The sequence below is a fragment of the Modestobacter sp. VKM Ac-2979 genome (assembly GCF_026967995.1).
GTDB lineage: Bacteria > Actinomycetota > Actinomycetes > Mycobacteriales > Geodermatophilaceae > Modestobacter.
In genome coordinates this window covers 1-111928 of the sequence record NZ_JAPVBO010000004.1, presented here as the reverse complement: position 1 = coordinate 111928, position 111928 = coordinate 1, and the positions used below count along the sequence as shown (strand labels likewise).

Sequence of the window (111928 nt, the reverse complement as noted above, 5' to 3'; positions counted from 1 at the left end):
CTGGCCGAGCACGCCGACGTCGACGCGATCGACCTGGCCGGTGCCCCCGCGCCGCTGGCGATGGAGCTGGAACGCTCCGCCGCCGGGACGATCAAGCGTGTGCTGCGGGCCCCGGCCGAGGAACCCGACTGGTCGGCCGACCCGGGGCTCTCCCGGCTGCGACCCTTCCTGGAGACGAAGAGCGTCTGGCACCCGATCGGCGTGTAGCGGGGCCGGGCAGCAGGCAGCGACACCGGCCTGCGCGGACCCGGACTCACCGGGCAGGATGGGCGGGTGCCCAGGCCCAGCATCGTCCCCATCGCCCTGACCCTCGACGACCGCACGGGCTACACGCTCTGGGCGCCGCCGTGGGAAGAGGACGGCGAGGAGTGGCAGGCGTTCCTCGGCAGCACCGTCGACGTGCCGGCCGACATCAACGACGACGACCCCGAGGCCCCCGGCCCCACCGCGGTCGTCCACCTGTTCCCCTCGCCGGCCGCACTGGCCGCGTTCTGCCGGGTGAGCACCGACCACGACCTGGTCGACCACCCGGTCTGGCCCGCGGTGTCGACGCTGGGCGCCGCCGACCTCACCCCTGACGAGGACCACCGCTACGACCTGGACGGCGTCTACGACATCGTCGCGGAGAACCCCGACCGCTGGGCAGTCGAGGAGCTCGCCGCCGACGTGGACATCGTCGGCCGGCTCGCCGAGTGCTGCGACACCACCGGCGACGAGGACGACGAGGACCTCGAGGAAGACGAGACCAGCTTCGAGGCCGTCGCCGAGCTGGTCTCCCGCCCCGAGATCGCGGCGCTCGGCCTGGGCGTCGGGGCGTTCCTCGGCCGCAGCGGCGAGGAGAGCTGGGCACGGCTGGGCACCGCCGTCGACGAGCTGTGGGAGGACGTCCTCGAGGAGCTCGACGAGCACCTGGACTGGACCGGCGCCGGCACCGTGTCGACGGACGACTACCCATCCGCCGCCGAGGAGGCCGAGGCCCGCGCCGCCGACCCGGACGACGAGGAGGACGACGAGGAGGTCGACGTCGCCCCGACGGACCGCCCCGCCGCCGGTTCCACCGCGGCCAGCCCGGCGGAGGCGTCCACCGCCGGCGTCCGGACCGTCCGCAGCGGCAGCGGGCTGACCGCGACCCCCGCGGCCGTCGCCGCCGCCCAGGAGTTCTGGGAGGCGGTCGGCATCCTCCCGGTGGAGCTGGTCGTCCCGGAGGGCGCCGGGGTCACCCTGCGCTGCTACGTCGACGACCGGGCGCGCTTCCTCGGCCGGGACGGTCAGGTGTTCGTCTTCCCGACCCCGGTCGAGCTGGCGCGATTCTGCGCCGGCGACGAGGCGCACGACCTCACCGAGATCGCCTCCTGGCCCGAGGTGGCCGACACCGACACGATGCCGCTGCCGGCCGACGAGGACCGCTACGACCTGTCCGCCCTGGCCGAGGTGCTGGCCGAGGTGGCCGGGGGCGCCGGCGGACTGGTGACCCACCAGGCACTGGCCCAGCCGGCCGAGGGCGCGTTGGACCTGGCCGAGTACGCCGGGCTCCCGCGGGTGCAGCAGCAGTTCAGCCCGGGCGCCGCGCTCGGCCAGGCCGTGGCCCGCAGCGAGACCGAGCCGACCGCCCCGCTGTCGGGCGAGGACGCTGCGGTGCTGGCCGCGGCGTGGGCCGACGTCCTCGCCGACATCGGCACCGCCCTGGTCTTCCGCAGCGACGTCGAGCGCTAGGGAGACCCGGACACGGCAACGGCCGGCCCCCGCGATGCGGGAGCCGGCCGTTGCCGTTCAGGCCCCGTCGCTACGGACGGGGCCCCTGCTCAGAAGGAGCGGGCCGGGCGCGAGGGCCGGCCACCGGCGCGGTGCCCCTCGCTCGAGCCGCGGTAGCCACCGGTGCGACGCTCGCCGCCACCAGAACGATCCCGTTCGCCGTAGGAGCGCTCGCCCGAGGGGCGGTCTCCGTACGAGCGGTCGCGGTCGCCGGAGGGACGGGCAGCCGCACCGCGATCCCGATCGCCGTAGGAGCGCTCGCCCGAGGGGCGGTCTCCGTACGTGCGATCGCGGTCGCCGGAGGGACGGCGCGGGCCACCACGGTAGCCACCGGGGCGCTCACCGGTGGGACGACGCCCGCCGGAACCGCCGGCCGGACGGCGCGACTCGCGCACCGGACGGACGATGGGCTCGACGAACGTGCCACCGGCGACGAGGTCCGCGATCGGGGCGTCGCCCGGGCGGATCCGCGACACCTGCGGGTCGAGCTTGGCCTGGCGGAACCGGCGCTTGGCCTGGCCCACCTGGTCCGGCAGGAGCAGCGAGACCACGACGCCTGCGGCACCGGCGCGCGCGGTGCGGCCGGAACGGTGCAGGTAGGTCTTGTGGTCTGCCGGCGGGTCGTAGTGCAGGACCAGCGACACGTCGTCGACGTGGATGCCACGCGCGGCGACGTCGGTGGCCACCAGCACCGGGCTGCGGGCGTCGGTGAACGCCTCCAGCGCGCGGCGGCGGGCCGCCTGCGGGAGCCCACCGTGGATGGGCTCGGCCGCGATGCCGACCTGCTGCAGGTTGCCGGCCAGCCGGTCGGCACCGTGCTGGGTGCGCACGAAGATGATGATCCGGCCCGGACGGGCGGCCATCGCCTCGGTGATCTTCAGCTTGTCCGGGAAGGACACGCTGTAGGCCAGGTGCTCGGCCTGCGGGCCGGTGTCCGCTGCCTTGGCGACCTCGTGGCGGGCCGGGTCCTTGAGGTAGCGACGCACCAGGGTGTCGACCTCGCCGTCCAGCGTGGCCGAGAACAGCAGCCGCTGGCCGTCGTTCCGGGTCTGGTCGAGCAGCTCCTTGACCACCGGCAGGAAGCCGAGGTCGGACATGAAGTCGGCCTCGTCGATGACCGAGACGACGACCTCGGAGAGGGTCGCCTCGCCCTGGTTGATCAGGTCCTGCAGCCGCCCGGGGGTGGCGATGAGCACGTCGACGCCGCGACGCAGCTGCTGGATCTGGCGGTACATCGAGGCACCGCCGTAGACGGCGGCCAGCTGGACGCCGTTGGACTGCCCCAGCGGGGCCAGGTTGTCGTGCACCTGCTGGGCCAGCTCACGGGTCGGCACCAGGATCAGGCCACGCGGCGCGCGGCGGCCCTGCTGGGCGTCGGCACCGAGCCGGGCCAGCAGCGGGAGGCCGAAGGCCAGCGTCTTGCCCGAGCCGGTGGCGGCCTTGCCGAGCACGTCGCGCCCGGCGAGGGCGTCCGGCAGGGCGGAGGTCTGGATGGCGAAGGGGTGACGGATGCCCTTGCGCTCGAGCGCGGTGACCAGCGGCTGGGGCAGGCCCAGCTGGGCGAAGGTCGGGCCGGTGGGCTCGGGCGCCGCCTCGGCCACGGGGGCCTCGGTGACGGGCGCGTCGAGGACGGCGGCGTCAGCCGGGGCGTCCTGCAGAGCGGGGGTGTTCTGAACGTCGACAGAGTCGAACGAGGACAAGCGGGGACTCCGATACAGATCGGCGCGCGTCCCGTGGTGAAGGTGGTCGCCGGATGTCCGGCGTCCACGCTGGTGATCGGGGGCGTCTGCTATGACGCGTGATCTGCACGGATGCGCTGTGCCCGGGCAGGACCGCCCGGGAGGATGACCGGCGTTCACCGGCACGTCCAGGTTAGCAGCGACCGCGCCCAGAAGATTCCCGAGCGTGGGTGACCCTGCTCGCGCGAGTCAGGAGCGCAGCGCCTCGAAGCCCGGGCTGAGCACGTCGGTGAACACGCGGGCACGCACCGCGTCGTCGGCGAAACCGCCGCGCAGCGCCCGCTCGGCGACCGCCTGCACGTCGTCCCAGCCCCACCCGAAGGTGTCCACGACGGCGGCCAGCTCGCTGGTCGCCGACACCCCGCTCATCAGCCGGTTGTCCGTGTTGAGGGTCACGGTGAAGCCGGCCCGGTGCAGCCGGTCGACGGGGTGGTCGGCCAGCGTCGGGTAGGCGCCGGTCTGCACGTTGGACGACGGCGCGACCTCCAGCGGCACCTGCTCGTCGCGCACCCGCTCGGCCAGCTCGCCCAGGGGCCCGTCGACCGGCACCTCGTCGGCGATCCGCACCCCGTGGCCGAGGCGCTCGGCGCCGGCGCCGTCCAGCGCCGCCCGGATGGACTCGATGCCGGCCGCCTCCCCGGCGTGCACCGTGCGGTGGGCACCGGCGCGGTCCAGCAGCTCGATCGCCGCGGGGATGCGGTCCGGCGGGAAGCCGTCCTCCGGCCCGGCCAGGTCGAAGCCGACCACCCCGACGTCCCGGTGCCGCACGACCTGCTCGGCGACCTCCACCCAGCGGTCGGTCTGGCGCATGGCGCACAACAGCGTGCCGACGACGATCGGGTGCCCGGCGGCCGCGGCCTCCCGGCTGCCCTGGGCGTACCCGTCGAGCATGGCCTCGACCGCGGCGTCCAGCGACATGCCGCCCGCGGTCAGCAGCTCCGGCGCCATCCGCACCTCGGCGTAGACGACCCCGTCGGCGGCCAGGTCCAGCGCGCACTCGCGGGCCACCCGCTGCACCGCCTCGGGACGCTGCATCACCGCGACGGTGTGCGCGAAGGTCAGCAGGTAGCGCTCCAGCGACCCGGAGTCGGCAGCCTCGCGGAACCACCGGCCCAGCGCCTCGGGCTCGTCGGCGGGCAGCTCGCGGTAGCCGACCTCGTCGGCCAGCTCGAGCACCGTCTGCGGCCGCAGCCCGCCGTCCAGGTGGTCGTGCAGCAGCACCTTCGGCGCGCGGGTGAGGGTCTCGACATCCAGGGGCGCGGCGGGCATCCCCGCACGTTACCCAGGCGTTCCCGGGCCCCTGCGCTGCGTCACCGGTCGACGCGGTCCTGCCAGCGGAAGGTGCGCACGCAGAGCACCAGGCCGACGACGCACCAGATGGCCAGCACCAGGGCGACCCGGCCCAGCTCCCAACTGCCGGCCGGCTCCTGCGCGGCCAGCGCGTCGGGGAGGAACACCGACCGCAGCCCCTGCGCCATCCACTTCAGCGGGAAGACCGCAGCCACCGTCTGCAGCCAGGTGGGCACCTCGCTGAACTGGAAGAACACCCCGGAGATGAACTGCAGGACCAGCGCCACCGGCGTGACCGTCGCGGAGGCCGAGCGCCCGTTGCGGGCCAGGCTGGAGACGGCGATGCCCAGCAGCGTGCAGGCCGCCGAGCCCAGCGCGGCGACCCAGGCGAAGATCAGCCAGTCGGCCCCGGACGGCAGGTCGACGTCGTAGAACACCACTCCGATGACCAGCAGGATCGCCACGATCGCCACGGTGACGACCAGGACCTGGACGACCTTCCCGACGAAGTAGGCGCTCTTGGGCATCGGGGTGCCGGCCAGGCCCTTGAGGGTGCCGTCGCTGCGCTCGGTGGCGATGCCGATGGCCATGTTCTGCAGGCTGGCGCCGAGGATCCCGGCGGCGATCACGCCGGCCATGAAGTACTGGGTGAAGCTGACCCCGGAGCCGAGCTCGTAGTCCAGCACCGCCCCGAACACCAGCAGCAGGATCACCGGGAACATCAGGGTGAAGACGACGGACTCCCGCTGCCGGAAGAACTCCTTGAGCTCGACCCCCGCCCGGGTGCGGCAGACGCTGCCGATCGACGGCAGCGAGCGTTCCTCGGTCGTGGTCATGACGGTTCGCCGATCATCCGCAGGTAGACGTCCTCGAGCGTCGGCCGGGCGACGGCCAGGTCGGGCACCTCGCCGGGGAAGCGGGTGGCCAGCTCCGCGACGAGGGCCGTCGGGCTGGCGGTCTCCGCGGTGCGCCGGACGCCGTCCTCGGTCCAGCTGACGACGGCCGGCGCCGTCCCCCGCCCGCCCAGCGCGGAGGGAACGGCCACCTCGACCAACCGGCCCCGGGTGATGACGCCGACCCGGTCGGCCAGTTCCTCGGCCTCGTCCAGGTAGTGCGTGGTCAGCAGCATCGTGGTGCCCAGGTCGCGCAGCGAGCGGATCAGCGACCAGAACTGCCGGCGGGCCTCCGGGTCGAAGCCGGTGGTGGGCTCGTCGAGGAACAGCAGCCGCGGCCGGCCGACGATGCCCAGCGCGACGTCCAGCCGGCGGCGCTGACCGCCGGAGAGCGTCCGCCCGCGGGCACCGGCCTTCTCGGTCAACCCGACCAGCTCCAGCACCTCGGCCGGGTCCCGCGGGTCGGGGTAGTAGGCGGCCTGCGCGCGCAGCAGCTCCAGGCAGCTCAGCTGGCTGTCCCCCGCGCCGGACTGCAGCACGATGCCGAGCTCGGCCTTCCAGCGTCGCCCACCGGCCGCCGGGTCGACGCCGAGCACGCGGACGTCGCCGCCGTCACGGGCGCGGTAGCCCTCCAGCACCTCGACGGTGGTCGTCTTGCCCGCACCGTTGGGGCCGAGCAGGGCGAAGATCTCCCCGCGCCGGATGTCCAGGTCCACGCCGTCGACGGCGTTGCGGTCGCCGTAGCGCTTCACCAGCCCGCGGATGCTGATCGCGGCATCCGGATCGAGTGAGGTGGACGGCTGGACCGCTCCGGGCGCGGGTGCGGCGGGCGTTCGGGTCACGAACGGTCAGTGTCCTCTCCCCGGCTGTGCACCCCGCGCCACCCCTCTTCCGACGATCATGGAGCCGGCGGGACGACTCACCGGCTCTGTCCCCCTCGCAGGGCCCCGCCGCGAGCCTGCGAGTGGTGGGGGGCGAGGGGTCCTCCTAGATCCGGTCGAGCAGCAGGGGCAGCGGCTCGTCGTCGGTGTCGACGCCGACCGCGCCTTCCAGCGCCTCCAGGGCGCGCGGGATGCGGGCGGCGTCGTCGGTCTGCAGCTCCAGCAGCGGCTGGCCGGCGGTCACCTGCTCCCCCACCCCGGCGTGCCAGACGACGCCGGCCGCGGCCGACACCGGGTCCTCCTTGCGGGCCCGGCCGGCACCCAGCCGCCAGGCGGCCACCCCGAGGGCGTAGGCGTCCAGCCGAGTCAGCGTGCCGGTGGCCGGGGCGGTCACCACGTGCCGCTCGGCCGGCTGCGGCAGCGCGGCGTCCGGGTCACCGCCCTGGGCGGTGATCATCCGGCGCCACACGTCCATCGCCCGGCCGTCGGCCAGGGCGTCCGCGGGGTCGACGTCGTCCCGGCCCACGCCGGCGAGCATCTCCCGCGCCAGGGCGAGAGTCAGCTCGACCACGTCGGCCGGCCCACCCCCGGCCAGCACCTCCACCGACTCGGCGACCTCGACCGCGTTGCCGGCGGCCCGACCCAGCGGCCGGTCCATCGCGGTCACCAGGGCCACCGTGCGCACCCCGGCCGCCTCGCCCAGCCCGACCATCGTGCGGGCCAGGGTGCGGGCGTCGGCCGGGTCGCGCATGAACGCACCCGACCCGGTCTTCACGTCCAGCACCAGCGCGTCGGCACCCTCGGCGATCTTCTTGCTCATGATCGAGCTGGCGATCAGCGGGATCGACTCGACGGTGCCGGTCACGTCCCGGAGGGCGTAGAGCACCTTGTCCGCCGGGGCCAGGTCCGAACCCGCGGCGCAGATGACCGCGCCGACGTCCCGGAGCTGGGCCAGGTAGGCCTCCTCGTGGACGTCGGCCCGCCACCCGGGGATCGACTCGAGCTTGTCCAGGGTGCCGCCGGTGTGCCCGAGCCCGCGGCCGGACAGCTGCGGCACCGCGACACCGCAGGCGGCGACCAACGGGGCCAGCGGCAGGGTGATCTTGTCGCCCACGCCGCCGGTGGAGTGCTTGTCCGCGGTCGGCCGGCCCAGCGAGGAGAGGTCCTTGCGGACGCCGGAGTCGATCATCGCCTGGGTCCAGGCCGCGAGCTCGTCGGCGGACATCCCGCGGAAGAAGACCGCCATGAGCAGGGCGCTCATCTGCTCGTCGGGCACGACCCGGTCGGTGTAGGCACCGACCACCCAGCGGATCTGCTCCGGGGTCAGCGACCGGCCGTCGCGCTTGGCCCGGATGACGTCGATGGCGTCGAACGGCTGCGTCATCGGGACGCCGCCTTCACCAGGTCGTCGGGGCCGAACGCGTCGGGCAGGACCTCGCGCATCGGCACGATCCCCAGCGACACCGTCTCGATCATCATCTCGGCTCCCCCGTGCTCCCAGAGCAGTTGCCGGCACCGGCCGCACGGCATCAGTGGCTGCCCGTCCCCGCCCACGCAGGCCACCGCGACCAGCCGGCCACCGCCGGAGCGGGCCAGGTCGCTGACCATGCCGCACTCGGCGCACAGCCCGAGCCCGTAGGAGGCGTTCTCCACGTTGCACCCGGTGACCACGCGCCCGTCGTCGACCAGGCCGGCCACCCCCACCGGGAACCGCGAGTAGGGGGCGTAGGCGTGGCCCATCGCCTCCCGGGCGGCGCTCCGCAGGGCGTCCCAGTCGATCTCGGGCACTAGTGCTCTCCTCGTCGGTAGACCAGCCCGTCGGCCTTCGGCGGCCGCAGCCGTTGCGAGGCCAGCGACAGGACCAGCAGCGTGGTCAGGTGCGGGGTGAAGGAGACGATGCCGTCGGGCAGCTCGTCGATGGTCCAGAACGCCGCCAGCGCCGCGGCCGCGAAGGCGGCCGCGATGATCGCCTGGGTGTGCTTGCCGCGGACGACCTGCCAGACGGCCACCGCAGCGAGCAGGAACGCCACCAGCAGCAGCAGTGCCACCACCGCGGTCTGGCTGCGCAGCTGGAGCGCATCGGCGAAGCCGAACAGGCCGGCGCCGGCAGCCAGGCCACCCGGCCGCCAGTTGCCGAAGATCAGCGCGGCCAGACCGATGAACCCGCGCCCGTTGGTCTGCCCCTCCCGGTAGATGTTGGCGATGAAGACCAGGAAGACACCGCCCAGGCCGGCGAGCATGCCGGAGATGACCACCGCGATGTACTTGAGCCGGTAGACCGGGACACCGAGGGAGTCCGCGGCCGCCGGGTTCTCCCCGCAGGAGCGCAGCCGCAGGCCGAACGCCGTCCGCCAGAGCACCAGGTAGGCCGCCGGGACCATCAGGACGGCCAGCACGGTCAGCACGCCGACACCGTTGCTCACCCCGCGGAGCAGGCCGGCCAGGTCGCTGATCAGGAACCAGCCCTGGGACTCCAGGTCACCGAGCAGGTCGGGGCCGGAGGAGAGCACCGGCAGCGAGAAGCTCGGTGGGCGGCTGGACAGCGTCGGTGACTGGGTGACCCCACCGCCCGCGGCGTTGTCGGTGTAGAGGAGCTCGGAGAGGAAGCGGACGACGCCGGCGGCCAGGATGTTGATGGCCACGCCGGAGACGACGTGGTCGACGCCGAAGGTGACGGTGGCGACGGCGTGCAGCAGGCCGCCGAGCGCACCGAAGAGCGCGCCACCGGCCAGGGCACCGACCCAGCCCCACTGGTAGCCGGCCCAGCCGGCTCCCCAGGTGCCCAGGATCATCATGCCCTCGAGCCCGATGTTCACCACGCCCGCGCGCTCGGCGAACAAGCCGCCGAGGGCGACCAGCAGGAGCGGCACGGCGAGCAGCAGCGCGGCGCCGAAGGTCGACGACGACGTCAGCGCCTGCTGCCCGGAGATCACCCGGACGGCGGAGAACAACACCAGCAGCCCGACCAGCAGCCAGGCCACCCTCCTGGCCCGGCCACCGCCGAGGAACAGCTCGGCCAACGGGCCCCGGCCGGTGCCGGCACCGGGTACGGCGGTCGCGGCGCTCATGCTCCTGCTCCCTGACGGCTGTCGGTGCGGCCGGCGTCACCGGCCGCGTTGCGGACCCCGACGCCGGTCCCGGTGCCGGTCGTGGGGCCGACGTCCGGTGGCGGCCCGTCACCGGGCCCCTGCCCGCCACCGGTGCTGCCGTCACCGGAGGTGGGCGGCGCGACGGCGCTGCCGCCCTCGGCCTGCCGCCTGGTCACGCGGCGGGCGACCTCGTTGGCGATGACGACGGCGAGCACGATCGTGCCCTGGATGATCGTGACGACCGAGGCCGGGATGTCGGCGAACTGCAGCGGGATCGCGGCCCGGTCCAGGAAGGCGAACAGCAGCGCACCGAACGCGATCCCCAGCGGGGAGTTGCGGCCCAGCAGCGCCACGGCGATGCCCAGGAAGCCCAGGCCGGCGGTGAACTCGGTGTTGTAGCTGCGCGCGTCACCGAGCAGGTCGGGCATGCCGATCAGGCCGGCGATGGCGCCGGAGATGAGCATCGTCTTGAGCACCATCGCGCGGGCGTCCACGCCGCTGGCGGTGGCCGCGGACGCCGACATCCCGGTGGCCCGCAGGTCGAAGCCGAACCGGGTGCGCTTGATCAGCACCGCCACGGCGATGCCGACCACCACGGCCACGACCAGGAAGCCGTAGAGCTCCGAGCGCGGCTCGGCCAGGCCCAGCCCGGTGAGCACGCCGTTCAGCCCGGGGAACCAGCCGGACTCGGGGATCGGGCTGGTGGTGATGATCGAGGCGCCCTCAGCGGAACCCCGCAGCGGCCCGGTGAGCAGGTACGACGCCAACCCCAGGGCGATGAAGTTGAGCATGATCGAGCTGATCACCTCGCTCACGCCCCGGGTCACCTTCAGCACGGCGACGATGCCGGCCCAGAAGGCCCCGACCGCCATCGCGACGGCGATGATGAACAGCAGGTGCAGCGGGCCGGGCAGGACCACCGCCGCACCGGCGCCGGCGGCCAGCACCGTCGCGATCCGGTACTGGCCCTCGACGCCGATGTTGAACAGCCCCATCCGGAAGGCCACCGAGACCGCCAGCCCGGCCAGGAAGAGCGGCACGGCCCGGTTGAGCACGACCACGATCGCCTGGGTCTGCTGGGCGGGCGAGTCGCCGAAGTCGAACATCACCCGGACCGCGGTGGCCGGGTTCTGGCCGATCAGTGCGATGACGGCCGCGGACAGGACGAGCGCCACGACCAGCGCGATGGCGGGGGCCATCAGCGACAGGCCCAACCGGCGGAGGGCGGTCACGCGGCACCGACCGAGTCGTCGCCGCGCGCAGCGCCGGTCATGTGCCCACCGAGCTCCTCCGGGGTGACCTGCCTGGGGTCCAGCGTCGCGACCAGCGCCCCGCGGAGCATCACGTGCAGCGTGTCGGACAAGCTGATCAGCTCGTCCAGGTCGGCCGAGACCAGCAGGATCCCCATCCCCTCCGCGCGCGCGTCCTTCAGCAGTTCCCAGATGCCCGACTGGGCGCCGACGTCGACACCGCGGGTCGGGTGGGCGGCGACCAGCAGCCGCGGGTGCGCGCTCATCTCCCGCCCGACGATCAGCTTCTGCTGGTTGCCCCCGGACAGCGCGATCGCCGCGGTGTCCGGCCCGGGTGCCCGGACGTCGTACTCCTGCATGATCCGGGCGGTGTCCGCGCGGGCGGCCCGCCGGTCGATGAACGCGCCCTTGACCGCCGGGGGCCGGGTCTGGTGCCCGAGGATCCGGTTCTCCCACAGCGGCGCGTCCAGCAGCATCCCCTGCCGGTGCCGGTCCTCGGGGACGAAGCCGATGCCGCCCTCGCGGCGCCGGCGGGTGCTCCAGTGCGCGACGTCCTCGTCGCCGAGCCGGAGCTCACCGGCGGCCAGCGGCCGCAGGCCCATGATCGCGTCGACGAGCTCCGCCTGGCCGTTGCCCTCGACCCCGGCGATGCCGACGACCTCTCCCTCACGGACGGTGAGGGAGACGTCGTCGACGACCGCCCGGCCACCGGCCGCGGCGGTGACGGTGACCCCGCGCATCCGGAGGACGGGGACCTCCCGCACCGTGGACTCGCGCTTCGCCGCGACGGGCAGCTCGGCACCGACCATCATCTCCGCCAGCTCCTTGGCCGACGTCGTCCGCGGGTCGGCGGTGCCGACGGTCGTGCCCCGGCGGATGACGGTGATCGAGTCGGCGACCTTGCGCACCTCGTCCAGCTTGTGCGAGATGAAGATGACGGTGAGGCCCTCGCGCTTGAGCTCGGCGAGGTTGCCGAACAGCTCGTCGACCTCCTGCGGGACCAGGACGGCGGTCGGCTCGTCGAGGATCAGGGTGGTGGCGCCCCGGTAGAGCACCTTCGCGATCTCCACGCGCTGCCGGTCGCCGACGCCGAGGTCCTCGACCAGGGTGTCGGGGTCCAGGCCCAGCGCGTAGCTGTCGGAGATCTCCTTGATCCGGCGGCGGGCCGCACTGCGGTCCAGCCGGCCGCCCTTGGTCGGCTCGCTGCCGAGCACGACGTTCTCCAGCACCGTGAAGTTGTCGGCCAGCATGAAGTGCTGGTGGACCATCCCGATGCCCGCGGCGATCGCGTCCGCCGGGCTCCGGAAGGTCACCGGCTCCCCGCCGAGCAGGATCTGCCCCTCGTCGGGGCGGTGCATGCCGTACAGCGTCTTCATCAGCGTCGACTTGCCCGCGCCGTTCTCGCCCACGATGGCGTGCACCTCACCGCGCCGGACGCGCAGTTCGATGTCCTTGTTGGCCACGACGCCGGGGAAGCGCTTGGTGATGCCGCGCAGCTCGACCGCCAGTGGTGCCGACTCGTTCAACGGGGTCTCCAGGTGGGCGCAGGACCGGGGCTGGTGACCGGAGGTCTTCCGGTCGTGAGCGCGTCGGACGACGTCCGGTCCGACGCGGAGACGGTACACACGGAAAACGGCGGGCCCAGGGGCGTGTACCGCCCCCTGGCCCGCCGCGTCCGTGCTGCTCAGGACGAGCGCGTCACGGGATCGCCGGGACCTCGATCTCGCCGTCGATGATCTGCTGGCGGAACTCGTCGATCTGGGTCTGGATGTCGTCGATCTGCCCGCCGGAGGTGGACAGGCCCACGCCGTCGGTGGACAGGTCGTTGATGATGTCCTGACCGCCCTCGACGGCGTCCTCGGAGTAGTCGGAGATGAACGACTCCACCGCGTTGTCGACCCGCTTCAGCATCGACGTCATGATCACCGCCTGCAGGGCCGGGTCACCGACCGTCTCGTACTGGTCGGAGTCGACGCCGATCGCCCGGCCACCGGAGGCGGCAGCCGCCTCGAAGACGCCCTGACCGGAGCCGCCGGCCGCGTGGTAGACGATGTCGGCACCGGCGTCGAACATGCCCTGGGCGACGATCTGGCCGCGGGCCGGGTCGCCGAAGCCGGAGAAGTCACCGGCCGGCGAGATGTACTGGGTGTCGACGACGATGTCCGGGTTCACCGCCTTGGCACCGGCCACGTAGCCGGCCTCGAACTTCTGGATCAGCGGGTTCTCGACGCCGCCGACGAAGCCGATGTGGTCGGTCTCGGACTTCAGCGCTGCAGCCGCGCCCGCGAGGAAGGACCCCTCCTCCTCGGCGAAGAGCAGGCCGGTCAGGTTCTCCGCGCCCATCTCCTCCACCGACGAGTCGACGACGGCGAACGTCGTCTCGGGGTACTCGGCGGCGATGTCGCCGATGATCTCGCCGTAGGCGAAGCCCACCCCGATGACCGGGTCGTAGCCCTGCTCGGCCAGCTGGGTGAGCAGCTCGGCCCGGTCGGAACCGTCGTCGTTGGGCGACAGCTCCTGCACCTCGCCGCCCATCTCCTCGATGGCGGCCTCGACCCCGGCGTAGGCCGAGTCGTTGAACGACTTGTCGCCGCGACCGCCGGTGTCGTAGGCGAGCCCGACCATCAACTCCTCGCCGGAGGCGCTGCCGCCGCCGCCGCCGCCATCGCCGGAACCGGTGTCGGTCTCGTCACTCGCGCAGGCCGCCAGGGCCATGCTGCCGGCCAGCAGCAGAGCTGCGGCCTTCATCCCACGCACTCGGCGCAAGACGGTCTCCTCTCTGAGAGGGCTCCTCCGACCAGTGGTCGGACGGAGCCCCGGTGCGGTGTGTTCCAGGCCTGCTGCGCCGTCCGGCTCACACGTACCGGCTCACGGGTACGAGGCGGTTCCGACGGCGACGTGCGCACGCTAACCGCGGCTCGGGCGCCGGAGACCCCCAGGCGAACGGATAGAGACCCGATCGTTGCCAAGGGGCAACACCCGGCACACACGACGGGCCCTCCGGGAGACCTCCGGCACACCGTCGACCGCCGCTGTTCGATCGGGCAGGCCACCGCGGGTTAGCGTCGGGCATGCGCCGACCCCTGCCGCTGCGCCGGCTGACCGCCGTGCTGCTCGTGGCCGGGCTGTGGGTGATCGGGCTCCTGCTGGCCCCCGCCGGCCCGGCCCTCGCCGAGTGGTCCCGGCCGACCGTCGACCCCTCGGCGCCGACCCCGACCACCCCGCACCCGGACGGGCCGCCGCAGGGCAGCGCCCCCGACGGCAGCACCGTCGGCGGCGAACGGCTGGACACCCGCGGCCTGGTGACCGTGGCCGGTGCACCGCCGCTCCCCGAGGGCATCGACGCCCGCGGCTGGCTGGTCGCCGACGCCGGGACCGGTGCGGTGCTGGGCGCGCGGGACCCACACGGCCGCTACTACCCGGCCAGCACCCTCAAGGCGCTGACGTTGCTCACCCTGGTGCCCGTCCTGGACCCCGCGCTGGTCGTCGAGAGCACCGTCGAGGACGAGGCGATCGAGGGCAGCCGGGTGGGTCTGGTGCGCGGCGGCCAGTACCCCGTCGATCTGCTCTTCCGCGCCCTGGTCATGCAGTCGGGCAACGACGTGGCCAACGCCCTCGCCCGGGCCGCCGGCGGAGTGGGTACGACCCTCGCCGCGATGAACGAGACGGCGGCCCACCTCGGCGCCCACGACACCGTGGCGGGCACGCCCTCCGGGCTGGACGTGGCCGGGCAGTCGTCCTCGCCCTACGACCTCGCGCTGATCCTGCGCCAGCTCGTCACCGACCCGTACAGCCTGGACCTGCTGCAGACCCGCACCGCACAGATGCCGACCGTCGGGACCTACGAGGGCTACCAGATCCAGAACCAGAACACCCTGCTCAGCAGCTACCCGGGCACCCTCGCCGGGAAGACGGGGTTCACCGACGCGGCCCGGCACACCTTCGTGGTGGCCGCCGAGCGCGACGGCCGGCGCCTGGTGGTCAGCGTCATGCAGGCCGAACGACGCCCGGTGCACGAGCTGGAGCAGGCCCGGCGGCTGCTGGACTGGGGCTTCGCCGTCCCGGCCGACGCCGAGCCCGTCGGCCGGCTGGTCGAGCCGGGCGAGGTCGCCGCCGCGATGGAGGCCGCGGAGGCCGCCGAGCAGATGGCGGCGGAGAAGACGGCGGCGATGGCGACCTCTGGCGGGACCGCGGCCGCCACCCCGGACACCCGAGCCGGCACGGGCTCCGTGGCAGCCCCCGGCTCCGCGACGGGCACCGCACCCCTCGTGCCCGCCGGGCTGGCGGCCGGCGCGCTGGTCATCGTGGCGGCCACCGTCATCGGCCGGCGTCGGGCGGTGCGCCGGATCGCGCCACCCGAGCCCGCCCCCGATCTGCACGACGGGCGATGAGCCGGGGCAGCAACCGGCCCGCAGTCGCGCCGACGACCGCGCCGGCCCCCAGCAGGGCGACGGCGAGCCGGCCCGGGGACGGGCCCGCCGCCCGCTCGTCGACCCGTGCGATGTCCGGCAGCGGCGTCGGCCCCGCTGGTCCGTGCGGGACGAGCGTGTCGGCGTGCTCGATCGCGGGGATCGTCGCCGTCCAGCAGGCGGTGAAGAACGCGAACCGGCAGACCACGTTGATCCAGATGATCAGGCCGACCAGACCGCCGAACGTCGAGGCGGTCACGTTGCCCCCGATCACCGTCAGGTAGAGGCCGCCGACCAGCTTCAGCGCCTCGAAGCCCACGGCGCCGAAGAACGCGCCGGGCATCAGCTGCCGGTAGCCGAACGGGGTGCCCGGCACCCCCCTGAGCAGCCACAGGAACAGCAGGACGTCCCCGGCCACGGCCAGCACGATCGGCAGCGCCCGGGCGAGCAGGAAGAAGCCGGGCGCCTCATCGACGTCGGTCAGGCCGAACACCCGGCCCGCGATGCTCGTCGCGCCGGTGGTGAGCGCGATGCTGAGCGCGCCCGCGACGCCGAACCAGAACAGCGACAGCAGGTCCCTGGCCCGGTCGGCCAGGAACTGCGGCGGGTCTGCCCGACCCCGCCAGACGATGTCCATGCCGATGCGCAGCTTGTCCATGGCGGCCAGCCCGATGAACACCACACCGAACAGGCCGACCACACCGAAGGTGGTGGCGCTGTCGACGGCCGTGGTGACGGTGTCCGCCAGGCTGTCCCCCGTCTCCCCGGGAATCGCGTCCCGCAGGGCCTGGAGGAGCTGGTCCTGCAGCAGCGGGTTGCCACGCAGCACCAGCCCGGCGACCGCCACGAGCAGCAGGGTCACCGGCGCCAGGGCGAGGAAGACGTAGTACGTCACCCCGGAGGCCATCAGGGTGGCGTGCACCCGGATGTAGCGCCGGCCGGCGCGGATCAGGTGGTCCAGCCAGGAGCGCCGGGCCCGCTGGCGCCGCACCGACCGCTTGGCCGCACCGGCCGCCCGGCTGACGGGGTTGGTCACCGGAGCCAGTCTGGGTGTCGCCCAGCGACCCCGCGCGGCAGCGGGCAGGGCCCGCCGCGGCCGCTGGTCAGCGCGGCGGACCGGACAGCGGGTACTCGCGGGACACGGCCCACGCCCCACCGGGCAGCTGCTCGAACTCGGTGAAGGTGTCGACCCGGAACTCCGCGTGCACGTCGGCCAGGCCGGCGTAGGCCATGTCCAGCATGTCGGCGGGCACGTCGTGGGCCACGGTGACGTGCGGGTGGTACGGGAAGCTCAACGGCCGGGCCAGCGGCCCGCTCCGGACGTCGGTCGCGATCAGCTCGCAGTCGGCGATGCCCAGCGCGACCGCCACGAACACCACCTCCGAGATCGGGCGGAAGGTGCCCGTGCCCGACAGGTGCATGTCGAACGGGGGATGCTGGGCGGCCACCCGGGACAGGTGCTCGGTGATCGCCGGGCGGGTGCCGATCGGCACCTCGGTGGGCGGCAGCAGCGTCACGTGCGGGGGCACGAGGGTGGCCTGGGGGTCGCCGCACTTGCCCCGCCACTCGACCAGCAGCTGCGCCCAGGGCTCCGGGACCGACACCACGACGCCGAGGACGGCGGTGTCCGGCGACGACTCCGAGCCGGCGTCGAGCCGGTGCACGAAGGTGTCGTCGGCGCGGAGCGGCCGGTCCCTCACGTCGGTGCCCCGACGGCGGGCAGGAAGCCGACCCGCTCGTAGACCGTGGCCAGCGTGGGAGCCGCGACCTCGCGGGCCCGGGCGGCCCCGGCGGCGAGCACGCGCTCCAGCTCGGCGGGGTCGGCCAGGAGCTCGGCGGTGCGCTGCTGGATCGGGGTCAGCGCGTCGGTGACGACCTCGGCGAGCTCCTTCTTCAGGTCGCCGTAGCCGCGGCCGGCGAAGTGCTCCTCCAGCTCGGCGGTGCTCTTCCCGGACAGCGCCGAGTGGATGGCCAGCAGGTTGGTCACCCCGGGCTTGGCCACCGGGTCGGCCACCACCTCGCGACCGGTGTCGGTGACCGCGGAGCGGATCCGCTTCGCGGTCACCTTCGGGTCGTCCAACAGGTTCACGCACCCGGCCGGCGGGAGGCTCTTGCTCATCTTCTTGTCCGGCGACTGCAGGTCCAGCACCTTCGCCGCACCCGGCGGCACGTAGGCCTCCGGGAGGACGAAGGTGTCGCCGTACCGGCCGTTGAACCGGGTCGCCAGGTCTCGGGTGAGCTCGAGGTGCTGTCGCTGGTCCTCGCCCACCGGCACCCGGGCGGCCTGGTACAGCAGGATGTCGGCGGCCTGCAGCACCGGATAGGTGAACAGCCCGACCGACGTCGTCCCGGCGCCCTCGCGGCTGCTCTTGTCCTTGAACTGGGTCATCCGGCCGGCCTCGCCGAACCCGGTGAGGCACTGCAGCACCCAGGCCAGCTGGGCGTGCTCGGGGACGTGGCTCTGCACGAACAGCGTGCTGCGCGACGGGTCGACGCCCAACGCCAGCAACTGCGCTGCCGACACCAGCGTGCGCTGGCGCAGGACCGCCGGGTCGGGCTGCTCCGCCGTGATCGCGTGCAGGTCGACGACGCAGTAGAAGGCGTCGTGGTCGTCCTGGAGGGCGACCCACTGCCGCAGTGCACCCAGGAAGTTGCCGAGGTGGAAGGAGTCCGCCGTCGGCTGGATGCCGGACAGCACGCGGGGAGCAGGCACGCCCTCCATCGAACCACGCGCCCCGGGAGCGCTCGCTCAGGCTCCGGCAGCACCCGCCGGCGCGCTGGTCAGGACGTCGTCCAGCGCGCCGAGGAAGACGTCGTCCTCCTCCGGGGTGCCGACGGTCACCCGGATCCCCTCACCGGCGAACGGCCGGGTGATCACCGCGCGGGCCTCCAGCGCGGCGGCGACCTCGGCGGCCCGCTCCCCCAGCGGCAGCCACACGAAGTTGGCCTGGCTGTCGGCCACCGGCAGGCCGCGCTCCCGCAGGGCGCCGGTCAGCCGGGCGCGCTCGGCGACGACGGCGGCGCAGCGCTCGCGCACCTCGGCCTCACTGGCCAGTGCCGCGACCGCCGCGGCCTGGGCGAGCGAGGAGACGCTGAACGGCACGTGCGTGCGCCGGACCGCGTCGGCGACCGCCGGGTCCTCGGCGAGCAGGTAGCCGACCCGCAACCCGGCCAGCCCCCACGCCTTGGAGAACGTGCGCAGCACCGCGACGTTGGGCCGCCCGCGCATCAGCTCGACCCCGTCGGGGACCTCCGGGTCGGTGACGAACTCGCGGTACGCCTCGTCCAGCACGACCAGCGTCTGCGCCGGGACGGCGTCCAGGAAGCGCTCCAGCTCCGCACGCCGCACCGCCGTCCCGGTCGGGTTGTTCGGGTTGCAGACGAAGACCAGCCGGGTCGTGTCGTCGATCGCCGCGGCCAGCCCGTCCAGGTCGTGGGTGTCCGCGGCCCCGCCGGGCGTGCCCGGGACGAGCGGCACCTGCTGGGCACGGGCGCCGGCCACCTGGGCGAGCAGCGGGTACATCTCGAAGGAGCGCCAGGCGAAGGCGATGCTCGTGCCCGGGTCGTTGTAGGCCTGGGCGAGCTGCTGGCAGACGGTGACCGCACCGCAGCCGGTGGCCACCTGCGCCGGCTCGACGCCGTAGCGCTCGGCCAGGGCCCGGGTGAGGACGACGGCACCGTTGTCCGGGTACCGGTTCGTCTCCCCCGCGGTCGCGGCGATCGCCTGGACGACCGCCGGCAGCGGCGGGAAGGCCACCTCGTTGCTGGCCAGCTTCACGGCGCGGTCGACACCGATCTCCCGGGCCAGGTCGGCGGGGTTGCGGCCGGGTCGGTAGACCGGCATGGCGGCCACGGCAGGGCGGGCGCTGACCACGGGCTCCTCCTCCTCGGTCGGACCGGAGGTCGTCCGGGCCACTCACTAGGGTTGGCGGCATGCGCGTACTCGTCACCGGTGGGGCCGGCTACATCGGCAGCGTAGTCACGGCGGCCCTGCTCGAGGGCGGCCACGAGGTCACCGTGCTCGACGACCTGTCGACCGGCCACGAGGACGCCGTCCCCGCCGGCGCCCGGTTCGTCCGCGCCTCGCTGCACGACTCCGCGCCCGTGCTGGCCGACGTCCGGCCCGAGGCGGTGCTGCACTTCGCGGCCAAGAGCCTGGTCGCGCAGAGCCAGGTCGCGCCGGAGGTCTATTGGCACTCCAACGTCGGCGGCTCGCTGGCGCTGCTCGAGGCGATGCGCGCGGTCGACTGCCGGCGGATCGTGTTCTCCTCGACCGCCGCCACCTACGGCGAGCCCGACCAGGTGCCGATCCCCGAGGACGCCCCGACCCGGCCGACCAACACCTACGGGGCCAGCAAGCTCGCCGTGGACGCGATGCTGACCTCCTACGCGGTGGCCCACTCGTTCGCCGCGGTCAGCCTCCGCTACTTCAACGTCGGCGGAGCGGCGTACGGCGTCGGCGAGCGGCACGCCACCGAGACCCACCTGATCCCGATCGCGCTGCAGGTGGCTGCGGGCACCCGCGAGGCGCTCACCGTGTACGGCTCGGACTACCCGACCCCCGACGGCACCTGCATTCGCGACTACGTGCACGTCAAGGACCTCGCGGCGGCCCACCTGCTGGCGCTGCCCGCCCCGGCCCCCGGTGAGCACCGCATCTACAACCTGGGCAGCGGCACCGGCTTCTCGGTGCAGGAGATGGTCGACGCCGTCCGCAGCGTCACCGGGCACCCGCTGCCGGTCGTCGTGGGCGAGCGGCGGCCCGGGGACCCGGCCCGGCTGGTGGCCAGCTCGGCCCGGATCCAGGACGAGCTCGGCTGGGCACCGCAGCACACCGACCTGCGCGAGATCGTCGCCGACGCCTGGGCGTTCACGCAGTCACGCAGCGCCTGAGCCCCGTCGTCAGCCGGCCGTGGACTCCGCGGCGGCGTCGCTGCCGTCGTCCTGCTGCGGTGCGGCGCTGACACTGATCCGGGCGATCCGGCGACCGTCGAGCTCGAGCACCGTCAGGGTGCGCTCCTCGACCGTCACGGTGTCCCCCAGCACCGGGAGACGCCCGAGCTCGGCGAGGACGTACCCGGCGACCGTCTCGTACGGGCCCTCGGGGAGGTGCAGCCCCGTCGCGCCGGCGAAGTCGTCGAGGTTGAGCAGCCCGTCGACCTCGTGCGGCCCCTCGGCCGGCTCCTCGGAGTCGGGCGTGACGTCCTCGTCGTACTCGTCGTAGATGTCGCCGATGACCTCCTCGATGAGGTCTTCCAGGGTGACGATCCCGTCGGTGCCGCCGTACTCGTCGACCACGATCGCGAAGTGCCGGTTCTCCTTGCGCATCCCCGACAGGGCGGTCAGCACGCCGGCGGTGCCCGGCAGCTGCTTCACCTCGCGGGCGAGGTCGCCCACGGTCGCCGCCCGCCCGGCCGGGTGCGTGGGCAGGAAGAGGTCGCGCACGTGCACGAAGCCGACGACGTCGTCCTCGTTGCGGCCCACGACCGGGTAGCGCGACCAGTTGGAGTCCGCGACCTGCTTGGCCGCGCGACTGGCGGTCATGCCGGACTCCAGGAAGTGCACCTCGGTGCGCGGGGTCATCACCTCGCGCACCTCGCGGTCGCCGGCCCGGAAGACCTCGTCGATCAGCCGGCGCTCGTCGCTGGACAGCGACTCGTGCGCGGCGACCAGGTCCCGCAGCTCCTCCTGGCTGATCGACTCCCCGCTCGCCTGCGGGTCGCCGCCCAGCAGGCGGACCAGCACGTTCGTCGACTTCGACAGCAGCCAGATGATCGGCCGGAACAGCTTGGCGATGGCGTTGAGCGGGGCGGCGACCACCAGCGAGAAGCCCTCGGCCCGCTGCAGGGCCAGCCGCTTGGGGGTCAGTTCGCCGACGACCAGCGACAGGTAGCTGATCGCGATGGTGACGGCGACGAAGGACAGCGGGTCGGCCACCCTGGGCTGCACCCCCCAACCGATCAGGACGTCGCCGAGCGGCCCGGACAGGGTGCTGGCGCCGAACGCGGCGGAGAAGAAGCCGGCCAGCGTCACGCCGACCTGGACGGAGGCGAGGAACTGGTTGGGGTCGGCGAGCAGCTTGTTCAGCGCCTGCCCGCGCCGGCCGGTCTCGGCCAGGGCACGGACCTGGGACTCGCGGAGGGACACCAGCGCGATCTCGGCGCCGGAGAACGCGCCGCCGACCAGCACGAAGGCGAAGACCATGACGATGTTGAGCCAGACGTCGCTCACGGGCGGCGCGTTCCTCCAGAGATGGTCTCGACGGGACTGTCCCGCGACCGACCACGGTAGTGGCTGCGCCGGCCCGCCGATCCGCGGTGACCACCCCTGCCCCCTGCCCGGGGCCCTCCTCGCCCGAGGGGCCCGGTGACCGTCCGCATGCGTCTACCCTCGCTCGGGTGACGACCTGTGCCCGGTGAGGACGACCCCGTGCCGCGCCGCGCCGCCGCGCCGTCCCGGTTGCTGCGGATGGTCCTGCTGCTGACCGTCGTCGCCGCGGTGGTGCTCACCGTTGCGCTGTACGGCGGTTCCCTGCCCGGGCTCGGCGACACGGCGGGCTCGTCGGACGTCGACCGGGGCGCCGCACCCCCGGCTGCCGCGGCCGGCGGTGCCGCGACCACCGGCCGCGCGCCGGTCCCCTCCCCGGACACCCCGGCCGAGGTGCCGGCGACGACCACCGCCGCGGCGCCGACCGAGTCCCCTGCGCCCTCGCCGGCAGCGGCCGGGCCGACCAGCACGCCCGCGCCGTCGGTCCAGCCGGAGCCGGCGCGCGGGGCCCCTGTTCCGCCACCTGCGGCCGCCGCGGCGGTGCCGCCGCCGGCAGCGGTGCCGCCTCCCCCGGCCCGCGCCGCACTGCCGCCCCCGGTCCCCGCCGCACCGCCTCCCGCGGCCCGCGCCGCACCGGCTCCTCCGGCGCCCGCTGCACCGGCGGCGGCGCCCGGACCGGAGGGCCAGGTGCTCGCGCTGGTGAACGCCGAACGGACCTCCGCCGGCTGCGCCCCGGTCAGCGCCGACGCCGGCCTGGCTGCGGTGGCCCGGGCACACAGCGCCGACATGCGGGACCGCGGCTACTTCGACCACGTCACGCCCGAGGGCCTCGACCCCTTCGCCCGCGCCCGCGCGGCTGGTATCGGCTACGCGAGAGCAGAGAACATCGCGTCCGGCCAGCCGGACGCGGCCGCGGTGATGGCCGCCTGGATGTCCAGCCCCGGGCACCGGCAGAACATCCTGAACTGCCAGCTGCGCACGTTGGGGGTCGGCGTCGCCACCGGTTCCGGCGGCCCGTGGTGGACCCAGCTGTTCGGCGCCTGACCGTCCGCCCGCCGCGCCGAGCTCGGGCTGATGGCTGTCTCGCCGTGGTCGAGACAGCCATCAGCCCGAGGTGATCACCGCAGGGCCGCGCGCAGCCGGGCGATCATCAGCTCCGGGGAGTGCAGATCGGCCGCGGTCACGACCAGCACGCGCCAACCGGCGGCCGCGAGTGCACTGAGCCGCTGCCGGTCCCGCACGAACTGACCGGGTCCGTCGTGCCACACCCCGTCGTACTCCAGCGCCACCCGGCGCTCGGGCCAGCCGAAGTCGACGCGGGCCAGGAAGCGCCCATCGGCGCGCACCTCGAACTGCGCCACCGGCGCGGGCAGCCCGTGCGCAGCGAGCAGCAGCCGCACCCTGGTCTCCTGGGGCGACTCCGCCCGCCCGTCCGCCGCCGCTGCTGCCCGGCGGGCCCGTGCCGACCCGCGGCAGGTGGGCAGCGCGCTCACCGCCGCGCGGACCTCGTCGAGGCCCACGACCCGCGCGTGCACGAGCTGGTCGAGCAGGACGACCGCCTCCTCCTCCGGCGCGAACCGGGCCAGGTCGACCGCCGTCCGCAGGCCGGTCGTCCAGCGGAGGAAGGCCCCGCGGGTCAGCACGGCACCGTCGAGGTGCGCCGCCCGGACGACGATCCCCGGCTCCGGGTCCCAGCGGGTGCCCCGTGCGACCACCACCTCGACCGGGTCGCCCGCGCCCGCCACGTCGCGCACCCCGAGGAGGTCCGCGGCGCTCCGCCCACCCAGGACGGCGCCCCGGGGCATCCGCAGCGCCGCGCCACGGGCGTGCAGCCGGTGGGTGTCGGGCAGCGTCGCGTCGGCGTACACGTCCTGGCGCAGCCGGCGCCATGCCGAGCTCCGCAGCTGCGCCCGGGTCAGCAGGCCGACCTCGATCGCCCAGGTGCCGCGGAAGACCCGCCCGTGGAGCACCGCAGGGCGGTACGGGGGAAGCGGCACCGGGGCAGCCTGCCGCGACCAGCCTGCCCGGCGTGGGCGTCGTCCACAGGGAGGTGATCACCTCGGGCCGGTGGCTGCCTCGTTCGGACCGAGGCAGCCACCAGCCCGACCTCGGCACCGCACCACGACGCAGAACGGCCCCCGCGACCAGAGGTCGCGGGGGCCGTTCTGAGCTACGACAGCTGTCGTCAGGCCATGGCCTTCTGCAGGTTGCTGTCGATGGCCGCCAGGAAGTCCTGGGTGGTCAGCCACGGGGCGTCCTTGGAGATCAGCAGCGCCAGGTCCTTGGTCATCTGGCCGCTCTCGACGGTCTCGACGCAGACCCGCTCGAGGGTCTCGGCGAACCGGGTCACCTCGGGGGTGCCGTCGAGCACACCGCGGTGGGCCAGGCCCCGGGTCCAGGCGAAGATCGACGCGATCGGGTTCGTCGAGGTCTCCTTGCCCTGCTGGTGCTGGCGGTAGTGCCGGGTGACCGTGCCGTGCGCGGCCTCGGCCTCGACGGTCTTGCCGTCCGGGGTGGCCAGCACCGACGTCATCAGGCCGAGCGAGCCGAAGCCCTGGGCCACGGTGTCGGACTGCACGTCACCGTCGTAGTTCTTGCAGGCCCAGACGTAGCCGCCCTCCCACTTGAGGGAGGCGGCGACCATGTCGTCGATGAGCCGGTGCTCGTAGGTGATCCCGGCCGCGTCGAACTGCTCCTTGAACTCGGCCTGGAAGACCTCCTCGAAGATGTCCTTGAACCGGCCGTCGTAGGCCTTCAGGATCGTGTTCTTCGTGGAGAGGTAGACCGGGTAGCCGCGGTTGAGCCCGTAGTTCAGCGAGGCCCGGGCGAAGTCGCGGATCGACTCGTCGAGGTTGTACATCGACAGCGATACGCCGGCGCCGGGGGCCTGGAAGACCTCGCGCTCGATCGGCTCGCCGCCGTCCTCGGGGGTGAAGACGACCTTCAGCGTGCCCGCGGAGGGGAACGTGAAGTCGGTGGCCCGGTACTGGTCGCCGAAGGCGTGGCGGCCGATGATGATCGGCTTCGTCCAGCCCGGCACCAGCCGCGGCACGTTCTCCATGATGATCGGCTCGCGGAAGATCACGCCGCCGAGGATGTTGCGGATCGTCCCGTTCGGGGAGCGCCACATCTTCTTCAGGCCGAACTCCTCGACCCGCGCCTCGTCCGGGGTGATGGTGGCGCACTTGACGCCCACGCCGTGCTGCTTGATGGCGTTCGCCGCGTCGACCGTGACCTGGTCGTCGGTCGCGTCGCGGTTCTCCATCCCGAGGTCGTAGTACTCCAGGTCGACGTCCAGGTACGGGAGGATCAGCTGGTCCTTGATGAACTGCCAGATGATCCGGGTCATCTCGTCGCCGTCGAGCTCGACGACCTTGCCCTCGACCTTGATCTTGCTCACGTCGTTCTCCTTTGTGCGCTCATGGCCCCGCTGCAGGGCCCCGCCGCGCGCGTGCGAGCGGTGGAGGGCAGCGGGGTCCTTCCTCAGAGGTCGGCTACGTCGGCCTGCTTGGCGCGTACCGCCTCGGCGGCCTCGCGCAGGCCGGCCAGCTCACTGTCGGAGAGGTCGCCTTCGACGACCTTCCGGACACCTTCCCGGCCGATCTCGGCCTCGACCCCCAGGTAGACCCCCGAGATCCCGTACTCGCCGTCGACCCAGGCACACACCGGCAGCACGGCGCCGCTGTCCTCGATCACGGCGCGGGCCATCCGGGCGGCCGCGGCCGACGGCGCGTAGTAGGCGGAGCCGGTCTTCAGCAACGCCACGACCTCGGCCCCGCCGTTGCGGGTGCGGTCGACCAGGTGGGCGATCCGGTCGGCGGCCAGCACGTCGGACAGCGGCTTGCCGTCGACGGTGCAGCGGGAGGGCACCGGGACCATCGTGTCGCCGTGCGAACCGAGCGTCAGCGTGCGCACCGAGCCGACCGGGACGCCGAGCTCCTCGGCGACGTTGTTGCTGAACCGCGCGGTGTCCAGCATCCCGGCCTGGCCCATGACGCGGGCCTTCGGGAAGCCGGTGGCCAGCTGCGCCAGCGCGGTCATCTCGTCCAGCGGGTTGGACACGACGATGACCACGGCGTCCGGAGAGGTCTGCGCGACGTTCTCGGCGACCTGGCGGACGATGCCGGCGTTGGTCTCGATGAGGTCCATCCGGCTCATGCCGGGCTTGCGCGGCAGCCCGGCGGTGATGACCACGACGTCGGAGCCCTCGGTGCCCGCGTAGGAGCCGCCGCCGACCCCCACGACCTGGGTCTCGAAGCCCTCGATCGGGCGCGACTGGTTGATGTCCAGCGCCAGCCCCTCGGGCTTGCCCTCCACGATGTCGGTGAGCACGACCGTCTCGAACACGTCGTACTCCGCCAGCCGCAACGCGGTCGTCGAGCCGTAGAAGCCGGCACCTACCACGGTCACCTTGCTGTTCCGGGCCCGATCTGCCATGCCCGCCAACCTAGCCCGGCACGGCGTCGTCCGGCCATGCGGGGGCCGCTCCGGGCTGGTCAGGACGGCGGGATGTTCAGTGCCATGAGCACCAGCGCGACGCCGGCGCACCCCGTCAGGGCGACGTCGACGCGCTGGCTGCGGACGGCGAGGAAGCCGATGCGACGCAACGGGAGCAGCAACCGCAGCGCGGCTGCGGCGACCAGGGCGAGCCCCATCACGACCAGCCCCTGACGCCACCGGTCACCGGCGACGAGCAGCAGGCCCACCCCGGCGATGACGATGACGGCCAGCAGCGGCCACTGTCGTAGGAAGCCGGCCAGCAGCGGTCGGCGCAGGTAGAGCGGCGACCGGTCGGGCGCCGTCCCGCCGGCGCGCCGGCTCATGCCGTCAGCACCTCGAGCCCGGCCGCCTGCTCGGCGGCGAGGACGACGTTGGCCAGCAGCATCGCCCGGGTCATCGGGCCGACGCCACCGGGGTTGGGGGCCACGAAGCCGGCCACCTCCCGCACGTCCGCGGCGACGTCGCCGGCGATCTTGCCCTCGACCCGGCTGACCCCCACGTCCAGCACGACCGCCCCCGGCTTGACCATGTCGGCGGTGATCAGCCCCGGCACGCCGGCCGCCGCGACGACGACGTCGGCCGCGCGGGTGTGCGCGGCCAGGTCCCGGGTGCCGGTGTGGCAGAGGGTCACGGTCGCGTTCTCGGTGCGCCGGGTGAGCAGCAGGCCCAGTGGCCGGCCGACGGTGATGCCGCGGCCCACCACGACCACCTCTGCACTGGCCAGCGGCACGTCGAAGCGGCGGAGCAGCTCGACGATCCCGACCGGCGTGCAGGGCAGCGCCCCGGGGACGTTGAGCACGAGCCGGCCGAGGTTGACCGGGTGGAGGCCGTCGGCGTCCTTGGCCGGGTCGATCCGCTCGAGCACGACGCTCTCGTCGATGCCGCGCGGCAGGGGCAGCTGCACGATGTAGCCGGTGCAGGCCGGGTCGGCGTTGAGCTCGTCGACGACGGCGAGCACCTCGGCGAGGTCGGCGGTGGCCGGCAGCTCCCGCTGGATGCTGGCGATGCCGACCTGGGCGCAGTCGGAGTGCTTGGCGCCGACGTACCAGCGGCTGCCCGGGTCGTCGCCGACCAGCAGGGTGCCCAGGCCCGGCCGCCGCCCGGCCGCGGCCAGGGCGGACACCCGCTCGGTCAGCTCCGCCCGGATCGTCGCCGCGGTCGCCTTGCCGTCGAGAGTCGTCGCTGCCACGTGGTGCAGTCTGCCCGACGGCACCCGCCGTCGGGGCCGCCGGCCGACCGAGGTGACGCCACCGCCCGACCGGACGTCTCAGTCGGCCACCAGGGCGCCGTGGGCGCGGGTGAACAGCACCGCCTGCACCAGGTCCAGCCGGACCCCGGTGGGATCGAACCCCTGCCAGTTGACGCCGTCGGTCTCGGCTCCGCGCAGGTCCGCCCCGCGCAGCAGGGTGGACTGCAGCCGCGCCCGCCGGAGGTCGGCCCGGGTCAGGTCGGCGTCGGTCAGGTCGGCGTCGGTCAGGTCGGCCTCGGTCAGCTTCTGGCCGGCCAGGTCGACGCCGGACAGGTCGACCCCCCGCAGGGACACGTAGGACCAGTCGGACTCCTCCGAGGTCATCGGCCGCAGCGTGGCTCCGGGGAACTGCGAACCGGTCAGCTTGCAGCCGGTCCAGATGACGTTGGAGAGCTTCGCCCGGTCGAACCGGCAGGAGAGGAACGCCGTCCCCTCGTGCCGGGAGCCCGACAGTGCGGCGCCGGTGAGGACGCAGCGCTCGAACACGCACCGACTGGTGACCAGCTCCGCCATCGAGGCGTCGTCGAACCGGCAGTCGATGAACGTGACCCGCTCCAGCCGGGCCCAGTCCCAGTCCACGCCCGCGAGGTCCTCGTCCTCCCAGACCGTGTCCGGCTCCGGCGGTGGCGGGTCCTCCATCAATGCGCGAAGTGGCGGGTGCCGGTGAGGTAGAGCGTCACCCCGGCGGCCTGCGCGGCGGCGACGACCTCCTCGTCCCGCACCGACCCGCCCGGCTGCACCACGGCCCGCACCCCGGCGTCCAGCAGGACCTGCAGCCCGTCGGCGAAGGGGAAGAACGCGTCGGAGGCGGCGACCGAGCCGGTGGCCCGCTCCCCTGCCCGGGCCACCGCGAGCCGGGCGGAGTCGACCCGGTTGACCTGCCCCATGCCGACCCCGACGGTGGCCTTGTCGGCGGCGAGCAGGATGGCGTTGCTCTTCACCGCACGCACCGACCGCCAGGCGAACACCAGGTCGTCCAGCCCGGCGGCGTCCAGCGGTGCACCGGCGGCCAGCGTCCAGCTGGTCGGGTCGTCGCCCGGGGCGTCGATCCGGTCGGCGGTCTGCAGCAGCAGCCCGCCGCTGATGGCGCGCAGCTCCACCGACAGCCGGGGGGCCTCCGGCATGCGCAGCAGCCGGATGTTCTTCTTCGCGGTCAGCACGCCGAGGGCGTCCTCGGTGAACGACGGGGCGACGACGACCTCGGTGAAGACCTCGGAGATCTGCTCGGCCAGGGTCAGGTCGACCTCACGGTTGGCCGCGATCACGCCACCGAAGGCGGAGACCGGGTCGCAGGCGTGTGCCTTGCGGTGGGCGGCGGCGATGTCGGCCCCGACGGCGATCCCGCAGGGGTTGGCGTGCTTGATGATCGCCACGCACGGGTCGGCGTGGTCGTGCGCGGCCCGCCAGGCGGCGTCGGTGTCGACGTAGTTGTTGTAGGACATCTGCTTGCCGTGCAGCTGCTCGGCGTCGGCCAGCCCCGACTGCCCGCTGCGGTACAGCGCTGCGCCCTGGTGCGGGTTCTCGCCGTAGCGGAGGACCTCGGTGCGCTCCCAGCTCCCGCCGACCCACTCGGGGAAGCCGCTCGCGTCGTCCGGGGCGAGCACGTTGCCCATCCACGAGGCGACGGCGACGTCGTAGGCGGCGGTGTGCCGGAACGCCTCGGCCGCCAGCTCCCGGCGCTGCGCCAGGGTGAACCCGCCGGCCGCGACCGCCTCGACCACCTCGTCGTAGCGGCCCGGGTCGACGACGACGGCGACCGAGGGGTGGTTCTTCGCCGAGGCGCGCACCATCGCCGGGCCGCCGATGTCGATCTGCTCGATGCACTCGTCGGGCGATGCGCCGGAGGCCACCGTGTCGCTGAACGGGTAGAGGTTCACCACGACCAGGTCGAACGCGGCGATGCCCAGCTCGTCGAGCTGGGCGACGTGCTCCGGCCGGCGGCGGTCGGCGAGGATCCCGGCGTGCACCGCCGGGTGCAGCGTCTTCACCCGCCCGTCCAGGCACTCGGGGAAGCCGGTGACCTGCTCGACCGGGGTGACCGGCAGGCCGGCGGCGGCGATCCGGGCAGCGGTGGCGCCGGTGCTGACCAGCTCCACCCCGGCGTCGACCAGCCCACGGGCCAGCTCCTCGACGCCGTTCTTGTCGTAGACCCCGAGCAGGGCGCGGCGGACGGGGGTGCGGTCGCTCATCGGGTGCTCTCCTGTGTCGGTGCGTCGGTGGGGGGCAGTCCGGCGGCCTGGACCACGAGGCCGGCCAGGGTCTGCACCAGGAGCTCCCGCTCCACGTCCTTGATCCGTTCGTGCAGGCGCTCCTCGTCGTCCCCGGGCAGCACCGGCACCGGGCGCTGGGCCAGCACCGGGCCGGTGTCGACACCCGAGTCGACGAGGTGGACGGTCGCGCCGGTGGTGGTGACGCCGGCGGCCAGGGCGTCCCGGACGGCGTGGGCGCCGGGGAAGGCCGGCAGCAGCGCCGGGTGGGTGTTGACCACCCGGCCACCGAACGCGCCCAGGACGGCGGGGCCCAGCAGCTTCATGAAGCCGGCGCAAACAATCCAGTCCGGCCGGTGGCGGGCCAGCTCCGCGGCCAGCGCAGCGTCCCAGCCGGCCCGGTCGGGGGCGTCGCGCAGGGCGGTGACGAAGGTGGGGACGCCGGCGTTGCGCCCGTGCGCCAGCCCGGGGGCGCCAGCGCGGTCGGAGCCGACGGCGACGACCTCGGCGGGGTACCCGGGCGTGGCGGTGGCGGCCAGCAGCGCGGCGCACAGCGTGCCGGCGCCGGACAGCAGGACCACGACGCGGGCCCGATCGGGGCCAGACCGCGGGACGGCGGTCGCGTCGGCGGACACGCTTGCCAACCCTAGCCGTCACCTCGGACGAGTCCGACCGCGGCCGGGGTCAGCCCCGCGAGCGCCAGCGGCTGACGGCGGCGGCCACGGCGGCGGCGAGAGCTGCCTGGGCGGCGATCGCCAGCCCCGTGGCGAGCGCCGGCGCACCCACCTCGGCCAGCGCCGCGTCACCGAGCCGGCCGCCGGCGACCAGCACCCACAGCCCGGCGCAGACCCCGACACCCAGCCCGGCGACGACGCCCCACAGCGCAGCGATCACCGTGCCGCCGTCGTCGTCCCCGAGTCGACGACCGACCACCGCACCCGTGACCAGGCCGGCCACCGCGGGCAGGGCCTGGGAGAGGAAGGCCAGCAGCGGCACCGCCTGCGTGTCGGGCAGCGCGGCGAGCAGCGGCAGTGCCGGCACGCTGCCCAGCGTCACCCCGCTGGTGGACACGAACGTCCCGGCGCCCACCAGGAAGCCGGGGCCGGCGGCGAGGCCCATCACCGCGGCCACGGCGTTGGGCAGCAGCAGCAGGCTCAGCCCCACCTGCCCGGCGGCTCCGGCACCGGCGCCGCCGAGGCCGGTGATGACCCGGCCGAGCCCGGCCACGTCGTGGACGAGGGCCACCGCGACCACCGCGGTGCAGCAGGCGGCCAGCGCCAGGGTCCCGGCGGCCACCGCGCGCAGGACCACCCGGCCGGGACCGGGGAACCGGTCGACCAGCTCCACACCCAGGCCCGAGTCGCGCAGCACCCCCAGCCCGCCGGCGACGAGTGCGACGACGCCGGCTCCCAGCACCGCACGCGGCAGGGCGACCGAGGCACCCGGGGCCTCGACGACCAGCGCCAGGCCGGCGGTGAGGGCGACGTGGACGGCGACGACGACCGCCAGCACCACCGCCGCACCCCCTGCGGTGCGCGACCGCCGGAGAGCCGCCACCGACCCCGCTGCCCGGCTGATCCCCCAGGCGATCCCCGCGGTCACCGCCAGCGGCGCGAGTCGCAACGGGCCCGACGACAGCTGGAGCTCCGCGCCCTGCGCGAGCAGCCACAGCTGACCGGCCACCCGCGCGGAGGCCGTCAGCGGCAGCCCACCGTCGGGGTCCAGGGTCTGGACGACGACGACGGCGAGGGTCAGACCGGCCAGTCCCAGGACCGACACGGCCAGTGCTGCGGCCACGGCCAGGACGCCGGTCAACCGGGCGCGACGCTCCCCCGGCCCGACGGAGGGCAGGCGCGTCCGCACGGAGGTCACCCCTCCACTGTCGCAAGGCACACCGGGCCTGGCCCGGCGCACGCGCCGGGGCGACTCAAGTCACGGTCCCGGCCGTGGCACGGGGTCAGCGGTCGGGTGCAGGCCGTGGCCGGTCGGGACCGACCGGCGGCTGCCAGGGCTCGGCAGGCTGCCCGTACTGCGGCTGTCCGTGGTACGGCTGCCCGTACGGGGGCTGTCCCCAGCCCGCCGGCTGTCCGTAGTGCGGTCGGCCGTACTGCGGCGGCCCGCCCAGCGGCCCCCCGTGCTGCAGCGGCTGGCTCCCACCGGGCCGGCTCCCGGCGGGCGCCCCGGCCGGGCCGGCCTGCTGGCCGGACCACGCGCGGAGCCCGGGCAGCAGGGACGATGCGGCCAGCACGGTCACGGCGGCGGCGACGAGGACTCCCAGCAGAGCGGGGAACTGGAAGCCGTAGTCGAGGCTCCGCAGCCACGCGATGAGCGTGCACAGCAGCGCGAACGCGGCCAGGACGACGGCCGGTGCGGCGCGCAGGAGACCGGCCCGGTCCGGGCGGACGGCCGGGAGCACCGCCCACGCTCCCGCGCCGAGCAGCAACAGCGCGCTCAGCACGACCAGCGCGGAGAACTCGTACCCGCTGGCCGTGATCCGGCCGGCGAAGTCGAGGGTGACCGAGGCCCACGGGAGCAGACCGACGAGCAGGTAGAGGACGGCTCCCCCGGCCACCAGGAGGTCCACCGTCGTCAGCCGGCTCCGGTCGAACCCGCGGACGCCCGCCGGCGGGGGCGGTGGCGCCCAGGCCGGCTCGGGACCACTCGACGTCATCGTGCGCTCCTCGTGCGTGGACGTTCGGGTACGGGCGGGCACCCGCGAGTCTCCGCCGTCCCGGCGCCGACGGGCACCCCCGGGCACGCCACTGCCCGGCACCCTCCGCAGAGAGGCCGGGCAGCAGCGGTGCAGTTCGGCTCCGCCCCGGGGAGGACGGGGTCCTCCGTCAGCCGCCGACGATCTCCCGCATGAGGCGGGCGGCCTCCGACGGGGTCTTGCCGACCTTCACGCCGGCGGCCTCGAGGGCCTCCTGCTTGGCAGCGGCCGTGCCGGCCGAGCCGGAGACGATGGCGCCGGCGTGGCCCATCGTCTTGCCCTCGGGGGCGGTGAAGCCGGCGACGTAGCCGACGACCGGCTTGGTCACGTTGGCCTTGATGAAGTCCGCGGCGCGCTCCTCGGCGTCGCCGCCGATCTCGCCGATCATCACGATCGCCTCGGTCTCCGGGTCCTCCTGGAACGCCTGGAGGCAGTCGATGTGGGTCGTCCCGATGACCGGGTCACCGCCGATGCCGACGGCGGTGGAGAAGCCGATGTCCCGGAGCTCGTACATCATCTGGTAGGTCAGCGTGCCGGACTTGCTGACCAGCCCGATCTTGCCGGCCTGGGTGATGTTCGCCGGGATGATGCCGGCGTTGGACCGCCCGGGGCTGATCAGGCCGGGGCAGTTCGGGCCGATGATCCGGGTCGAGCCGCCCTGGGCGTGCGCCCAGAAGTAGGTCGAGTCGTGCACCGGGATGCCCTCGGTGATGACCACGGCCATCCCGATCTGGGCGTCGACGGCCTCGAGGACGGCGTCCTTGGCGAACTTCGGCGGCACGAAGACGACGGTGACGTCGGCCCCGGTCTCCTTCATCGCGTCGGCGACGGAGCCGAAGACGGGGACGGTCGTGCCGTCGAAGTCGACGGACTGGCCAGCCTTGCTGGGGTTCACGCCACCGACGACGGCGGTGCCGGAGGCGAGCATCCGCGCAGTGTGCTTGCGGCCCTCGGATCCGGTGATGCCCTGGACGATGACCTTGCTGTTCTCGGTGAGAAAGATCGACATCTGTCTGGTGTCCTGTTCGAAGCGGGGCGGTCAGGAAGCGGCGAGCTCGGCGGCGCGGCGGGCGGCGCCGTCCATGGTGTCGACCACGGTCACCAGGGGGTGGGCGGCCTCGGCGAGGATCCGCCGGCCCTCCTCCACGTTGTTGCCGTCCAGCCGCACGACCAGCGGCTTGGTGGCCTCGTCGCCGAGCAGGCCCAGCGCCGAGACGATGCCGTCGGCGACGGCGTCGCAGGCGGTGATCCCGCCGAAGACGTTGACGAAGACGCTCTTCACGGCCGGGTCGGACAGGATGACGCCCAGCCCGTCGGCCATCACCTGGGCGGAGGCGCCACCGCCGATGTCCAGGAAGTTGGCCGGGCGGACGCCGCCGAACTCCTCGCCGGCGTAGGCGACGACGTCCAGCGTGCTCATGACCAGGCCGGCGCCGTTGCCGATGATGCCGACCTGGCCGTCCAGCTTGACGTAGTTGAGGCCCTTCTCCTTGGCCGCGGCCTCCAGCGGGTCGGCGGCGGCGGAGTCCTCGAGGGCGTCGTGCTCGCCGTGCCGGAAGGAGGCGTTCTCGTCCAGGGTGACCTTGGCGTCCAGGGCGAGCACGGTGCCGTCGGGCGCCTTGGCCAGCGGGTTGATCTCGACCAGGGTGGCGTCCTCCTTGCTGAAGACGTCCCACAGCTGGACGGCGATGGCGATCACCTGGTCGCGGACCTCGGCCGGGAAGCCGGCGGCGTCGACGATCTCGGCGGCCTTCTGGGCGTCGACACCGATCGAGGCGTCGACGGGGACCCGGGCCAGCGCCTCCGGGCGCTCGACGGCGAGCGTCTCGATCTCCACGCCGCCCTCGACCGAGGCCATGGCGAGGAAGGTGCGGTTGGAGCGGTCGAGCAGGTAGGAGAAGTAGTACTCCTCGGCGATGTCGCTGGCCTGGGCGACCATCACCCGGTGGGTGATGTGCCCCTTGATGTCCAGCCCGAGGATGTCCTGGGCCCGCGCCTTGGCGGCCTCAGGGTCGTCGGCCAGCTTCACGCCGCCGGCCTTCCCGCGGCCGCCGACCTTCACCTGCGCCTTCACGACGACCGGGGCGGAGATCTCGCGGGCGATCGCCTCCGCCTCCTCGGGCGTCTCGGCTACGCCGCCGGGGAGCACGGGCACGCCGTGCGAGGCCAACAGGTCACGGGCCTGGTACTCGAAGAGATCCACGAGCAAGGACCGTAGCCCGCCACCGGGGCGCCCGCGTCAGGTGCCCTCCGACCGAGGGGGACGTCTCACCCGTCTCTTCCGCTGAGCGGGTGCCGGACGAGGCGGTCAGGCCTCGGCGGAGACGCCCACGTGGTCCCGGACCCAGCCCACGATCTCCTCGGTGTTCGCGCCCGGGGTGAACACCCGGGCCACCCCGAGCTGGGCCAGCTCGGGCAGGTCGGCGTCGGGGATGATCCCGCCCCCGAAGACGACGACGTCGTCGACGTCCCGCTCGCGGAGCAGCTCGGCGAGCCGCCGGAACAGCGTCATGTGGGCGCCGGAGAGCACCGAGAGGCCGACCGCGTCGGCGTCCTCCTGGACGACGGTGTCCACGATCTGCTCCGGCGTCTGGTGCAGCCCGGTGTAGACGACCTCCATGCCGGCGTCGCGGAGCGCCCGGGCCACGATCTTGGCGCCCCGGTCATGGCCGTCGAGGCCCGGCTTGGCGATCACGACTCGAATGCGCTCAGCTGCCACGACCGCGACTCTAGGGGCGCGAGGGTGGTCCACGTCACCCCCGAGCGGGGGAACCGCGCCGCCAGCGCCAGGCCAGCAGCGTGAGCCCCACCGCGCCGAGGGCCAGCACCAGCAGGCCGGCGCCCGGCACGGTCCACTCCAGGTCGGGACTGGACCAGGCGTCGCGGAGCCCGGTCAGCGCGCTGTCCAGCAGGAAGACGGCGACGGCGAGCAGGCCGCCGACGGCGGCGAGCCGGGGCCGCAACGACGGCGCGACGACGGCGGACAGCACGAGTGCGCCGGCCAGCAGCAGCCCGCCCAGCAGTGCCAGCCCCGGCCGCTCCAACAGTGCCTGCGGCCCCTCCTGGTCCACGACGACCTCCAGCCCGGTCAACGGGTCGGTCACCACCCGGTCCGGGACGTCGGCCGCCGGCAGCGCCAGGGCCATCACCGCTGCGACGCCGAGGAGCGCCGCCGAGCCGGCGAGCACCGGCCGCAGCGGGTCCAGCGCCCCGCCGTCCTCCATCACGGTGCGGCTCCAGGCGGCGAAGGCGGTCAGGCCGGCGAGGACGGCGAGGCTCAGGGCGAGGACCCCGAGCACCCAGCCGGTGGCGGTCTCCACCGAGCTGGTGAGCACCAGCTCGCCGGCCAGCACCTCGACCGCCGGCCGGGTGGTCGACCCCTGCCCCCGGTGGAGCTCGATGAGCAGCCGGCCCACGGCCAGCGCACCGGTGACCGCCGCGTAGGCCAGGCCGAGTCGAGGCACCCGCCCGAGAGCCAGCCCGGCGCCCACGGCGATCGAGGCGACCGGCGCCACGAGGGAGACGACGGCGTCCAGCGCCCCCTGCACCGGGGTCACCGCGATCCCCCCGACCACGAGGTAGGTCGGGAAGACCGCCGCTGCGCCGGCCAGTCCGGCGAGCAGGAGCAGCACCCCGCAGATCCGGGCCAGCACCGGGACCGCTCCGACGACGAGCTGGTCGGGGCCGGAGGTGGACGGCGCGGTGGCACCGGCCCGGGAGCCTCCGGAGCGGCGGGCCGCGGGGGTGCGCGCGGCGGCAGGCCGGCCTGGCTCGCCGGTGCGGGCGGGGTCGCGGTCACGGGCGGGCACTGGGGTTCTCCTCCGGATCGAGCTCTCTGGCCGCGAGCGCGTGTCGCGTGACAGTTGTGTGACGTTCAACACAACGGGGCATTACGGTCCCCTGCACCGAGCACACCACTGCTCATGGCGCGCCGCCCGGCGCGGTGCCGAGGCGGACGGGAGGGGGAACGGCGTGCACGAGCCCGTCCTGCCCTCCGCACCAGCCTGGCACGCCCCGCGCGCGGGAGCACGGAGCGACGTCCCCGCGGCGCCGACACCCCCGCGCCGCACCGGCCTCCGGCGACTGGTCTCCCCGGGTGCGCTCACCGGCAGCCTCACCGAGCTGGCGTGGGTCGGCGCTCACACCCTGCTCTACCCCCTGGGCACCCGCACCGAGCGGCTGCGCCCGGACGGGAGCTACCGCCCCGGCGCGCAGCCCGCCGCCGTCCGCGCCCTGTTCGCCGCCGACCCCCTCGCGGCCCGGATCCCCGTCGTGCTGGTCCACGGGCTGATCGACAACCGGTCGGTGTTCACGGTGATGCGCCGCAGCCTCCGCCGGCGCGGCTTCGCCCAGGTCTGCACGTGGAACTACAGCCCGCTCCTGCGCGACGTGGAGAGCGCCGCCGAGGCACTGGGCCAGCACATCGAGGAGGTCTGCCGGGCGACCGGCCACGACCGGGTGCACGTGGTCGGTCACAGTCTCGGCGGGCTGGTCGCCCGGTACCTCGTGCAGCGCCTGGGCGGCGATGCGCGGGTGGAGTCCCTGGTGACCCTCGGGACGCCGCACGGCGGGAGCCGGTGGGCGCACGTCCTGCCCACCCGCCTGGTGCGCCAGCTGCGGCCGGGGTCGGACCTGTTCCAGGAGCTCGCCGCCCCGGCGCCGCAGTGCCGCACCCGCGTGACGGCGGTCTACAGCGACCTGGACCAGATGGTCGTGCCGTCGTCGGCCGGGCGATGCGAGCACCCCGATCTCCGGGCCCGCAACGTGCTCGTGCCGGGCGTCGGGCACATGTCGCTGCCGATCCACCGGGGCGTGGTCGACGAGGTCGCCGCGACCCTGGCCGGCCTGCGCAGCGCCGAGGCGGACCCTCCCGCCGCTGCCGCCTGACCACGACGACAACACCTGCCAAGTGCGGGTGTCGTCACTCATCGTTTGTGGTGTCGACACGCGCTGTCAGATCGTTGAACCACCCATCGCCCCTCCGTAGCGTCGCGAATGACACCGATGGGATTTCCACCGGCGTCACCGAACCGCAGTGCCAGCACCCGCCGCCCCGCGCGGCCCGCTGGTGCTCGACGACGCCCGGCTCCCCGCGGCGTGCTGCCCGGGAGGTGCCCGTTGTCCCGTATGCGAACACTCGTGGGCCGCACGCAGTCCGAGATCGCCCCCACCGACCCGTCCGGCGACTGGGCCGACGACTTCGACGGCGACTGGGACTGGGACCGCGAGTGGGCGGCCACCCAGGACGCCGACCCGAGCACCGCCGCCCGCGCCACGGCCGGACCCGACGAGACCCCCGCGAGCCCCCCGGACGACGTCGCACGACGCGCGTTCCCCCGCCCGCCACGGCGCCGGGCACCCGCGCTGCTGGCCGTCGCCGTCGCCGGCGCCCTGGCGACCTCGCTGCTGGGCGGACTCAGTGACCCGGAGCCCGCCCCGGTGGCCTCTGGGGTGGACTACGGGCTGGGTCTGGCCGATGCCAGCTTCGCCGGCGGCGTGGACGTCGAGGGCGCGCGCGGGGAGATCAGCCAGGCGGAGGCCCAGGCACGGCTGAGCGAGATCGCCGCCTCCCGGGCCGCCCGCGAACCGGACTTCGTCGTCCCCACCGCCGGGCGGCTGACCACCTGCTTCTGCCAGCGCTGGGGCACCATGCACTGGGGTCTCGACCTCGCTGCCCCGCTCGGCACCCCGATCTTCGCTGCCGCCGACGGGGTCGTGCTGCGCGCCGGCCCGGCGTCGGGCTACGGCAACGCCGTGTACATCCAGGACGCCGACGGGAACGTCCAGATCTACGGGCACATGCGCTACTACGACGTGGCGGCCGGCGACGTCGTCTCGGCCGGCGAGCAGATCGCCAAGGTCGGCAACCAGGGCCAGTCGACCGGGCCGCACCTGCACTTCGAGATCCACCGCGGTGGGATGAACGGCAAGCCGATCGACCCCGAGGACTGGCTCGCCGAGCGGGGCCTGTCCGTCGGCTGAGGCACCGCCGACGTCCCTACGCTGCCGGGCATGACCGCCCCGACTCCGTACCTGCACCTGCCCGGTACCGCGCGTGAGGCGCTGGCCTCCTACGCGGCCGTCTTCGGCTGCGGGTTCGCCGCGCACTCCTTCGCCGACTTCGGGCGCGAGGACGGCCCGGCCGACGCCGTGGCCCACGGGTACCTGGTGGACTCACCGGTCGCCCTGTTCGCCGCCGACGCGGCCGGCGACGAGCAGGCCTTCCGGTCTGCGGGACTGATGTGGTCGCTGCTGGGGGTCGCCGCCCCGGCCACCCTGCGCAGGTGGTTCACCGGCCTGTCGGTGGGTGGGCGGGTCGTGGAGGACCTGCAGCGGCGCCCCTGGGGCGCCTCCGACGGCCAGGTGGTCGACCGCTTCGGCGTCCACTGGCTGATCGGCTTCGAGGGCGACGAACAGCCCTGACCCACGGGCCCCTTGCAGCGGGGACGCGCCTCAGAGCTTGACGAGCGGGGCGTACCGCAGCACGAGCCGTTTGGTGCCGCCGGAGCCGAAGTCGACCGTGGCCTGCGCCTTGTCACCGGCGCCGTTGATCTCGACCACCGTGCCGAGCCCGAAGGCGTCGTGGCTGACCCGGTCGCCGACGTCGACGCTGATCACCGCCCGGTTGCCCGCACCGCCGCGCAGGCCCCCGGTCGACAACCCGGTCGAGGCGACCCGGGCCTGGGCAGAGCTCATCGGCTTGCTGGGCGCCGGCTCCAGCCGCTCCCAGTGGACGGCGTCGGACGGCAGCTCGTCGAGGAACCGGGACGGCGGGTTGTAGGCCGGCTGCCCCCAGCTGGTGCGCACGGTCGCCCGGGAGAGGAACAGCCGCTGCCGCGCCCGGGTGATGCCCACGTAGGCCAGCCGCCGCTCCTCCTCCAGCTCCCGCGGGTCACCGAGGGCCCGCAGGTGCGGGAACACGCCGTCCTCCAGACCGGTGAGGAAGACCACCGGGAACTCCAGGCCCTTGGCGGTGTGCAGGGTCATCAGGGTGACCACGCCGGCCTCGTCGCCGCTGACCGGGATCTGGTCGGCGTCGGCGACCAGCGAGACCTGCTCGAGGAACTCGGTGACGGTGCCGCCGGGGTTGGCCGCCTCGAACTCGGCGGCCACCGAGATGAGCTCGTTGAGGTTGTCGACCCGTCCCTCGTCCTGCGGGTCGGTGCTGGCCTCCAGCTCGGCGAGGTAGCCGGTGCGGTCCAGCACGCTCTCCAGCAGCGCCGCCGGGCCCGAGCCGGTCTCGACCAGCTGCTCGAACTCCTCCAGCAGCGCGACGAACTCCTGGATCGCCTTGAGCGACCGGGTGGCCAGGTCACCGACCTCCGAGCACCGGCGCAGCGCGCTGGCGAACGGGATCCGCTCGCGGTCGGCGAACCGCTCGACGCACGCCTCGGCCCGCTCGCCGATGCCGCGCTTGGGGGTGTTCAGCACCCGCCGCAGGCTCACCACGTCGGCCGGGTTCGCGACCACCTTGAGGTAGGCGACCGCGTCCCGGACCTCCCGGCGCTCGTAGAAGCGCACCCCGCCGACGACCTTGTAGGGCATGCCGACCCGGATGAACACCTCCTCGAACACCCGGGAGGCGTTGTTGGTGCGGTAGAAGATCGCGATGTCCTTGGGTTGCGCCTTGCCCTCGTCGGTGAGGGCGTCGATCTGCTCGGCGACCCAGGCCGCCTCGTCGTGCTCGTTGTCGGCGACGTAGCCCTCGATCAGCTCGCCGTCCCCGGCGTCGGACCAGAGGTTCTTCGGCCGGCGGGCGGTGTTGCGGGCGATCACCTGGTTGGCCGCGCGCAGGATGCGCTGGGTGGAGCGGTAGTTCTGCTCCAGCACGATGGTCGTGGCGTCGGGGTAGTCGCGCTCGAACTCGTCGATGTTCCGGATCGTCGCGCCGCGGAAGGCGTAGATCGACTGGTCGGCGTCCCCGACCACGCACAGCTCGGCCGGTGGCACCGGGCCACCGTGCGTGCCGACCAGCTCGCGGACCAGCACGTACTGGGCGTGGTTGGTGTCCTGGTACTCGTCGACCAGCACGTGCCGGAACCGGCGGCGGTAGTGCTCGGCCACGTCGGGGAAGGCCTGGAGCAGGTGCACCGTGGTCATGATCAGGTCGTCGAAGTCCATCGCGTGCGCCTCGCGCAGCCGCCGCTGGTAGAGGGTGTACGCCTCCTTCAGCACCTTCTCCGGCGCCGTCTGCGGGGCGTAGGACTCCTCGTCCACGAGCTCGTTCTTCAGGTTCGAGACCTGGTTGGCCAGGCTGCGACCGGGATACCGCTTGGCGTCGAGGTCCAGGTCGCGGGCGACCATCGTCATCAGCCGGACCGAGTCGCCCTGGTCGTAGATGGTGAACGAGCTCTTCATGCCGAGCTTGGCGGCCTCGGCGCGCAGGATGCGCACGCACATCGAGTGGAACGTGGACACCCACATCGCCCGGGCCCGCGGGCCGACGAGGGCGGCGACGCGCTCCTTCATCTCGCCGGCGGCCTTGTTGGTGAAGGTGATCGCCATGATCTCGCCGGGCTGCACGCCGCGGGCACCGAGCAGGTAGGCGATGCGGTGGGTGAGCACCCGCGTCTTGCCCGACCCGGCGCCGGCGACGATGAGCAGCGGACTGCCCTCGTGCACCGTGGCCTCCCGCTGCGGGCCGTTCAGGCCGGCGAGCATCCGGTCGAGCTCGCGGCCGATCTGGCCGGAGGTCTGCCGGGTGAGCGCGGCGGTGCCGGGGAGGGTGTGCTGGGGGCTGTTCATGACCCCGCCACTCTAAGCCGGGGCACCGACAGCTCCGGGGGTCCCGCGTGTCGCCCCGGGACGGCGTGACCTGGCCACGCGGTCGGCGGTGTGACAGACTCCTCGGCGTGCTGACGCATCGCGAGTTTTCCTACGGCCACCGGGTTCCGGTGTCCGTACTCGCTGGCTGATCAGCCACCGCACACGACGCCCCGGGCCCAAGGCCCCGGGGCGTTTTCTGTGTCCCGGGTCCGATGGCCTCATCCCCGCCCCGGAGGACCCGATGAGCAGCACCCTCTCCCCCAGCGTCCCCACCGAGGACCCTGCCGACCCGGCCGAGCACATCGACGCACTGCGCGCCGAGATCGACGCCTGCGACGCGCAGATCATCGAGCTGGTCCAGCGTCGGCTGGCCGTCTCCCGGGAGATCGGCGCGCTGCGCACCGCCTCGGGCGGCATGCGGCTGTCGCTGTCCCGCGAGCAGCGGGTGCTCGCCCGCTTCCGCGACGCCCTCGGCCCGGACGGCTCGACCCTCGGGATGATGCTGCTGCGCCAGGGCCGCGGCCGGCTCTGACCCCACCGGTCCCCCGATCGGGTTGAGCCCCGCGCGGGATGCTCAACGACCGGTCGCGCACGACCGATCCAGGTGGGGTGAGACCTCCTCCCGCCGAGTCCCGCGCGATGCGGTGGCTGCGCGGTGACGCACAGGACCGGACCCGGTTCGCCGACATGTACCTGCGTTTCCGGCGCCCGTACGTGTTCGGCGGCGCGGTCTCGGTGGCCAAGGTCGTCGGTGTCCCCTGGTTCGGCCTGCCGCTGGTCGCCCTCTTCCTCGCCGGGGGGCTGACCATGGTCGGCGCCGTGGTGGTCCAGCGCCGGCTGCGACGCCCGTCGGAGCCGGTGGTCGCCGCCGCCGTCCTGCTGCTCCAGCTGAACCTGGCCGTCGTGGTCCTGCTCACCGGCGGGGCCACCAGCCCCTACCTGGTCCTGCTGACCATCCCGCTGTTCAGCCAGGCGGTGTGCTTCCGCCCACCGGTGCTGGCCACCGGCGCGGCGCTCACCTTCCTGTTCGCCGGACTCGCCGTGCTCTTCGCCGACACCTTGCCAGCCGTCCCCGCCGCCCCGAGCACGGTCGGCCTCGTCGCATTCGGCACCGTGCTCCTCTGCCTGACGACGGCAGCCCGGTACCTGGCGTCCGCGGACCTGCACTCGCGCGACGGGGCCGTGCTCGATCCCATGACCGGGCTGTACAACCGGCTGACCCTCGCCGACAGGTTCGTCCAGGCCCAGGAGCGAGAAGCCGCCACCGGTGGGTCGCTCGCCCTGGTGATGTGCGACGTCGACCACTTCAAGTCCGTCAACGACACGTACGGGCACGCGCGCGGCGATGCCGTCCTGCAGGAGCTGGCCGACCGGCTGCGCACCGGCCTGCGCAGCACCGACGTCGCCTATCGGATCGGCGGAGAGGAGTTCGTCGTCCTGCTCCCCGGCCGGGACGCCGCCGGTGCACAACGGGTCGCCGAGCGGATGCGGGCGGCGGTCGCCGACACCCCGGTGGCCGGGCTCCGGGTCACCGTCTCCGCCGGCGCGGTGAGCGCTCCCGCTGCGCAGGCCTCGCTGCCTGAGCTGCTGTGGGCGGCCGATGCGGCGCTCTACGCGGCGAAGGACGCCGGACGCAACCGGGTCGTCACCGGCGTCCCCGGCCAGCGCCTGGTCATCCCGCCGCACCCCGCTGCCGCGCACCCCCTCCTGGTGCCACCACTGACCTGATCCGACCGGCTCCAGGAGACCAGCTCATCCGGCTGACCCCGCGGACACAGGACGAGCCACCTAGGCTGCGCCGGGTGATGTCGCTGTGATGCCCGTTCCCCAGCACCCGGCCGAACACGTCGAGCGCGCCCTGTGCGTGCTCGCCCACCCCGACGACGTCGACTTCGGCAGCGCCGGCACGGTCGCCACGTGGACGGCGGCGGGCACCGAGGTCACCTACTGCATGGTGACCGACGGGGACGCCGGGGGCTTCGACGAGACCCCGCGCGACCAGATGGGCCCGTTGCGCCGCGAGGAGCAGCGAGCCGCGGCCGCGGCGGTCGGTGTCACGGACGTCCGGTTCCTCGGGTACCCGGACGGACGGCTCGAGCCCACCCTGGACCTGCGCCGCGACATCAGCCGGGTGATCCGCCAGGTGCGGCCGCAGCGGGTGCTCACCAGCTCACCCGAGCGCTTCTGGGAGCGGATCGGCGCCAGCCACCCCGACCACATGACCGTGGGCGAGTCCACGTTGCGCGCGGTGTACCCCGACGCCCGCAACCCCTTCGCCTTCCCCGAGCTGCTGGCCGATGAGGGCCTGGACGCCTGGACGGTGTCGGAGGTGTGGCTGGGCGGCGGCCCCCGCTCGGACCACGCCGTGGACGTGACCGACGTGCTCGACCGCAAGCTCGCCGCGCTGCGCTCGCACGTCAGCCAGGTCTCGCACTGGCCCGAGGGCCAGTTGGCGGAGTTCCTGACCGGCTGGATGCGGCAGAACGCGCGTGCCCACGGCCTGCCCGACGACCGCCTCGCCGAAGCGTTCCAGATCGTGCACACAGCGTGACCGACACCGGTTCGGACACCGGCCTGGAACGTGCCGGACTCCTGGCCACACAGCAGTAACACAGCTCACGTACACCTCTTCCGGTCCGCCCCCTCCGGCACCGGGAGAACACGATGACCGACGCACCCCACGAGCAACCGGAGCCGGCGACCGCCGCCGCACTGCTGGAGCGCGGGCTCGGCCGCCGCGCCTTCGTCCAGGCCGCTCTCGCCACGAGCGCCGTCATGGCCAGCGGCGTCGCCACGGCATCGCCGGCCGCCGCGACCGGGCGGTACCGGGGCAAGCTGCCCCGGCAGGTCCTCCAGCCGGGCACCGGCCCCATCGACGGGGACGTGTACCTGCCCTCCCGCGTCGACGAGGTCTACTGGGGCTACCTGCCCCGCACCACCGACGCACCGGTCGCCCGGATGCGTTCCGGGCAGACGATCACCATCGACACGGTGAGCCACGAGGGGCTGCTGGAGGACCAGGGCCGCGACCCGGCGGCGTGGTTCGCCGCCCAGGGAGTCCCCCGCGAGCACGTGCTGGACGACGCCGTCGCCATCGCGGCCGGTTACGGCCGGCACCCGCGGGACTTCGACGTCGACGGCCCGCACGTGGTCACCGGCCCGGTGTACGTCGAGGGAGCGGCCCCCGGTGACGTGCTGAAGATCGAGCCGTTGTCGGCCTGGCCCCGGGTGCCGTACGGCGTCATCTCCAGCCGGCACGGCAAGGGCGCGCTCGCCGTCCAGTTCTCCCCCGACGCCGGGATCAGCCCCGCCGAGACGATGCCGCAGACGCCGGACGGCCGTGCCACCGGGGACCCGGCCCAGTACGGCAACGTCTCGGTCTTCACCCCGGTCCGCCTGGGACGTCGCGGCATCCCCACCGCCCACCTCCCGGTGGGCACGAGCGGCGAGGTCAGCTGGCCGCTGGACCCCTTCGCCGGGCTGATGGCGGTCGCCACGGTCGGCGACGCCCCGCAGCTCAACGACCCGTTGGTGAACTCGATCCCGCCGACCGTCGGCGGCGGCAACATCGACGTGAAGCACCTCAACGTCGGGTCCGCCTTCTACGTGCCGGTGGTCGCCGAGGGCGCCCTGTTCTCCACCGGCGACCCGCACATGTCGATGGGCAACGGCGAGGTGGCCCTCACCGCGATGGAGGGGTCGCTCCGGATCACCTACCGGCTCACCGTCTGCCGCCCGGGGTCCGGCGACGCGCCGTCGGTCGCCTTCCGGTACCCCTTCGGGGAGACGCCGGACGCCTGGGTGCCGATCGGCCTCTCCGACCCCGACGGTTCCCGCAACGGGCAGGGCAGTGACCTGGACGTCGCCAGCCGGCGGGCCGTGGTCAACGCGCTGGACTTCCTGCAGCACGACCTCGGCATGGACCGGGCGGTCGCCTACGCCTACCTGTCGGCGGCCGCGGACTTCGAGGTGTCCCAGGTGGTGGACCGCACCGTCGGGGTGCACGGCGTGATCCAGAAGAGCCACTTCCGCTGACGGAGGCCCCCGTCCTCGCGCGCCCGGGGGCGAGCCGCGGGGCGGGGCCTCACAGCAGGCGGTTCGTGGCCGCCCAGCGGGTGAGCTCGTTGCGGTTGGACAGCTGCAGCTTGCGCAGCACGTTGGAGGCGTGCGACTCCACCGTCTTCACCGAGATGAACAGCCGCCCGCCGATCTCGCGGTAGGTGTAGCCGCGGGCCAGCAGCTGCATCACCTCACGCTCGCGCGCCGACAGCAGGTCCAGGCCCGGGTCGGTGGCCGGGTCCTCGGCGGGGACCGGTGCGGCGGGGCCGGCGGAGAAGGCGTCCAGCACGAAGCCGGCCAGCCGGGGGCTGAAGACGACGTCGTCCTCGGCGACCCGGCGCACCGCGTCGCGCAGGTCGACCCCGGAGATCGTCTTGGTGACGTACCCGCGGGCCCCGGCCCGGATGACGGCGATGACGTCCTCGGCGGCGTCGGAGACCGACAGCGCCAGCCACCGGGTCTCGGGCAGCTCCGTGCGCAGCGACTCGAGGACGGCGTGGCCACCCCCGCCGGGCAGGTGCACGTCGAGCAGGACGACGTCCGGTGTGCTGGCCCGGATGCCGGTCACCGCGGTCGGGACGTCGGCTGCCTCGCCGACCACCTCGACCTCCTCGCCCAGCTCGGCGCGCACGCCGGCGCGGACCATCGCGTGGTCGTCGACGAGGAAGACCCGGGTGCGGTTCACAGCGACGCCTCCATCTGCGCACGTGGGAGGCAGAGCTCCACCTCGGTCCCCTCTCCCGGCGCGGACCGCACCGTCGCCGTGCCGTCCAGCCGGGTCAGCCGCCCCACCACCGAGTCGCGCAGTCCGCGCCGGTCGCCCGGCACGGCGGCGGGGTCGAACCCGGTCCCGCGGTCCCGGACGAAGACCGTCACCGAGCCCGGCGTCACCTCGCTGTACAGCGAGACCGACGACGCCCCCGAGTGCTTCGCCGCGTTGACCACCGCCTCCCGGGCGGCCTGGCCGAGAGTGGCGACCGCGTCGTCGACGGGCAGGTCACCGACGACGACGGGCTCGACGGTGACGGCGTGGTCGGCCTCCACCTCGGCCACCAGCCGGGCGACCAGCCCGGCCCAGGTGCCGCCGGTGGCGACGGTCGGCTCGTACAGCCAGGCCCGCAGCTCCCGCTCCTGGCTGCGGGCCAGGCGGTTCACCACCGTGGGGTCGGCCGCGTGCCGCTGGATCAGCGCGAGGGTCTGCAGCACCGAGTCGTGCAGGTGGGCGGCGACCGCGGCACGCTCCTCGGAGCGGATCCGGGCAGCCCGCTCGGTCGCGCGCTGGTCCAGCAGCCGGCGCCACAGCGGGGCGGTCGCCAGCGTCAGGCCGACCAGGATCACCACGGTGGCGGTGAAGCCGTTGCGCGCGTTGGCCAGCTGCCCGGTGGTGGCCAGCAGCAGCACCACCCCGACCACGCCGACGACGACGCCGGCGGCCAGCCCCCAGCGACTGGCGCTTCGGGAGAGCGAGGCGTCGGTCTCGGTCTGCCGCCAGATCAGCGCCAGCCCGATCCCGGCGAGCACCAGCGGCAGGACGACGTCGTAGCCGCCGAAGGTGAGCAGCTGGGAGACCAGCCCGAAGACGACGAAGGACAGCAGCGCCAGCAGGATCATCTGGCGGCGGCTGGGGCGCTGCCCGATCACGGCAGTCGGGTCGTCCTCCCCGGACGGGTCGGCGACCGGCATGGTCAGCCAGAGCAGCGCATAGGCGACGACGCCGACCCCGGTGAACGCCAGCCCGACCACGACGACCCGCACCACGAGCGGGTCCAGGCGCAGGTGTGCGGCGGTGCCGGCGACCACCCCGGCCAGCAGCCGGTCGCCGGCCGGCCGCGCCAGCGGGGGACGGGCCGGGCGGCCGTCGGGGAGCCGAGCCGCGGCCGGGGCGGGATGCCCGGCCGTCGGCGCGGTGCTGGTGGTCACGACACCGATGGTGTCACCGTCCCCGCGCCACGCACACCGGTGATCACCCGGAGGCAGGGCGACCGTCGCGGATCAGGGTCGGTCCAGGGGGTTCCCTGATACCGCGAGGCGATCGGAGTCGGCAGGCTCGTGGCATGACCTCAGCACTCCCTCCCTCCGCCCCGCCCCCGGCGGCCGAGCAGCCACCGGGCTCGTGGCCGCCTCCGCCGCCACCGGGCCCGGTGGCGCGTCCGCCGCTGCGCCGCAGCCGCACGGACCGGGTGATCGGCGGCGTCGCCGGCGGCCTGGCCGACTACACCGGTGTGGACGCCCTGCTGTGGCGGGTGGGCGCCATCGCGCTGACCCTCGCCGGCGGCAGCGGCCTGATCATCTACGTGCTGCTGTGGCTGCTCATGCCGGCCGCCCCCGCGGCGCCGCCCGGCCAGCCCGGTGTCCCGGACCGGGCCCGCACCGGCCCGCGTTCGCCGGTGCCCGGCGTGACGGTCGCGGCGCTGCTGATCATCGCCGGCATCGCGGTGCTGCTGGACCAGTTCACCGACGTGGAGCTGGGCGCCCGCGGCGTCCTGGGCATCGCCCTCCTCGTCGTCGGCGTCGGCCTGGTGGTCGGCGCGCTGACCGGGATCGGCCGGGGCGCCAAGGGCGGGCTCATCGGGCTGGGCCTGGTGCTCTCCGTGGCGCTGGCGATCGCCTCGACCGTCGACGTCCCGTCCGGCGGGATGGGCGACCGCACCTGGCGGCCGACGTCGGCCGCCGCCGTGCAGTCGGACTACGAGAACGGCGCCGGCGACCTGCTGCTGGACCTGCGCGACGTCGACCTCGACGACCTGGACTCCCCGATCACCACCCGGATCGAGTCCGGGATCGGCGACATCGAGGTGATCGTGCCCTTCTCCGCCGACGTGGAGCTGGACGTCGTCCAGGGGATCGGCGAGACCGACCTGTTCGGCGACAGCGTGACGAGCGGCTTCTTCCCCGGTGTGGGGACGGACGAGTGGTCCGGGGACTCCGAGCCGGAGTTCGAGATCATGATCGACTCCGGACTGGGCGACGTGGAGGTGTCCCGTGGCTGAGCACGACCCCTACGGACGGCAGGACACCGAGGTGTTCCCACAGGGCACGACCGGCAGCTCCACCGACTCCCCCAGCGACTCCTCCGACCGCCGACGCGACATCGACCCGGGGGCACTGGTGGCCGGGGTGCTGTTCATCCTGGTGGCGGTGCTGCTGATGGCCGGGGTGGACCTGGACCTCGCCTGGTTCGGCGGCGGCATCGCCTGGGTCATCCTGGTCGGGGCCGGGGTCGCGCTGCTGGTCAACGAGTGGCGCAAGGCCCGCCGCCGGGGCTGAGATCAGCGGTGGCCGGGCCCGGGGGACGCCCCCGGCCCCGGCCACTCAGCGCGTGATGACCGCCAGGGCCACGGTGCCGAGGTAGATCAGCGGCAGCAGGATGCCCTCGAAGCCGATCCCCTTGCGCTCGCGCATCACCAGCCCGGTCGCCAGCACGACGGTCATCAGGATCGTGCCGCCGAGCAGGACCAGGCTGATCTCACCGGCGTCGCGGTAGACCGGCCCCTCCAGGTAGGCGATGTCGGCCACCGGGATCATCAGGGTGTCGAAGACGTTCCCGCCGATGATGTTGCCGATGCCCAGGGTCAGCGCCCCCATCCGCACCGCGGTGATCAGCACGACGAGCTCGGGCAGCGAGGTGACCGCCGTGGTCAGGGTGAAGCCGACGACGCCGCTGGGCAGCCCGGTCGCCTGGACGACACCCAGTCCTGCCTGGCCGATCACCCAGCCGGCGACGCCGACGACCAGCGCCAGCGACGCGAGCCGGCCCCACAGCCGACGGGTCGAGGCGTCGGTGCCGTCGGGTTCGACGTCCTCGACCGTGGCCGAGGTCTGGATGGGTTGCCACATGGGGTGGTCGTGCATCCGCCGGAGCAGGACCAGCCCGTAGCCGTAGAGCAGCGGGATGAGCAGGGTCACCGGGTGGATCCAGCCCCACTGCAACGTGGGGGTGGCGTAGGCGACCACCGGCAGGGACAGCATCCCGACCAGGAGCAGCGCCTGCAGCACGTTCTCCAGTGAGGCGGCGGCGTGCTCGAGGTTGGCCCGGCGGTAGACCAGGTCGGCGATGGCCAGCCAGACCGTCTGCACCGCGACCCCGCCGATCGGGTTGGCCAGGCCGAACCCGGGATCGCCCTCCAGCGCGCCCGTCGCGGTGGTCACGATGCCCGGCAGGGAGGTGACCGCACCGAGCAGCAGGGCGCCACCGATCGCGTCGCCCAGCCCGGTCCGGTCGGCGAGCTCGTCGGCGGCGCGGGTCAGCCGGATGCCGGCGAAGACGATCACCGCCGCCATGGCGACGAGGGCCAGCGCGCTCGGCCAGAGTGGCCACACCCCGGCGGTCACTCCGGTACCTCCTCGCGTGGTCGATCAGATCGCCGACAACCTGATCATGAGGGCCCGGGCCCCGCCACTCGGCGCCCCCGAACAGGTGACGTGCCGGAGCGCCCCGCCCGACCTGCGCAGCGGCGTCCGGAAGAGGTGACGGCCCGGGTCAGTCTCTCGGAACTGGTGCCCGGCCCGAGCGCCGGCGAGGGCCGGTCAGGCCCCTTCCAGGGGCCCGCCCTGAGCCTGCGAGGGGTGGTGAGGGTCGGAGGTCAGCCGCTCGGCACTGGTGCCCGGCCCGAGCGCCGGCGAGGGCCGGTCAGGCCCCCTCCAGGGGCCCGCCCTGAGCCTGCGAAGGGTGGGGAGGAGGGGGTCCTTATTCCCACTCGATGGTGCCCGGCGGCTTGCTCGTCACGTCGAGCACGACCCGGTTGACCTCGGCCACCTCGTTGGTGATCCGGGTGGAGATCTTCGCCAGCACGTCGTAGGGCAGCCGGGTCCAGTCCGCGGTCATCGCGTCCTCGCTGGACACCGGGCGCAGCACCACGGGGTGGCCGTAGGTGCGCCCGTCGCCCTGCACGCCCACGCTGCGGACGTCGGCCAGCAGCACCACCGGGCACTGCCAGATCTCGGTGTCCAGGTGCGCCGCGGTGAGCTCCTCGCGGGCGATCGCGTCGGCCTGGCGCAGTACGTCCAGCCGGTCGCGGGTGACCTCGCCGATGATCCGGATGCCCAGGCCCGGGCCGGGGAAGGGCTGGCGCTGCACCAGGGTGTCGGGCAGGCCCAGCTGCCGGCCGACCTCGCGCACCTCGTCCTTGAACAGCGTGCGCAGCGGCTCGACCAGGGTGAAGGTGAGGTCCTCGGGCAGCCCGCCGACGTTGTGGTGGCTCTTGATGTTCGCCGTCCCGGTGCCGCCACCGGACTCCACCACGTCGGGGTAGAGGGTGCCCTGCACCAGGAAGTCGACGGTCTCGCCGTGCTCCTTGGCGTCGGCGATCACGTCGAGGGCAGCCTGCTCGAAGACCCGGATGAACTCCCGGCCGATGATCTTCCGCTTCGTCTCCGGGTCGCTGACCCCGGCCAGCGCGGCGAGGAACTGCTCGCTGGCGTCGACGACGCGCAGGTCGGCTCCGGTGACGGCGACGAAGTCCCGTTCGATCTGCTCGGTCTCGCCCTCCCGCATCAGCCCGTGGTCGACGTAGACGCAGGTGAGCCGGTCCCCGATGGCCCGCTGGACCAGCGCCGCGGCGACCGCGGAGTCGACCCCACCGGAGAGCCCGCAGATGGCCCGCCGGTCGCCGATCTGGGCGCGGATCGACGCCACCTGCTCGTCGACGACGTTGGCCATCGTCCAGCTCGGCTCCAGGCCGGCGATGTCGAACAGGAAGTGCTCGAGCACCGTCTGCCCGTGCGGGGTGTTCTTCACCTCGGGGTGGAACTGCACGCCGGCCAGCCGCCGGTCGACGTCCTCGAAGGCCGCGACCGGGGCGCCGGTGCTGGTGGCGGTGACGGTGAACCCGGGCGGCGCGGCGCTGACCGCGTCGCCGTGGCTCATCCACACCGACTGCTCGTTCGGCAGCTCGCCGAACAGCTGACCGGGGGTGGTCACGGTCAGCGGGGTACCGCCGTACTCCCGGTCGCCGGTGCGGGCCACGGTGCCGCCGAGGCTGGCGGCCATCGCCTGGAAGCCGTAGCAGATGCCGAAGGCCGGCACCCCCGCCTCGAAGACGGCCGGGTCGACCTTCGGGGCGTCCTCGGCGTAGACGCTGGAGGGCCCGCCGGAGAGCACGATCGCCGCCGGCTTGCGGGCCAGCAGCTCGGCGACCGGCACGTCGGAGCCGACGAGCTCGGAGTAGACCCCGGCCTCCCGGATCCGGCGGGCGATCAGCTGGGCGTACTGGGCACCGAAGTCGACGACCAGCACGGTCGGGAAGTCCATCGTGGCCGGGCTGCTGGTGGTGGGGCTGCTCATCGGGGGCGTCAGCCCACCAGGTGGCCGGGACCGGCCGCGGTCTCGCCGTTGCCACCGATCACCAGGTCGACCCGCTGGAACTCCTTGAGATCCCGGTAGCCGGTCTTGGCCATGGTGCGGCGCAGGGCACCGAAGAGGTTGGTGCGCCCGTCGGCGGCGGTGGCCGGGCCGAGCAGCACCTCCTCCAGCGAGCCGCGGGCCGTCGCCGGTGCGGACGTGCCGCCGCGGGGCAGCCGCGGGTGCGCGGCCACGGAGTCCCACCACACGCCGCCGGCCGGCGCCTCCGCGGCGGTGCGCAGCGGCTCCCCGAGCTGGACGGCGTCGGCACCACAGGCCAGCGCCCGGGCGATGGCGCCGCTGGTCTCGATCCGGCCGTTGGCGATGACGTGCACGTACCGGCCACCGGTCTCGTCGAGGTAGTCGCGGCGGGCCGCCGCTGCGTCGGCGATCGCGCTGGCCAGCGGGACGCGGATGCCCATCACGGCGTCGGCGGTGGACCAGCTGTCGGCCCCCACGCCGACGATCACGCCGGCGGCGCCGGTGCGCATCAGGTGCAGCGCGGTCTGGTAGTCCGCCGCGCCGCCGACGATCACCGGGACGTCGAGGTCGGCGATGAACTCCTTGAGGTTCAGCGCCTCCCCGGTGGTGGTCACGTGCTCGGCGGAGACGATCGTGCCCTGGATGACCAGCAGGTCGACCCCGGCGGCGAGCACGGTCGGGGCGAGCGCCACGGTGTGCTGCGGGGAGACGCGCACCGCCGTGGTCACCCCGGCGTCCCGCACCTCCTTGATCCGGGCGGCGATCAGGTCCGGCTTGACCGGCTCGGCGTAGACCTCCTGCAGCAGCGCGGTCGGCGGGCCGCTGTCGGCCCCGGCGGCGTCGCGCAGCCGGCGGTAGACGTCGGTCGGGTCGTCGTACCGGGCCCACAGGCCCTCGGCGTTGAGCACACCCAGCCCGCCGGCCTGACCGACCGCGACCGCGGTCTCCGGGCTGACCACCGCGTCGCTGGGGCTGGTGACGAGCGGGATCTCGAACCGGAAGGCGTCGATCTGCCAGGCGGTGGAGACGTCGTCGTGGTCCCGGGTGCGCCGGGAAGGGACGATCGACACCTCGTCCAGGTCGTAGCCCCGGCGGGCGAAGCGGTTCAGGCCGATCTCGACGTTGTCACGTACTGGCATGGGGTCAGCGGCCTCGGTAGTTGGGGGCTTCGACGGTCATCTGGATGTCGTGCGGGTGGCTCTCGGTGAGCCCGGCGGAGGTGATCCGGGTCAGCTGGCCGCGCTCCTGCAGGTCGGCGACGGTGGCCGCACCCGCGTAGCCCATGCCGGCACGGAGGCCGCCGACCAGCTGGTGGGCGACCCCGGACAGCGGCCCGCGGTAGGGCACCTGGCCCTCGATCCCCTCGGGCACGAGCTTGTCGTCGGAGAGGACGTCGTCGGCGAAGTAGCGGTCCCGGCTGAAGGACTGGTTGCCGCGCTTCTGCATCGCGCCGAGGGAGCCCATGCCGCGGTAGGTCTTGTACTGCTTGCCGTTCATGAAGACCAGCTCCCCCGGGGCCTCCTCGACCCCGGCGAACAGGCCGCCGATCATGACGGTGTCCGCGCCGGCGACCAGCGCCTTGACGATGTCACCGGAGTACTGCAGCCCGCCGTCGGCGATGACCGGCACCCCGGCCGGGCGGGCGGCGAGCGCGGCCTCGTAGATGGCGGTGACCTGCGGGACGCCGACCCCGGCCACCACGCGGGTGGTGCAGATCGAGCCCGGCCCGACGCCGACCTTGACCGCGTCGACCCCGGCGTCGATCAGCGCCTGCGCGCCGGCGCGGGTGGCGACGTTGCCGCCGACCACCTGCACGCCGTGGCCGACGTTCGCGAACTCCTTCTTCACCCGGGCGACCATGTCCAGCACGGCGCGCTGGTGGCCGTGGGCGGTGTCGACGACGAGCACGTCGACCCCGGCGTCCACGAGCAGGCCGGCCCGCTTGTAGGCGTCCTCGCCCACGCCGAGGGCGGCACCGACGGTCAGCCGGCCGCCGACGTCCTTGGTGGCGTTCGGGTACTGGTCGCGCTTGACGAAGTCCTTGACGGTGATCAGCCCGCGCAGCCGGCCGGCGTCGTCCACCAGCGGCAGCTTCTCGATCTTGTGCTGCTTGAGCAGCGCCAGCGCCCGATCCGGGTCGACGCCCACCGGGGCGGTGACCAGCGGCAGCGGCGTCATCACGTCGCGCACCAGCTGGTGCTGGTCGGTCTCGAAGCGCATGTCGCGGTTGGTGACCATGCCGACCAGCACGCCGTCGGCGTCGACGACCGGGGCCCCGGAGATCCGGTAGCGCGCCGACAGCGCGTCGACCTCGGCGAGGGTGTTCTCCGGGGAGCAGGTGACCGGGTTGGTGACCATGCCGGCCTCGGAGCGCTTGACCAGGTCGACCTGGCCGGCCTGGTCCTCGGCGGCGAGGTTGCGGTGCAGGACCCCGATGCCACCGGCACGGGCCATGGCGATCGCCATCCGCGACTCGGTGACGGTGTCCATCGCGGAGGAGACCAGCGGGATGGCGAGCCGGATGCCGCGGGTCAGCCGGCTGCTGGTGTCCACGTCGGTGGGCACGATGTCCGAGGCCCCGGGGACCAGCAGGACGTCGTCGTAGGTCAGCCCCAGCGGGGCGAACTTGGCCGGCAGTTCAGGGATGCGCTCGTCGGGCTGCATGTGCCGCCACCCTCTCGACTTCTTCGGTGGGAGCGCCTCGCCAGGCGCACGGGATCCCCTCACATGCTAGGCGGAGCACCGGAGGGCTCCCTCGCCCCGCTACCGTGGTCCGGCGGCCGGGCGTGCCCGGCCGACTGCTGGCTGACCAGCAGTGACCGAGGATGCCGGCCCTGGCCGGTGAGGAGGACACGTGGACGCGTGGGACGACGCATTCGGCGCGACCCCGGATCGCGACCCGGACTTCGGGGGCGAGCTCGGTTCCGGTGACCACTCGGTGCAGCCACCGCTGACCATGGAGGAACGGGCCGGGGTGCTCGACGACCTGGCCGAGCTGGAGGTCTTCCGCACGCTGCTGGAGCCCACCGGGGTCAAGGGCATCGTCGTGGACTGCCCCGACTGCGACGAGGAGCACCACGTCGACTGGGCGCTGATGCAGGCGAACCTGCGCCAGCTGCTCGACGAGGGGCAGACCGGCCGGCACGAGCCGCCGTTCGACCCCGACCCCGACGACTACGTCAGCTGGGACTACGCCAGCGGCTACGCCGACGGGGTCGCCGCCCTGGCCGAGCGCGAGGAGCCCACCGGCCGGCACGGCACCGGCGGCCGGCACGCCCGCGACGACTGACGGAGGCCCCGGAGGCTGAGCCGTCTCGTCGACCGGTGACCCGCTGAGCGACGCGGTCCACCGGTCGGCCAGGCGGCTCACCCCAGCGAGGCGCGCACCCGCCCCACGTCGCGCGGCACCGCACGGAAGAGCCGCTCGGCCGGGCCCGGGACCTCGAGCTCGCGGAGCACTCGCCGCTCCACCGCCGTCCAGCCCGGGCCGAGGTCCTCGTCGACGAGCCGGACGAACCGGATCCCGGTCGCCCGCACCAGGTCCTCCCGTCGCTTCTCGTCGAAGAGCACGTCTTCGGGGCGGCCTCCGCACGCGGGCCGGACGTACTCGACCCGGCCGTCGAACTCCACGGCCACGGCGGCGTCCTCGTACCAACCGTCCACGACCTTGACCAACCGACCGTCGATCCACAGCTCCACCTGCGGCAGGTAGGGCGGCAGTCCAGCAGCGCGGAAGCGCAGCCGCCCCTTCGTCTCCAGCCACGTCTCGGCCCTCCCGTCCGCCGCGGCCACCGCCCGGACGGCCAGCGGAGCACGGGGAGCGAACCGGTGACGATCGAGGTCGCCTGCAACTGCTCCGTGGTGACCAGGCCGCGCAGGAGTGCTGCGTCCAGCGCCGCGACCGCCGGCAGCTCCGGCCACTCCCGTGCGGTGTCGACCAGGGTCCGCGCGGGGGTCATGAGCCGGAACTGGCCGCGGACGGTGACCTCGTCGTCCGGGAGCTGCGCCTTCGCCATCACGTAGCCCGGGCCGGTGCGCCAACGGAGGGGGTCGGTCAGCCGGACGTCCGGGGACAGGCCGGTGGGCAGCGGCAGACCCCACAGCCGGGCCGCGGTCGCGTGGCTCAACGCCGCAGTCGGCCGGGCCAACGCCGTGGTCACGACCAGTGCGTCGAACTCGTGGCGCCGTCCGGCTGCGTCCGCCGCCGTCAGGTCGTCCGCGGTGACGAACAGGCCACGACGCAGCCGGACCCATGCGCCGGACCGGACCGCGGTACGGACCTCCCGCTCGGTGACGCCGGCCGCCGTCAGCTCGGCACTGCTGAACAGGCCGCTCCGAGCGTTGGCGGCGACACGGACCGGGCCAGGCAGCTGGGGAGGCACAGGTCGATCGTCGGCGGACCGACGTCCTCCCGGACCGCGTCAGGCGACACCGTGGACTGGCCGTCGTCCGGTGGACGACGGCCGGCACGGCCATGCCTCGTCCGGTAGAGCCACCTCAGCGACCGTTCGGCCGCTGCACGCCCCGGCTCACCGGTCGGTCAGGCGGCCGAGGCCCGCGCTCAGGCGTGTCTGGCCCGGTCAGCTCAGTGCATCATCCCGCGGCGGAAGCCGGTGGCCACGGCCTCGGCGCGGTCCTTGACACCCAGCTTGCGGAACAGCCGCCGCGCGTGGGTCTTGATCGTGTCCTCGGACAGGTAGAGCTCCCGGCCGATCTGGGCGTTGCTCTTGCCCTGGCTCATCCCGGTGAGCACCTGCATCTCCCGCGCGGACAGGGCGACCTGCGGCGTCTCGGGCACGGTGGAGCGCACCGTGGTCGGGGCCAGGCCGGCCAGCGGGCTGGCACCACCCCAGCCCGAGCCGGCGGGTGCGCCGGCGAACACGCCCGCCTGCTGGGGGCTGCGTGGCGCAGGGGCCAGCTGGTGGGGCAGGCGCCCGCCGTCAGGGCGCATGCCGGTACGGGACAGGCCCAGCCCGAGCTCGAGCGGGCTGGCGTCCCAGCGGAGGTACCCGCGGGCGCCGAGGGACACCGCGGCGCGCACGGTCTCCGCGTCGTCCGGTGCCCCGAGCATGAGCACCGGCAGCGCCGGGTGCGTGCGCAGGACCTGGGTGGCCACGGACAGCCCGCTGTCGGTCGCCCGCTGCGTGCCGACGAGCAGGACGTCGGGCACGCGGTTGTCCAGCCGGGCCATCAGCGACGCCGGGTCGGCGACGGCCTCGACGCGGCTGACGAACGGCAGGGCGAGCAGCCGGCCGGCGACGTCGTCCCGGACCCGGCGACGCTCGTCGAACACCCAGACGACGGATCCACCGCTGCCGTTGCCCCGCGTCCTGTCCTCGATCACGACTGCTCCCGTCTGCGCCGGTCGGAGCCGGCGGCGTACCGACCGGGCGTCGCCCGGGCGGGTGGCCGGAGCGGGGTGGTCCCCCCGCTCCCGGGAGCGCCGGCACCTCCGGTCTCCCGGACGGGTGTCGGGGTGTCCCCCACCCTGGTGGTCGGCACTCACTGTGATCACCTTGATCCTGTGGGTAGTGCGGCGACAGTGGCCGTCACCCCCGCGGGTGACGACCTGTGAGTGCGCGACGGCCGAAGCACAACTCGGCCGATCTCGCACGACGAACGCGATCGGTCGTGTTTGCGGCTCGTCGGCAGCGGGCATCGGCCCGGAAGCGACCGGGCAGACCCCCCGGTGCACCGAGCCGAGGAGGTCCAATGGCTGACATCCGCCGACTGCCCAACCCCGTGGCCGAGGTCTGGGACTGGCAGCTGCACGGTTCCTGCCGGGGCGAGAGCACCTCGCTCTTCTTCCACCCCGACGGTGAGCGCGGGCCGGCCCGTGCGCGCCGCCAGGCCGCTGCCAAGGCCGTCTGCGGACGTTGCCCGGTCATCGAGTCCTGCCTCCAGCACGCCCTGTCCGTCCGCGAGCCCTACGGGGTCTGGGGCGGCATGAGCGAGGAGGAGCGCGCGCGGCTGATCGCCGCCGAGCCCGCCGCCATCGCCGCTGCGGTCTGATCCGTCCGCGGGAGGCCTCCCCCGCTGACGAGATGCCGAGAGGGCCGGTCCGACGAACACGTCGGACCGGCCCTCTCGGCTGTTCGGGACCTGCTCACCCCAGCTCGCTGACGACGCGGTCCCGTCCCCGGGTCTTGGCCTCGTACAGGTGCTCGTCGGCGCGGCTGAGCAGGTCGGCGGGCGCCGTCCGCGCGCCCCCGGCCGTGGTCGCCACCCCGGCACTGAGGGTCACCGTGAGTCCGTCGGCCAGCTCGGCCCAGGGGTGGGCGGCAACCGCCCGGCGCAGGTCGTCCAGCTGCCGGACGGCGCGCGGCAGGTCCCCGCCGACGAGCACCAGCAGGAACTCCTCGCCCCCCATGCGCGCGACGAAGCCACCCGGCACGGCACCGCCCGACGCCGCGACCTCGAGTCTCGCCGCCACCGCGCGGAGCACCTGGTCACCGACGTCGTGCGACCACGTGTCGTTGATCCGCTTGAAGTGGTCCAGGTCGACCAGCGCCACGGAGACGATCTCGGTGGTCGCGCTCGCCCGGTCCAGCAACTGCGGCAGCTGGTCGTCGACGAAGCGGCGGTTGTACAGGCCGGTCAGCGGGTCGCGCAGCGAGAGCTCGCGGTAGCGCCGGCTCTGCCGCCGCGCCTCGGTCGCCTCGTACATCGCCTGCAGTGCCCGGGCCCGGGCGTCGCGTTGCGCGGACTGGAGGTCCAGCGCCGCCTGGCTGTAGAGCTGGTGCTCCTCGAACGCCGCCTTGTAGTCCGCACCCGCTGCGTGCAGCTCGGCCTGCTCCCGCCGGGCGCGCACCCGGATGGCGGTCAGCCCGTGCTGCTCGCACCGGCGCACGCACTCGTCCAGCACCTCCTGGGCGCCCGCCACGTGCCCCCGCCGGCGGCGCACCTCGGCCAGGGTCAGCAGGAAGTCGGCGCCGGCGTCCCCGTCCGGCGAGGCGTCCAGCGCCCCGGACTCGGTCCCCGGCGCGAGCGCGTGCTCCGCCTCCTCCAGCCGGCCCAGGCCCAGGAGGGCACGGGCGATGGTGTCCAGCCGCCCGACGTGCAACGGCACCCCGTGCCGTTCGGCGAGGGCCTGCAGCTGCGTGCTCAGGCCCAGTGCGCCCTCGTACCGGCCGGCGATCGTCTCCACGTAGGCCCAGTTGTTCAGGATCAGCAACTGGCGGTCCACGTCGCCGAGCTGCTCGGCGAGACCGAACACCTCCGCATAGCGCTCCCGGGCCCCCTCGTCACCCTGCAGGCCCTGGCAGTCGGCCATCCGGGCGAGGTGGTCGATCCGCTGCACCGGCGGGTCCTCGTCCCCGAGCAGGTGCACCGACTGGACGGCGTGCTCCAGGGCGAGTGAGAGGTCGCCCAGCTCCTGCAGGACGGCCGCCAGCAGGAAGTGGCTGCGGGACAGCAGGTGCCGGGCGTTCGCGTCGGTGGCCCAGCGCTGCACCTCGCGGGCGATCCGGCCGGCCTCGGCCACGTCGCCGCGCCGTCGGGCCAGGTCGGCCAGCACCAGCCGGGCACGCAGCTCCAGCTCGGGTGCGCCCAGCGCGCGGGCGGCGTCCTCGGCCTGCTGCGCCCGGTCGCCGATGCCGTCGACGTCGAAGCGGGACAGCGCCTCCAGTCGGTCGAGGGCAGCCGCCAGCTCGACGGCGTCCTCAGGGGTCGCCGGATCCGGGCGGGCCACCGCCCACTCACCGACTCCCACGTCCTGCACCCCACCCCATCGACGGCGCGAACGGCACGTTGAGCCCCTGTCTCGGTGGACTGACCCTCATGGGTGGTGCGCCCGCGACCACGAACGGGTCCGCCCCCGCTCCCAGACGGGAACGGGGGCGGGTGTCAGCCGGTCGCGCTCAGCTCAGTGGCTGTGCCCGTGGCCGTGCGAGTGCCCGTGCGTGTGGTGCCCGGCGCCGTCGGACTCCTGCTCGGCGGGCTTCTCCACGATCGCGGAGTCGGTGGTGAGCACCATCGCCGCGATCGAGGCGGCGTGCGAGAGCGCCGCCTTGGTGACCTTGACCGGGTCGATGACGCCCTGGGCGGCCAGGTCGCCGTACTCGCCGGTGGCGGCGTTGAAGCCCTGGCCGATGCCCAGCTCACGGACCCGGCCGACGACGACCGGCCCCTCGAACCCGGCGTTGGAGGCGATCAGCGCCAGCGGGGAGTCGATCGCCTTGCGCACCGACCGGGCGCCGATCAGCTCGTCGCCGGTCAGCTCCAGGTCGTCGATCGCCGTGGCGGCGTGCACCAGCGCGGAGCCACCGCCGGGGACGACGCCCTCCTCCACCGCAGCGCGGGTGGCGGCGATCGCGTCCTCGATGCGGTGCTTGCGCTCCTTCATCTCGACCTCGGTCGCAGCACCGACCCGGATGACCGCGATGCCGCCGGCCAGCTTGGCCAGCCGCTCCTGCAGCTTCTCGCGGTCCCAGTCGGAGTCGGTCGCCTCGATCTCCTTGCGGATCTGGGCGACCCGGTCGGCCACGGCGCCGGAGGTGCCGCCGCCGTCGACGATCGTGGTGTCGTCCTTGGTGACGGTCACCCGGCGCGCGGTGCCCAGCACCTCGAGGCCGACGCCGTCCAGGGACAGGCCGACGTCCTCGCTGACGACCTGGCCACCGGTGACGATGGCGAGGTCGGTCATGAACGCCTTGCGCCGGTCGCCGAAGTAGGGCGACTTCACCGCGACGACCTTGACGGTCTTGCGGATGGAGTTGACGACCAGGGTGGACAGCGCCTCGCCCTCGACGTCCTCGGCCACGATCAGCAGCGGGCGACTGCCGGTCGCCAGCACCTTCTCCAGCAGCGGCAGCAGGTCGGCCAGGGCGCTGACCTTGCCGCTGACCATGAGGACGAGGGCGTCCTCGAGGACGGCCTCCATCGACTCGTTGTCGGTGACGAAGTACGGCGACAGGTAGCCCTTGTCGAACTGCACGCCCTCGGTGACGTCCAGGTCGGTGGTCATCCCGTTGGCCTCTTCGACGGTGATGACGCCGTCCTTGCCGACCCGCTCCATCGCCTCGCCGATCAGCTCGCCGACCTCGGCGTCCTGGGCGGAGACGGTGGCGACCCCGGCGATGGCCTTGCGGTCGTCGACGGGGATGGCGACGGCGTCGAGGGCGGCGGAGACCGCGTCGACGGCGGCGCGCATGCCGCGGCCCAGGCTCATCGGGTTGGCCCCGGCGGCGACGTTGCGCAGACCCTCGTGCACGAGGGCCTGGGCGAGCACGGTGGCGGTGGTGGTGCCGTCACCGGCGACGTCGTTGGTCTTGGTGGCGACGTTCTTGGCGAGCTGGGCGCCGAGGTTCTCGTACGGGTCCTCGAGGTCGATCTCCCGGGCGATGGTCACGCCGTCGTTGGTGATCGTCGGGGCGCCGAAGTTCTTGTTGATGACCACGTTGCGGCCACGGGGGCCGAGGGTGACCTTGACGGCGTTGGCGAGCTTGTCGACGCCACGCTCGAGGGCGCGACGGGCGTCCTCGTCGAACAGGATGATCTTGGCCATGCCAGACCTCTCTCAGGTGGTGCGGAGGAGAACGGGGGCAGACGACGACCGCCCCGGGACCCGGTGGTTCGGGTCGCCGGGGCGGTGTCGTGCTGGTCTAGCGGAGGAGTGTGGTCACTTCTCCACGACGGCGAGCAGGTCGCGCGCGGACAGCACGAGGTAGTCCTCGCCGCCGTAGCGCACCTCGGTGCCGCCGTACTTCGAGTAGATGACCACGTCGCCGACGTTCACGTCGAGCGGGACCCGGTTGCCGTTGTCGTCGACGCGGCCGGGGCCGACAGCGACGACGGTGCCCTCCTGGGGCTTCTCCTTGGCGGTGTCCGGGATGACCAGGCCAGAGGCGGTGGTGGTCTCGGCCTCATTGGCCTGGACCACCACGCGGTCCTCGAGCGGCTTGATGTTGACCTTGGTAGCGGTCGTCACGTCGTGACGCCCCCTTCGGTGTCGGACGGGCTCTCGAATGGATGGTGCTGATGCTGTGGCACGGGGGCTGGGCCTCGCCGTCGCGGGGGTCGGGGCCCGGCCCGTGTCGATTGGCACTCTACCCATGTGAGTGCCAGCCACTCAACCGGGGTCCCGCCCAGGTGGGGACGGCGATGCGCCACGCTGTGCCCGTGTCCGGCGACCCCCACGACGACCAGACCGACGGGCAGGCCGCGGAGACGGTGCGCCAGCTGGCGGCGCTCGCGACCCCGGCCGGCGCGGCCGCGCTGACCCGCGCGCGGGAGCTGCTGGCCGAACGCGCCGACGCGGTCACCGCGCTGACCCGGCTGCGGTCCGAGGTGGGGGTGGAGCTGGCCGGCCCGGCCTGGGGCATCGCCCGGCAGCGGGAGCGGGCCCGGCCGGCCTTCGGCGCCGACGCCGACCGCTTCTTCTTCACCGCCGACGCGCTGGAGCAGGCCGGCCGCCCGCTCCTCGCCGACCGGCGGGCCGCCCGGCTGCTGGCCGACGGCGCCCGGTCCGTGGTCGACCTCGGCTGCGCCGCCGGCACCGACACGATCGCGCTGGCCCGGGCCGGCGCCGCCGTGGTCGCCGTCGACCTGGACCCGGTCGCCCGCGAGCTCACCCGGCTCAACGCCGCGGCGGCGGGGCTTCGCGGGGTCGAGGTCCGCGCGGCCGACGCGGTCGACCTGGTGGCCGCCGCGACCGGGGGCCGGGTGGCCGGCTGCGACGCCGCCGTCCTGGACCCCGCCCGGCGGGCCGGCGGACGCCGTCAGCTCGACCCCGACCGCTGGTCCCCGCCGTGGTCGACGGTGCAGGCCCTGCTCGACACCGCCCCGACCTGCCTGGTCAAGGTGGCGCCCGGGCTGGACCACGACCGGGTGCCCGCCGGGGTGGAGGCCGAGTGGGTGTCGCTGGGCGGGTCGATCGTCGAGGCGCTGCTGTGGGGGCGGGCGCCGTCGCGCACCTGGCGCCGGGCCACCGTCGTCGGCCGGGACGGCGTGCTGCACGAGCTGACCGCCGACACCGACCCGGGTGATGCCGAGCCGGGCCCGGTCCGCGGCTGGCTGCACGAGCCCGACCCCGCGGTGATCCGCTCCGGTCTGATCGCCCTCGCCGCGGCCGAGCTGGACGCGACCCTGATCGACCCGACGATCGCCTACCTGACCTCCGACGCGGCCGCGGACTCCCCGTGGGTGAGCTCCTACCGGGTGACCGACGTGCTGCCGTTCAACCTGAAGAAGCTCAAGGCGCTGCTGCGCGCCCGCGGCGTCGGCCGGGTCGTGGTGAAGAAGCGGGGGTCGCCGATCGAGCCCGAGGCGCTGGCCCGCCAGCTGCGCGGCCCCGGCGAGGGCAGCGCGGTCGTCGTCGTCACCCGCGTCGCCGGCGCCCCCACCGTGCTGGTCTGCGCGGCCCCCTAGGTCCCACCACAATGGCCAGTCTGGTGGTTCAGCGGGAGATGAGGTCGATCGGCATGGAGCTGTCGGCGCCCAGGTCGATCGGCGCCGCCGGCACGCCCGCCTCGACCAGCCGCGAGCCGAGCGCGGCCACCATCGCGCCGTTGTCGGTGCACAGCCGCGGGCTCGGGGTGCGCAGCACGATCCCGGCGGCGTCGCAGCGCTCCTGGGCCAGGGCGCGCAGCCGGGAGTTGGCCGCCACGCCGCCGCCGATGACCAGGTGGTCGACCCCGTGGTCGCGGCAGGCCCGCACCGCCTTGGCGGTCAGCACGTCGACCACCGCCTCCTGGAAGGACGCCGAGACGTCGGCGACCGACACCGGCTCCCCGGCCCGCTGCCGGCCCTCCACCCACCGGGCCACCGCCGTCTTCAGGCCGGAGAAGGAGAAGTCGTAGGTCGCGTCCCGGGGACCGGTGAGCCCGCGCGGGAAGGCGATCGCCCGCGGGTCGCCCTCCCGGGCGGCGCGGTCGATCGGCGGGCCGCCGGGGAACGGCAGGTCGAGCACCCGGGCGACCTTGTCGAAGGCCTCCCCCGCGGCGTCGTCGATCGTCCGGCCCAGCTCCTGCACGTCCTGGGCGAGGTCGGGCACCAGCAGCAGGGAGCTGTGCCCGCCGGAGACGAGCAGCGCGATCGAGGGCTCGGCGAGCCGGCCGTGCTCGAGCTCGTCGACGGCGACATGGGCGGCCAGGTGGTTCACCCCGTACAGCGGGACGTCGAGGGCGAGCGCGTAGGCCTTGGCCGCGGCCACGCCCACCAGCAGCGCACCGGTCAGCCCCGGGCCGGCGGTGACCGCGATCGCGTCGACGTCGCGCAGGGTCACCCCGGCGTCGGCCAGCGACCGGTGCACGGTCGGGACCATCGCCTCCAGGTGCGCCCGGCTGGCGATCTCCGGGACCACCCCGCCGAAGCGCTCGTGCTCGGCCATGGACGTGGCCAGCGCGTCGGACAGCAGCGTCTGCCCGCGCACCAGCCCGATCCCGGTCTCGTCGCACGAGGTCTCGAACCCCAGGACCAGCGGCTGGCTCATCGCCGTGCCTCCCGCAGCATCACGACGGCGTCCTTCCCACTGAGCGGGTAGTAGTTCGGGCGGCGGCCGATCTCGGCGAACCCGCGCCGGCGGTAGAACGCCTGGGTCGCCTCGTCGTCCTCGCGGACCTCCAGCAGCACCGGGGTGGGTCGCCCGTCCGCCTCGGCGAGCAGGGCGTCCAGCAGCAGCGCCCCGATCCCCTCGTGCTGCCGCGTGCCGGTGACCCCGATGGTCGCGATGTGCGCCTCGTAGGGGTAGGCGATCAGCCCGGCGTAACCGAGCACGGCGTCGCCGTCGGCATCGGCATCGATGGCGACCAGGTAGTGCCGGGTGTCGGGACGGGCGAGCTCGTCCCGGTACATCCACTCGGTCCAGGTGTCCGGCGCGAAGAGCTCCTCCTCCAGCTCCATCACCCGGGGCAGGTCGGCGACGGTCATGTCGCGCAGCCGCACGCTCACTGGCTCACCGGCTTGCGGGTCACCGACGGCACCGCGTCGGGACGGCGCAGGTACAGCGGCTCCAGCGGTGCCGGCGGCCGGTCGAACAGCGGCAACGCCGCGCGCAGCAGCCCGGCGGTGGTGACCTCGGCGGCGACCACCTCCCGGCCCAGCCGCTCGGCGAACCGGACGTCCCCGACGACCGGGTCGGTGACCGGGGCCTCCTCCGGCCGGTCGACGCCGGGGCCGGTCAGCCGCGCCCCGGCGTCGTCGTAGGTGGCCCAGTGGACCTCCTTGCGCCGGGCGTCGGTGACCACCGAGCGGGCGCCGTCGCCGACCGCGTCCAGCGAGCAGACCCCGTAGACCGTCGTCCCGATCGCATCACCCAGGGCGGCGGCGGTGACCACCCCGACCCGCAGCCCGGTGAACGGGCCCGGCCCCAGCCCCACCACGAACGCGTCCACCCGACGCATCGGCACGCCGGCCTCGGCCAGCACCTCGCGGATCGCCGGGGTGAGCAGCTCGGCATGCCGGTTCCCCGACGGGAGGGCCCGTTCGGCGAGCACCGCGACGGTGCGCTGGGCGGGGAGCAGCTGCGCACCGTCGACCCGGGCGGAGGTGACCTCGGCCAGCCCGACGACGAGGGTCGGGGTGGCGGTGTCGAGCGCGAGGACGAGCACGACCGTCGAGGGTAGATGCCGCTCCCCGGCCCGCCGTCGGCAGCGGCCGGGTGGTTGCGCCCGAGGCAGGCTGTTGATCGACTGCGCGGGCCCGCCTCCCCCGACGACGAGGAACCCGCATGCCCGCCACCCTGGTCCTGGTCCACGGCGCCTGGCACACCCCGTGGTGCTGGCAGCCGCTGGTCGACCACCTGCCCGGCGTCGACGTCGTCCGCGTCGCGCTGCCCAGCTCCGGCACCGACCCGCAGTCGCTCGGCGACCTCACCGCCGACGCCGCGGCCGTCCGTGACGCGCTCGCCGGGGTCGACGGGCCCGTCGTCCTGGTGGGGCACTCCTACGGCGGGATCCCGATCAGCGAGGCGGCCAGCGCGGAGCTGGGCGTGGCGCACCTGGTCTACCTGTGCGCCTTCCAGCTCGACGTGGGCGACTCGCTGGTGAGCAGCCTGGGCGGTCAGGTCCCGTCCTGGCAGGAGCTGCACCCGACGCACGTGCGGGCCACCGCGCCCGAGGAGGTCTTCTACAACGGGGTCTCCCCCGAGCTCACCCGGCAGGCGGTGGCGGAACTGCAGCTGCAGTCCACGGCCGCGCTCACCCAGCCGCTGAGCCGCGCCGCCTGGACCGAGCTGCCGAGCACCTACGTCGTCTGCGAGCAGGACCAGGCCATCCCGATGGCCGCCCAGGAGGCGATGTCCTCCCGCGCCGGCACCGTGCTCCGGCTGGACACCGGCCACTCGCCGTTCCTGGCCGCGCCGGCGGAGCTGGCTGCCCTGCTGCGCCCGATCGTCGAGCGGGCCGGCTGACGCTCAGGCGTCGGTGAGCCGCTGCTCCCAGCCCGGGCCGACGGGCACCAGCCGGACGGTGCGGACGTCGTCGTCCCGCCGGTCGAGCTCGACCACCAGGTGCTCGTCGACCAGCTGCTCGACCAGGCCGTGGCCCCACTCGACGACGGTGACCGCCTCGTCGGTGGTGGCGTCCAGGTCCAGGTCGTCGACGTCGGCCATGCCGGCCAGCCGGTAGGCGTCGACGTGCACCAGCGGGACGCGTCCGCCGCGGTGCACCCGGGCCAGCACGAACGTCGGTGAGGTCACCGGGCCCGGCACCCCGAGGCCGGCGCCGATCCCCTGGGTCAGCGCGGTCTTCCCCGCACCCAGCGGCCCGGCCAGCACGACCAGGTCACCGGCCCGGAGCAGCCCGGCCAGCTCGCGGCCGAACGTCTGCGTGTCGGCGACGGTGGGCAGCTCGTGCACGCGCCTCACAGCGAGCCCGCCACCGCGCGCAGGTCGGCGGCGAGCGCGGCTCGGGGGGCGCCGTTCGGGCCGAACCGGATCGCAGCCGACGGGTGGTAGGTGACCCACACGGCGCGCCCGTCGACGTCGTGCGCCCGGCCACGCACCTGGCCGAGCACGGTGCGTGGGCCGAGGAACCACTTCGCCGAGGAGAGCCCGAGGGCGACCACGACGTCGGCGCCGAGCAGGTCGAGCTGGCGGCGCAGCCAGCCGCTGCACCGGGCGACCTCGGGCGCCTTCGGGGTGCGGTTGCCCGGCGGGCGGCACTTCACGATGTTGAGCACGGCCACCTCAGCCCGGGGCAGTCCGGCCTCGCCGAGCAGCAGGTCCAGCAGCGCCCCGCTCTTGCCCACGAACGGCCGGCCGGTCTCGTCCTCGGTGGCGCCCGGCGCCTCCCCCACGACCACCAGCCGCGGCCGACCCGTCACCGGCACGTCCCCGACGACGACGTGCTGCCGGGTGGCGGCCAGCTCGGGGCAGGCGACGCAGGAGCGGGCGACCTCGGCCAGCGAGGCCCAGTCCGGCGCGGCCGCGGCGGTCGCCGCCACCTCGGTGGCGGCCGCGTCGAGGCGCGGCGGACGGGTGGAGACCACGCGCAGACCCTACGGCGGGGCCGAGCCGGCGGTCAGCCGGCGGGGCGCTGCGCGGCAGCGACCCGGCGGATCAGGCCGGCCAGCACGTCGGTCACCTGTCCCGGGTGCTCCAGCGGCACCAGGTGCCCGGCGTCCGGGACGGCGACGTACTCGACGGCCCCCTCCCCCGACTCCTCGAGCCGCGTCCGGATCCGCTCGCTGTGCGCCTTGGGGATCAGCTTGTCCGCGTCGCCGGTGAGCACCACGGTCGGCACCCGGCACAGTGGCTCGATCGCGCCGCTGACGTCCAGCCCGGCGATCGCCGGGTAGAACTCGGCCACCACGTCGACCGGGGTCCCGGCGATCATCGCGTCCACGTAGCGCCCCAGTGCCGGGTCGACGCCGGTGGAGGAGAACGACATCGACCAGGTGACCGCCGACACGACGTCCTTGGCCAGTCGCCGGGTCACCTCGGCGAGCCCGGGCCTGCGGCGCATGGTCCAGACCGCGACCGGCAGCACCGTGGCGCGCACCCGGGTCAGCAGCGCGGGCAGCCCGAAGTCCAGGTCGCCGAGGTTGCCGCTGGAGGTGGACACCAGCGCCACCCCGGCGACCCGGGTCCCGAACAGCTCCGGCCGGCGTTGGGCCAGGGCGAGCACCGTCATCCCGCCCATCGAGTGGCCGACCAGCACCACCGGCCCGCGCGGCACCCGCGCGGTGAGCACCGACTCCAGGTCCGCGGCCAGCTGGTCGATCGTCGAGCGCTCGGCGGCACCGCGGCCGGAGGAGCCGTGCCCCCGCTGGTCGTAGAAGACCAGGCGCGCGGTGGGCCGGTGGCCGTTGGCGGTGGCCAGTTGCTCGCCGAGGTCCCGACGCTGGAACGTCCAGGAGGCCATGGACAGCGCGTAGCCGTGCACGAAGACGACGGTCAGCGGAGCATCGGTCGGGCCGACCTCCTCGACCGTGAGCGCCACCCCGTCGTCGGCCCGCACCACCACCGTGCGGTCGGCGGCGCGGCGCCCGGAGCCCAGCGGGTCCTCCTGGCGCAGCTGGTTCACCGGCACGTCCTCGACGGGGCGGCCGTCCTCCCCGCGCTGACCGGCCAGCTGGCCGGCTCGCACCCGGGCCGTCGCCGTCCGGGTGACGGCGACCCCGACCGCCGTGCCGGCCGCGGCCAGGCCGACCGCGGCGCCGACCAGACCGGCGGTGCGGCCCAGGCGGAGGTGGCCGTGCTGCGCCATCAGGCGATCCCGGCGGTGCCGACGTAGCGGCGGGAGAAGCGGCCGCCCACCCGGGTGACGAGCTCGTAGTGGATGGTGTCGACCGCGTCGGCCCACTGCTGGGCGGTCGGCTCGCCGTCGGCCCCCGAGCCCCACAGCACCACCGCGTCACCGGGTGCGATCGGGTCGTCGCCCACGTCGAGGACGAACTGGTCCATGCAGACCCGGCCCGCGATGGTCCGCTGCGCCCCCGCGGCGAGCACCGGTGCCCGGTTGCCGGCGGCGCGGGGCACCCCGTCGGCGTAGCCGACGGGCACCAGGGCCAGCGTCGTCTCGCCCGCCGGGGAGTAGGTGTGGCCATAGGAGACCCCGGTCCCGGCCGGCACCCGCTTGGTCAGCGCCACCTGGGCCTGGACCGTCATCGCCGGGCGGAGCCCGTACTGCCCCGGGTCGCCGCCCAGCGGGTCCAGGCCGTACAGCGCGACCCCGGGCCGGACCATGTCGTACCAGGTCTCGGGCAGGGCGATGGTGGCCGCCGAGTTGGCCAGGTGCCGGCGGGCGTCGGTCAGCCCGGCCCGCCGGGCCAGCGCCACCGCCTCCTCGAAGACCTGCACCTGCCGGGCGATGGTCGGGTGGGTGGGGGCGTCGGCGTAGGCGAGGTGGCTCCACAACCCGGTGACGACGACGTCGCTGTCGGCCTGGGCCCGCGCCGCCGCGGCCACCAGCCCGGGCCAGGCCTCGGGTGTGGCGCCCTCACGGGACAGGCCGGTGTCGGCGAACAGCTGCACCCGGGCGGTGCGGCCGGTGGCGCGGGCGGCGTCGACCACCTCGGCCAGCGCCCACTCCGCGTTGACCGACAGCTCGACGTCGGCGGCCAGCCCCGCGGCGTAGTCCTCCCCCGGCGCGTGCTGCCAGGACAGCAGGGGTGCGGTGACCCCGGCGGCGCGCAGCGCGAGCGCTTCCTCCAGCACCGTCACCCCGAGGGCGTCGGCACCGCCGGCGAGCGCCGCCCGGGCCGCGGGCACCAGCCCGTGCCCGTAGCCGTCGGCCTTGACCACCGCCATCAGCGGCCGGCCGGCCCGCGCGCGAAGCGCCGCGGTGTTCGCCGCGATCGCGTCGAGGTCGACGACCACCTCGGCCCGGCTGCCCAGCACCTGCTGCACCTGCGTCACACCGCCCACTGTCCCAGGCCGCCGCGGTCAGCCCGCACCGGCGCGCAGCCGGGCCAGCGTCTCCGGCAGCCGACGGACCAGGTCACCGGCGATCAGCGGTCCCTGCTCGGCGGCCAGCTGACCCGCCCGGCCGTGCACGTGGGCGGCGACGGCCGCCGCCTCCGCGGCCGGCAGCCCGGTCGCCAGCACCGCGCCCAGCACCCCGGCCAGCACGTCCCCGGTGCCGGCGGTCGCCAGCCACGGGGTGCCGGTGCCGTTGACGAAGGTCGTGCCCGCGGCGTCGGCGACGACGGTCGCGTCGCCCTTGAGCAGCACCGTGCAGCCCAGCTCCGCCGCACCCCGGCGCGCAGCGGCCAGCCGGTCGCTGCCCACCTCACCGAAGAGACGGGCGAACTCGCGGTCGTGCGGCGTGAGCACGGTGGGTGCCGAGCGGTCCGCCACCAGCTCCGGTCGCTGGGCGACCAGGGTCAGCCCGTCGGCGTCGACCACCACCGGCAGGTCGGTGGCCAGCACCTCGGCGAGCACGCTGGCCGCGTCGTCGTCGGTGCCCATCCCCGGGCCGACCACCCAGGCCTGCACCCGTCCGGCGTCCCCCGGGCGGCCGGCGGTGACGATGACCTCCGGCCAGGCGGCCCGGACGCCCTCTGCGGCGGTGCCGGCGTACCGGACCAGGCCGGGCCGGGTCCGCACCGCCGCTCCGGTGCACAGCACCCCGGCGCCGGGGTAGGTCGCCGAGCCGGCCAGCACGCCGACCACCCCGCGGGAGTACTTGTCGTCGTCGGGCGCGGGGGCGTCCAGGTGCGGGACGACGTCTGCGTCGGTCAGCTGCTGGGCCGCCGGTTCGGCGAGGGCGGGGCCGAGCCCGATGTCGACCAGGTGCACCGTGCCGGCCTGCCGGCGACCGGCGCCCACCACGAGCCCCGGCTTGACGGCACCGAAGGTGACCGTGTGCTGCGCGGGGAAGGCGGCCCCGGGCACCTCGCCGGTGTCGGCGACGACGCCGCTGGGCAGGTCGACCGCGACCAGCAGCCCCGGCCCGGCGGTCGCCTCCCGGACCAGCGCGGCGGCCGGTTCCCGCAGTCCGCCGGTGCTGCCGAGGCCGACGATCCCGTCGAGGACCAGGTCGGCGCGGTGCAGTCCGGCGTCCGCCGCGTCGGCGACCCGCCCACCGGCGCGACGGAAGGCGGCCAGCCCCGCCGCATGCGCCCGCTCCGGGCTGAGCAGCACCGCGGTGACGGCGGCGCCGCGCTGCGCCAGCAGGGCACCGGCGAACAACGCGTCCCCGCCGTTGTCCCCGGAGCCGACCAGCAGCACCACGCGGACACCGTGCGCCCGGCCCAGCAGGCCCAGACAGACGGTCGCCAGCCCGGTCGCGGCCCGGTGCATGAGCGCTCCCGCCGGGAGCCCGGCCAGGACGGCCTGCTCCGCAGCCCGGACCTGCTCACCGGTGTACAGCCCGATCACGGCGCAGTTCCCTCGGCGACCACCATGGCGGAGGCGATGCCCCCGTCGTGGCTCAGCGACACGTGCCAGGCGGTGACGCCCAGCTCCGCGGCGCGGCGGGCCACCGTGCCGCGGACCTCCAGGTGCGGACGCCCCCGCTCCCCGACGACCACCTCGGCGTCGTGCCAGCGCAGGTCGCCCGGGGCGCCCAGCGCCTTGGCCAGCGCCTCCTTGGCGGCGAAGCGGGCCGCCAGGGACTCGCTGCTGCGCTCACCGCCGGCCGGGGTGCGCTGCTCGGCCGGCGTGAACAGCCGGTCCCGCAGCCCCGGGGTGCGGGCCAGCGAGGCGGCGAACCGCTCGACCGGGCAGACGTCGACACCGATCCCGATGATCACCCGGACAGTGTGCCCGCGCCGCCGTCCACCCCCACCGACGGCTGTCCCCCCGCACCGACGCCGGTGCGGGGGGACGACCGGTGATCAGGTCAGGTGCTGCTACTCGACGGTGACGCTCTTGGCGAGGTTGCGCGGCTGGTCCACGTCCAGGCCGCGGGTGGCGGCGATCTCGCAGGACAGCACCTGCAGCGGCACGGTCGTCACCACCGGCGCGAGCAGGGTCGGGGTACGCGGCACCCGGATGAGGTGGTCGGCGTAGGGCAGCACGTCGTCATCGCCCTCCTCGGCGATCACGATGGTGCGGGCGCCCCGGGCGCGGACCTCCTGGATGTTGCTCACCACCTTGCCGTGCACCGACCCCCGGCTCAGCGGCGACGGGACGACGATCACCACCGGGGTGCCCTGGTCGATCAGCGCGATCGACCCGTGCTTCAGCTCGCCGGCGGCGAAGCCCTCGGCGTGGATGTAGGCGAGCTCCTTGAGCTTGAGCGCCCCCTCGAGGGCCACCGGGTAGCCGACGTGCCGACCGAGGAACAGGATCGTGTTCGCGGTGGCCAGGTCCCGGGCGAGCTCCCGGACCGGTTCCATCGCGGCCAGCACCTCGGTCACCTGCGCCGGCAGCGCCCGCAGGTCCTCGACGATGGCGGCGACCTCGTCGGCGTACTTGACCCCGCGCACCTGGGCCAGGAAGAGCCCCACCAGGTAGCAGGCCACGACCTGCGTCAGGAAGCCCTTGGTCGAGGCGACGGCGACCTCCGGGCCGGCGTGGGTGTACAGGACGGCGTCGGACTCCCGTGGGATGGTCGACCCGTTGGCGTTGCAGATCGCCAGGACCTTGGCCTTCTGCTGCCGCGCGTGCCGCAGCGCCATGAGGGTGTCCATCGTCTCGCCGGACTGGCTGATGACCACGACCAGCGTGCTCCGGTCCAGCACCGGGTCGCGGTAGCGGAACTCGCTGGCCAGCTCGACCTCGACCGGGACGCGGGTCCAGTGCTCGATCGCGTACTTGGCGATCAGGCCGGCGTGGTAGGCCGTCCCGCAGGCGACGACGAAGACCTTGTCGACGTCGCGCAGCTCCTGGTCGGAGAGCCGGACCTCGTCGAGCACCAGCTCGCCGGTCTCGCCGAGCCGGCCCAGCAGGGTGTTGGCCACCGCCTCGGGCTGCTCGGCGATCTCCTTGAGCATGAACCAGTCGTAGCCGCCCTTCTCCGCGGCCGCGGCGTCCCAGTCGACGGTGCGGGTCGCCGGCTCGACCACGGTGCCGGCGAAGTCGGTCACCGTGACCCCGTGCTCGCGGTCCAGGAGCACGACCTGGTCCTCTTCCACGTCCAGCGCCACGCGGGTGTGCCCGATGAACGCCGCCACGTCGGAGCCGAAGAAGTACTCCCCGTCGCCCACCCCGACCACCAGCGGGCTGTTGCGGCGCGAGGCGACCAGCCGGTCGGGCTCCGCGACGTGGGTGGCGACCAGGGTGAACGCGCCCTCCAGGCGCCGGCTCACCCGGCGCATGGCCTCGGCGAACCGATCCGGGCCCTCCGGCGTCTCCCGGTAGATCGCGGCGAGGAGGTGGGCGACGACCTCGGTGTCGGTCTCGGAGGAGAACTCGATCCCGGTGGCCTCGCACTCGGCGCGCAGCGGCGCGAAGTTCTCGATGATGCCGTTGTGGATCACCGCAACGGTGCCGTCGGCGGACACGTGCGGGTGTGCGTTGCGGTCGGTGGGCCCACCGTGTGTGGCCCAGCGAGTGTGGCCGATGCCGATGGTCGAGGCGGGCAGCGCCTCCTCGGCCAGCTCCTTCTCCAGGTTGGCGACCTTGCCCGCCTTCTTGGCGGTGGTCAGCCGGCCATCGGCCAGCACTGCCACCCCGGCTGAGTCATAGCCCCGGTACTCGAGTCGGCGCAGGCCCTCCAGGACGATCTCCAGGGAGTCCTGCGGGCCGACGTACCCCACGATGCCGCACATTCGACCGAGGGTACCGGCTCGTCCGCACTTCGCTGTGACGCCGCGGAAGCCGAGCCCCAGCTGTCCCACCGGACACTCGTACCGCCCGATCGGACACCGCGGGGCCCCGTTCCACCCGCTCGGGACACCCGCTCCCCGGCCGCCGACGACGGGTCAGCGCGTGGCGGCCACGACCTCCGCCAGCCGTGCAGCGACGGTGTCGGCCTGTTCCTGGGTCGGCGCCTCCACCATCACACGCACCAGCTGCTCGGTGCCCGACGGCCGCAGCAGCACCCGCCCGGAGTCGCCGAGCTCGGCCTCGACGGCATTGACCGCCCGTGCGACCTCGTCGCTCTCCGCCACCGCGAGCCGGTCGGTCACGGGGACGTTGACCAGGGTCTGCGGCAGCCGCTTGACGACCGAGGCCAGCTCGGCCAGGGAGGCGCCGGTGGCGCTCATCCGGGACATCAGGGCCAGGCCGGTGAGCAGCCCGTCGCCGGTGGTCGCCCAGTCCAGGAAGACCAGGTGGCCGCTCTGCTCGCCGCCGAGGGAGAGCCCCCGCGAGCGCAGCGCCTCCAGGACGTAGCGGTCACCCACGGCGGTCGTCTGCACGGAGATGCCGGCGGCCTGCATGGTGTGGTGGAAGCCGAGGTTGCTCATCACCGTGGCGACGACCGTCTGGTCGGTCAGGTTGCCGCTCTCGTGCAGCGCCAGTGCACAGATCGCCAGGATCGCGTCGCCGTCGACGACGTCGCCCTGCGCGGTCACCGCCAGGCAGCGGTCGGCGTCACCGTCGTGGGCGATGCCGATGTCCGCACCGTGCCGTGCGACGGCGTCGATCAACGGCCCCAGGTGGGTGGAGCCGATGCCGTCGTTGATGTTCCAGCCGTCGGGCTCGCCGCCTATGACGTGCACCTGCGCCCCGGCCCGGCGGTAGATCTCCGGCGCACAGCGGTAGGCGGCCCCGTGGGCGCAGTCGACGACGACGCGCAGGTCACGCAGGGGCTCGCGCAACGCGGAGAGCACGTGGGTGGTGTAGTCCTCAGCGGCGCCGGCCAGGTCTCGGACGCGGCCGATGCCCCCACCGGTCGGGCGGTGGTCGCCGCGGGGGTCGGCGTCGTCGGTGCCCATGACCCGCCGCTCGATGGCGGCCTCGACGGCGTCGGGCAGCTTGTGCCCACCGCGACTGAACAGCTTGATGCCGTTGTCGGGCATCGGGTTGTGGCTCGCCGAGAGCATCACGCCCAGGTCGGCGTCGGTGCGGCCGGTCAGGTGCGCGATCGCCGGCGTCGGCAGGACGCCGACGCGCAGCACCTCGGCGCCGGCGCTCGCCAGGCCGGCGACGACCGCGGCCTCGAGCATCTCCCCGCTGGCGCGGGGGTCACGGCCGACGACCGCGACGGGACGCGAGGTCCCGTCGCGGTCGGCGAGCACGCTGGCCGCGGCACGGGCCACCGAGAGCGCCAGTTCCGGCGTCAGCTCGGCGTTGGCCCGGCCGCGGACACCGTCGGTCCCGAAGAGCCGACCCACGGACGTACCGTCAGCGCTTCGAGTACTGAGGCGCCTTGCGGGCCTTCTTCAGGCCGTACTTCTTGCGCTCGGTGACCCGCGGGTCACGGGTGAGGAAGCCGGCCTTCTTCAGGGCCGGACGGTCCTCGGGCTCGATCTCGATGAGCGCGCGGGCGATCGCCAGGCGCAGCGCACCGGCCTGGCCGCTGACGCCGCCACCGTGCAGGATGCCGACGACGTCGTACTGCTCGTTCTTCTCCAGGATCACGAACGGCTCACGGATGAGCTGCTGGTGCACCTTGTTGGGGAAGTACTGCTCGATGGTGCGGCCGTTGAGCTTGAACTCACCGGTGCCGGGGAGCAGACGCACCCGGACGATGGCCTCCTTGCGGCGGCCGACGGTCTGGATGGGACGCCCGTCGGCGTCGGTCACGGTCAGTGCGCTGGTCACTGGGCCACCTGCTTGATCTCGTAGGTCTGGGGCTGCTGGGCGGCGTGCGGGTGCTCGGGCCCGGCGTAGACCTTGAGCTTGGAGAGCATCTGCCGGCCCAGCGTGTTGTGCGGCAGCATCCCCTTGACGGCGCGCTCGACGACGCGGTCGGGACGGGTCTTCAGCTCGTCGCCGACGTTGATCGTCCGCAGCCCACCCGGATAGCCGGAGTGGCGGTAGGCGACCTTGGTGTCGCGCTTGGAGCCGGTCAGGGCCACCTTGCCCGCGTTGACGATGACGACGAAGTCGCCGGCGTCGACGTGCGGCGCGAACTGGGGCTTGTGCTTGCCGCGGAGGAGGATCGCGGTCTGGCTGGCGAGTCGACCGAGCACCACGTCGGTGGCGTCGATGACGTGCCAGGCCCGGGTGATGTCACCGGGCTTGGGGCTGTACGTGCGCACGAGGCTCACTCGTCCTGTCGTCGTCGGGCGGGTGGCTGGTGGGATCGCCTCACCGAGGACGGGAGACTTGGGCGGACCCGATGACATCGGCGCCCCGGACGCGTGTGCACCAACCGGCATCACGCACCAACGGAAGACGATACCAGCGCCGGTTACGAACCCGGCTCCTGGCCTTCGATCTCGCGGAGCCGACCGCTCGCGACGTCGTAGACCGTGCCCCGCACCTCGGTGCTGAGCAGGTAGGGCGTCTCCTGGATGAGCCGCATCGACTCCCGGACGTCGGCGTCCACGTCGGTGAAGGTGCGCGCCACCCAGGGCGGCCGGTGCCCGGTGGTCCGCTCCACCAGGTCGGCGACCTCCTGGTCGGTGGCCTTGTTGAGCCCGCAGTCGGTGTGGTGGACCAGCACGACCGCACGGGTGCCGAGCACGTGCTGGGAGATGGCGAGCGACCGGAGGGTGTCCTCGGTGACCACGCCACCGGCATTGCGGATGACGTGCGCGTCACCGACGGCGAGGCCCAGCATGCCGAACAGCGGCATCCGGGAGTCCATGCAGGCGACGACGGCGACCTTGCGGTCCGGCGCGACCGGGAGGTCGCCGGGGAACTCACCCAGCCACTCCTCGTTCGCCGCCAGCATCCGGTCGATCTCGGTCACCCTGCGCCACCTCTCGTCCGCCGCTGCGTCCCGGCAACGCTAGCGCGGCGCGTCAGCGGCCCGTACCGCCGCGCTCCCGGCACTCCACGGCGAGGCGCGTGACCTCCTCGGGGTCCAGCGCAGGTCGGCCGCCGAGCCTGCCCACGGTCAGGGCCGCCGCGGCTCCCGCCTGCCAGGCGGCCGTCCCCGGGTCGGCGCCACGCAGCAGCGCGACGGTGAACGCCGCCACCACGCTGTCCCCGGCGCCCGTCGGGTCGACCGGGTCCTCGCCGAGCAGCGGCACCAGCTCCTCGCGCACCCGGCCGCCGGGCTCCCGCCACACCGTGAGGTCGCCGTCCTCCCCGGCCGCCAGGCAGACCACCCGGGGGCCGGCTGCGCACAACTGGCGGGCTGCGGCGCGCACGTCACCCAGCCCGTCCAGCTCGCCGTCCACCCACAGCCCGGCCTCGACCAGGTCGGCCCGCAGGACCCGCACCTGACCCAGCAGCGCCTCCCGGGTCTCCGGGTCCGGCGGGGCACCGTCGGCGACCGTCAACGCGTCCCGCGGAGCCCGCGCCAGGGCGGCGCGGACGGCGACGCCCGGCTGCTGCAGCTGCAGCACGACGGCGGACGCCCGCGCGAACGACCGGGCAGCCGCGTCGACGTCGGCAGCGGTCAGCAGGGTCGGCTCCGGGACGTCCTCCAGCAGCCGCCGCGTGCCACCGGCCTCCACCAGGTCGACCAGCAGCGCGGTCTCGGCGCCCCGGCGGCGGACCACCCCGGAGACCCACAGGCCGTCGCTGACCGCCTGGGCCAGGACCAGGTCGCCGGGCGGGTCGTCGCCGAGCACCCCGACCAGGGCAACCGGCCAGCCCAGCTGCGCCATCGCGACGGCCTGGTTCGCCCCCTTCCCACCCAGCAGCTCCCGGCGGCGGCGGACGTCGGCGCTCCGTCCACCGCGCGGCAACCGGTCCACCTCCAGCACGAGGTCGCGACCCACCTGGCCGACGACGACCGCGGGACCCTCCGGAACTGGCACGCTTCCTCCTCATCGGCTCACGTCCCACCGACTCCGGCCCGCCGCGCGGCGTCGGTCACCGTCCCAGCCTGCCCGCTCACGCTGCGTCGTGCGATCACCGGCTGCGCACGACCGGTCCCGGCCCGCGCCGCCACCCGCTGGAGCGGCATCGGTGAGGATGGGCCCGTGCGCACGGTCGAGGAACACCAGGCAGCGGTCGCCGGGCTGCTCGCCCCGCTGCCGGTCGAGGACGTCCCGCTCGCCGCGGCCGCCGGACGGGTGCTCGCCCGTGACCTGACCGCGCGGGTGGCCCTGCCGGGCTTCGACAACTCCGCCATGGACGGCTACGCCGCACGGCACGCCGAGGTGGGGGCGGCCACCGCCGAGGCCCCCGTCCAGCTGCCCGTCGCCGCCGACCTGCCGGCCGGGCGCACCGACGTGCCACCGCTGCTGCCGGGCACGGTGCACCGCATCATGACCGGCGCCCCGGTGCCGGACGGTGCGGACGTGATCGTCCCGGTCGAGCGCACCGACGCCGGCACCGACGTCGTCACCATCACCTCCGCCCCCTCGGCCGGCACCCATCTGCGGCACGCCGGTGAGGACATCCGGGCCGGCGAACTGGCCATGCCCGCCGGCACCGCGCTCGGCGCGGCCCAGCTGGGGCTCGCGGCCGCGGTCGGGTACGACACCGTGCCGGTGCGGCGCCGCCCCCGGGTCCTGGTGCTCTCCACCGGCAGCGAGCTGGTCGAACCGGGCCGCCCGCTGCTGCCGGGCCAGATCTACGAGTCCAACTCGGTGCTGCTGGCCGCCGCCGTCACCGAGGCCGGTGGCCAGGCGCGCACGCTGCACTTCGTGCCCGACGACGTCGAGCAGTTCCTCGCCACGGTCCGCGCCGAGCTACCGGACGCCGACCTGCTGGTCACCAGCGGCGGGGTCAGCGCCGGTGCGTACGAGGTGGTCAAGGACGCCTTCGCCGGGCTGGGCACGGTCGAGTTCGGCAAGGTCGCCATGCAGCCGGGCGGTCCGCAGGGCGCCGGCACCGTCGACGGCGTCCCGGTCATCACGCTGCCCGGCAACCCGGTGAGCTCCTTCGTCTCCTTCGAGGTGTTCGTCCGGCCCGCCCTGCGCCGCGCGCTCGGCCACGCCTCCCCCGACCGGCTGCGCACCACCGCCCGGCTCACCGCCCCGCTGCGCTCCCCCGCCCGCCGCCGGCAGTTCCTGCGCGGGCGGTTCGACGGGGAGGTCGTCGACCAGGTCGGCGGGCCCGGCTCACACCTGGTCGCCCACCTCGCCCGCGCCAACTGCCTCGTCGTCGTCCCCGAGGACGTCACCGACCTGCCCGCGGGCGCCCAGGTCACCGTCGTCCTGATCGAAGGAGCACTCCAGTGACCACCTCACCCGAGGGCCCGGCACGACTCACCCACGTCGACGAGTCCGGCGCCGCACGGATGGTCGACGTGACCGCCAAGCCGGTCACCGCACGGGTCGCCACCGCCGCCGGCCGGGTGCTGGTCAGCCCCGAGGTGGTCGCGCTGCTGCGCGGCACGGGCGTGCCCAAGGGCGACGCCATCGCGGTGGCCCGGATCGCCGGGATCGCCGGGGCCAAGCGCACCCCCGACCTGATCCCGCTGTGCCACCCGATCGCCCTGCACGGCGTGACGGTCGACCTCGACGTCACCGACGACGCCGTGGAGATCACCGCCACCGCCCGCACCGCCGACCGCACCGGCGTGGAGATGGAGGCGCTCACCTCCGTCGCCGTGGCCGGGCTCACCGTCATCGACATGGTGAAGGCGGTCGACCCGCGCGCCTGCATCACCGACGTCCGGCTGCTCGCCAAGTCCGGCGGCAAGAAGGGCGACTGGACCCGATGAGCGCCGACCTGCCGGCCGACGCCCGGGCCGTCGTGCTCACCGCCTCCAACCGCGCCTCGGCCGGGGTCTACGAGGACCGCTCCGGTGAGGTGCTCGCCGAGGGGCTGCGCGGGCTCGGCTTCACCGTCGAGGGTCCGCACGTGCGCCCGGACGACGTCGCGGCGCTGACCGAGGTGCTGCGGGAGGCCGTGGCGGGCGGGGCCGACGTCGTCCTGACCACCGGCGGCACCGGGCTCTCCCCCACCGACGTCACGCCGGAGGCCACCCGCACGGTGCTGGAGCGCGAGGCCCCCGGCATCGCCGAGGCGGTGCGCCGGTACGGGGAGGGCAAGGTGCCCACCTCCGTGCTGTCCCGCGGCGTCGCCGGCACCGCCGGGCGCACCCTGATCGTCAACCTGCCCGGCTCCACCGGCGGCGTCCGGGACGGTCTCGCTGTGCTGGGCCCGCTGCTGCCGCACGTGGTCAGCCAGCTCCGCGGTGGCGACCATGCTCCTGGCGACGCTGCCGCGTCGCAGCGCGGCCAGGAGCCGTCCCCCAGCTGAACTGAGCCGTTTCCCGCGATCGCAGCGGGAGCCTCCGGCCCCGCGCTGCGCTCCCGGACCGTCCTCCGGACGGGGGTCCGTACTCGTGCCCGGCTCCGTTCGTGCCCGGCTGGTCGGTGCTCGTGCCCGGCCTGGTCCGTCCCGACTGCGTCCGTGCGCGGCGCTGTGTGCCTAGTCGGGCAGGACCAGGCGTTCGGGGTGGGTGTAGACGTTGCAGCCGTCGCCGCGGAGGAAGCCGATCAGGGTGATGCCGACCTCCTGGGCCAGCTCGACCGCCAGCGAGCTGGGCGCCGACACCGCGGCCAGCACCGGCACGGCGGCCATCGCCGCCTTCTGGGTCAGCTCGAAGGAGGAGCGGCCGCTGACCATCAGCACGTGCCCGGCCAGCGGCACCCGGCCCTCCCGCACCGCATCGCCGACCACCTTGTCCACGGCGTTGTGCCGGCCGACGTCCTCGCGCAGCGCCACCAGCTCGCCGCCGGCGGAGAACAACCCGGCCGCGTGCAGCCCGCCGGTCTTGTCGAACACCTGCTGGGCGGCGCGCAGCCGGTCCGGCAGCGCCAGCAGCGTCGCGAGGGTCAGCCGGGTGTCGTCGGCAGCGACGTCGTAGGCGGTCTTCGTGCGGATGGCGTCGATGCTGGCCTTACCGCAGACGCCGCAGGAACTGGTCGTGTAGAAGTTCCGGTCCAGCGCGGTGTCCGGGGCCTGCACACCGGGCGCCAGGTCGACGTCCACGACGTTGTAGGTGTTGCGGCCCTCGTCGTCGACGGAGTTGCAGTACCGCAGCCCGGCGATGTCGGCCGCCGAGGCGATCACGCCCTCGGTGGTCAGGAAGCCGTGCACCAGGTCGAAGTCGTCGCCCGGGGTCCGCATCGTCACCGCCAGCGGCGTGCCGCCGAGCCGGATCTCCAGGGGCTCCTCGGAGGCGACCGTGTCGGGCCGTCGAGTGTGCACGGCGCCGCGGATGCGCAGCACCGGGGTGCGGCTGGTGACTCGTCCCACGCGGCTGACGGTACTCACCGGTCGCGCCCTACCGTTCCGGGCATGACCTCGCTCCCGCGCTTCGCGGCCGTCGTGCTGGCCGGCGGCCGGGCAGCCCGGCTCGGCGGGCAGCCCAAGCCGCAGCTCGACGTCGGCGGGCGCACGATGCTCGCCACCGTCGTGGACGCCGCCCGGGACGCCGATCCGGTCGTCGTCGTCGGGCCCCCACAGCCCGTGCCCGAGGGCGTCGTGCTCGTCCGGGAGGTGCCTCCGGGCGGGGGGCCGGTCCCGGCGCTCGCTGCCGGGCTCGCCGCGGTCGGCGACGCCGAGGTGGTCGCCGTCCTCGCCGCCGACCTGCCCTTCCTCACCCATGACCTGGTGACCGCACTGCGCCGGCGACTCGTCGACGACGGCGTGCTGGTCGTCGACGACACCGGCCGTGACCAGCTCCTCCTGGGCGTCTGGCGGACGGCGGCACTCCGCGACGCCGTCCGTGACCCGCGCCCGCACACGCCCCTGCGGACCGTGCTGTCCGCGCTGTCCGTCAGCCGCCACCGGCCGGCCGCACTGCCCGGCCGACCGGCGCCGTGGACCGACTGCGACACCCCCGCCGACCTCGACCGAGCCCGATCCGCGCCCGGGCGGGAGTGAGCCGTTCCCCACGCGCCCGACCTGCGTGCGGACCACCCGCGCCGGGTAGGGCCGCACCATGCGCGTCGTCACAGCAGGAGCCCACGGGAAGATCGCCCGCCGCCTCGGCCGGTTGCTGAGCCAGCGGGGGGACACCGCCGTCGGCATCGTCCGCAACCCCGACCACCAGGCCGACCTGGAGTCCGATGGGGTCCAGCCGGTGGTGCTGGACCTGGAGCAGGCCTCGGTGGAGGAGCTCGCCGCCGTCGTCGCCGACGCCGATGCCGTGGTGTTCGCCGCCGGCGGTGGCCCGGACAGCGGCATCGCGCGCAAGGACTCCGTCGACCGCGGCGCCGCCGTGCTGCTGGCCGAGGCAGCGGTCGCGGCCGGCGTGCGTCCCTACCTGCTGGTCTCCTCGATCGGTGTCGAGATGGTGGCCGGGGACAGCGCCCCCGAGGACATGGACGAGGTGTTCGTCGCCTACCTGCGGGCCAAGCTGGCCGCGGAGGAGCACGTGCTGTCCCGCGAGGGCCTGTCCCCCATGGTGATCCGCCCGGGGAGCCTCACCGACGACCCCGGCACCGGACGCGTCCGGCTCGAGCACACCACGGACCGCGGCGAGGTCCCCCGCGACGACGTCGCCGCCGTGCTGCTGGCCCTGCTCGACGACCCGAAGGACGGCGCCGTGGTCGAGCTGCTCTCCGGCGACACCCCGGTCACCGAGGCCGTCGCCGCCCTCCCCTGACGTCCTGACGACGGACGGCCTCGCGGGCGCGGCAGCCGCCGGTCAGCTGCGCTTCGCCCGGGTGACCAGTGCCCGGGCCGCGAGGCCGGCGTCGTCCGGGTAGTCGACCCGCAGCAACGTCAGACCGCCGGCCGGCGCGACCGGCACGTCGTTGGCCCGGTCACTGCGGGCGAGCAGGGACGCCGGCCACTCCGCCGGCCGGCGGCCCTCGCCCACGGCGCCCAGTGCACCGACCAGGCTGCGGACCATCGAGTGGCAGAAGGCGTCGGCGGACGCCCGGATCTCCACCAGGTCGCCGTCCCGCTCCACGTCCAGGGCGAGCAGGGTCCGGATCGTGGTCGCTCCCTCACGTCGCCGGCAGAAGGCGGCGAAGTCCTGCTGTCCGAGCAGCAGGCGCGCCGCCGTCTGCATCGCGCCGACGTCCAACCGGCGCGGCCAGCCGACCGTGTCGGCCCGGCGCAGCGGCGGTGGGCCGGCGTCGGCATCGGTGAGGCGGTACGCGTAGTGCCGGGCCAGCGCGGAGAACCGGGCGTCGAAGTCGGCTGTGACCGCCTCCACCGAGGGGACGGCGATGTCCGGCGACAAGACGCCCCGCAGCCGGCGCAACAGCCGGTCCTGGTGGGCGGTGAAGAGGTCCGCGGGCAGGTCGGCGTGCGCCACCTGCCCGGTGGCGTGCACGCCGGCGTCCGTGCGGCCCGCGACCGTCAGGTCCACGTCCACCCGCAGCACCGTGGCCAGCGCCAGTTCCAGCTCGCCCTGGACGGTGCGCAGACCGGGCTGGCGGGCCCAGCCGTGCAGCGCCGTCCCGTCGTAGGAGATGCCCAGCCGGACGCGGACGAGCCCGCCACCGACATCGGTGGCGGGCTCGTCAGCGCGCACGTGCATCGAGTGAGACCGTCGGGACGGTCTCAGCTCACTTCGGGTCGGTGGCGGGCTCGCCACCGGGGGCCTGCCGGCCCGCGGTCGCCGCGTCGCCGATCTCGGCGGCCTCGACCTCGGCGGCGGCCGCAGCGGCCACGTCGGGGCTCAGCGCCGGGTCGTCGACGACGGCCAGGTTCTCCGACGTCGGCTCCGGGGTGACGTCGCCGTCGTCCTGACGCTCGCCGTCGGGCACGAACACGTCGGTGACGACCTCTTCCGCCTCGGCGGACTGGTCGGTGTCGGCCTCGGTGGCGTCGGCGGTGACCTCACCGGCGGCCGCGGACGCACCGGCACCGGCACCGGCAGCGAACCGGGTGCCGCGGGCGCGCTCGGCCTCGCCGACGGCCTGCTGCGCCACCGTCTGGCCCTCGACCAGCTCGATGATCGCCATCGGCGCGTTGTCGCCCTTGCGGGGACCGACCTTGACGATGCGCGTGTAGCCACCGGGACGGTCAGCGAAGCGCGGGCCGATCTCGGCGAACAGGTGGTGCACGACGTCCTTGTCCCGGATCGTCGTCAGCACCTGCCGACGGGCGTGCAGGTCACCGCGCTTGGCGAAGGTGACCAGCTTCTCGGCCAGCGGCCGGAGCCGCTTGGCCTTGGCCTCGGTGGTGGTGATCCGCCCGTGCTCGAACAGCGAGGTGGCCATGTTGGCCAGCATCAGCCGCTCGTGCGCGGGGGAGCCGCCGAGACGGGGGCCCTTGGTGGGGGTGGGCATGTCGGTCCTTCCTCAGGCGGCCGGGCGGGGCGTGTGCCGGCTGCGTCGTCCACATCGCAGTGCTGCGTGCTGCTGGGCCACCGTGGGGATGGCCGTGCTCAGTGCTCGGTGCGGGGCTCGGCCGGCAGGGTCTCCCCCACCGGCCGCGCCCCGGATCATGAACAGCCTGTCAGAGCTGCTCGGTCTCCTGGTAGGTGCCCTCGTCGAAGGTGGCGGGGTCACCGAAGGCTGCGTCGCCCTGGTAGGCGTCGGTCTCGTAGCCCTCGTCGTAGCTCTCCACCGAGGAGGGGACGAACCCGGGAGGGCTGTCCTTGAGAGCCAGGCCCATCGCGGCCAGCTTGAGCTTGACCTCGTCGATCGACTTCGCGCCGAAGTTGCGGATGTCGAGCAGGTCAGCCTCGGAGCGGGTGACGAGCTCACCGACGGTGTGCACGCCCTCGCGCTTGAGGCAGTTGTAGGACCGCACCGTGAGGTCCATGTCCTCGATGGGCATCGAGAAGTTCGCGATGTCGGCGGCCTCGGCCGGGCTGGGCCCGACCTCGATGCCCTCGGCGTCGACGTTCAGCTCGCGCAGCAGGCCGAACAGCTCGACCAGGGTCGAGCCGGCGCTGGCGATCGCGTCGCGGGGCTCCATCGACGGCTTGGTCTCGACGTCGACCACGAGCCGGTCGAAGTCGGTGCGCTGCTCGACACGGGTGGCCTCGACCGCGTAGGTCACCTTCAGCACCGGCGAGTAGATGGAGTCGACGGGGATGCGGCCGATCTCCTGGCCGGGCTGCTTGTTCTGCGTGGCCGGCACGTAGCCGCGACCGCGCTCGACGACCAGCTCGATCTCCAGCCGGCCCTTCGCGTTCAGGGTGGCGATGTGCAGGTCGGGGTTGTGCACCTCGACGCCGGCCGGCGGGGCGATGTCCGCCGCCGTGACCTCACCGGGACCCTGCTTGCGCAGGTACATGGTCACCGGCTCGTCGGAGTCGGAGCTGACCACGAGGCCCTTGAGGTTCAGGATGATCTCGGTGACGTCCTCCTTGACCCCCGGCACGGTGGTGAACTCGTGCAGGGTGCCCTCGATCCGGATGCTGGTGACAGCAGCGCCGGGGATCGAGGACAGCAGGGTGCGACGCAGCGAGTTGCCGAGGGTGTAACCGAAACCCGGCTCGAGCGGCTCGATGACGAACCGTGAGCGCTGGGCGTCGATGGTCTCCTCGGCGAGGGTCGGACGCTGTGCGATGAGCATGGTTCTCCTTCAGATCCTCCGGCACCCGCCATATGACGCCGTGAGGGGGTGGTGCCGGCGGGACGGACATCGGTCCGCCCGTCCCGCCGTCGTGCTGGTCCTGCAGTCGTGCTGTCCTACCGGCCGATCACTTCGAGTAGAGCTCGACGATCAGCTGCTCCTGGACCGGGGTGTCGATCACCTGGCGCGCCGGGATGTTGTGGACCAACACCTTCAGCTGCGAGGAGATGACCTCCAGCCACGGCGGCACGGGACGAGAGCCGGCCTTGGCCTGGGCGAGCTGGAACGGCACCATCTCGGCGGACTTCGCAGCCACCTCGAGGATGTCGTTGGCGCTCACCCGGTAGGACGGGATGTCGACCTTGCGACCGTTGACCTTGATGTGACCGTGGCGCACCAGCTGGCGGGCCATGTCACGGGACTCGGCGAAGCCGGCCCGGTAGACCACGTTGTCGAGGCGGGACTCGAGGATCTGCAGCAGGACCTCACCGGTCTTGCCCGACTTCTTGTTCGCCTCTTCGTAGTAACCGCGGAACTGCTTCTCCAGCACGCCGTAGATGCGGCGGGCCTTCTGCTTCTCGCGGAGCTGGAGCAGGTACTCGCTGTCCTTGCTCCGGCCGCGACCGTGCTCGCCCGGCGGGTAGGGCCGGATCTCGATCGGGCACTTCGCGGACTCGCACTTGCTGCCCTTGAGGAACAGCTTCATCTTCTCGCGCCTGCACAAACGGCAGTCGGCTCCGGTGTAACGGGCCACGTCAGGTACTCCTAGTTCGTCTCGTCAGTGACCGGTCAGACCCGGCGGCGCTTCTTGGGGCGGCAGCCGTTGTGCGGCTGAGGCGTCACGTCCTGGATCTGACCCACTTCGAGGCCGGTGGCCTGCAGCGAGCGGATCGCGGTCTCCCGACCGGAGCCCGGGCCCTTCACGAAGACGTCGACCTTGCGCATGCCGTGCTCCTGCGCCTTGCGTGCGGCGTTCTCCGCAGCCATCTGCGCCGCGAACGGCGTGGACTTGCGGGAGCCCTTGAAACCGACGTGCCCGGCCGAGGCCCAGCTGATCACGTTGCCCGTGGGGTCGGTGATCGACACGATCGTGTTGTTGAAGGTGCTCTTGATGTGCGCCGCACCATGGGCGACGTTCTTCTTCTCCTTGCGGCGCACCTTCTTGGTGCCAGCTGCCGCGCGAGCCCTGGGAGGCATCTCTCTCCGGTCTGAGTCTGTGTTCGTGGCCTGGTCGCCCACCCGGTCCTAGCCGAGGGGGCGGTCGTGCTCAGGCGCACCGCCGGTCCGGCCCTACGGACCCGCGACGGTGCGCCGACGTGCTGAGATCAGCGGGCCTTCTTCTTGCCCGCGATGGTCTTGCGCGGGCCCTTGCTCGAGCGCGCGTTCGTCTTGGTGCGCTGACCGTGCACCGGCAGGCCGCGGCGGTGCCGCAGACCCTGGTAGCAGCCGATCTCCACCTTGCGGCGGATGTCGGCGGCCACCTCACGGCGCAGGTCACCCTCGACGCGGAAGTGCTCGTCGATGTAGTCGCGCAGCTTGAGCAGGTCCTCGTCGGTCAGGTCCTTGGCGCGCAGGTCCGGGCTGACGCCCGTTGCGGCCAGGGTCGCCTTGGCCGAGGTCGGCCCGATCCCGTAGATGTAGGTGAGCGCGATCTCCATCCGCTTCTCGCGGGGAAGATCGACGCCAGCAAGTCGTGCCATTGTCAGGTACTCCCTCAGCCCTGGCGCTGCTTGTGCCGGGCGTTCTCGCAGATGACCATGACCCGGCCGTGCCGGCGGATCACCTTGCACTTGTCACAGATCTTCTTCACCGACGGCTGGACCTTCACCGGTGCCGCCCTCATTCCTGTAGATCGTGCGCCGACCCCCGGACCCACGTGGGGACCCGGACCGGCAGCGGGTTACTTGTAGCGGTAGACGATGCGGCCGCGCGTCAGGTCGTAGGGCGAGAGCTCCACGACCACGCGGTCCTCGGGCAGGATCCGGATGTAGTGCTGCCGCATCTTGCCGCTGATGTGGGCGAGCACCCGGTGCCCGTTCTGCAGTTCGACCCGGAACATCGCGTTGGGCAGCGGCTCGACGACACGACCCTCGACCTCGATGGCCCCGTCCTTCTTAGCCACGCCTACACGGCCTCCTCGTTCGATCGGATCTGCATGCGCCCATGCCGGAGCGACAGGGCGGTGGTGCGGGATTCCTTGCTGGCTGCACTCGACGTGTCGGGCACAGTAGAACGGGCGATCTCGCTGAGGGCGTCCATCGGCGTACGGCCACAGCACGACGACGGACGGCGCGAACGCCATCGGCCACTGTACTCCCCACAGCACCAGGGCTCCAACCCGGCCCAGGGTGACGGACCCCTCTCACCCCAGCGCCCTCCTGCGCGCGCTCGGAGCGCGTCCGGAGGGACCCGGTCAGGAGCGGGGCGTGACCCCGAACGGCGCGAGGCCGGCAACGCCGCCGTCCTCGGCCGTGAGGACCCAGGGGCCCTCGGGCGTGATGGCGACGCTGTGCTCGAAGTGCGCGGCCCGTGAGCCGTCCTTGGTGACCACGGTCCAGCCGTCGTCGAGCTCCACGGTGGCCGGGTCACCGATGGTGACCATCGGCTCGATGGCCAGCGCCAGGCCGGGGACGAGCTTGGGCCCACGCCCCGCACGCCCGTAGTTCAGCACGTGCGGGTCCTGGTGCATCTCCGTGCCGATGCCGTGACCGCCGTAGTGGTCGACGATCCCGTAGGGGTGCTCGTGCGCGGTGATCGACTCCTCCACCGCGTGGCTGATGTCGGTCAGCCGGCCGCCGGCGAGGGCCTTCGCCAGCCCTGCCCACATCGACCGCTCGGTGACCTCCAGCAGAGCCGCGTCCTCGGCGGACGGGGTCCCCACCGGGACCGTGATCGCCGAGTCGCTGTGCCAGCCCTGCAGGATGGCGCCACAGTCGATGGAGATGTTGTCGCCCTCGGCGAGCGTCCGGTCTGGGTTCGGGATGCCGTGCACCACCTCATCGTTGATCGACGCACAGATGGTGCCGGTGAAGCCGTGGTACCCGAGGAAGTTGGGCACGGCCCCGCACGACCGGATGTGGTCCTCGGCGATCGCGTCGAGCTCGCCGGTGGTCACGCCAGGACGCACGGCCGCGCGGACTGCCTTGAGGGCACCTGCAGTGACCAGTCCGGAGGCTCGCATGAGCTCGATCTCGTGTGCTGTCTTGATCTGGATCATGCGTCCACTCCACTTCGCCAGCAGGGGCAGCCTGGCCGTCCACGCCGCACTGCGGTCACCGTTCACCGGGACCTCGGGGACTCAGCGCCCGGACTCGTCGTCGGGGTCGTCGGCCAGCGCTTCCTCGGCACCGAGCGCCTCCAGGGCGCGCCGGGTGACCTCGTCGATCTCGCCGATGGCGTTGATCTGGCTGAGCAGCCCGACCTCTGCGTAGAACCCGGCCAGCGGCGCGGTCTGTTCCCGGTAGACCTCGAGACGGTGCCGCACGGTCTCCGGCTTGTCGTCGTCCCGCTGGACCCACTCGCCGTCCACCATCATCCGGCGGCCGGAGAGCCGGCGCACGAGCTCGTCCTCGTCGACGACGAGCTCCAGACACCTGTCCAGCGTGTGACCCATCTCCGCGAGCGAGTCACGCAACTGCTCGGCCTGGGCGATGGTGCGCGGGAAGCCGTCGAGTAGGAAGCCGGCCTTGGCGTCGGACTCGGCCAGGCGATCGGAGACCATCGCGACGGTGATCGCGTCGGGCACCAGGTCGCCGGCGTCCATGTAGGTCTTGGCCTGTCGACCCAGTTCGGTCTGGCCACTGACGTTGGCCCGGAAGATGTCGCCCGTCGAGATCGCGGGCACACCGAGGCGCTCGGCGATGATCTGGGCCTGGGTCCCCTTGCCAGCACCGGGAGGGCCCAGCAGCACGACGCGCACTAGCGGAGGAACCCTTCGTAGCTGCGCTGGTTCAACTGCGTCTCGATCTGCTTCACCGTCTCCAAGCCCACTCCCACCATGATCAGCACCGCGGTCCCGCCGAACGGGAAGTTCTGGTTCTGTCCCTCTTGGGTGATCGAGAGGAACAGGTTGGGCAACACTGCCACCAACCCGAGGTAGATGGACCCCGGCAGCGTGATCCGGGACAGCACGTACTGCAGGTACTCCGCAGTGGGCCGGCCGGGCCGGATGCCCGGGATGAAGCCGCCGTAGCGCTTCATGTCGTCGGCGCGCTCTTCGGGGTTGAACGTGATCGACACGTAGAAGTACGTGAAGAAGATGATCAGCCCGAAGTAGATGGCGATGTGCACCGGGCTGCTCTGGTTGATCACGTAGTTCTCGAAGAACCGGCGGACCGGGCCGCTCGAGTCGCTCTGCAGCTGGCTGAGCAGCTGCGGCAGGTACAGCAACGACGAGGCGAAGATGACCGGGATGACGCCGGCCTGGTTCACCTTCAGCGGCAGGTAGGTCGACGTGCCGCCGTACATCCGGCGCCCGACCATCCGCTTGGCGTACTGCACCGGGATCCGGCGCTGCGCCTGCTCGACGTAGACCACCGAGGCGATGACCACCAGGGCGAAGATGCAGACCACGGTGAAGATGAAGGCACCGCGGGTCTGGAGGATGGCGCCGCCCTCGGCGGGGATCCGGGCCGCGATCGAGGTGAAGATCAGCACGGACATGCCGTTGCCGATCCCCTTCTCCGTGAGGAGCTCGCCCAGCCACATGATCACGGCCGTACCGGCGGTCAGCGTGATGACGAGGATGACCGTCGTCCAGACCGAGTCCGACGGGATGATGTCCTGCGGGCAGTTGGGGAACAGCTGTCCGCTACGGGCCAGGGCGATGATCCCGGTGCTCTGCAGGACGGCGAGGGCGATCGTCAGGTAGCGGGTGTACTGGGTCAGCTTCGCCTGACCCGACTGCCCTTCCTTCTTCAGCTGCTCGAACCGCGGGATGACCACGACCAGCAGCTGGACGATGATGCTCGCGGTGATGTACGGCATGATGCCGAGCGCGAAGACCGACAGCCGGAGGAGCGCACCACCGGAGAACAGGTTGACCAGCGAGTAGACGTCCCGCTGGTCGGAGGCCGCAGCCAGGTCCAGACAGCTGTTGATCGCCTCGGTCGAGACCCCTGGCCCGGGGATGGCGGCACCGAGCCGGTAGACGGCGATCAGCGCCAGGGAGAACAGCAGCTTGCGCCGGAGATCTGGCGTCCGGAACGCCGCGGCGAACGCCTGCAGCACGTGCCCTCCCCGAGTAGGTCGTATGAGGCTATCAACGTCAGGCCGTGGCTCCGGCGACCCGCCCACCCGGAGGGGTGGACCCGGTCGCGCGGACGACGGTCAGGTGGCGCTCCGGCCGGCGGCCGGACAGACAAAAAGCCCCCCTGCGTCCCCCGCCGCGAGCGCGCTCACGGCGGGGGGCAGAGGGGTCCTTCGTCAGATCTGGGTGGTGCTGCCCCCGGCAGCGCCGATCTTCTCCTCGGCGGACTTGGAGAAGGCGTGCGCCTGCACGTCGACCTTCACCCCGCCGAGCTCGCCCGTGCCGAGGACCTTGACCGGCTGACCGCGACGGATGGCGCCGGCATCGGCCAGCGTCTCCGGGTCGATCGTGCCGCCCTGCGGGAACAGGGAGGCGATCCGGTCCAGGTTCACGACCTGGAAGACGACCTTGTTGTTGTTCTTGAAGCCCGAGAGCTTCGGCAGCCGCATGAAGAGGGGGGTCTGACCACCCTCGAAGCGGGCAGAGACCTGCACGCGAGCGCCGGAGCCCTTGGTGCCGCGGCCGGCCGTCTTGCCCTTGGAGCCCTCACCACGACCCACGCGGGTCTTCTTGGTGTGAGCGCCCGGGGCCGGACGCAGGTGGTGGACCTTGAGAGTCATGTCTGTATTCCTTCTCGCCCGAAGCTCAGACGATCTCTTCGACGGCGACCAGGTGCGGCACCGTCGCGACCATCCCGCGGATCTCGGGACGGTCCTCCTGGACGACCGAGTCGTTGATCCGCTTCAGCCCGAGCGAACGCAGCGTCTGGCGCTGGTTCGGCTTGGTGCCGATGGCCGACTTGACCTGGGTGACCTTCAGCTGAGCCATCTCAGACCCCCTGACCGGCCCGCGCACGCAGCATGGCGGCCGGGGCGACGTCCTCCAGGGGCAGGCCGCGGCGAGCCGCGATCTCCTCGGGGCGGACGAGGTCCTTCAGCGCCTGCATGGTCGCGTGGACGATGTTGATCGGGTTCGAGGACCCGAGGCTCTTGGACAGGATGTCGTGGATGCCGGCGCACTCGAGCACGGCGCGCACGGGACCACCGGCGATGACACCGGTACCAGGGCTGGCCGGCTTCAGCAGCACGACACCGGCAGCCGCCTCACCCTGCACCGGGTGCGGGATGGTGCTGGCGATGCGAGGCACCTTGTAGAAGTGCTTCTTGGCCTCCTCGACGCCCTTGGCGATCGCCGCGGGCACCTCCTTGGCCTTGCCGTAGCCGACACCCACGGTGCCGTTGCCGTCGCCCACGATCACCAGCGCGGTGAAGCTGAAGCGCCGACCGCCCTTGACGACCTTCGACACGCGGTTGATGGCCACCACGCGCTCGATGAACTGGCTCTTCTCGGCGGTACCGCCGCCGGGGCCGCGGCCGCCGTCACGGCGGTCACGACGGTCGTTGCCGCCGCCGGCACCGCCGGGGCCACCCGTCCCGCCGGCGCCACCGCCGCGTCGCTGTGGTCCTGGCATCAGACGTCCCTCTCGATCTGCTCAGTGGTGGTGCTCATCAGAAGTCCAGCCCGCCTTCGCGGGCACCGTCCGCGAGGGCGGCGATGCGCCCGGCGTACCGGTTGCCGCCGCGGTCGAAGACGACAGCGGCGATGCCGGCGGCCTTGGCGCGCTCGGCGACCAGGGCACCCACCTGCCGGGCGAGAGCGGACTTGTCGCCCTCCGCGCCCTTCAGGCTGGCGTCCATGGTCGACGCACTGGCCAGCGTACGGCCCACGGTGTCGTCGACGACCTGGACGTGGATGTGCCGGCTGCTGCGCTTGACGACCAGACGCGGGCGCTCCGGCGTGCCACCCACCCGCTTGCGCAGGCGGTTGTGCCGGCGCAGCCGCGAGACGCGACGCGCGGTGCTGACATCGGTGCCGACGGGCTTGTGCACCCGGACACCCTTCTCGGTCTTGGCTGCCTGTGCCATCACTTGCCCGTCTTCCCGACCTTGCGCTTGACGACCTCGCCCTGGTACCGCACGCCCTTGCCCTTGTACGGGTCGGGCTTGCGGATCTTGCGGATCTTGGCGGAGACCTCGCCGACCTGCTGCTTGTCGATGCCGCTCACCCGCAGGCGGGTGGGCGCCTCGACGGTGAAGGAGATCCCCTCGGGGGCCTTCACCTGCACCGGGTGGCTGAAGCCGAGGGCGAACTCGAGGTCCGACCCACGGGCCTGCACGCGGTAGCCGACGCCGACGATCTCCAGGGTCTTCTCGTACCCCTGGGTGACGCCGGTGATCATGTTGGCGATGAGCGAGCGGGACAGGCCGTGCAGGGCCCGGCTCTCGCGCTCGTCGTTGGGACGCTGCACCAGCAGCGCACCGTCCTCACCGTGCTCGACGGTGATGGGAGCTGCCACCGTGTGGCTGAGCTTCCCCTTCGGGCCTGAGACGTTGACCGTTCGCCCGTCGATGGCGACGTCAACCCCGCTCGGCACCGGAATCGGGAGTCGTCCGATCCGTGACATGTCTGCTCGCTCCTCTTACCAGACGTAGGCGAGGACTTCCCCACCCACGCCCTTCTTGTTCGCCTGCTTGTCGGTCAGCAGCCCGGTGGAGGTGGAGATGATCGCCACCCCGAGGCCGCCCAGGACCTTGGGCAGGGCAGTCGACTTCGCGTAGACACGCAGGCCGGGCTTGGACACCCGACGGACACCGGCGATGCTGCGCTCCCGGTTCGGGCCGTACTTGAGGGAGACCACGAGCTCCTTGCGGACGTGGCCTTCGACCTCGACGTCGTTGACGGTCCAGCCGCCGATGTAACCCTCCTGCTGGAGGATCGCGGCGACCTTCGTCTTGAGCTTCGACGACGGCATGGCCGCGGCGTCGTGGTACGCCTGGTTGGCGTTGCGGATCCGCGTGAGCATGTCCGCGATCGGGTCGGTCATCGTCATGGGTGCGTCGTGCCTCTCTCACCGCGGTTCCGCACGCTGTCGTGCGCGGGCCTCTCGGTGACGTGGGTGGTGCTCCGGGGCGGACCCGGGAGCGGGTGGCCCGCCCCGTGCGGGGCGGGCCGTACTGCGTCTGTTACCAGCTCGACTTGGTCACGCCGGGCAGCTCGCCCGCGTGCGCCATCTCCCGCAGGCAGATCCGGCACAGGCCGAACTTGCGGAAGACCGCGTGGGGCCGGCCGCACCGCTGGCATCGGGTGTAGCCGCGGACGGCGAACTTCGGCGTGCGAGCCGCCTTGTTGACAAGGGCCTTCTTGGCCATCTCTTGGTCTCCTACCTTCTACGCAGACCGCGTCAGCGGGTGGCGTTCACGACGGTCTGGCCGGCGAAGGGGAACCCGAGCAGCGACAGCAGCTCCCGGCCCTCCTCGTCGGTCGTGGCGGTGGTCACCAGGGTGATGTCCATGCCGCGGGGCCGGTCGATCTTGTCGACGTCGATCTCGCGGAACATCGACTGCTCGGTGAGACCGAACGTGTAGTTGCCGTGGCCGTCGAACTGCTTGGGGTTCAGGCCACGGAAGTCACGGATACGGGGCAGGGCCAGCGACAGCAGCCGGTCCAGGAACTCCCACATGCGGTCGCCGCGGAGGGTGACCTTCGCGCCGATCGGCATGCCCTCGCGCAGCTTGAACTGCGCGATGGACTTCCGGGCTCGCACGACGGCGGGCTTCTGGCCGGTGATGGCGGTGAGGTCGCGGACCGCGCCGTCCATCAGCTTGGCGTCACGGGTGGCCTCGCCGACGCCCATGTTGACCACGATCTTCACGAGACCGGGGATCTGCATGACGTTGGGGTAGCCGAACTCGGACTGGAGGGCCGGCGCGATCTCCTCGCGGTACCGGGCCAGCATGCGGGGCAGCTCACGGGTGGGTGCGCTCATGGTGATCAGAGGTCCTTACCGGTGCGCCGCGAGACCCGGATGTTGCGGCCTTCCTCGTCCTTGCGGTAACCGACCCGGGTCGGCTTGTCCTCGGAGTCGATCACCATCACGTTGCTCACGTGGATGGCGGCCTCCTGCGTGACGATCCCGCCCTGCTGGGCACCGCGCTGGGTGGTGCTGATCCGGGTGTGCTTCTTCACCCGGCCGATGCCCTCCACCAGGACCTTCTGGGTCCGGGGGAAGGCCGCGATGACGCGGCCCTTGGCACCCTTGTCCTTGCCGGCCAGGACGACGACCGAGTCGCCCTTCTTGACCTTCATCGACGGGGTCTTCCCGCTCGTCGGCTGAGCCATGGTCACAACACCTCCGGAGCGAGCGAGATGATCCGCATGAAGCGCTTGTCGCGCAGCTCACGGCCGACGGGGCCGAAGATGCGCGTGCCGCGCGGGTCGCCGCTGTCGCGGATGATCACCGCGGCGTTCTCGTCGAAGCGGATGTAGGAGCCGTCCGGACGACGACGCTCCTTGACCGTGCGGACGATGACGGCCTTGACCACATCGCCCTTCTTGACACCTGCGCCCGGCAGTGCGTCCTTGACGGTGGCGACGATGACGTCACCGATGCCCGCGTAGCGGCGCCCCGACCCGCCGAGCACACGGATGCACAAGATCTCCTTGGCCCCGGTGTTGTCGGCGACCCTGAGCCGCGACTCCTGCTGGATCACTTCCTGCTCCTGAATCTGAGTGGCGACAGCCGGACCGGATCGGTGAACCGGCTGTCCGGCACCCACGTGCGGACGCACCGGCAGCGAGCGCCGCCGGTGCGTCCGTGCACGGGTACCGGGATGTGGCGGGCTCCGAAGAGCGCGCCAGTCGTCCAGGGTACTCCCTGCTCACCGACCCCGAGAGGCCGGTTGTCGACTTCTTACTTGGCCTTCTCCACGACCGTCACCAGACGCCACCGCTTGGTGGCGGAGGTGGGGCGCGTCTCCATGATCTGCACCCGGTCGCCGATGCCGGCGGTGTTCTGCTCGTCGTGCGCCTTCAGCTTGCTGGTACGGCGCAGGACCTTGCCGTACAGCCCGTGCTTCACGCGGTCCTCGACCTCGACGACGATGGTCTTGTCCATCTTGTCGCTGACGACCAGGCCCTCACGGACCTTGCGGTAGCCACGCCCGGCCAGGCCGGGCCCGGTCGAGGTCTCGGCGGTGTTGGTGACCTCGCTCATGCGACACCCTCGTTCGGGGCGACCGAGAGACCCAGCTCGCGCTCGCGCATGATCGTGTAGATCCGGGCGATGTCGCGGCGGACGGTCTGCAGTCGCCGGTTGTTGTCCAGCTGGCCGGTGGCCACCTGGAACCGCAGGTTGAAGAGCTCTTCGCGCGACTCGCGCAGCCGGGTGGCCAGCTCGTCGGCGGACAGCTCGCGCAGCTCAGGCGCAGTGAGGCCGGCGGCCATCACACCTCTCCTTCGCGAGTGATGAAGCGGCACTTCATGGGGAGCTTGTGGATCGCGCGGCGCATGGCCTCGCGGGCCACCGGCTCGGCGACACCCGACAGCTCGAACATGATCCGACCGGGCTTGACGTTCGCCACCCACCACTCGGGCGAGCCCTTACCGGAACCCATGCGGGTCTCGGCCGGCTTCTTCGTCAGCGGGCGGTCGGGGTAGATCGAGATCCACACCTTGCCGCCACGCTTGATGTGACGCGTCATGGCGATACGAGCGGACTCGATCTGCCGGTTGGTCACGTACGCGGGCTCGAGAGCCTGGATCGCGAAGTCACCGAAGTTGATCGCGGTGCCGCCCTTGGCCCGCCCGGTGCGGTCGGGGTGGTGCTGCTTGCGGTGCTTGACCCGACGTGGGATGAGCACTGGTCAGCCCTCCGTGTTCTCGGCGCCGGCGGCCTTCGCGGCCGCGGTGCCCTCGGCACCGGCGGCCTCGCCGATGCTCTGCGCGGGAGCAGCCTCACCCGAGGCCACGGCGACGTCGCTGGTGGCGTCCGCGGGAGCCTCGGCCGGCTGCTCGGTGGAGACCGGGGCGTCAGCCGCAGCGCGGCCCGCCTCGGTGCCCCCGGCGGTGGTGCCGGACGAGCCGGACCGCCGCTGGGGACGCTGGGCGCGCTCACGGCGCTGCTGACGCTGCGCGAGGGCCTCGAGGGCCTCCCGCTCCGCGCGCGAACCGCTGGCGTCGCCCTTGTAGATCCAGACCTTCACACCGATGCGGCCGAAGGTGGTACGGGCCTCGTAGATGCCGTAGTCGATGTTCGCCCGGAGGGTGTGCAGCGGCACACGGCCCTCGCGGTAGAACTCCGAGCGGCTCATCTCGGTGCCGCCGAGGCGACCCGAGCACTGCACCCGGATGCCCTTGACCTGCGGGCTGCGCTGCGCGGACTGCATCGCCTTGCGCATGGCACGACGGAAGCTGACCCGGCTGGAGAGCTGCTCGGCGACACCCTGGGCGACCAGCTGCGCGTCGGACTCGGGGTTCTTCACCTCGAGGATGTTCAGCTGCACCTGCTTGCCGGTGAGCTTCTCCAGCTCACCGCGGATGCGGTCGGCCTCCGCACCACGGCGACCGATGACGATGCCCGGCCGGGCGGTGTGGATGTCCACTCGGACCCGGTCACGGGTGCGCTCGATCTCCACCTTCGAGATCCCGGCACGCTCCATGCCCTTGCCCATGAGCTTCCGGATGGCCACGTCTTCCTTGACGTAGTCGGCGTACAGCTTGTCCGCGTACCACCGGGACTTGTAGTCGGTGGTGATGCCGAGCCGGAACCCGTGCGGGTTGACCTTCTGACCCACTAGCGGGTCCCTCCCCTCGTGTTGCTCTTCTGCTGCTGGGTGGCCGGGCCGGACTGCCCGGTCTCCCGACGTGCCTTGCGCGACCGGAGGGCCAGCTCAGCGCTCGAGCTCACCTCGGTCACCTCGACGGTGATGTGGCTGGTCCGCTTGTTGATGCGGAACGCCCGGCCCTGCGCCCGCGGACGGATCCGCTTCAGCGTGGGGCCCTCGTCGACGAACGCGGCGCTGACGACGAGCGCAGCGGGGTCCAACTGCAGGTTGTGCTCGGCGTTGGCGACCGCGCTGGCGACGACCTTGGCCACCGGCTCGCTGGCGGTCTGCGGGGTGAAGCGCAGCAGTGCCAGTGCCTCGTCGGTCGGCAGGTAGCGGATCATGTCCACCACCCGGCGGGCCTTCATGGGGGTGACGCTGACGAACCGGGCCGTGGCCCGGGCGACCGGCGTCTCCTGTCCCAACTGGGAAGTCATCTGGGTCTCTTCTCTACCTGGTCGTCGCTCAGCCGCGCCGCGACCGGCGGTCGTCCTTGACGTGCCCACGGAAGGTGCGCGTGGGCGCGAACTCGCCGAGCTTGTGCCCGACCATCGCCTCGGTGACGAACACCGGGACGTGCTTGCGGCCGTCGTGCACGGCGATCGTGTGCCCGAGCATGTCGGGGATGATCGTCGAACGTCGCGACCAGGTGCGGATGACGTGCTTGGTGCCCTTGTCGTTCTGAGCGTCCACCTTGGCGAGCAGGTGGTCGTCGACGAACGGGCCCTTCTTGAGGCTGCGTGGCATGTCTGTCGGACTCCTCTACCCGCTCAGCGCTTCTTGTTGGTGCGCCGGCGGCGCACGATCAGGGCATCACTGGCCTTGCGCTTGCGCGTGCGGCCCTCCGGCTTGCCCTTCGGGTTGACCGGGTGCCGGCCACCGGAGGTCTTGCCCTCACCACCACCGTGCGGGTGGTCGACCGGGTTCATCGCGACACCGCGGACGGTCGGGCGCTTGCCCTTCCACCGCATCCGGCCGGCCTTGCCCCAGTTGATGTTCGACTGCTCGGCGTTGCCGACCTCGCCGATCGTGGCGCGGCACCGGACGTCGACGTTGCGGATCTCGCCCGAGGGCATCCGCAGCTGGGCGAAACGACCCTCACGGGCGACCAGCTGGACGCTGGTACCGGCCGAGCGGGCGATCTTCGCCCCGCCACCGGGCCGCAGCTCGATGGCGTGGATGACCGTGCCGACCGGGATGTTGCGCAGCGGCAGGTTGTTGCCCGGCTTGATGTCGGCCGCAGGGCCGCACTCGACCGTGTCGCCCTGCTTCAGCTTCGCCGGGGCGATGATGTAGCGCTTCTCCCCGTCGGCGAAGTGCAGCAGCGCGATGCGCGAGGTGCGGTTCGGGTCGTACTCGATGTGCGCGACCTTGGCCGGCACACCGTCCTTGTCGGCCCGGCGGAAGTCGATGAGGCGGTAGGCGCGCTTGTGCCCACCGCCCTGGTGACGAGCAGTCACACGACCGTGGACGTTGCGCCCGCCACGACCGTGCAGCGGTCGGACCAGCGACTTCTCGGGATGGTCGCGGGTGACCTCGGCGAAGTCGGCGACGGACGAGCCGCGGCGGCCCGGCGTCGTCGGCTTGTACTTACGGATGGCCATGGTTCCTCAGAGTCCCTGTCTGTTCTCTCTGGTCCGATCGGTGGTCACCGGCGCTCAGGCGCCGGGTCCACCGAAGAGCTCGATGCGGTCACCGGGGGCAACGGAGACGATGGCGCGCTTGGTGTCCTTGCGCTTCCCCATCACAGCGCCCTTGGAGCGCTTCCTCTTCCCCTGGCGGTTGATCGTGTTGACGGCGAGGACCTTCACGTTGAAGACCTGCTGCACAGCGATCTTGATCTGGGTCTTGTTGGCGTCGGGACGGACGATGAACGTGTACTTGTTCTCGTCCAGCAGCCCGTAGCTCTTCTCGGAGATGACCGGGGACAGCAGCACGTCCCGGGGGTCGCGGACGCTCATGCCTTCTCCTCGGACGTCTCGGTCGTGGTGGCCGGCGCGATCGAGGGCACGTCGCCGTCGATCTCGTGGGTCTCCAGGTCGGGGAGCTCGGCCGAGGAGGCCGCGCCCTTGCCGCCCCGGGCCGGGCCGGTGACGTACTCGGTCAGCGCGGTCTCGGTGAAGACGACCTCGTCGGACACCAGCACGTCGTAGGTGTTCAGCTGACCGGCCTCGATCAGGTGCACCCGCGGCACGTTGCGCAGGCTGACCCAGTTGAGGACGTCGTCGCGGTCGAGGACGACCAGCACGCGCTTGGCCGTGCTGATCGCGTCCAGGACCTTGAGCGCGGCCTTGGTCGACGGCGCGTCGCCGTCGACGAACGCGGAGACGACGTGCATGCGGCCGTCACGAGCCCGGTCGGAGAGGGCACCGCGCAGGGCGGCGGCCTTCATCTTCTTGGGCGTCTTCTGCTCGTAGTTCCGCGGCTGCGGACCGTGCGAGATGCCACCGCCGGTGAACTGCGGCGAACGCAGTGAACCTTGACGGGCCCGGCCGGTGCCCTTCTGGCGGTACGGCTTGGCGCCGGTGCCGCTGACCTGGGCGCGGGTCTTGGTCGAGTGCGTGCCCTGGCGGGCCGCGGCCAGCTGGGCCACGACGACCTGGTGCAGCAGCGAGACGTTGGCCGGGGCGTCGAACAGCTCGCCGGGCAGCGTCACGCTGCCCGAGGTCTCCCCCGCCGGCGTCCGGACGTCGACCTGACGGTCGGTCCGGGTCGCGCTGGACTCTGCAGAAGTCGGTGCGGTCACTTCGCGTCACTCCCCACGGGGCCGCCCTTGACCGCGGACCGGACGAGCAGGAGCCCGCCGCGGGGGCCGGGGACGGCGCCCTTGATCAGGACCAGGCCCTTCTCGGTGTCCACCTGGTGGACCTTCAGCGAGAGCGTGGTCGTGGTGACCGCGCCCATGCGCCCGGCCATGCGGACGCCCTTGAAGACGCGACCCGGGGTCGAGGCCCCGCCGATCGAGCCCGGGGCGCGGTGCTTGCGGTGGGTGCCGTGGCCGGCGCCGAGGCCCTTGAAGCCGTGACGCTTCATGACGCCGGCGGTGCCCTTGCCCTTGCTGGTGCCGATGACGTCGACCTTGGCCACGTCGGAGAAGACCTCTGCGGTCAGCTCCTGACCGACCGAGTAGTCGGCGGCGTCCTCGGTGCGCAGCTCGACCAGGTGCCGACGCGGGGTGACGCCCGCCTTGGCGAAGTGCCCGCCCTCGGGCTTGTTCACCTTGCGGGGGTCGATCGCGCCGAAACCGAGCTGGACGGCGGAGTAGCCGTCCTTCTCGGGGGTGCGCACCTGGGTGACCACGCACGGGCCCGCCTTGATGACGGTCACCGGCACGATGCGGTTGTTCTCGTCGAAGACCTGGGTCATCCCCAGCTTCTCGCCGAGGAGACCACGGAATGTGCTCGCCATGTCTGGGACAGCCCTTACTGGATGTTGACGTCGACCGAGGCCGGCAGGTCGATGCGCATCAGCGCGTCGACCGTCTTCGGCGTCGGGTCGAGGATGTCGATGAGCCGCTTGTGCGTACGCATCTCGAAGTGCTCGCGCGAGTCCTTGTACTTGTGCGGCGAGCGGATGACGCAGTACACGTTCTTCTCCGTCGGCAGCGGCACCGGGCCGACGACGCGCGCTCCGGTCTTCGTCACCGTGTCCACGATGCGCCGAGCCGAGGCATCGATGGCCTCGTGGTCGTAGGCCTTCAGCCGGATGCGGATCTTCTGTCCCGCCATCGGTTGTCTTCGCTCCTGCCGATCGGTTGTGAAAGTACAAGTGGGTCTGCTGACCCTGGGTCGGTGTCCCGACCCGGCTGACGGGCGGCGGCCGTTCCGGCCGCCGCCCGTCAGGGTGTCACTGGTTGATCTTGACGACCCGGCCGGCGCCGACGGTGCGGCCACCCTCGCGGATGGCGAAGCGCAGGCCCTCCTCCATGGCGATCGGCTGGATCAGCTCGACCGACATCTCGGTGTTGTCGCCGGGCATGACCATCTCGGTGCCCGCAGGCAGCGTGACGACGCCGGTGACGTCCGTGGTCCGGAAGTAGAACTGCGGACGGTAGTTGTTGAAGAACGGCGTGTGCCGGCCACCCTCGTCCTTCGAGAGGATGTAGACCGAGCCCTCGAAGTTCGTGTGCGGGGTGATGGAACCCGGCTTCACGACGACCTGGCCACGCTCGACGTCCTCGCGCTTGATGCCGCGCAGCAGCAGGCCGACGTTGTCACCAGCCTGGCCCTGGTCGAGCAGCTTGCGGAACATCTCGACGCCGGTGACGGTCGTCTTGGTCGAGTTCGGGCGGATGCCGACGATCTCGATCTCCTCGGAGACCTTGACGATGCCGCGCTCGACGCGGCCGGTGACGACCGTGCCACGACCGGTGATCGTGAAGACGTCCTCGACGGGCATGAGGAACGGCTTGTCGATCTCACGCTCGGGCTCCGGGATCGCCGTGTCGACGGCGTTCATGAGCTCCATGAGCTTGTCGCCCCACTCGGCGTCGCCCTCGAGGGCCTTCAGTGCCGAGACGCGGACCACGGGGACGTCGTCACCCGGGAACTCGTACTCGGACAGCAGCTCGCGGACCTCCAGCTCGACGAGCTCGAGGATCTCCTCGTCGTCGACCATGTCGGCCTTGTTCAGCGCCACCACGATGTAGGGGACACCGACCTGGCGGGCCAGGAGCACGTGCTCCTTGGTCTGCGGCATCGGGCCGTCGGTGGCGGCGACCACCAGGATCGCGCCGTCCATCTGGGCCGCACCGGTGATCATGTTCTTGATGTAGTCGGCGTGCCCGGGGCAGTCGACGTGCGCGTAGTGCCGGTTCTCGGTCTGGTACTCGACGTGGGCGATCGAGATCGTGATGCCGCGAGCCTTCTCCTCGGGCGCCTTGTCGATCATGTCGAACGCGGACGCCTCGTTGAGGTTCGGGAACTTGTCGTGCAGCACCTTGGTGATCGCCGCGGTCAGCGTCGTCTTGCCGTGGTCGATGTGCCCGATGGTGCCGATGTTGACGTGCGGCTTGGTCCGCTCGAACTTGGCCTTGGCCACTGGGTTCCTCTCGTCGATTCTTCGCAGTCGTTCGCGTGTCTGGGGTGCGAGCTCACGCTCGCGGTGGCCGGCGGGTGGACCGCCGTCCGGTTACTCGCCGGTCGCCTTGGCGATGATCTCCTTGGCGACGTTGGCCGGGACCTCGGCGTAGGTGTCGAACACCATGGTGTAGCTCGCCCGCCCCTGAGTGCGGCTGCGCAGGTCGCCCACGTAGCCGAACATCTCCGACAGCGGCACCAGGGCCCGGACGACGCGAGCGCCGGAACGCTCCTCCATCGCCTGGATGGTCCCGCGGCGGGAGTTCAGGTCGCCGATGACGTCGCCCATGTTCTCTTCCGGGGTGACGACCTCGACCGCCATCATCGGCTCCAGCAGGGCCGGGCTGGCCTTGCGGGCGGCCTCCTTGAAGGCGATCGATCCGGCGATCTTGAAGGCCATCTCCGAGGAGTCGACCTCGTGGTACTGGCCGTCCAGGAGCGACGCCTTGACGCCGACCATGGGGTAGCCGGCGAGGATGCCGTACTGCATGGCGTCCTGCATGCCGGCGTCGACCGACGGGATGTACTCCCGCGGGATGCGGCCACCCGTGACCTTGTTCTCGAACTCGTAGGTCGCCGAGTCGCCGCTCATCTCCAGCGGCTCGAGGGCGATCTGCACCTTCGCGAACTGGCCGGAGCCACCCGTCTGCTTCTTGTGCGTGTAGTCGTAGCGCTCGACGGTCTTGCGGATCGTCTCGCGGTAGGCCACCTGCGGCTTGCCGACGTTGGCCTCGACGTTGAACTCACGCCGCATGCGGTCGACCAGGATCTCCAGGTGCAGCTCACCCATGCCGGAGATGACCGTCTGACCGGTCTCCTCGTCGAGGCGGACCTGGAACGTCGGGTCCTCCTCGGCCAGCTTCTGGATGGCCGTGCCCAGCTTCTCCTGGTCACTCTTCGTCTTCGGCTCGATGGCGACCGAGATGACCGGCGCCGGGAAGGTCATCGACTCGAGGATGACCGGCTTCTGCGGGTCGCAGAGCGTGTCACCCGTCGTGGTCTGCTTCATGCCGTTGACGGCGACGATCTCACCGGCACCCACGCCCTGACGCTCTTCGCGCTTGTTGGCGTGCATCTGGTAGATCTTGCCGACCCGCTCCTTGCGGTCCTTGGTGCTGTTGAGCACCGGGGAACCCGCGTCGAGCTTGCCGGAGTAGACCCGGATGTAGGTGAGCTTGCCGAGGTGCTGGTCCGTCTGGATCTTGAAGGCCAGCGCGGAGAAGGGCTCGTTCTCGTCGGCGTGCCGCAGGACCTCGGTCTCACCGTCGAGCGCGGTGCCGACGATCGCCTCGACGTCCAGCGGGCTGGGCAGGTAGTCGACGACCGCGTCGAGCAGGGGCTGCACGCCCTTGTTCTTGAAGGCCGTGCCGGTCAGGACCGGGTTCACCTGGCCGGCGATCGTGGCCTTGCGGATGGCCGCCTTGAGCCGGTCGGCGGCGATCTCCTCGCCGGCGAGGTAGTCCTCCATGAGCGAGTCGTCGAAGTCCGCGATGTTCTCGAGGAGCTTCTCGCGGTACTCCGCGGCCTGGTCGGCCAGCTCGGCGGGGATGTCCTCGATGGCGTAGTCCTCGCCCATCTTGGTCTCACCGCGCCAGGTCAGGGCCTTCATCTGGACCAGGTCGACGACGCCGATGAAGTCGGCCTCGGCACCGATCGGCAGCTGCAGCACCAGCGCGTTGGCGTTGAGCCGCTCCACCATCATGTCGACGCAACGGAAGAAGTCGGCGCCGGTGCGGTCGAGCTTGTTGACGAAGCACATGCGCGGGACGCTGTACTTCTCGGCCTGACGCCAGACCTGCTCGGTCTGCGGCTCCACGCCGGCGACACCGTCGTAGACGGCGACCGCACCGTCGAGCACCCGCAGGGACCGCTCCACCTCGACGGTGAAGTCGACGTGACCCGGGGTGTCGATGATGTTGATGTCGTGGTCGTTCCAGGAGCACTTCGTCGCGGCGGACGTGATGGTGATGCCGCGCTCCTGCTCCTGCTCCATCCAGTCCATCGTGGCCGCGCCGTCGTGGACTTCACCGATCTTGTAGTTGATACCGGTGTAGAAGAGGATCCGCTCGGTCGTCGTCGTCTTGCCGGCGTCGATGTGCGCCATGATCCCGATGTTGCGGGTCTTGGCGAGTTGGGCCTCGTTCTGGGCCATTCCCTTACTCCTCTTCCTTCTCGTCCGTGCGCGGTGTCCGGGGGTCGCCCGGTTCCACCGCGGGCAGCGGCTGCTGATGGACTGGCGTCACCAGCGGTAGTGCGCGAAGGCCTTGTTCGACTCGGCCATCTTGTGCGTGTCCTCGCGGCGCTTGACCGCGGCACCGAGGCCGTTGCTGGCGTCCAGCAGCTCGTTCATGAGGCGCTCGGTCATCGTCTTCTCGCGACGCGCCCGGCTGTACTGGATGAGCCAGCGCAGGCCGAGGGTCGTGCTGCGGGAGGGGCGGACCTCGATCGGCACCTGGTAGGTCGCACCACCGACGCGGCGGCTGCGCACCTCGAGAGCCGGCTTCACGTTGTCCAGCGCGCGCTTGAGCGTGACGACCGGGTCGGTGTCGTTCTTCGCCCGGACGCCCTCGAGGGCGCCGTAGACGATCGCCTCGGCGACAGAGCGCTTGCCGTCGACGAGCACCTTGTTCACCAGCTGGGTGACCAGCGGCGACTGGTACACCGGGTCGGCGATGAGCGGACGCTTCGGCGCGGGGCCCTTGCGCGGCATTAGCTCTTCTCCTTCTTCGCGCCGTACCGGCTGCGAGCCTGCTTGCGGCCGCGGACACCCTGGGTGTCCAGCGAGCCACGGATGATCTTGTAGCGGACGCCGGGGAGGTCCTTCACCCGGCCGCCGCGCACGAGCACCATCGAGTGCTCCTGCAGGTTGTGGCCGACGCCCGGGATGTAGGCGGTCACCTCGACACCGCTGGTGAGGCGCACGCGAGCGACCTTGCGCAGCGCCGAGTTCGGCTTCTTCGGCGTCGTCGTGTAGACGCGCGTGCACACGCCGCGGCGCTGAGGGGATCCCTTCAACGCCGGGGTCTTGGTCTTCTCGACCTTGTCCTCGCGGCCCTTGCGGACCAGCTGCTGGATCGTGGGCATGGGTGGCCTGGATCTCCTGCCTGCGCTGGGTCGTGCTGTGGATGTGGTGCACTGCGTGTGGTGTGCCCGGTGGCCCGGCCCTCTAGAGTCTGCCCGCGACCCACCCTCCGACCCCCGCGCTCGGGCGTGTCGCCCTTCGCGAGAACCGGCCAGTTGATCGAACCGGACTCGTCGCCCCTCGCGATCCGGCGCCGGCCACACCACCTTGCAGTGGACCCCGTCGGTGACGGGAGTGGCCCCTGACATCCGGTCGATCCGAAGACCGATGGACGCCCAGGTGCACCGCTTACGGGAGCAGGCCCAGTCATCCTGGGCACAGCTGACCACAGTACCCGGCCCTGCCGGACCGGTCAAAGCCGGGTCGACATGTGGGCTGCGCACCGGTTCAGCCGGTCCGTCCTGCACCAACTGCCGTTGCCTCGGGCATGTTCCCGGGCGCTGCGCGCAGCTGCCCGAGGGGTCGTGCGGGGAACGTACCGGAAGCGGACGGCGGCGGGCAGGGGTCCTGGCGCGCGTCGTCGTCCGTCGTCACGTCGCTTCTGTCGGACTCCCGCCCTACGGTCGGTGGCGACCCGCTCACGTCCCGCACCTCGTTGGTGGTGCGCCTGCCGCTCGGAGGTACGCCGTGCTCCCCGACAACGCCCGCGAACTCAAGGCCCGACTGTCCAAGCGGCTGAGTGAGGTACCGCCGTCCAGCGTCGCGGCCAGCTCCGTCGACGGTCCTTCCCGGTGGAGCGGGGTGGCCCTGGGGCTGACCCCGGTCGCCAGAGGTCAGGTGCACCTGGCGATCCGGCTGATCGAGCAGACCGACGCCGACCTCGTGCTGGGCGGGCTGGACGCAGGCGCCCGGGACGAGGTGGACGTCCGGGTCATCGGGCCGGTCCGACCGCTGACGTCCCCCACCCCCGATGAGCTCCGGCGGCGGGGGCGTCCGTTGCGGCCCGGGGCGTCCATCGGCCATCGCGACGTCACCGCCGGCACCCTCGGGGGATTCGTCCGGCGCCGCGGCACGGACGATCTGCTCGTGCTCAGCAACAACCACGTGCTGGCCAACAGCGACGCGGGCAGGGCGGGCGACCCGGTGTTCCAGCCGGGTGTCGCGGACGGGGGTCTGGACACCGACCGGATCGGCAGTCTGGCTGCCTTCATCCGGTTCCGCCTCGAGCCGGGGAACCTGGTCGACGCCGCGGTCGCCGCCCTGGACCCCGACATGACGGCGAACCCCGCCGGCTACCCCGGCGGCCCGCTCTCCGCCGTGGTCGCCGCCGCGGACGACACCGACCCCGACGAGCTGGTGGAGAAGGTGGGGCGCACGACGGGCCACACCCACGGGCGGATCACCGCCGTCGAGGTCGACGGAGTCGGGGTGCAGTTCGACGATGCCGTGCACACCTTCGACGACCAGGTGGAGATCGAGGGCGTCAGCGGGGGGTTCAGCGCCGGGGGCGACAGCGGGTCGGTGATCTGGCGAAGCCGCGACCGCGCGCCGCTGGGGCTGCTGTTCGCCGGGTCGACCACGGGCGGCAGCGCCGGTGGCGGCGTCACCTTCGCCAACCCGCTGGCCACGGTGCTGCGCGAGCTCGACGTGGAGTGGTTCGCGGGCTGAGCGACCCCGGAAGGAGGGCCTCGGCCGGCGTTGCCCTGTCCTGATCCGGCGCCGGGGGGCACCATGGGGGCATGACCGACCGCGCCTCAGCCCGCGCAGCCAAGGACGCGCTGGCCTCCCGCTTCGCCGCCGACCCCGGCGTCGCCGCGGTCGGGCTGGCGCGGCAGGCCGCCGACTACGTCGTCCGGGTCGACCTGACCGAGGCGGGCGCCGGCGCCCGCGTGCCGGCCGACGTCGACGGCGTACGGGTCGTCACGCACGTGATCGGCACCGTCCGCGCCCTCTGAGCGCCCCGGGGGCCCACTCCCCCGCCGGGCCGTTACCGTCGGCGGCAGTGGCACCGACGAGGGTGCCACGGACGCCGAGGAGGGCGCGTGCGCATCGGGATCCAGGCCAGCTACGCCGGTGACTTCAAGCAGACCGCGGACGAGATCCGTGACCTGGAGTCCGCCGGGCTCGACGTCGCGATGTGCGCGGAGGTGTACACCTTCGACGCGGTCAGCCAGCTGGGCTACCTGGCAGCCGTGACCGACCGGGTCGAGTTGATGAGCGGCATCCTGCCCATCTACAGCCGTACGCCGGCGCTGATCGCGATGACCGCGGCCGGTCTGGACTTCGTCTCCGGCGGGAGGTTCACCCTCGGGCTGGGCGCCTCCGGGCCGCAGGTCATCGAGGGCTGGCACGGGCTGCCCTATGACGCACCCTTGCAGCGGACCCGCGAGATCATCGAGATCTGCCGCCAGGTGTGGCGCCGCGAGCGGCTGGAGCACGACGGCAAGAAGTACCAGGTGCCGCTCCCGGCCGACCAGGGCACCGGCCTCGGCAAGCCGCTGAAGCTCATCAACACCCCGGTGCGGCCGCAGATCCCGGTGCTGCTCGCCGCGCTCGGGCCGAAGAACGTGGAGCTCGCCGCCGAGATCGCGGAGAAGTGGGAGCCGATCTTCTTCCACCCGGAGCGTGCTGCCGACGTCTGGGGCGCCTCGCTCGAGGCGGGCAAGGCCAAGCGGGACCCGTCGCTCGGTGAGCTCGACGTCGTCGTCGGCGTCCCGGTGGCGATCGGCGAGGACGTCGAGCACCTGGTGGAGGCGGTGCGGCCGGGGATCGCGTTGTACGTCGGCGGCATGGGCGCCAAGGGCAAGAACTTCTACAACGACCTGGCCCGCCGGTACGGCTACGAGGCCGAGGCGGAGGCGATCCAGGAGCTGTACCTGGCCGGGCGCAAGGACGAGGCGGCCGCCGCCGTCCCGGAGGACCTCGTGCGCGCGACCTCGCTGATCGGGCCGGAGTCCTACGTGGCCGAACGGATCGCCGCGTTCGCCGCGGCCGGGGTGACCACGATCAACCTGCAGCCCCTCGACGACAGTCGCGAGGGCCGGCTCCGCACCGTCGAGACGATGCGCCGCCTGGCGGGCTGACGCCGGCGGGGCCGGGGGTGACCCGGCCCCTTGCGTCACGTGACGCCCGGCGAGATGCAGAAGGGCCCCGGGAGCTCGCGCTCCCGGGGCCCTTCTGTCACTCACTCAGCGCGTCAGCGCCAGTCGTACTCCTCGAGCCGGACGGCCTCGCCCGTGCCCTGACCGAAGACGTCCGGGCTGTAGTACTGCCCGTCGTCGTACCCGGCCATGGTGTAGACGGCGGCGCGCGCCTCCTCGGTGGGCTCGACCGTGATGTTCCGGTAGCGGCTGATGCCGGTACCGGCCGGGATCAGCTTCCCGATGATCACGTTCTCCTTGAGCCCGAGCAGGCTGTCGCTCTTCCCCTGGATGGCGGCGTCGGTGAGCACCTTGGTCGTCTCCTGGAAGGAGGCGGCCGACAGCCACGACTCCGTCGCCAGCGACGCCTTGGTGATCCCCATCAGCACCGGACGGGCCGAGGCGGGCTCGCCGCCCTCGGCGACCACCCGACGGTTCTCCGTCTCGAACAGGGTCCGCTCGACCAGCGCACCGGGCAGGAACTCCGTCGCGCCCGAGTCGATGATGGTCACCCGCTTCAGCATCTGGCGGATGATCACCTCGATGTGCTTGTCGTGGATCGACACACCCTGGCTGCGGTAGACCTCCTGGACCTCGCGCACCAGGTGCAGCTGCACCTCGCGCGGGCCCATGATCCGCAGCACCTCGTGCGGGTCGACGGCACCCTCGGTCAGCTGCTCGCCGACCTCGACGTGCCCGCCGTCCTCGACCCGCAGCCGCGAGCGACGCGACAGCTTGTCGTAGACGACCTCTTCGGAGCCGTCGTCCGGGGTGATGGTGAGCTTGCGGAACTGGTCGCCGTCCTCGATCCGGACGTTGCCGGCCAGCTCGGCGATCGGGGCCTTGCCCTTGGGGACACGGGCCTCGAAGAGCTCGACCACACGCGGCAGACCGTGCGTGATGTCCGCGCCCGCCACACCACCGGTGTGGAAGGTGCGCATCGTCAGCTGCGTGCCGGGCTCGCCGATCGACTGGGCGGCGATGATCCCGACCGCCTCGCCGACGTCCACGAGCTTGCCCGACGCCAGCGACCGGCCGTAGCAGGTGGCGCAGGTGCCCAGCAGCGACTCGCAGGTGAGCACGCAGCGCACCTTGACCTCGGAGACCCCGGCGTCGACCAGCTGAGCGATCAGCACGTCGCCCAGGTCGGCCCCGGCCGGGGCGATCTGGGTGCCGTCGGCAGCGACCACGTCAGCGGCCAGTGCACGGGCGTAGACGCTGGTCTCCACGTGGGCGTCGCGGATGACCGCGCCGTCCACCACGGTGCCGATCGGCATGAGGACGCCGCGCTCGGTGCCGCAGTCCTCCTCGCGGATGATGACGTCCTGCGAGACGTCCACCAGCCGGCGGGTGAGGTACCCGGAGTCGGCGGTGCGCAGCGCGGTGTCGGCCAGGCCCTTGCGGGCACCGTGCGTGGAGATGAAGTACTCCAGCACGGACAGACCCTCCCGGAAGTTGGCCTTGATCGGCCGCGGGATGATCTCGCCCTTCGGGTTGGCCACCAGGCCACGCATGCCGGCGATCTGGCTGATCTGCATCATGTTGCCGCGAGCGCCGGAGTTGACCATGACCCAGACCGGGTTGGTGGTCGGGAAGTTGTCGACCATCGCCTGGCTGACCTCGGCGCGGGCCCGCGTCCAGATCTCGATGAGCTCCGAACGACGCTCGGCGTCGGTGATGACGCCGCGCTCGTACTGACGCTCGATCTTGCGGGCCTCGTCCTCGTGCCGCTCCAGGATCGCGGCCTTCACCGGCGGGGTGACGACGTCGTCGATCGCGATCGTCACGCCCGAGCGGGTCGCCCAGCGGAAACCGGCCGACTTGAGGGCGTCCAGCGTTGCCGCCACCTGCACCTTCGGGTAGCGCTCGGCGAGGTCGTTGACGATCGCGCCCAGCGCCTTCTTCGGCACCTGGTAGTTGACGAACCGGTAGTCCTCCGGCAGGGCCTCGTTGAAGAGGACCCGGCCCAGGCTGGTGGAGACGATGGCCGGCTGACCGGGCTCCCAGCCCTCGGGAGCCTCCCACGGGTCGTTCGGGCCGCTGTCGACGCCGAAGACCTCGTCGAGGCGGATGAGGACCCGCTCCTGCAGCCCGAGCACGCCCTTGTCGAAGGCCATGACCGCCTCGGCCGTCGTCGAGTACGACCTGGGCCGCTCGCCCTCGGGCACCTCGACCGACCCGGAGAGAGAGGTCAGGTGGTAGAGGCCCAGCACCATGTCCTGGGTCGGCGCGGTGATCGGACGACCATCGGCCGGGCTCAGGATGTTGTTGCTGGAGAGCATGAGGATGCGGGCCTCGGCCTGCGCCTCGGCCGACAGCGGCAGGTGCACCGCCATCTGGTCACCGTCGAAGTCCGCGTTGAACGCGGTGCAGACGAGCGGGTGGATCTGGATGGCCTTGCCCTCGACCAACTGGGGCTCGAAGGCCTGGATGCCCAGACGGTGCAGCGTCGGCGCCCGGTTCAGCAGCACCGGGTGCTCGGTGATGACCTCTTCCAGGACGTCCCACACGACCGGCCGCGCGCGCTCCACCATCCGCTTGGCGGACTTGATGTTCTGCGCGTGGTTGAGGTCGACCAGCCGCTTCATCACGAAGGGCTTGAACAGCTCCAGCGCCATCTGCTTGGGCAGACCGCACTGGTGCAGCTTGAGCTGGGGGCCGACGACGATGACCGAACGGCCGGAGTAGTCGACGCGCTTGCCCAGCAGGTTCTGCCGGAACCGGCCCTGCTTGCCCTTGAGCAGGTCGCTCAGGGACTTCAGCGGACGGTTGCCCGGGCCGGTGACGGGACGGCCACGACGACCGTTGTCGAACAGCGCGTCCACGGACTCCTGGAGCATCCGCTTCTCGTTGTTGACGATGATCTCCGGCGCGCCCAGGTCGAGCAGTCGCTTGAGCCGGTTGTTCCGGTTGATCACCCGTCGGTACAGGTCGTTCATGTCGCTGGTCGCGAAGCGGCCACCGTCCAGCTGCACCATCGGGCGCAGGTCCGGCGGGATCACCGGCACGCAGTCCAGGACCATGCCCATGGGCGAGTTCTGGGTCTGCTGGAACGCGGCGACGACCTTCAGCCGCTTGAGCGCCCGCAGCTTGCGCTGGCCCTTGCCGCTGCGGATGGTCTCGCGCAGCGAGACGGCCTCGGCGTCGAGGTCGAAGCCGGCGAGCAGCTTCTGCAGCGCCGCGGCGCCCATGCCGCCCTCGAAGTACTCACCGAAGCGGTCGCGCAGCTCGCGGTAGAGGCCCTCGTCGGCGATGAGCTGCTTGACCTCGAGCTTGCGGAAGGTGTCCATCACCTCGTCGAGGCGGTCGATCTCCCGCTGGGCCCGGTCGCGCAGCTGGCGCATCTCGCGCTCGCCGCCCTCGCGCACCTTGCGGCGCACGTCGGACTTGGCGCCCTCGGCCTCCAACTCGGCGAGGTCGGCCTCCAGCTTCTGCTGGCGCGCCTCCACGTCGGCGTCGCGGCGACCCTCGAGGTTGGACTTCTCCGCGCTGATCTCGGCCTCGACGGTCGGCAGGTCGCGGTGACGCGCCTCGTCGTCGACGGTGGTGATCATGTACGCAGCGAAGTAGATGATCTTCTCGAGGTCCTTGGGCGCCAGGTCGAGCAGGTAGCCCAGGCGCGAGGGGACGCCCTTGAAGAACCAGATGTGGGTGACCGGCGCGGCCAGCTCGATGTGGCCCATCCGCTCACGACGCACCTTGGCGCGAGTGACCTCGACGCCGCAGCGCTCGCAGATGATGCCCTTGAAGCGGACCCGCTTGTACTTCCCGCAGTAGCACTCCCAGTCCCGGGTGGGACCGAAGATCTTCTCGCAGAACAGACCGTCCTTCTCCGGACGGAGAGTGCGGTAGTTGATGGTCTCGGGCTTCTTCACCTCGCCGTGTGACCACTGGCGGATGTCGTCACCGCTGGCCAGACCGATGCGCAGTTCGTCGAAGAAGTTGACGTCGAGCACTCGATGTACCCCTTTCCGGGGCTAGTTCTTCGCTTCTAATCGATGAGGGTGTGGGGCCGGCCGGCCCTGACTCGGTCAGGGCTGATCGTGGAGGGCCTGTTCTGGCTGGCCATCGTCGGCCTGCTCTTCTTCGTCGCCACCGCGGTCCTCGGCACGTCC

At 73.0% G+C, this 111928-nt stretch carries 120 protein-coding genes and 1 pseudogene (1 of these 121 cut by a window edge); 26 read left to right on the top strand and 95 right to left on the bottom strand.

All coding sequences use genetic code 11. The features are described 5' to 3' along the window. Together O2W15_RS12640 and O2W15_RS12635 are read left to right on the top strand one after the other, a co-directional pair. Nucleotides 1-207, top strand: the 3' portion of a protein-coding gene (locus O2W15_RS12640; RefSeq protein WP_269179662.1) for an aldehyde dehydrogenase family protein. Its footprint begins 660 nt before the window's first position; 207 of the gene's 867 nt are visible here — the last part of the coding sequence; its start codon lies beyond the left edge, outside the window; the stop codon is at nt 205-207. Nucleotides 208-273: 66 nt separating this feature from the next. Beyond that, nucleotides 274-1713: a hypothetical protein gene (locus tag O2W15_RS12635; RefSeq protein ID WP_269179661.1), complete on the top strand. Its 1440-nt coding sequence runs from the start codon at nt 274-276 to the stop codon at nt 1711-1713. Nucleotides 1714-1802: 89 nt separating this feature from the next. Here the strand turns inward: O2W15_RS12635 and O2W15_RS12630 are convergent, their stop codons facing one another. From O2W15_RS12630 to O2W15_RS12585, 10 genes are all read right to left on the bottom strand, one after another. After that, nucleotides 1803-3452: a DEAD/DEAH box helicase gene (locus tag O2W15_RS12630; RefSeq protein WP_269179660.1), complete on the bottom strand. Its 1650-nt coding sequence runs from the start codon at nt 3450-3452 to the stop codon at nt 1803-1805. 228 nt (nt 3453-3680) lie between these two features. Then, entirely contained in the window at nt 3681-4760 is a 1080-nt protein-coding gene (locus tag O2W15_RS12625) for an adenosine deaminase (RefSeq protein ID WP_269179659.1), read from the bottom strand. A 41-nt stretch (nt 4761-4801) separates the two neighbouring features. Next, nucleotides 4802-5617: an ABC transporter permease gene (locus tag O2W15_RS12620; protein WP_269179658.1), complete on the bottom strand. Its 816-nt coding sequence runs from the start codon at nt 5615-5617 to the stop codon at nt 4802-4804. Then, nucleotides 5614-6516 carry an ABC transporter ATP-binding protein gene (locus tag O2W15_RS12615; RefSeq protein WP_269163010.1) on the bottom strand — a complete coding sequence of 301 codons (903 nt, stop codon included), beginning with the start codon at nt 6514-6516 and terminating at the stop codon, nt 5614-5616. The genes O2W15_RS12620 and O2W15_RS12615 overlap by 4 nt, the downstream gene beginning before the upstream one ends. A gap of 145 nt (nt 6517-6661) precedes the next feature. Next, a complete protein-coding gene (locus O2W15_RS12610) occupies nt 6662-7939 on the bottom strand; it encodes a thymidine phosphorylase (RefSeq protein WP_269163009.1) in 1278 nt (425 codons plus the stop codon). Further along, nucleotides 7936-8343: a cytidine deaminase gene (locus O2W15_RS12605; protein WP_269169035.1), complete on the bottom strand. Its 408-nt coding sequence runs from the start codon at nt 8341-8343 to the stop codon at nt 7936-7938. Before O2W15_RS12605 ends, O2W15_RS12610 begins: the two co-directional genes overlap by 4 nt. Then, a complete protein-coding gene (locus tag O2W15_RS12600; protein WP_269179657.1) occupies nt 8343-9623 on the bottom strand; it encodes an ABC transporter permease in 1281 nt (426 codons plus the stop codon). Before O2W15_RS12600 ends, O2W15_RS12605 begins: the two co-directional genes overlap by 1 nt. Continuing rightward, nucleotides 9620-10876, bottom strand: coding sequence for an ABC transporter permease (locus O2W15_RS12595; RefSeq protein WP_269163006.1), 1257 nt, complete (start codon nt 10874-10876; stop codon nt 9620-9622). Before O2W15_RS12595 ends, O2W15_RS12600 begins: the two co-directional genes overlap by 4 nt. Next, nucleotides 10873-12420, bottom strand: coding sequence for an ABC transporter ATP-binding protein (locus O2W15_RS12590; protein ID WP_269179656.1), 1548 nt, complete (start codon nt 12418-12420; stop codon nt 10873-10875). The genes O2W15_RS12595 and O2W15_RS12590 overlap by 4 nt, the downstream gene beginning before the upstream one ends. Nucleotides 12421-12592: 172 nt before the next feature. Beyond that, on the bottom strand, nt 12593-13651 hold the full coding sequence (locus tag O2W15_RS12585; RefSeq protein ID WP_269179937.1) for a BMP family lipoprotein: 1059 nt from the start codon (nt 13649-13651) through the stop codon (nt 12593-12595). A gap of 314 nt (nt 13652-13965) precedes the next feature. On the opposite strand from O2W15_RS12585, the gene O2W15_RS12580 reads away from it, so the two are divergent. Then, complete coding sequence (locus O2W15_RS12580; protein WP_269179655.1) at nt 13966-15285, top strand: D-alanyl-D-alanine carboxypeptidase family protein; 1320 nt, start codon at nt 13966-13968, stop codon at nt 15283-15285. Here O2W15_RS12580 and O2W15_RS12575 read toward each other — a convergent pair. From O2W15_RS12575 to hisC, 4 genes are all read right to left on the bottom strand, one after another. Beyond that, nucleotides 15212-16339: a YihY/virulence factor BrkB family protein gene (locus O2W15_RS12575; protein ID WP_269179654.1), complete on the bottom strand. Its 1128-nt coding sequence runs from the start codon at nt 16337-16339 to the stop codon at nt 15212-15214. The two genes, O2W15_RS12580 and O2W15_RS12575, sit on opposite strands and share 74 nt — an antisense overlap. Before the next feature lie 67 nt (nt 16340-16406). After that, entirely contained in the window at nt 16407-17003 is a 597-nt protein-coding gene (locus O2W15_RS12570) for a 2'-5' RNA ligase family protein (protein WP_269179653.1), read from the bottom strand. Next, nucleotides 17000-18025: a tryptophan--tRNA ligase gene (gene trpS / locus O2W15_RS12565; RefSeq protein WP_442928851.1), complete on the bottom strand. Its 1026-nt coding sequence runs from the start codon at nt 18023-18025 to the stop codon at nt 17000-17002. Before trpS ends, O2W15_RS12570 begins: the two co-directional genes overlap by 4 nt. 27 nt (nt 18026-18052) lie before the next feature. Beyond that, complete coding sequence (gene hisC / locus O2W15_RS12560) at nt 18053-19177, bottom strand: histidinol-phosphate transaminase (RefSeq protein WP_269163000.1); 1125 nt, start codon at nt 19175-19177, stop codon at nt 18053-18055. A gap of 59 nt (nt 19178-19236) precedes the next feature. Here hisC and galE point away from each other — a divergent pair, with 59 nt between their 5' ends. Further along, a complete protein-coding gene (gene galE, locus O2W15_RS12555; RefSeq protein ID WP_269179652.1) occupies nt 19237-20196 on the top strand; it encodes a UDP-glucose 4-epimerase GalE in 960 nt (319 codons plus the stop codon). Nucleotides 20197-20205: 9 nt separating this feature from the next. Here the strand turns inward: galE and O2W15_RS12550 are convergent, their stop codons facing one another. Further along, complete coding sequence (locus O2W15_RS12550) at nt 20206-21534, bottom strand: hemolysin family protein (protein ID WP_269179651.1); 1329 nt, start codon at nt 21532-21534, stop codon at nt 20206-20208. A 198-nt stretch (nt 21535-21732) separates the two neighbouring features. Here O2W15_RS12550 and O2W15_RS12545 point away from each other — a divergent pair, with 198 nt between their 5' ends. After that, complete coding sequence (locus tag O2W15_RS12545) at nt 21733-22614, top strand: CAP domain-containing protein (RefSeq protein WP_269179650.1); 882 nt, start codon at nt 21733-21735, stop codon at nt 22612-22614. A gap of 74 nt (nt 22615-22688) precedes the next feature. On the opposite strand, the gene O2W15_RS12540 is transcribed toward O2W15_RS12545, so the two are convergent. From O2W15_RS12540 to O2W15_RS12475, 14 genes are all read right to left on the bottom strand, one after another. Then, complete coding sequence (locus O2W15_RS12540) at nt 22689-23567, bottom strand: endonuclease domain-containing protein (protein ID WP_269179649.1); 879 nt, start codon at nt 23565-23567, stop codon at nt 22689-22691. 188 nt (nt 23568-23755) lie between these two features. After that, complete coding sequence (locus O2W15_RS12535) at nt 23756-24970, bottom strand: NADP-dependent isocitrate dehydrogenase (RefSeq protein ID WP_269162995.1); 1215 nt, start codon at nt 24968-24970, stop codon at nt 23756-23758. Between the two features lie 83 nt (nt 24971-25053). Further along, on the bottom strand, nt 25054-26007 hold the full coding sequence (gene mdh, locus O2W15_RS12530) for a malate dehydrogenase (RefSeq protein WP_269162994.1): 954 nt from the start codon (nt 26005-26007) through the stop codon (nt 25054-25056). A 59-nt stretch (nt 26008-26066) separates the two neighbouring features. Further along, nucleotides 26067-26393 (bottom strand): DUF3017 domain-containing protein, encoded by a 327-nt coding sequence (locus O2W15_RS12525; RefSeq protein WP_269179648.1) that lies wholly within the window; start codon nt 26391-26393, stop codon nt 26067-26069. Next, complete coding sequence (locus O2W15_RS12520) at nt 26390-27259, bottom strand: bifunctional methylenetetrahydrofolate dehydrogenase/methenyltetrahydrofolate cyclohydrolase (RefSeq protein WP_269179647.1); 870 nt, start codon at nt 27257-27259, stop codon at nt 26390-26392. Before O2W15_RS12520 ends, O2W15_RS12525 begins: the two co-directional genes overlap by 4 nt. Before the next feature lie 78 nt (nt 27260-27337). Beyond that, a complete protein-coding gene (locus tag O2W15_RS12515) occupies nt 27338-27958 on the bottom strand; it encodes a pentapeptide repeat-containing protein (RefSeq protein WP_269179646.1) in 621 nt (206 codons plus the stop codon). Beyond that, nucleotides 27958-29508, bottom strand: coding sequence for a bifunctional phosphoribosylaminoimidazolecarboxamide formyltransferase/IMP cyclohydrolase (purH, locus tag O2W15_RS12510; RefSeq protein ID WP_269162990.1), 1551 nt, complete (start codon nt 29506-29508; stop codon nt 27958-27960). The genes O2W15_RS12515 and purH overlap by 1 nt, the downstream gene beginning before the upstream one ends. Beyond that, nucleotides 29505-30161, bottom strand: a complete 657-nt coding sequence (gene purN, locus O2W15_RS12505; RefSeq protein WP_269179645.1) for a phosphoribosylglycinamide formyltransferase — start codon at nt 30159-30161, stop codon at nt 29505-29507. The genes purH and purN overlap by 4 nt, the downstream gene beginning before the upstream one ends. 49 nt (nt 30162-30210) lie before the next feature. Beyond that, complete coding sequence (locus O2W15_RS12500) at nt 30211-31398, bottom strand: cell division protein PerM (RefSeq protein ID WP_269179644.1); 1188 nt, start codon at nt 31396-31398, stop codon at nt 30211-30213. 85 nt (nt 31399-31483) lie between these two features. Next, nucleotides 31484-32197, bottom strand: a complete 714-nt coding sequence (locus O2W15_RS12495; RefSeq protein ID WP_269179643.1) for a hypothetical protein — start codon at nt 32195-32197, stop codon at nt 31484-31486. 169 nt (nt 32198-32366) lie between these two features. Continuing rightward, complete coding sequence (gene sucD / locus O2W15_RS12490; RefSeq protein WP_269179642.1) at nt 32367-33245, bottom strand: succinate--CoA ligase subunit alpha; 879 nt, start codon at nt 33243-33245, stop codon at nt 32367-32369. A gap of 30 nt (nt 33246-33275) precedes the next feature. Next, nucleotides 33276-34439 carry an ADP-forming succinate--CoA ligase subunit beta gene (gene sucC / locus O2W15_RS12485; RefSeq protein ID WP_164699872.1) on the bottom strand — a complete coding sequence of 388 codons (1164 nt, stop codon included), beginning with the start codon at nt 34437-34439 and terminating at the stop codon, nt 33276-33278. 105 nt (nt 34440-34544) lie between these two features. Further along, nucleotides 34545-34955, bottom strand: a complete 411-nt coding sequence (locus tag O2W15_RS12480) for a cobalamin B12-binding domain-containing protein (RefSeq protein WP_269162985.1) — start codon at nt 34953-34955, stop codon at nt 34545-34547. 34 nt (nt 34956-34989) lie between these two features. Continuing rightward, entirely contained in the window at nt 34990-36045 is a 1056-nt protein-coding gene (locus O2W15_RS12475) for a hypothetical protein (RefSeq protein ID WP_269179641.1), read from the bottom strand. 163 nt (nt 36046-36208) lie between these two features. On the opposite strand from O2W15_RS12475, the gene O2W15_RS12470 reads away from it, so the two are divergent. The 3 genes from O2W15_RS12470 (at nt 36209) to O2W15_RS12460 (ending at nt 38659) form a co-directional block, all read left to right on the top strand. Next, nucleotides 36209-37123: an esterase/lipase family protein gene (locus O2W15_RS12470; protein WP_269179640.1), complete on the top strand. Its 915-nt coding sequence runs from the start codon at nt 36209-36211 to the stop codon at nt 37121-37123. A 252-nt stretch (nt 37124-37375) separates the two neighbouring features. Continuing rightward, nucleotides 37376-38218 (top strand): M23 family metallopeptidase, encoded by an 843-nt coding sequence (locus tag O2W15_RS12465; protein ID WP_269179639.1) that lies wholly within the window; start codon nt 37376-37378, stop codon nt 38216-38218. Nucleotides 38219-38248: 30 nt separating this feature from the next. Continuing rightward, on the top strand, nt 38249-38659 hold the full coding sequence (locus tag O2W15_RS12460) for a VOC family protein (RefSeq protein ID WP_269179638.1): 411 nt from the start codon (nt 38249-38251) through the stop codon (nt 38657-38659). A gap of 30 nt (nt 38660-38689) precedes the next feature. Here the strand turns inward: O2W15_RS12460 and pcrA are convergent, their stop codons facing one another. Next, complete coding sequence (gene pcrA / locus O2W15_RS12455) at nt 38690-40981, bottom strand: DNA helicase PcrA (RefSeq protein ID WP_269179637.1); 2292 nt, start codon at nt 40979-40981, stop codon at nt 38690-38692. Between the two features lie 262 nt (nt 40982-41243). Here pcrA and O2W15_RS12450 point away from each other — a divergent pair, with 262 nt between their 5' ends. The 4 genes from O2W15_RS12450 to O2W15_RS12435 all read left to right on the top strand — a co-directional run bounded on the left by O2W15_RS12450 (nt 41244) and on the right by O2W15_RS12435 (nt 45037). Next, nucleotides 41244-41534: a chorismate mutase gene (locus O2W15_RS12450; protein ID WP_269179636.1), complete on the top strand. Its 291-nt coding sequence runs from the start codon at nt 41244-41246 to the stop codon at nt 41532-41534. A 77-nt stretch (nt 41535-41611) separates the two neighbouring features. Next, the gene (locus tag O2W15_RS12445) at nt 41612-42730 is read left to right on the top strand and encodes a GGDEF domain-containing protein (protein WP_269179635.1); all 1119 of its coding nucleotides are present in this window, start codon (nt 41612-41614) and stop codon (nt 42728-42730) included. Between the two features lie 88 nt (nt 42731-42818). After that, complete coding sequence (locus tag O2W15_RS12440) at nt 42819-43553, top strand: PIG-L deacetylase family protein (RefSeq protein WP_269179634.1); 735 nt, start codon at nt 42819-42821, stop codon at nt 43551-43553. Nucleotides 43554-43666: 113 nt separating this feature from the next. Then, entirely contained in the window at nt 43667-45037 is a 1371-nt protein-coding gene (locus O2W15_RS12435) for an acetamidase/formamidase family protein (protein WP_269179633.1), read from the top strand. A 49-nt stretch (nt 45038-45086) separates the two neighbouring features. Here the strand turns inward: O2W15_RS12435 and O2W15_RS12430 are convergent, their stop codons facing one another. After that, a complete protein-coding gene (locus O2W15_RS12430; RefSeq protein WP_269162975.1) occupies nt 45087-45746 on the bottom strand; it encodes a response regulator in 660 nt (219 codons plus the stop codon). Beyond that, complete coding sequence (locus O2W15_RS12425; RefSeq protein WP_269162974.1) at nt 45743-46981, bottom strand: ATP-binding protein; 1239 nt, start codon at nt 46979-46981, stop codon at nt 45743-45745. The genes O2W15_RS12430 and O2W15_RS12425 overlap by 4 nt, the downstream gene beginning before the upstream one ends. A gap of 134 nt (nt 46982-47115) precedes the next feature. Between O2W15_RS12425 and O2W15_RS12420 the strand changes: the two genes are divergently transcribed. After that, complete coding sequence (locus O2W15_RS12420; RefSeq protein WP_269179632.1) at nt 47116-48051, top strand: PspC domain-containing protein; 936 nt, start codon at nt 47116-47118, stop codon at nt 48049-48051. Then, nucleotides 48044-48328 (top strand): hypothetical protein, encoded by a 285-nt coding sequence (locus O2W15_RS12415; protein ID WP_269179631.1) that lies wholly within the window; start codon nt 48044-48046, stop codon nt 48326-48328. Before O2W15_RS12420 ends, O2W15_RS12415 begins: the two co-directional genes overlap by 8 nt. Nucleotides 48329-48373: 45 nt before the next feature. Here O2W15_RS12415 and O2W15_RS12410 read toward each other — a convergent pair whose 3' ends face one another. The 4 genes from O2W15_RS12410 to guaB all read right to left on the bottom strand — a co-directional run bounded on the left by O2W15_RS12410 (nt 48374) and on the right by guaB (nt 54047). Continuing rightward, nucleotides 48374-49393, bottom strand: a complete 1020-nt coding sequence (locus O2W15_RS12410) for a sodium:calcium antiporter (RefSeq protein ID WP_269162971.1) — start codon at nt 49391-49393, stop codon at nt 48374-48376. A 355-nt stretch (nt 49394-49748) separates the two neighbouring features. After that, on the bottom strand, nt 49749-51344 hold the full coding sequence (gene guaA, locus O2W15_RS12405; RefSeq protein WP_269179630.1) for a glutamine-hydrolyzing GMP synthase: 1596 nt from the start codon (nt 51342-51344) through the stop codon (nt 49749-49751). 8 nt (nt 51345-51352) lie between these two features. Continuing rightward, nucleotides 51353-52522 carry a GuaB3 family IMP dehydrogenase-related protein gene (locus tag O2W15_RS12400; RefSeq protein WP_269162969.1) on the bottom strand — a complete coding sequence of 390 codons (1170 nt, stop codon included), beginning with the start codon at nt 52520-52522 and terminating at the stop codon, nt 51353-51355. Nucleotides 52523-52526: 4 nt separating this feature from the next. Further along, the gene (gene guaB / locus O2W15_RS12395; protein WP_269162968.1) at nt 52527-54047 is read right to left on the bottom strand and encodes an IMP dehydrogenase; all 1521 of its coding nucleotides are present in this window, start codon (nt 54045-54047) and stop codon (nt 52527-52529) included. A 190-nt stretch (nt 54048-54237) separates the two neighbouring features. Here guaB and O2W15_RS12390 point away from each other — a divergent pair, with 190 nt between their 5' ends. Beyond that, nucleotides 54238-54672, top strand: a complete 435-nt coding sequence (locus O2W15_RS12390; RefSeq protein WP_269162967.1) for a DUF5319 family protein — start codon at nt 54238-54240, stop codon at nt 54670-54672. Nucleotides 54673-54749: 77 nt separating this feature from the next. Here the strand turns inward: O2W15_RS12390 and O2W15_RS12385 are convergent, their stop codons facing one another. The 3 genes and pseudogenes from O2W15_RS12385 to O2W15_RS12380 all read right to left on the bottom strand — a co-directional run bounded on the left by O2W15_RS12385 (nt 54750) and on the right by O2W15_RS12380 (nt 56727). Continuing rightward, the gene (locus O2W15_RS12385) at nt 54750-55175 is read right to left on the bottom strand and encodes a hypothetical protein (RefSeq protein ID WP_269179629.1); all 426 of its coding nucleotides are present in this window, start codon (nt 55173-55175) and stop codon (nt 54750-54752) included. 485 nt (nt 55176-55660) lie between these two features. Next, nucleotides 55661-55765 (bottom strand): annotated as a pseudogene (locus O2W15_RS24060) (hypothetical protein); the annotation flags it as partial. A 203-nt stretch (nt 55766-55968) separates the two neighbouring features. After that, nucleotides 55969-56727, bottom strand: a complete 759-nt coding sequence (locus O2W15_RS12380) for a response regulator transcription factor (protein ID WP_269162965.1) — start codon at nt 56725-56727, stop codon at nt 55969-55971. Between the two features lie 368 nt (nt 56728-57095). On the opposite strand from O2W15_RS12380, the gene O2W15_RS12375 reads away from it, so the two are divergent. Further along, nucleotides 57096-57395, top strand: coding sequence for a WhiB family transcriptional regulator (locus O2W15_RS12375; protein ID WP_036334333.1), 300 nt, complete (start codon nt 57096-57098; stop codon nt 57393-57395). A gap of 94 nt (nt 57396-57489) precedes the next feature. On the opposite strand, the gene O2W15_RS12370 is transcribed toward O2W15_RS12375, so the two are convergent. The 3 genes from O2W15_RS12370 to groES all read right to left on the bottom strand — a co-directional run bounded on the left by O2W15_RS12370 (nt 57490) and on the right by groES (nt 61311). After that, nucleotides 57490-59094, bottom strand: a complete 1605-nt coding sequence (locus tag O2W15_RS12370; protein WP_269179628.1) for a GGDEF domain-containing protein — start codon at nt 59092-59094, stop codon at nt 57490-57492. A gap of 153 nt (nt 59095-59247) precedes the next feature. Beyond that, a complete protein-coding gene (gene groL, locus O2W15_RS12365) occupies nt 59248-60888 on the bottom strand; it encodes a chaperonin GroEL (protein WP_269179627.1) in 1641 nt (546 codons plus the stop codon). A gap of 114 nt (nt 60889-61002) precedes the next feature. Next, complete coding sequence (gene groES, locus O2W15_RS12360; RefSeq protein WP_036334331.1) at nt 61003-61311, bottom strand: co-chaperone GroES; 309 nt, start codon at nt 61309-61311, stop codon at nt 61003-61005. Nucleotides 61312-61502: 191 nt separating this feature from the next. On the opposite strand from groES, the gene O2W15_RS12355 reads away from it, so the two are divergent. Next, a complete protein-coding gene (locus O2W15_RS12355; RefSeq protein ID WP_269179626.1) occupies nt 61503-62750 on the top strand; it encodes a class I SAM-dependent methyltransferase in 1248 nt (415 codons plus the stop codon). A gap of 28 nt (nt 62751-62778) precedes the next feature. Here O2W15_RS12355 and tsaD read toward each other — a convergent pair whose 3' ends face one another. From tsaD to tsaB, 3 genes are read right to left on the bottom strand one after another with little or no spacing between them, the layout of a single operon-like run. Beyond that, the gene (gene tsaD, locus O2W15_RS12350) at nt 62779-63813 is read right to left on the bottom strand and encodes a tRNA (adenosine(37)-N6)-threonylcarbamoyltransferase complex transferase subunit TsaD (protein ID WP_269179625.1); all 1035 of its coding nucleotides are present in this window, start codon (nt 63811-63813) and stop codon (nt 62779-62781) included. Further along, nucleotides 63810-64271, bottom strand: coding sequence for a ribosomal protein S18-alanine N-acetyltransferase (gene rimI, locus O2W15_RS12345; protein WP_269179624.1), 462 nt, complete (start codon nt 64269-64271; stop codon nt 63810-63812). Before rimI ends, tsaD begins: the two co-directional genes overlap by 4 nt. Beyond that, nucleotides 64268-64930: a tRNA (adenosine(37)-N6)-threonylcarbamoyltransferase complex dimerization subunit type 1 TsaB gene (tsaB, locus tag O2W15_RS12340; RefSeq protein ID WP_269179623.1), complete on the bottom strand. Its 663-nt coding sequence runs from the start codon at nt 64928-64930 to the stop codon at nt 64268-64270. Before tsaB ends, rimI begins: the two co-directional genes overlap by 4 nt. A gap of 119 nt (nt 64931-65049) precedes the next feature. On the opposite strand from tsaB, the gene O2W15_RS12335 reads away from it, so the two are divergent. Beyond that, nucleotides 65050-65730: an alpha/beta hydrolase gene (locus O2W15_RS12335; RefSeq protein ID WP_269179622.1), complete on the top strand. Its 681-nt coding sequence runs from the start codon at nt 65050-65052 to the stop codon at nt 65728-65730. 3 nt (nt 65731-65733) lie between these two features. Here O2W15_RS12335 and tsaE read toward each other — a convergent pair whose 3' ends face one another. The 12 genes from tsaE to O2W15_RS12275 form a co-directional block, all read right to left on the bottom strand. Next, nucleotides 65734-66177, bottom strand: a complete 444-nt coding sequence (tsaE, locus tag O2W15_RS12330) for a tRNA (adenosine(37)-N6)-threonylcarbamoyltransferase complex ATPase subunit type 1 TsaE (protein ID WP_269162957.1) — start codon at nt 66175-66177, stop codon at nt 65734-65736. A 5-nt stretch (nt 66178-66182) separates the two neighbouring features. Further along, nucleotides 66183-66809 (bottom strand): uracil-DNA glycosylase, encoded by a 627-nt coding sequence (locus O2W15_RS12325; RefSeq protein WP_269162956.1) that lies wholly within the window; start codon nt 66807-66809, stop codon nt 66183-66185. 32 nt (nt 66810-66841) lie between these two features. Beyond that, the gene (locus O2W15_RS12320) at nt 66842-68029 is read right to left on the bottom strand and encodes an alpha/beta fold hydrolase (RefSeq protein WP_269162955.1); all 1188 of its coding nucleotides are present in this window, start codon (nt 68027-68029) and stop codon (nt 66842-66844) included. Further along, complete coding sequence (gene alr, locus O2W15_RS12315; RefSeq protein ID WP_269162954.1) at nt 68029-69180, bottom strand: alanine racemase; 1152 nt, start codon at nt 69178-69180, stop codon at nt 68029-68031. Before alr ends, O2W15_RS12320 begins: the two co-directional genes overlap by 1 nt. A 27-nt stretch (nt 69181-69207) precedes the next feature. Then, a complete protein-coding gene (locus tag O2W15_RS12310; RefSeq protein ID WP_269179621.1) occupies nt 69208-70644 on the bottom strand; it encodes an NAD(P)H-hydrate dehydratase in 1437 nt (478 codons plus the stop codon). Then, entirely contained in the window at nt 70641-71018 is a 378-nt protein-coding gene (locus tag O2W15_RS12305; RefSeq protein ID WP_269162952.1) for a holo-ACP synthase, read from the bottom strand. Before O2W15_RS12305 ends, O2W15_RS12310 begins: the two co-directional genes overlap by 4 nt. Nucleotides 71019-71117: 99 nt before the next feature. Beyond that, on the bottom strand, nt 71118-72980 hold the full coding sequence (glmS, locus tag O2W15_RS12300; protein ID WP_269179620.1) for a glutamine--fructose-6-phosphate transaminase (isomerizing): 1863 nt from the start codon (nt 72978-72980) through the stop codon (nt 71118-71120). A 153-nt stretch (nt 72981-73133) separates the two neighbouring features. Further along, entirely contained in the window at nt 73134-74489 is a 1356-nt protein-coding gene (glmM, locus tag O2W15_RS12295; RefSeq protein ID WP_269179619.1) for a phosphoglucosamine mutase, read from the bottom strand. A 10-nt stretch (nt 74490-74499) separates the two neighbouring features. Next, nucleotides 74500-74919 (bottom strand): 30S ribosomal protein S9, encoded by a 420-nt coding sequence (gene rpsI, locus O2W15_RS12290; RefSeq protein ID WP_164699893.1) that lies wholly within the window; start codon nt 74917-74919, stop codon nt 74500-74502. Next, complete coding sequence (gene rplM / locus O2W15_RS12285; RefSeq protein WP_269159179.1) at nt 74916-75359, bottom strand: 50S ribosomal protein L13; 444 nt, start codon at nt 75357-75359, stop codon at nt 74916-74918. Before rplM ends, rpsI begins: the two co-directional genes overlap by 4 nt. 152 nt (nt 75360-75511) lie before the next feature. Beyond that, nucleotides 75512-76015 carry a beta-class carbonic anhydrase gene (locus O2W15_RS12280; RefSeq protein ID WP_269162949.1) on the bottom strand — a complete coding sequence of 168 codons (504 nt, stop codon included), beginning with the start codon at nt 76013-76015 and terminating at the stop codon, nt 75512-75514. Nucleotides 76016-76067: 52 nt separating this feature from the next. Beyond that, nucleotides 76068-77033 (bottom strand): PfkB family carbohydrate kinase, encoded by a 966-nt coding sequence (locus tag O2W15_RS12275; protein ID WP_269179618.1) that lies wholly within the window; start codon nt 77031-77033, stop codon nt 76068-76070. A 165-nt stretch (nt 77034-77198) separates the two neighbouring features. On the opposite strand from O2W15_RS12275, the gene moeA reads away from it, so the two are divergent. The 3 genes from moeA to O2W15_RS12260 are packed head-to-tail and all read left to right on the top strand — an operon-like array spanning nt 77199 to nt 79431. Further along, nucleotides 77199-78404 (top strand): molybdopterin molybdotransferase MoeA, encoded by a 1206-nt coding sequence (moeA, locus tag O2W15_RS12270; RefSeq protein WP_269179617.1) that lies wholly within the window; start codon nt 77199-77201, stop codon nt 78402-78404. Continuing rightward, entirely contained in the window at nt 78401-78889 is a 489-nt protein-coding gene (gene moaC, locus O2W15_RS12265) for a cyclic pyranopterin monophosphate synthase MoaC (RefSeq protein ID WP_036334311.1), read from the top strand. The genes moeA and moaC overlap by 4 nt, the downstream gene beginning before the upstream one ends. Beyond that, nucleotides 78886-79431, top strand: a complete 546-nt coding sequence (locus O2W15_RS12260) for a MogA/MoaB family molybdenum cofactor biosynthesis protein (protein WP_269179616.1) — start codon at nt 78886-78888, stop codon at nt 79429-79431. The genes moaC and O2W15_RS12260 overlap by 4 nt, the downstream gene beginning before the upstream one ends. A 171-nt stretch (nt 79432-79602) precedes the next feature. Here O2W15_RS12260 and fdhD read toward each other — a convergent pair whose 3' ends face one another. Beyond that, entirely contained in the window at nt 79603-80433 is an 831-nt protein-coding gene (gene fdhD, locus O2W15_RS12255; protein ID WP_164699897.1) for a formate dehydrogenase accessory sulfurtransferase FdhD, read from the bottom strand. A 42-nt stretch (nt 80434-80475) separates the two neighbouring features. Here fdhD and mobA point away from each other — a divergent pair, with 42 nt between their 5' ends. Both mobA and O2W15_RS12245 read left to right on the top strand, forming a co-directional pair. Further along, complete coding sequence (gene mobA, locus O2W15_RS12250; RefSeq protein ID WP_269179615.1) at nt 80476-81063, top strand: molybdenum cofactor guanylyltransferase; 588 nt, start codon at nt 80476-80478, stop codon at nt 81061-81063. 58 nt (nt 81064-81121) lie between these two features. Beyond that, a complete protein-coding gene (locus O2W15_RS12245; RefSeq protein ID WP_269179614.1) occupies nt 81122-81787 on the top strand; it encodes an NAD(P)H-binding protein in 666 nt (221 codons plus the stop codon). A gap of 42 nt (nt 81788-81829) precedes the next feature. Here the strand turns inward: O2W15_RS12245 and truA are convergent, their stop codons facing one another. The 36 genes from truA to rpsL all read right to left on the bottom strand — a co-directional run bounded on the left by truA (nt 81830) and on the right by rpsL (nt 104735). After that, nucleotides 81830-82672: a tRNA pseudouridine(38-40) synthase TruA gene (truA, locus tag O2W15_RS12240; RefSeq protein ID WP_269179613.1), complete on the bottom strand. Its 843-nt coding sequence runs from the start codon at nt 82670-82672 to the stop codon at nt 81830-81832. Between the two features lie 28 nt (nt 82673-82700). After that, the gene (gene rplQ / locus O2W15_RS24055; RefSeq protein ID WP_442928850.1) at nt 82701-83426 is read right to left on the bottom strand and encodes a 50S ribosomal protein L17; all 726 of its coding nucleotides are present in this window, start codon (nt 83424-83426) and stop codon (nt 82701-82703) included. Nucleotides 83427-83595: 169 nt separating this feature from the next. Further along, complete coding sequence (locus O2W15_RS12230; RefSeq protein ID WP_269162941.1) at nt 83596-84663, bottom strand: DNA-directed RNA polymerase subunit alpha; 1068 nt, start codon at nt 84661-84663, stop codon at nt 83596-83598. Between the two features lie 127 nt (nt 84664-84790). Then, entirely contained in the window at nt 84791-85417 is a 627-nt protein-coding gene (rpsD, locus tag O2W15_RS12225; RefSeq protein WP_036334300.1) for a 30S ribosomal protein S4, read from the bottom strand. Between the two features lie 35 nt (nt 85418-85452). After that, on the bottom strand, nt 85453-85860 hold the full coding sequence (rpsK, locus tag O2W15_RS12220; protein WP_026844840.1) for a 30S ribosomal protein S11: 408 nt from the start codon (nt 85858-85860) through the stop codon (nt 85453-85455). A 128-nt stretch (nt 85861-85988) separates the two neighbouring features. Beyond that, nucleotides 85989-86363 (bottom strand): 30S ribosomal protein S13, encoded by a 375-nt coding sequence (rpsM, locus tag O2W15_RS12215; protein ID WP_036334299.1) that lies wholly within the window; start codon nt 86361-86363, stop codon nt 85989-85991. 14 nt (nt 86364-86377) lie between these two features. Next, complete coding sequence (rpmJ, locus tag O2W15_RS12210) at nt 86378-86491, bottom strand: 50S ribosomal protein L36 (RefSeq protein ID WP_014742835.1); 114 nt, start codon at nt 86489-86491, stop codon at nt 86378-86380. Between the two features lie 72 nt (nt 86492-86563). Next, the gene (infA, locus tag O2W15_RS12205; RefSeq protein ID WP_012950459.1) at nt 86564-86785 is read right to left on the bottom strand and encodes a translation initiation factor IF-1; all 222 of its coding nucleotides are present in this window, start codon (nt 86783-86785) and stop codon (nt 86564-86566) included. A gap of 291 nt (nt 86786-87076) precedes the next feature. Continuing rightward, nucleotides 87077-87880: a type I methionyl aminopeptidase gene (map, locus tag O2W15_RS12200; protein WP_269162940.1), complete on the bottom strand. Its 804-nt coding sequence runs from the start codon at nt 87878-87880 to the stop codon at nt 87077-87079. 81 nt (nt 87881-87961) lie between these two features. After that, complete coding sequence (locus O2W15_RS12195; protein ID WP_269179612.1) at nt 87962-88582, bottom strand: adenylate kinase; 621 nt, start codon at nt 88580-88582, stop codon at nt 87962-87964. Continuing rightward, nucleotides 88582-89892 carry a preprotein translocase subunit SecY gene (gene secY, locus O2W15_RS12190; RefSeq protein ID WP_269162938.1) on the bottom strand — a complete coding sequence of 437 codons (1311 nt, stop codon included), beginning with the start codon at nt 89890-89892 and terminating at the stop codon, nt 88582-88584. Before secY ends, O2W15_RS12195 begins: the two co-directional genes overlap by 1 nt. Nucleotides 89893-90087: 195 nt before the next feature. Next, on the bottom strand, nt 90088-90531 hold the full coding sequence (gene rplO, locus O2W15_RS12185; RefSeq protein ID WP_036334296.1) for a 50S ribosomal protein L15: 444 nt from the start codon (nt 90529-90531) through the stop codon (nt 90088-90090). 25 nt (nt 90532-90556) lie between these two features. Further along, a complete protein-coding gene (gene rpmD, locus O2W15_RS12180; protein ID WP_164699904.1) occupies nt 90557-90739 on the bottom strand; it encodes a 50S ribosomal protein L30 in 183 nt (60 codons plus the stop codon). 1 nt (nt 90740) lies between these two features. Continuing rightward, a complete protein-coding gene (gene rpsE / locus O2W15_RS12175) occupies nt 90741-91382 on the bottom strand; it encodes a 30S ribosomal protein S5 (protein WP_036334292.1) in 642 nt (213 codons plus the stop codon). 37 nt (nt 91383-91419) lie between these two features. Further along, entirely contained in the window at nt 91420-91836 is a 417-nt protein-coding gene (rplR, locus tag O2W15_RS12170) for a 50S ribosomal protein L18 (protein ID WP_081975217.1), read from the bottom strand. Then, a complete protein-coding gene (rplF, locus tag O2W15_RS12165; RefSeq protein ID WP_269162937.1) occupies nt 91836-92375 on the bottom strand; it encodes a 50S ribosomal protein L6 in 540 nt (179 codons plus the stop codon). The genes rplR and rplF overlap by 1 nt, the downstream gene beginning before the upstream one ends. Before the next feature lie 15 nt (nt 92376-92390). Continuing rightward, nucleotides 92391-92801 carry a 30S ribosomal protein S8 gene (gene rpsH / locus O2W15_RS12160; protein ID WP_036334288.1) on the bottom strand — a complete coding sequence of 137 codons (411 nt, stop codon included), beginning with the start codon at nt 92799-92801 and terminating at the stop codon, nt 92391-92393. 133 nt (nt 92802-92934) lie between these two features. Then, a complete protein-coding gene (locus O2W15_RS12155) occupies nt 92935-93120 on the bottom strand; it encodes a type Z 30S ribosomal protein S14 (RefSeq protein WP_036334286.1) in 186 nt (61 codons plus the stop codon). A 32-nt stretch (nt 93121-93152) separates the two neighbouring features. Beyond that, nucleotides 93153-93737, bottom strand: coding sequence for a 50S ribosomal protein L5 (gene rplE, locus O2W15_RS12150; RefSeq protein ID WP_036334284.1), 585 nt, complete (start codon nt 93735-93737; stop codon nt 93153-93155). Nucleotides 93738-93742: 5 nt separating this feature from the next. Continuing rightward, nucleotides 93743-94090 (bottom strand): 50S ribosomal protein L24, encoded by a 348-nt coding sequence (gene rplX, locus O2W15_RS12145; RefSeq protein WP_442928849.1) that lies wholly within the window; start codon nt 94088-94090, stop codon nt 93743-93745. Nucleotides 94091-94092: 2 nt separating this feature from the next. After that, nucleotides 94093-94461 (bottom strand): 50S ribosomal protein L14, encoded by a 369-nt coding sequence (gene rplN / locus O2W15_RS12140; protein ID WP_026844850.1) that lies wholly within the window; start codon nt 94459-94461, stop codon nt 94093-94095. A 200-nt stretch (nt 94462-94661) separates the two neighbouring features. Beyond that, nucleotides 94662-94964 carry a 30S ribosomal protein S17 gene (gene rpsQ, locus O2W15_RS12135; protein ID WP_269162936.1) on the bottom strand — a complete coding sequence of 101 codons (303 nt, stop codon included), beginning with the start codon at nt 94962-94964 and terminating at the stop codon, nt 94662-94664. Further along, on the bottom strand, nt 94961-95194 hold the full coding sequence (rpmC, locus tag O2W15_RS12130; protein ID WP_014742850.1) for a 50S ribosomal protein L29: 234 nt from the start codon (nt 95192-95194) through the stop codon (nt 94961-94963). The genes rpsQ and rpmC overlap by 4 nt, the downstream gene beginning before the upstream one ends. Further along, nucleotides 95194-95610 carry a 50S ribosomal protein L16 gene (rplP, locus tag O2W15_RS12125; protein ID WP_014742851.1) on the bottom strand — a complete coding sequence of 139 codons (417 nt, stop codon included), beginning with the start codon at nt 95608-95610 and terminating at the stop codon, nt 95194-95196. The genes rpmC and rplP overlap by 1 nt, the downstream gene beginning before the upstream one ends. A 3-nt stretch (nt 95611-95613) precedes the next feature. Continuing rightward, nucleotides 95614-96543 (bottom strand): 30S ribosomal protein S3, encoded by a 930-nt coding sequence (gene rpsC / locus O2W15_RS12120; protein WP_269179611.1) that lies wholly within the window; start codon nt 96541-96543, stop codon nt 95614-95616. Continuing rightward, nucleotides 96543-97010, bottom strand: coding sequence for a 50S ribosomal protein L22 (gene rplV / locus O2W15_RS12115; protein ID WP_164699905.1), 468 nt, complete (start codon nt 97008-97010; stop codon nt 96543-96545). Before rplV ends, rpsC begins: the two co-directional genes overlap by 1 nt. A 28-nt stretch (nt 97011-97038) precedes the next feature. Next, nucleotides 97039-97320, bottom strand: a complete 282-nt coding sequence (rpsS, locus tag O2W15_RS12110; RefSeq protein ID WP_269179610.1) for a 30S ribosomal protein S19 — start codon at nt 97318-97320, stop codon at nt 97039-97041. Between the two features lie 23 nt (nt 97321-97343). Further along, complete coding sequence (rplB, locus tag O2W15_RS12105) at nt 97344-98177, bottom strand: 50S ribosomal protein L2 (RefSeq protein ID WP_036334274.1); 834 nt, start codon at nt 98175-98177, stop codon at nt 97344-97346. A 54-nt stretch (nt 98178-98231) separates the two neighbouring features. Beyond that, nucleotides 98232-98534: a 50S ribosomal protein L23 gene (gene rplW, locus O2W15_RS12100; RefSeq protein WP_014742856.1), complete on the bottom strand. Its 303-nt coding sequence runs from the start codon at nt 98532-98534 to the stop codon at nt 98232-98234. Next, entirely contained in the window at nt 98531-99319 is a 789-nt protein-coding gene (rplD, locus tag O2W15_RS12095) for a 50S ribosomal protein L4 (RefSeq protein ID WP_269179609.1), read from the bottom strand. Before rplD ends, rplW begins: the two co-directional genes overlap by 4 nt. Next, the gene (gene rplC / locus O2W15_RS12090; protein ID WP_036334270.1) at nt 99316-99981 is read right to left on the bottom strand and encodes a 50S ribosomal protein L3; all 666 of its coding nucleotides are present in this window, start codon (nt 99979-99981) and stop codon (nt 99316-99318) included. Before rplC ends, rplD begins: the two co-directional genes overlap by 4 nt. A 14-nt stretch (nt 99982-99995) precedes the next feature. Then, nucleotides 99996-100301, bottom strand: coding sequence for a 30S ribosomal protein S10 (rpsJ, locus tag O2W15_RS12085; RefSeq protein ID WP_014742859.1), 306 nt, complete (start codon nt 100299-100301; stop codon nt 99996-99998). 118 nt (nt 100302-100419) lie between these two features. Continuing rightward, nucleotides 100420-101613, bottom strand: a complete 1194-nt coding sequence (gene tuf / locus O2W15_RS12080; RefSeq protein WP_036334269.1) for an elongation factor Tu — start codon at nt 101611-101613, stop codon at nt 100420-100422. A gap of 90 nt (nt 101614-101703) precedes the next feature. Beyond that, complete coding sequence (gene fusA, locus O2W15_RS12075) at nt 101704-103803, bottom strand: elongation factor G (RefSeq protein ID WP_269162932.1); 2100 nt, start codon at nt 103801-103803, stop codon at nt 101704-101706. Nucleotides 103804-103890: 87 nt separating this feature from the next. Then, the gene (rpsG, locus tag O2W15_RS12070) at nt 103891-104361 is read right to left on the bottom strand and encodes a 30S ribosomal protein S7 (protein ID WP_036334267.1); all 471 of its coding nucleotides are present in this window, start codon (nt 104359-104361) and stop codon (nt 103891-103893) included. Continuing rightward, nucleotides 104361-104735: a 30S ribosomal protein S12 gene (gene rpsL / locus O2W15_RS12065; RefSeq protein ID WP_036334266.1), complete on the bottom strand. Its 375-nt coding sequence runs from the start codon at nt 104733-104735 to the stop codon at nt 104361-104363. Before rpsL ends, rpsG begins: the two co-directional genes overlap by 1 nt. Before the next feature lie 625 nt (nt 104736-105360). On the opposite strand from rpsL, the gene O2W15_RS12060 reads away from it, so the two are divergent. From O2W15_RS12060 to O2W15_RS12050, 3 genes are all read left to right on the top strand, one after another. Further along, entirely contained in the window at nt 105361-106341 is a 981-nt protein-coding gene (locus O2W15_RS12060; protein WP_269179608.1) for a hypothetical protein, read from the top strand. 71 nt (nt 106342-106412) lie between these two features. Then, the gene (locus O2W15_RS12055) at nt 106413-106628 is read left to right on the top strand and encodes a hypothetical protein (RefSeq protein ID WP_269162930.1); all 216 of its coding nucleotides are present in this window, start codon (nt 106413-106415) and stop codon (nt 106626-106628) included. Between the two features lie 87 nt (nt 106629-106715). Next, nucleotides 106716-107756 carry an LLM class F420-dependent oxidoreductase gene (locus O2W15_RS12050; RefSeq protein ID WP_164699909.1) on the top strand — a complete coding sequence of 347 codons (1041 nt, stop codon included), beginning with the start codon at nt 106716-106718 and terminating at the stop codon, nt 107754-107756. 113 nt (nt 107757-107869) lie between these two features. Here O2W15_RS12050 and O2W15_RS12045 read toward each other — a convergent pair whose 3' ends face one another. After that, complete coding sequence (locus tag O2W15_RS12045) at nt 107870-111769, bottom strand: DNA-directed RNA polymerase subunit beta' (RefSeq protein ID WP_269162928.1); 3900 nt, start codon at nt 111767-111769, stop codon at nt 107870-107872. Between the last annotated feature and the right edge of the window lie 159 nt (nt 111770-111928).

Excerpts from the sequence above, each read along its gene's own strand:
- O2W15_RS12625 (WP_269179659.1), bottom strand. The coding sequence starts at position 4,760 with ATGCCCGCCGCGCCCCTGGATGTCGAGACCCTCACCCGCGCGCCGAAG.
- O2W15_RS12620 (WP_269179658.1), bottom strand. The coding sequence starts at position 5,617 with ATGACCACGACCGAGGAACGCTCGCTGCCGTCGATCGGCAGCGTCTGC.
- O2W15_RS12610 (WP_269163009.1), bottom strand. The coding sequence starts at position 7,939 with ATGACGCAGCCGTTCGACGCCATCGACGTCATCCGGGCCAAGCGCGAC.
- O2W15_RS12600 (WP_269179657.1), bottom strand. The coding sequence starts at position 9,623 with ATGAGCGCCGCGACCGCCGTACCCGGTGCCGGCACCGGCCGGGGCCCG.
- O2W15_RS12580 (WP_269179655.1), top strand. The coding sequence starts at position 13,966 with ATGCGCCGACCCCTGCCGCTGCGCCGGCTGACCGCCGTGCTGCTCGTG.
- trpS (WP_442928851.1), bottom strand. The coding sequence starts at position 18,025 with ATGGAGGGCGTGCCTGCTCCCCGCGTGCTGTCCGGCATCCAGCCGACG.
- galE (WP_269179652.1), top strand. The coding sequence starts at position 19,237 with ATGCGCGTACTCGTCACCGGTGGGGCCGGCTACATCGGCAGCGTAGTC.
- mdh (WP_269162994.1), bottom strand. The coding sequence starts at position 26,007 with ATGGCAGATCGGGCCCGGAACAGCAAGGTGACCGTGGTAGGTGCCGGC.
- O2W15_RS12525 (WP_269179648.1), bottom strand. The coding sequence starts at position 26,393 with ATGAGCCGGCGCGCCGGCGGGACGGCGCCCGACCGGTCGCCGCTCTAC.
- O2W15_RS12515 (WP_269179646.1), bottom strand. The coding sequence starts at position 27,958 with ATGGAGGACCCGCCACCGCCGGAGCCGGACACGGTCTGGGAGGACGAG.
- purH (WP_269162990.1), bottom strand. The coding sequence starts at position 29,508 with ATGAGCGACCGCACCCCCGTCCGCCGCGCCCTGCTCGGGGTCTACGAC.
- O2W15_RS12495 (WP_269179643.1), bottom strand. The coding sequence starts at position 32,197 with ATGACGTCGAGTGGTCCCGAGCCGGCCTGGGCGCCACCGCCCCCGCCG.
- sucD (WP_269179642.1), bottom strand. The coding sequence starts at position 33,245 with ATGTCGATCTTTCTCACCGAGAACAGCAAGGTCATCGTCCAGGGCATC.
- O2W15_RS12460 (WP_269179638.1), top strand. The coding sequence starts at position 38,249 with ATGACCGCCCCGACTCCGTACCTGCACCTGCCCGGTACCGCGCGTGAG.
- pcrA (WP_269179637.1), bottom strand. The coding sequence starts at position 40,981 with ATGAACAGCCCCCAGCACACCCTCCCCGGCACCGCCGCGCTCACCCGG.
- O2W15_RS12450 (WP_269179636.1), top strand. The coding sequence starts at position 41,244 with ATGAGCAGCACCCTCTCCCCCAGCGTCCCCACCGAGGACCCTGCCGAC.
- O2W15_RS12440 (WP_269179634.1), top strand. The coding sequence starts at position 42,819 with ATGCCCGTTCCCCAGCACCCGGCCGAACACGTCGAGCGCGCCCTGTGC.
- O2W15_RS12435 (WP_269179633.1), top strand. The coding sequence starts at position 43,667 with ATGACCGACGCACCCCACGAGCAACCGGAGCCGGCGACCGCCGCCGCA.
- O2W15_RS12420 (WP_269179632.1), top strand. The coding sequence starts at position 47,116 with ATGACCTCAGCACTCCCTCCCTCCGCCCCGCCCCCGGCGGCCGAGCAG.
- guaA (WP_269179630.1), bottom strand. The coding sequence starts at position 51,344 with ATGAGCAGCCCCACCACCAGCAGCCCGGCCACGATGGACTTCCCGACC.
- O2W15_RS12400 (WP_269162969.1), bottom strand. The coding sequence starts at position 52,522 with ATGCCAGTACGTGACAACGTCGAGATCGGCCTGAACCGCTTCGCCCGC.
- guaB (WP_269162968.1), bottom strand. The coding sequence starts at position 54,047 with ATGCAGCCCGACGAGCGCATCCCTGAACTGCCGGCCAAGTTCGCCCCG.
- O2W15_RS12375 (WP_036334333.1), top strand. The coding sequence starts at position 57,096 with ATGGCTGACATCCGCCGACTGCCCAACCCCGTGGCCGAGGTCTGGGAC.
- groL (WP_269179627.1), bottom strand. The coding sequence starts at position 60,888 with ATGGCCAAGATCATCCTGTTCGACGAGGACGCCCGTCGCGCCCTCGAG.
- tsaD (WP_269179625.1), bottom strand. The coding sequence starts at position 63,813 with ATGAGCCAGCCGCTGGTCCTGGGGTTCGAGACCTCGTGCGACGAGACC.
- O2W15_RS12335 (WP_269179622.1), top strand. The coding sequence starts at position 65,050 with ATGCCCGCCACCCTGGTCCTGGTCCACGGCGCCTGGCACACCCCGTGG.
- O2W15_RS12320 (WP_269162955.1), bottom strand. The coding sequence starts at position 68,029 with ATGGCGCAGCACGGCCACCTCCGCCTGGGCCGCACCGCCGGTCTGGTC.
- glmS (WP_269179620.1), bottom strand. The coding sequence starts at position 72,980 with ATGTGCGGCATCGTGGGGTACGTCGGCCCGCAGGACTCCCTGGAGATC.
- O2W15_RS12260 (WP_269179616.1), top strand. The coding sequence starts at position 78,886 with ATGAGCGCCGACCTGCCGGCCGACGCCCGGGCCGTCGTGCTCACCGCC.
- mobA (WP_269179615.1), top strand. The coding sequence starts at position 80,476 with ATGACCTCGCTCCCGCGCTTCGCGGCCGTCGTGCTGGCCGGCGGCCGG.
- O2W15_RS12245 (WP_269179614.1), top strand. The coding sequence starts at position 81,122 with ATGCGCGTCGTCACAGCAGGAGCCCACGGGAAGATCGCCCGCCGCCTC.
- truA (WP_269179613.1), bottom strand. The coding sequence starts at position 82,672 with ATGCACGTGCGCGCTGACGAGCCCGCCACCGATGTCGGTGGCGGGCTC.
- rplQ (WP_442928850.1), bottom strand. The coding sequence starts at position 83,426 with ATGCCCACCCCCACCAAGGGCCCCCGTCTCGGCGGCTCCCCCGCGCAC.
- O2W15_RS12230 (WP_269162941.1), bottom strand. The coding sequence starts at position 84,663 with ATGCTCATCGCACAGCGTCCGACCCTCGCCGAGGAGACCATCGACGCC.
- rpsK (WP_026844840.1), bottom strand. The coding sequence starts at position 85,860 with ATGCCTCCCAGGGCTCGCGCGGCAGCTGGCACCAAGAAGGTGCGCCGC.
- rpsM (WP_036334299.1), bottom strand. The coding sequence starts at position 86,363 with ATGGCACGACTTGCTGGCGTCGATCTTCCCCGCGAGAAGCGGATGGAG.
- map (WP_269162940.1), bottom strand. The coding sequence starts at position 87,880 with ATGATCCAGATCAAGACAGCACACGAGATCGAGCTCATGCGAGCCTCC.
- rplO (WP_036334296.1), bottom strand. The coding sequence starts at position 90,531 with ATGACTCTCAAGGTCCACCACCTGCGTCCGGCCCCGGGCGCTCACACC.
- rpmD (WP_164699904.1), bottom strand. The coding sequence starts at position 90,739 with ATGGCTCAGCTGAAGGTCACCCAGGTCAAGTCGGCCATCGGCACCAAG.
- rpsE (WP_036334292.1), bottom strand. The coding sequence starts at position 91,382 with ATGCCAGGACCACAGCGACGCGGCGGTGGCGCCGGCGGGACGGGTGGC.
- rplR (WP_081975217.1), bottom strand. The coding sequence starts at position 91,836 with ATGGCACAGGCAGCCAAGACCGAGAAGGGTGTCCGGGTGCACAAGCCC.
- rplF (WP_269162937.1), bottom strand. The coding sequence starts at position 92,375 with ATGTCACGGATCGGACGACTCCCGATTCCGGTGCCGAGCGGGGTTGAC.
- rpsH (WP_036334288.1), bottom strand. The coding sequence starts at position 92,801 with ATGACGATGACCGACCCGATCGCGGACATGCTCACGCGGATCCGCAAC.
- O2W15_RS12155 (WP_036334286.1), bottom strand. The coding sequence starts at position 93,120 with ATGGCCAAGAAGGCCCTTGTCAACAAGGCGGCTCGCACGCCGAAGTTC.
- rplE (WP_036334284.1), bottom strand. The coding sequence starts at position 93,737 with ATGAGCGCACCCACCCGTGAGCTGCCCCGCATGCTGGCCCGGTACCGC.
- rplX (WP_442928849.1), bottom strand. The coding sequence starts at position 94,090 with ATGGCTCAGCCGACGAGCGGGAAGACCCCGTCGATGAAGGTCAAGAAG.
- rpsQ (WP_269162936.1), bottom strand. The coding sequence starts at position 94,964 with ATGAGCGAGGTCACCAACACCGCCGAGACCTCGACCGGGCCCGGCCTG.
- rpmC (WP_014742850.1), bottom strand. The coding sequence starts at position 95,194 with ATGGCCGCCGGCCTCACTGCGCCTGAGCTGCGCGAGCTGTCCGCCGAC.
- rplV (WP_164699905.1), bottom strand. The coding sequence starts at position 97,010 with ATGACTTCCCAGTTGGGACAGGAGACGCCGGTCGCCCGGGCCACGGCC.
- rpsS (WP_269179610.1), bottom strand. The coding sequence starts at position 97,320 with ATGCCACGCAGCCTCAAGAAGGGCCCGTTCGTCGACGACCACCTGCTC.
- rplB (WP_036334274.1), bottom strand. The coding sequence starts at position 98,177 with ATGGCCATCCGTAAGTACAAGCCGACGACGCCGGGCCGCCGCGGCTCG.
- rplW (WP_014742856.1), bottom strand. The coding sequence starts at position 98,534 with ATGAGCGTCCGCGACCCCCGGGACGTGCTGCTGTCCCCGGTCATCTCC.
- rplC (WP_036334270.1), bottom strand. The coding sequence starts at position 99,981 with ATGGCGAGCACATTCCGTGGTCTCCTCGGCGAGAAGCTGGGGATGACC.
- rpsJ (WP_014742859.1), bottom strand. The coding sequence starts at position 100,301 with ATGGCGGGACAGAAGATCCGCATCCGGCTGAAGGCCTACGACCACGAG.
- fusA (WP_269162932.1), bottom strand. The coding sequence starts at position 103,803 with ATGGCCCAGAACGAGGCCCAACTCGCCAAGACCCGCAACATCGGGATC.
- rpsG (WP_036334267.1), bottom strand. The coding sequence starts at position 104,361 with ATGCCGCGCAAGGGCCCCGCGCCGAAGCGTCCGCTCATCGCCGACCCG.
- rpsL (WP_036334266.1), bottom strand. The coding sequence starts at position 104,735 with ATGCCCACGATCCAGCAGCTGGTCCGCAAGGGCCGCGAGGACAAGGTC.
- O2W15_RS12055 (WP_269162930.1), top strand. The coding sequence starts at position 106,413 with ATGACCGACCGCGCCTCAGCCCGCGCAGCCAAGGACGCGCTGGCCTCC.